Source organism: Paraburkholderia tropica (assembly GCF_900109265.1).
Classification (GTDB): domain Bacteria; phylum Pseudomonadota; class Gammaproteobacteria; order Burkholderiales; family Burkholderiaceae; genus Paraburkholderia; species Paraburkholderia tropica.
In genome coordinates this window covers 170,264-285,606 of the sequence record NZ_FNZM01000011.1, presented here as the reverse complement: position 1 = coordinate 285,606, position 115,343 = coordinate 170,264, and the positions used below count along the sequence as shown (strand labels likewise).

The window sequence follows — 115,343 nt, the reverse complement described above, 5'->3', positions numbered from 1 at the left end:
TCCGGCTCTCGCTGTTTGCGCGCCGCCATCTGCGCGAGCGCATCGACGCGCTCGGCCCCGACGCCATCCACATCGCGACCGAAGGCCCGCTCGGTCTCGCCGCGCGCCGCTACGCGATCGACCACGACCTGCCCTTCACGACCGCCTATCACACGCGCTTTCCGGAGTACGTGCAGGCGCGCTTCGGCATTCCGCTGTCGGCGACCTATCGCTTCCTGCGCTGGTTCCACAAGCCGTCGCTCGCGGTGATGGCGCCCACGCCCGTCGTGAAGGCCGACCTCGAAAAATTTGGCTTCACCAACGTCGTGCTGTGGACGCGCGGCGTCGATCTCGACATCTTCCATCCGATGGATTCGAAGGTGCTCAACACCGCGCGCCCGATCTTCCTCTACGTCGGCCGCGTGGCCGTGGAGAAGAACGTCGAGGCTTTTCTCAAGCTCGATCTGCCGGGCTCGAAGTGGGTGTGCGGCGAAGGGCCGGCGCTCGCCGAGCTGAAGTCCCGCTATCCGCAGGCGAACTATCTGGGCGTGCTGAGCCAGCCCGAGCTCGCGAAGGTTTACGCGGCTGCCGACGTGTTCGTGTTCCCGAGCCGCACCGACACCTTCGGCCTCGTGCTGCTCGAAGCGCTCGCCTGCGGCACGCCGGTGGCCGCGTATCCGGTGACGGGCCCGATCGACGTGCTCAGCGGCGGCGACGCCGGCGCGATGAACGAGGATCTGCGCGAAGCCTGTCTCGAAGCGCTCAAGATCGACCGCGCGACGGCGCGTGCGTGGGCCGAGCGCTTTTCGTGGCACGCGGCGTCCGAGCAGTTCGCCTCGCATCTGAAGCCGCGTCCGCGCGCCTCGATGCAGGAAAGCAGCGCGGCGGCCTGAGCAGGCCGCGCGACGCGGCACCCGCCAAAGACCGGAGCGAGCGATGAAGCGGCCCGACGCCTCGAACGCCCCCTGCGCCCCGGCGGCCACCGATCGCCCGAGCGCCGACGACGGCGTGCAGACGCTGCCCGACGACGCGCGGGCGGCGTCCGCCGGGCCGCGCGCCGCTCCGGCCGCATCCTCATACGTTTCCCGCGCAACCGGCCAACATGCGTGCGATACTGCGGCATCCACTCGCACTGATATGGCCCCTCGTCCCTCGTCCCCGCTCCCGCCGCAGCCGTCTCCCGCGCCTCGCGATCCGCAGGCGCCGTCCGCCGCCCAGCCGGGCAGCGCCGGCAGTTCGCCGTGGCGCGCCAGCGGCGCCGCGAATGCGCCGAGCGCCCAGCCGACTCAGCCTCATCCGAAGCCCGGCATGCCGGCCGAGCCGCCCGAGCCCGCGCATCTGCACGAGCCGCTGAGTCCGGACGACCCGCTCGCGCCCGCGCCCTTCAATCCCTACAAGGGCAACCGCGGCGCCACGCGCGCCTTGAAGGCGCTCAAATATTCGATCAAGGGCTTTCGCGCGGCCATCCGCGAAGAAAGCGCGTTTCGTCAGGAACTGACGCTCGCGGCCATCCTCGTGCCGATCGGCATATTCGTGCCGGTCGATCCCGTCGAGCGCGTGCTGCTGCTCGGCTCGGTCATGCTGGTGCTGATCGTCGAGTTGCTCAATTCGAGTATCGAAAACGCCGTCGACCGGATCGGCCTCGAACGCAACGAACTCTCGGGCCGCGCCAAGGATCTGGGCAGCGCGGCGGTCACGGTCGCGCTCCTCACCTGCGTGATGACGTGGGGCTTGATCCTCGTGCCGCGCTTCGGTCCGTCGCTGCTGCACTGGCTGCAATCGCGCTGACTTCGGGGCCTGACTTCGGGCCGCTTTTGCGCTGACTGCACACGGACTTCGGGCCGCCTGCGCACCGACTCCGGACAGCCGCCGCACACGCCGGACGCCGCTCGCCCTTGCGCGACGCGCGCGCGGCCTCTACCCTCCATTCCTTGCGGGTGCGTTTTGCGCCCCAAGCGTCGGTTTATAATCGAACGACAGTCTTAAAAAAGACCAACCGCGACCGGGCACATTACGCGACGCATCAGCGGCAGCGCCACGCCCGGCGCCGCACATTCAGGGCCGGACATGGAAGCCAAACCTCCCCGCCGTACACGCGAACGGATTCTTGAGTTGTCGTTGAAACTGTTCAACGAGATCGGCGAGCCGAACGTCACCACGACGACCATCGCCGAGGAAATGGAGATCAGTCCAGGCAACCTGTACTACCACTTCCGCAACAAAGACGACATCATCAACAGCATCTTCAGCCAGTTCGAGCAGGAGATCGAAAAGCGTCTGCGTTTCCCCGACGACCACCGCGCCACCATCGACGAGATGTGGGCGTATTTGCAGTACATGGTCGATTTCACCTGGCGCTACCGTTTCCTGTATCGCGACCTGAACGATCTGCTCGCGCGCAACCGCACGCTGGAGATGCACTTCAAGCAGATCATCAGCCACAAGGTGCACTTCGCGAAGCAGTTCTGCGAGCAGCTCGTGGAAGATGGCGACATGGTCGCCACCGCCGCCGAAATCGCCGTGATCTCGACCAACATCGGCGTGATCGCCACCTACTGGCTCTCGTACCAGTTCGTGATGAACCCGCGCAAATACAACGACCAGGAAGCGATCCGCGACGAACTCCATCAGGTGAGCGTGCAGATCGTGTCGCTGATGGCGCCGTATCTGCGCGGCCGCGCGAAGCAGCTTTTCGACGATCTCGTCTCGGGCAAGCTGCCCAAGCGCGAGTTCTACGATTACCTGCCGCCGCGCGACGGCGCGGGCGCGCCCACCGGCAAGGACAGCAAGGAAACTCGCGAATGAAAGCAGTCTGTGTGTATTGCGGCTCCTCGAACGGAGCCGATCCGAAATATGGCGACGCGGCGCGCGCGTTCGGCCGCGCGCTCGTCGCGGCAGACCTCGGTCTCGTCTACGGCGGCGGCAAGGTCGGCCTGATGGGCGTGATCGCCGACACGGTGATGGCCGAGGGCGGCCGCGCGATCGGCGTGATCCCCGAGCTGCTGGTGGACAAGGAAGTGGGCCATAACGGCCTGACCGAGCTGCACGTCGTGCCGGACATGCACCACCGCAAGAAGATGATGGCCGATCTCTCCGACGGCTTCGTCGCGCTGCCCGGCGGCGTGGGCACGCTCGAAGAGCTGTTCGAGGTCTACACGTGGGCGCAGCTCGGCTATCACCACAAGCCGGTCGGCGTGCTCAACATCGACGGCTTCTACGATCCGCTCGTCGCGCTGCTTCAGCACACCGTGCGCGAAGGTTTCATGCGCGAGACCTACCTCGATCTGCTGCAGTTCGACAGCGATCCCACCGCGCTGATCGGCAAGCTCCAGCGCTATCACGCGCCCGCGAAGGACAAGTGGGCCGATCTGCGCGAGAACGTTTGAGGCACGATTAATGCGCGGTTAGTGCGCCATTAATGCGCGCTTGATGCACCACGGCGCGCGCCGCGCGCCTTCCCGAAGGAGACATACCGATGGCCAAGGTCGTCCTGATCACGGGTGCGAGCCGCGGCATCGGCCGTGCGTGCGCGCGGTTGCTGGGCGCGCGCGGCTGGACCGTGGGCGTCAACTATCTGCACAACGAACCCGCCGCCGAGGAAACCGCCGCCGAAGTGGGCCGCGCGGGCGGCCACGCGCGTCTCGTGCGCGGCGACGTGGCGAACGAAGCCGACGTCATCGCCATGTTCGACACGCTCGAACAAGCCTACGGGCGCATCGACGCGCTCGTGAACAACGCGGGCATCGTCGCGCCGTCGAGCCAGGTGGCCGACATGGACGCCGCGCGTCTGAAACGCATGTTCGACGTGAACGTCTACGGCGCGTTTCTGTGCGCGCGCGAAGCGGCGCGGCGCATGTCGAAGGACCGTGGCGGCGACGGCGGCGCGATCGTGAACGTGTCGTCGGCAGCGGCGCGGCTCGGGTCGCCGAACGAGTACGTCGATTACGCGGCCTCGAAAGGCGCCGTCGATACGATGACGCTCGGGCTCGCGAAAGAACTCGGACCGCAAGGCGTGCGCGTGAACGCGGTACGGCCCGGCCTCATCGACACGGAGATCCACGCGAGCGGCGGCCGCCCGGACCGCGCCGCCGTGCTCGGCGCGCAAACGCCGCTGGGCCGTCCCGGCAGCGCCGACGAAGTCGCGGAAACGATTGTCTGGCTGATGAGCGATGCCGCGTCCTACGTCACCGGCGCGCTGATCGACGTGAGCGGCGGCCGCTGATTTTCGCGGGGACTGCCGTTTAGAACGACGAGCCGGGTTCGCTCAGGAACGCGGTTTCGTTCTCGCTCGACGCGCGGCCCAGCACCGCATTGCGATGCGGAAACCGCCCGAAGCGTTCGATCACGTTCGCGTGCTTCAGCGCGTAATCGTAGTAATCCCCGCCTTCCCCGCCCTTCGCCAGTTCACCGAACAACCGCACCGACTCGCGCTGCGCCTCGGCGTTTTCCGCATGCTCGAACGGCAGATACGCGAACGCGCGATGCTGCGCCGTCGGCAGCTTGAGGTCGTCGCCGCGCGCCACCATCGCGCGCGCGATGCGCAGCGCGTGCGCGTCGGCGGCGAACGCGCGCGGCGTGCCCCGATGGCAGTTACGCGAGAACTGGTCGAGCACGACGATCAGCGCGAGTGCGCCTTCGGGCGTCGCGCACCAGGCGTCGAGTTCGCCCGCGCACGCCGCGTCGAGCAGCGCGCCGAAGCGCTCGCGCAACTGCGCGTCGAACGCCTCGCGTTTGCGAAACCAGATCTTGCGCGCGCAGCCGAAATCCTCCGAATCCGGCGCGCCGAACCAGAAGTCCAGCACCTCGCGCGCACGCGGATCGAGCGACGTCATTCGACGAGTTCCAGCACGAGGCGGCGCGTGCGCGCACTTTTCTTTTCGAGCTTCGCCACGCGCAGCGCGCCGATTTCCTGCGTGTTGCGCACATGCGTGCCGCCGCACGGCTGAAGATCGACGCTCTCGATGCGCAGCAGGCGCACGCGCCCGAGACCCATCGGCGGCTTCACGCTCATCGTGCGCACGAGTTCGGGGCGCTGCGCCATCGCTTCGTCGGTGATCCATTCGGTCGCCACCGCATGCGCGCCCGCGACGAGTTGCGCGAGCCGCGCCTCGACGTGCTCGCGCTCGATCGGCTCCACGGTCGCGAAATCGAGCCGCGCGTACTCGCTCGTGATGCTGCAGCCGTCCACGGCGTACGGCAGCACCGCGCACATCAGATGGCTCGCCGTATGCAGCCGCATATGCCGATGGCGGCGCGCCCAGTCGATCTCGGCGCGCACGCGCATGCCCGCCGCGAGCCGCGCGAGCGCGGCGTCCTGGCCGGGCGCGGGAAGATGAAGCGCGTCGTCGGGCGTCGCGCCTTCGAATTTGGCCTTGCGGGTGTCGGCGATCGCGATGCGCGTGCCGTCTTCGAGCACCAGCGCGCCGGTGTCGCCGGCCTGGCCGCCGCCGAGCGGATAGAACACGGTCTGGTCGAGCCGCACGCCGTCCTCGCCCACGGCCAGCACGGTGGCGTCGCAGTGCGTGAGATAGGCGTCGTCGCGAAAGAGCGCGCGCGTGGCGGCCGTGGCCGACGTGGCGGAAGTCGTTGTCATGGGGAAGCGTCTCCTCGTCGTTCTGCGGGAGCCTCCATTATGGCGATGCGCGCGCACTCGCAAAATACGCCTCGCACGCTCCTGCACCGGACTGTATCGGCGCTCGCACCGGGCCAGCCGGGGAGCGCCGCAAGCGCGACTCAACCCGGACGGTTGCGCATCCAGTCGGCGGTGTCGAAGAACGAATGCAGCAGGCGCTCGCGCAGCGGTTCGGCGAGGCCGATGTCCTGCATCGCCCACGCCATGCAGCGCAGCCACTGGTCGCGCTCCGACGACGCGATCGCGAACGGCAGATGGCGCGCGCGCAGACGCGGATGGCCAAAGCGCGAGACGTAGTGGTCCGGGCCGCCCATCCAGCCGCACAGGAACCAGAAGGTCTTGTCGCGCGAGCCGTCGAGCGACTGCGGATGGAGCGCGCGGATGCCCGCGAATTCGGGCTCCAGGTCCATCAGGTCATAGAAACGGTCGACGAGTTCGCGCACGCGCGCCTCGCCGCCGACGAGTTCGAAGGCCGTGGGTTGCTGCGGCGCTTCGTCGGCTGGATCGGTCATACGGTTGATTCGGGTGGAGTCGAGGCGTTTCGATACGTTTCGATACGAAAACGGGGACGGCAAGGCGCACGCGCGCCCGCCGGAGACGCCGATTTTCGCATAGCGAAGCGTACGAGGCCGGGCGACGCTCAGTGCGACGCTCAGTGCGGCACTCCGGACGCACTCGCCCAGACGCGGTTCGTCTCGTCGATACTCAGCGCCACGCTTGTGCCGCGCGCGAGCGGCGCGTCGGCGCGCGCGATCACGAACGCGCCCGCCGCGGTGCGCACGGTCGCGAGATGCACGTCGCCCGTTCCCTGCGCGCCCACGCGATGGCGCACCACCGTGCTCTCCTCCACGACGCCATGCGGCGCGGCCTCGCTCGCCCAATCGGCGGCGCCGCAATGCGGACACCGATAACGCGCGGGAAACAGCGCCTGCGCGCAGACGCGGCAGCGTTCGATATGCAGCACCGTCGTCATGCGTTCTCCTTGTCGAGCACGACCGCATTCGCGCACATGCCGTATCGATACTGCACCATGCCGTAGCCGCTCGCGAGCGCGAGACGCGCGCCCGCCACCTGACGCGCGCCCGCGAGTCCCTGCAACTGGCGGATCGTTTCGACGAGCCCGTGCATGCCGCCCGCCGCGCCCGCCTGTCCCGCCGAAAGCTGTCCGCCCGACGTATTCACCGCCAGTTCGCGCGACGCGATACGCGCGATCAGCGCACGCAGATCGCCGTCGGGCGCGAAACCGAGATCGGCGAGCTGGATCAGGCTCATCACGGGATAGTCGTCGTAGACCGAGATCACGTCGATGTCGGCGGGCGTGGCGTTCGCCTGCTGCCAGAGCGTGTCGGCGAGCGCGGCAAGGCCGGTCTGCAAACCATCGGCCGCCTGATGATCCGTGTTGTAGCGGCATTGCAGCGCGCGCACGCGCAGCGGCGCAGGCGCGCCCGCTTGCGCGCGCCGCGCCGCGAGATCCGCGCGCGCCAGCACCACGGCGTTCGCGCCGCACACGACCGGCACGCAATCGAAACGCCCGAGCGGGTCCGCGACGCGCGGCGCGTTCAGATAATCGTCGAACGTGAGCGGCGTGCGATACACCGCGCCCGGATTGAGCGCCGCCCATGCGCGCTGCGCCACGCACAGCGCGCCGTAATCGCGCGCGTCGAGCCCGTGCTTGCGCGCATGACGCTGCGTGAGCATCGCAAAGAGGCTGTTCGGGCCGCCGTTTTCGAGCGGGCGCAGATACGTGCGCGTCGTGAGGTTGTAGTGCTCGACGAGCTGACGAAAATCGGCGGCCTCGAAGCGGTCGCCCGAGAGCAGCACGATCACGCTCGCGTCGCCGTGCTGGATCGCGCGGATCGCGTGCTGTAGCAGATCGATCGCGCTCGCGCCGCCATGACAGTCGTCCATGCACCAGCGCGGGCTCAGGCCGAGCCGCCACGCCATGTCGATCGCGTGATCGGGCGCGAGCGTGAACGACGCCACGCCCAGCCCATCCACCTCGCGCGCCGAAAAGCCCGACTGCGCGAGCGCCGCGTCGAACGCCTGCGCGAGCAGATCGCCCGTGCTGTGCTCCGGCGCCTGCCGCCGGTACGGCACTTCCACGCCGCAGACGAGCGCCACGCCTTCGAAATCCGCCTCCATCGATCCTCCTGTTTTGGCCCCGGTCGCGTTCGTCTTGACAGCCGGTTTTTTTCATTATCCAATAAAACACATGAATTTTCATATTTTCGAATCTAAAGGGTTTACGCCTAATCGCGCCGCCCCGGGCATCGAAAACCGGAATTTCGCCGACAAAAAACTCGCCGCCTCTCGCGGCGGGCAGGAGACGCCCCATGACACGCAGTCCGTTCCCACGACGCGCCGCCGCGCAAGGAGCCTCGACATGAGCGCCGCGCCCCTCCCTCAGGATGCCGAATTACTCGACGTCATCGTCGAAGCCGTCGAGCCGCTCACCGGACACGTCACCGCGTTCCGCCTGCGCGCCGCCAACGGCCACGCGCTGCCCGCGTATCGCGCGGGCGCGCATCTGCGCGTGCAGGTGCAGGCGCGCAACGGCACCGCCTGGAACGCCTATTCGCTGATCGATTTCGAACCCGCCGCCGCGCCCGCGCATTACCTGATTGCCGTGCGCCGCGAAGACCACGGCGCGGGCGGCTCGCTTTGGATGCACACGCAGGTCCGTGCGGGCGACACGCTGCGCATCGCCGCGCCCGTCAACGCCTTCGCGCTCGACAGCGCGCCCGAAGGCTGCGCCGACGCCGTGCTGATCGCGGGCGGCATCGGCATTACGCCGATCGCGTCGATGGCCACGGAACTCGCGTCGCGCGGCCATCGCTACGCGCTGCACTACACGGGCCGCTCGATCGCGCAACTCGCCTTCGTCGACGCGCTGCGCACGCTCGCGGGCAACGCACTGCATCTCTACGGCGACGACGCCGGCGACGCCGCGCAGCGCTTCGATCTCGCCCGCCTGCTCGCCTCGCTCACGCCGGGCCAGCCGCTCTACGTGTGCGGCCCGCAAGGTCTGATCGACGCCACGATCGCGCAGGCGACGGCGCGAGGCTGGCCGCGCGAGCGCATCCGCTCCGAGCTGTTCGCCGCCGCCGCGCCGAAGTCCGGCGACGCGGGTTTCGAAGTCGAGTTGCGCCAGTCGGGCATGACGCTGAGCGTCGCGCCCGCGCAATCGATCCTCGACGCGATGCTCGACGCCGGACTCGATCCGCTCTACGACTGCAAGCGCGGCGAATGCGGCGTCTGCCAGGTCGGCGTGATCGAAGGCGAGGTCGATCACCGCGACTACTGCCTGAGCGACGCCGAAAAACGCGCGGGCAAGGTCATGCACATCTGCGTCTCGCGCGCCTGCGCGGCGCGCCTCGTCATCGACGCCTGAAACCCGTCTCGTCACCGCCCACGCCAAGGAGCCCCGCATGCCACGCTATCGCGAAGACGCCGCAGCGCTCGCCGCGCTCGTCGAACCCGATCAGGTTCATCGCGACGTCTATCTGGACCAGGAAGTCTTCGACCTCGAAATGGAGCGGCTCTTCAGCCGCACGTGGGTCTATCTCGGCCACACGAGCCAGGTGCCCAATGCGGGCGACTACGTGAGCGTCGACATCGCGCGCCAGCCGCTCGTCATGGTGCGCGAGGCCAACGGCGGCGTGCGCGTGCTGATGAACCGCTGCGCGCACAAGGGCGCGAAACTCGTCAGCGCGCCGAGCGGCAACACCGGCAAATTCTTCCGCTGCCCGTATCACGCGTGGACCTATAAAACCGATGGCAAGCCGCTCGCGATTCCGCTGAAGAACGGCTACGAAGGCACGCGGCTTTCCGAATGTCCCTCGGGACAAGGTCTCCAGGCGGTGACGAACGTCGAGATCTATCGCGGCTTCGTGTTCGTGCGTCTCGCCGACGAAGGCCCGACGTTCAGCGAGTATTTCGGCGCATCGCTGTCGTCGATCGATAACATGGCCGACCGCTCGCCCGAAGGCGAACTCGAAATCGCGGGCGGCTGCCTGCGCTACGTGCACAACTGCAACTGGAAGATGTTCGTCGAGAACCTGAACGACACGATGCATCCGATGGTGGCGCACGAATCATCGGCGGGCACGGCGAAGAAACTCTGGGAAGGCAAATCCGCCGACGAACCCAAGCCGATGGCGATCGAACAGTTCGTGCCTTTTGTCTCCGATTACGGCTTTTTCGACGGCATGGGCGTGCGCGTGTTCGAACACGGCCACAGCTACACCGGCGTGAACTTCTCGATTCATTCGAGCTACGCCGCCGTGCCCGAATACGAGCAGCAACTGATCGCCGCGTGGGGCGAAGAGAAGGCGAAACAGGTGCTCGGCACCGCGCGCCACAACACGGTCTATTACCCGAGCCTCACGATCAAGGGCGCGATTCAGGCGATCCGCGTCGTGCGCCCGATCGCGCCCGACAAGACGGTGATCGAGTCGTGGACCTTTCGCCTCAAGGGCGCGCCCGACGCGCTGCTGCAACGCACGCTCACCTATTCGCGGCTGATCAATTCGCCGATGTCGGTCGTGGGCCACGACGATCTGCATGCGTATCGCGCGATTCAGGAAGGGCTCGCGGCCAACGGCAACGATTGGGTGAGTCTGCATCGCGACTATCGCGCGGATGAAGCGCACGTCGCCGATCTCACCGTGAACGGCACGAGCGAAATTTCGATGCGCAACCAGTTCCGCGCCTGGGCGCGGCATATGGCGCCGCAAACCCAGCAGCAACACCAGCACGAAACCGGAACCGCGCAATGACCCACGCCCACGATCCCGCCCTGCGCGACACGCTCGCCGACTTCGTCTATCGCGAGGCGCGCCTCATCGACGACAAGCAGTTCGACGCCTGGTACACGCTGTTCGCCGACGACGGCCTCTACTGGATACCGCTTGCGCACGGCCAGCACGACGGCCTCAATCACGCCTCGCTGATGTACGAGGACCGGCTGCTGCTCAAGCTGCGCATCGAACGCCTCAAGCAGCCGCGCGCGTTTTCGCAGCAGCCCGAGAGCCGTTGCCAGCACGTCATGCAGCGCCCCGAAATCGAATCCGCCGACGCCGGCGGCTATCGCCTGCGCACGCCGTTCTTCTACGCCGAGGCGCGCGGCGACGAGCAACTGGTGTTCACCGGCATCGTCCGCCATCACGTCGTCGAGCAGGACGGCGCGCTACGCATCCGCGAAAAGCGCATCGATCTGCTCAACTGCGACGCGGCGCTGCCGTCCGTGCAACTGTTCCTGTGAGGCGCGCGATGCTTTCAGCCGATACGCCCCATCACGCCAAGTCCGACGCCAACACCAGCGTCTACGCGGCCTTCGCCGCCAGCGCCGCACGTTGGCCCGATCACGACTTCCTCGTCGTGCTGCCCGAAACCGCCGCGATCTACGGCATCGACGCGCACACGCTGCGCTACGGCGAAGCGCTCGCACGCGTCGATGCGCTCGCCGCGCGCTATCGCGAAGCCGGTTTTGGCAGCGGACATCGCGCAGGTCTGATGCTCGAAAACCGGCCCGCATTTTTCCTGCACTGGTTCGCGCTCAATGCGCTCGGCGTCTCGGTCGTGCCGCTCTCGACCGAGTTGCGCGCCGCGGAACTCGACTACATCGCAGGCCATAGCGAACTCGATCTCGCCGTCGCGCCCGCCGCGCGTCATGCCGATCTGCACGCGGCGGCGCGCGCCGCGCAACGCAGCGTCTCGATCTGCGACGCCGACGGCATGACGGACGGCGCGACGCTCCAGCACGCCGCCACGCCCGCCCGCGCCGACATGCCCGACGCCGACACCGAATGCGCCCTGCTCTACACCTCGGGCACGACGGGCCGCCCGAAAGCCTGCGTGCTGCCCAACGCGTATTTCCTGCGCGCGGGCGAGTGGTACAACCGCATCGGCGGCTTGTGCGCGCTGCGTCCCGGCGTCGAGCGCCTCGTCACGCCGCTGCCGATGACGCACATGAACGCGATGGCCTACTCGACCATGGCGATGATCCTCGCGGGCGGCGCGATCGTCCCGCTCGACCGCTTTCATCCGCGCACCTGGTGGGCCAGCGTGCGCGCCGCGCGCGCGAGCGTCGTCCACTATCTCGGCGTGATGCCCGCGATGCTGCTCGGCGCGCCCGCCAGCGCTCAGGATCGCGAGCATTCGGTGCGCTTCGGCTTCGGCGCGGGCGTCGATAAAACGCTGCACGCGCCGTTCGAAACGCGCTTCGGCATGCCCTTGCTCGAAGCCTGGGCGATGACCGAAACCGGCGCGGGCGCCGTGGTGATCGCCAATCGCGAGCCGCGTCAGGTCGGCCAGTCGTGCTTCGGCCAGCCCGAAGCGTCGCTCGACGTGCGCATCGTCGGCGACGATGGACGCGATGTCGGCATCGACACGCCCGGCGAACTGCTCGTGCGCGCGCGCGGCGAGCATCCGCGTCGTGGCTTCTTCCGCGAATATCTCAAGGATCCCGAAGCCACCGCCGCCGCGTGGGAAGGCGGCTGGTTCCATACCGGCGACATCGTCAGGCAGGACGCGCAAGGCCAGCTCTATTTCGTCGATCGCAAGAAGAACGTGATCCGGCGCAGCGGCGAGAACATCTCGGCCGTCGAAGTCGAGAGCGTGCTGCGCAAGCATCCGTGCGTGGCGGATGTCGCCGTGGCCGCGACGCCCGATGCCGTGCGCGGCGACGAAGTGCTCGCCTGCATCATCGCGCGCGAACCGCTCGCCGATGCCGCCGCCGCGCCGCTCGCCGCCGAACTCGCGCAACTGTGTCTCGCGCAACTCGCCTATTTCAAGGCGCCCGGTTACGTCGCGTTCGTCGACGCACTGCCGCTCACCGGCACGCAGAAGGTGCAACGCGCCGCGCTCAAGGAACTCGCGCGCACGTTGCCCGGCACCGCGCGCTGCATCGACACGCGCGCCCTGAAAAAACGCCAGGACTGATATGACCGACTCCACCCGCCAGCCATCCGCCGCGCCGCGCACCGCCCTCGTCACCGGGGGCAACGCGGGCATTGGCCGCGCCATCGTCGAGCATCTGCTCGAAGCGAACTACGAAGTGATCTCGCTCGATCTGCGCGCCGACGCGCCGGGCCACGCGCGCCTGCACACCCTCGAAGTCGATCTCTGCGACGCCGCCGCCACGCGCGCCGCCGCCGCCGAGGTCGTCGCGCGCCATGCGCCCACGACGCTCGTGCACAACGCGGGCGTGATCCGCGCGGCGCTGCTGCCCGACGTCACGCACGACGACGTGATCGCGCTCGCGAATCTGCATCTCGACGCGCCCATCGCGCTCGCCCAGGCGATGTTGCCCGCGATGCGCGCGCAGCATTTCGGGCGGCTCGTGCTGATCTCGTCGCGCGCGGCGCTCGGGCTCGCCACGCGCACCGCGTATTCGGCGACCAAGGCGGGCATGCTCGGTCTCGTGCGCACGTGGGCACTCGAACTCGGGCCGCTCGGCGTGACCGCGAACGCCATCGCGCCCGGCCCCGTGCAGACCGACATGTTCCATGCGGTCGTGCCCGCCGACAGCCCCAAGGTCGCGCAGATTGCGGCGGGCATTCCGGTCGGCCGCCTCGGCCAGCCCGACGACATCGCGCGCGCCGCGATGTTCTTCGCGGCGCCGGAAAACGGCTTCGTCACGGGACAAACGCTTTATGTGTGCGGCGGGACGAGCACGGGCAGTCTCGCGCTTTAACCGCGCTTGCCGTGAAACTGCGGGAAAGTGCGGGGAAAGTGCGTTACTTCGCGTGCTGCTCGATCAGTTGACGCAGCATCTCGACGAACAGCTTCGCCGACTCGGGCGGAAACGGCAGCAGCACCGACGCCTCGTGCTCCAGCGCCAGCGCGATCAACTCCGCCGCGAGCGCGCGGCCCTGCGGCGTGAGCGCGACGAGCGTGCGGCGGCGGCTCTGCGGATCGTCCTGACGCGCGACCATGCCCGCCGCTTCCATGCGATCGATCAGCTTGCTCACGGTCGGCTGCTTGGCGAGGATCAGGCGGCCGAGATCGCCCATCGGCAACGGACCGTCGGACAGACAGGCGAGCACGCGCCATTGCAGCGCAGGAATCTTCTTGCGCGCGAGCGTGGCGTGGAATTCGTCGGAGATGAGCGCGCTCGCGCGCGCGAGCAGCGCGGCGAGATAGGTGTCGAGAAAGCGCATTGGCGTGGCTTTCTCAGTCGATGCGCTTGATTCTGTCGAGTCGGTGGTCATGGTGTCGGTGTGAGCAGCACCGGCATCCTATAACGGAATGCGCGCGCACGACACCCGCGTGAGGCAAGCACCGCCGCGCGCATCCGCATCACGGTTCGAACGTCAAGCGTCACGCAACGATTGCAACGCGGGCCGCGCCAGCACGTGACGCAGACTGACCCAGCCGCCCACGCCCGCGCACACCACGCCCGCCGCGATGCCCGCGGGCACGAGCCACGGATCGAAGGCGAGATAGAAGTCGAACACGCGCGTGGCCAGCACGTAGCCGACAGCCTGCGCGCCGAGCGCCGCCATCAACCCGGCGAGCGCGCCCACGGCGACAAACTCCGCAATCTGCACCGACCTCACCTGCCGATGCGACGCGCCCAGCGCGCGCAGCAGCGCCGACTCGCGCATGCGTTCGTCGCGCGTGCCGGCGAGCGCCGCGTACAACACGAGCACACCCGCCGCGAGCGTGAAAATAAAGAGAAACTGCACCGCGCCGATCACCTGCTCCAGCACGCGCTGGATCTGCGCGAGGATCGGCCCGACGTCGATGGCCGTCACGTTCGGATACTTCGCAACCAGCCCGTCGACGACATTACGCTGCGCGTCGGGCAGATGGAAACTCGTGATGAACGTGGCCGGAAAATCGTGCAGCAGCGCGGGCGGCATCAGCACGAAGAAGTTGACCTTGAACGAGCCCCAGTCGAGCTTGCGCAGACTCGTCACGGGCGCGGTCACTTCGAGGCCGGTCACGTCGAAGGTCAGCACGTCGCCGGGCTTCACGTTGAGGATTTTCGCGAGTCCCTGCTCGATCGACAGTTGCGGTGTGCTCGTCTCGCCGTACCACTGGCCGGCTTCGATGCGGTTGTCGTCGGGCAGCTGCGTCGTGTACGAGAGATTGAATTCGCGGTCGACGAGACGGCGCGCATCCTCGCTCTTGTACTGCTCGGGATCGACCGGCTTGCCGTTGATGCTGATGAGGCGGCCGCGCACCATCGGCGCCAGATCGGGGCTCGCGATGCCGTGCTGCGAGAGCCAGGCGGCCACCGCATCGCGCTGGTCGGGCTGGATGTCGATCAGGAATTCGTTGGGCGCGTCGGGCGGCGTCGACTTGCGCCAGCCTTCGATCAGGTCGTTGCGCGTCATGGCGATCAGCAGCAGACACATCAGCCCGATGGCGAGCGAGGTGATCTGCAGTGCGCTCGCGCCGGGCCGCCGTTCGAGCGACGCCAGCGCATAGCGCCAGCCCACGCCTGCGCGCGCCTCCAAACCATTGCGCTGACTGCGCGCGAGACGCGCCGCGCCCCACAGCGCGAGACGCGCGAGCCCCGCGAACACGAGCAGGCCGAGCGCGAACCCGCCCGCGACGATGCCGCCGAGCTTCAGTTCGCCCGCCGCGATCACGAGCAGGCCCGCGAACAGCGCGATGCCCACGGCATACGCAGCCCACGCCGTGCGGCTTTCCTCGCCCCATTCGCGGCGCAGCACGCGCACCGGCGGCACGCGCGTGAGCGGCAACAGCGGCGGCAGCGCGAAGCCGAGCAGCAGCACCAGTCCGGCGGCGACGCCTTCGAGCGCGGGCAGCGGCCCCGGATACGGCAGCGCGACATCGATCAAGGTGCCGAGCCACGCGAGCAGCGCGAGATGGCCCGCATAACCGAGCGCGACGCCAATCGCGCCGCCCACCAGCCCAAGGCCCGCGAATTCGAGCACGAACAGCGTGCGCAGCGTGCGCTGGCTCGCGCCGAGGCAGCGCATGGCCGCGCAGCCGTCGAGATGACGGCGCGTGTAACGGTGCGCGGCCATCGCGATCGCCACGGCCGCGAGCAAGGCGGTCAGCAGCGAGACGAGCGTGAGGAAGTGGCGCGCGCGATCGAGCGTCTGCCGCACTTGCGGCTGGCCGTCCTGCAGCGATTCGAGGCCGACGCCGCGCATCTTGCCGCCGTCGACGCGCGCGTGCGCGAATTGCGCGAACTGCGCCACGGCCGGATCGGCGCCGGCCACCAGCAGGCGATACGTCACGCGGCTGCCGTAGCCCGTGAGGCCGGTCGAGGCGAGATCGGCCTCGTTGAGCATCAGGCGCGGCGAGAAGTTGACGAACGAGAAGCCGCGGTCGAGTTCGCGCGTGATGAGCGCGCCGATCGTGAACGTGCGCGTGCCCACGCGCACCTGGCTGCCGACGTGGACCTTGAGCGCGTCGAGCAGTTGATCGTCGACCCAGACGGTGCCGGACGGCGGAATGCCCTGCGCCGCGTGATCGGGCGCGCCGGGGCCGCTCGATATACGCAGCGCGCCGCGCAGCGGATAGGCCGCCGACACCGACTTGACCGCCGCGAGCCGCGTGGGCGTCTGCGCGCCGTCGGCATCGCCGGCCGCGCTGACCATGCTCGGGAAAATCGCCGTATTCGCGGTTTGCAGCTTGAGCGCCTGTGCCTCGCGCGCGAACGCCGGATCGACGGGATGATCGGCGCGCACGATGAAATCGGCGGCGATCATGCGGCGCGCGTCGCGCTCCAGTCCGCGTTGCAGACGGTCAGCGAGAAAACCCACGCTCGCGAGCGCGGCCACCGCGAGCACGAGGGCGAGCAGCAGCATCGTCAGTTCGCCCGCGCGCCAGTCGCGTGCGGTCATACGAGCGGCGAGGCGCACGAGGTCGCCCCAGCCGGGGGCGGCGCGCGTGGATCGAGAAGAAACGGGGTTAGAAGGCGGCGTAGACGGTGGCGAGGACAGATTCGGCGGGTTCAATCGTGACGGCTCCGCAGCGAGAAACGCGAGACCATATGCGTCGCCATGCCGCGAAAGCCGCCCTGCACGCCGCGCCACAGACGCGGCAGCGCCCAGGTCGCCACCAGCAGGAACGCGGCGAGCATGACGAGGAACAGCAGCGGCACGAACAGCGCGAGCAGCACGCCGACGAAGGTCATGCCGTCCTCGGCGCTCGACGTGACCACGTTCGAGACCGGTTCCGGCGACAGATTGATGAGCGCGCGCGTGCCCGCCTTCGCCAGATGCGCGGTGCCCGCGAGCGTGCCGCCCGCGAGCGCGGCGATCGTCAGCACCGCCGGATCGGCGTGGCCGAGCGCGCCCGCCGCCAGCACGGCGCCGGCGGGAATGCGGATGAAGGTGTGCAACGCGTCCCACAGCGAATCGAACGCGGGGACTTTGTCGGCGAGGAATTCGAGCACCGTGAGCGCGGCGGCGATGCCGATCACCCAGGGCGAAGCGAGCACCGCGAGCGTGTCGGGCAGATGGATGAAGCCGAGGCGCTGAAGCACGCCGGCCATGAGGACCGTGAGGTAGAGGCGCAGGCCGCTGCCCCAGGACAGGCCCGCGGCAAGCGAAATCGGTTCGAGCATGACTGCCTCCTCGCGCGAGGCTCGCGCGGCGCCGTCCCCCACGAATCTGGCGCAAACGCAGCGCGCCCGCTTCGCCGGACACGGCGCCATCGGGCAGCGGCGCTCGCGTTATCCGCGGCGCGGAGTGTTATCGGTTGATGACCATTCCATTATAGCCACGCTCGCTGCACCGCCGCAGCGGTGTTGCGCATGCGCGCCACGCAAAAACCCGCGATTTTTGCCGAAAATGTGGGGAAAATGCGCGCCGCATCGCCGCGCGGCGCGTGGAAGGTCTCGCCGATCCGGAACCGGATCAGGCCGCCGAACTGAGCTTCAGCCCGATGATGCCGAGCACGATCAGCGCCGCACTCGCCACGCGCGCGGCGCTCACGGCCTCGCCCATCATCACGATGCCGAACACGAACGCGCCCACCGCACCGATGCCCGTCCACACGGCGTAGGCCGTGCCGAGCGGCAACTGACGCATGGCGATCGAGAGCAGCACGAAGCTACCGAGCGCGGTCACGATCGTGAACACGGAGGGCCAGAAACGCGTGAAACCTTCGGAGGACTTGAGACCGGCCGCCCAGGCGACTTCGAGCAGGCCAGCGATGAGAAGAATGAACCAGGGCATCCGGGACGCTCCACTTGAAAAAATGGGGCCGTCCCCGAAAAAAGACGTGCAAGGTCGTCCTTACACGCCTGTAAGTATAGCACCAGTCTGGTGCGCGCCGCGCGTCACCGAACCGCCTTGCCGCCCTACTCGCGACGCGGCTGCTTCACCTGCGTCACTGCACGCCCACGAGGCGATAGCCCACGCCCGTCTCGGTGACGATGTGCTCGGGCTGCGCCGGATCGCGCTCCAGCTTCTGCCGCAGATGCGCCATGTAGATACGCAGATAGTGACTGCTTTCCACGTGCGACGGCCCCCACACCTCGCGCAGCAACTGGCGATGCGTGAGCACGCGGCCCGCGTCGCGCACGAGCGTGGCGAGCAGGCGATATTCGATCGGCGTGAGATGCACGGGCGCGCCCTCGCGCGTCACCTGGCGCATGCCCAGATCGACGGTCACCGCGCCGAAGCTCACCTGCGGCGCCTCGTTCGCGCCGCCGCGGTTGCGCCGCCGCAGATGCGCGCGAATCCGCGCCAGCAGTTCGGAGACGCCGAAGGGCTTGGTCAGATAGTCGTCGGCGCCTGCATCGAGCGCGGCGACTTTTTCGCTTTCCTGCGTGCGCGCGGACAGCACGATCACCGGCAAATCGCTCCAGCCGCGCAGCTCGCGGATCACATCGAGACCGTCCGTGTCGGGCAGCCCCAGATCGACGATCACGAGGTCGGGCTTGCGCGTGGCCGCCTCGACGAGCCCCTGCTTGCCGGTTTCGGCGTCGTAGACCGTGATGCCCTCGCCCTCCAGCGAAGCGCGCACGAAGCGGCGGATCTGTTTTTCGTCTTCGATCAGGACAACGGCAAGACTCGGATCACTCATGGTCGGGATGCGGGTTCGAATGCGATGCAGGTTTCAGATCGAAGGTTGAAGGCGCCGAAGCGCCGTCGCGCGCTTCATGCGTCTCGTCATGCGCGTCGAGCGCGTCATGAAGGCCGTGTTCCGCGTCGGCTGCATCGGCCTCTTCGGACTCGGCGACGTCGCTCGGCAACGGCGGCGGCGCTTCCACGGGCAGCGCGAACCAGAACGACGCGCCTTCCGTCTGGCCGTCGGCATCGACGCGATTGGCCGCGCCGATTGTACCGCCGTGCGCTTCCACGATCGCGCGGCAGATCGCGAGCCCGAGCCCGATGCCCGGTTTCGCCGACTCTTTCTCGCCGCGCGTGAACTTCTCGAAGATGCGCTCGTTCATGCCAGGCGGCAGGCCCGGCCCGCGATCGTCGATGCTCACGCGCACGAAAGGCTGGCCGTGCTCCTCGATGCGGCGCGCGGCGATCGTCAGCGGCGTGTCGGGCGGCGTGTATTTCGCCGCGTTTTCCAGCAGATTCGAAAAGAGCCGCTCCATCAGCACGGCGTCGAGCTGCAGCAACGGCAAGCCCGCCTCCAGCTTCACCTGCACCGGATGGCGCGCGAGCACGCGGCGGCACGCGGCGAGCGCCGCGCCCACGGTTTCCTCCAGCAGCGTCCACTGCCGGTTGAGCTTGAGGCTGCCCGCCTGCAGACGCGCCATGTCGAGCAGATTCGTGACGATGCCGGTCATGCGCAGCGCCTCGTCGTGTATCGCCTCGATCAGCTCGCCGGTGCGCGCGCTGTGCGTGTCGTCAGGCGCGCCGGGCTCGTGCGTCTGCGCCAGCATCGACGAAAAGCCGACGATGGTCGTGAGCGGCGTGCGCAGATCGTGCGAAATCGCCGAAAGCAGCGAGTTGCGCAGCCGTTCGGACTCCATGTTGACGAGCGCGTCGCGCGCGATCTCGACGTAGTGCACGCGTTCGAGCGCGAGCGCGATCTGCGCGGCGAAGGCGTCGAGCATGCGCTGCTGCTCGGGCACCTGCAATTCGCGCGCGTCGCGCGTGACCACGGCCAGCACGCCGCGCGTGCGCATCGGCGCCTTGAGCGGCAGATAGCGCGCGGCGGCGGCGGGCAAGGTGTCGGTGCCGTGACCCGCCGGTTTCTGCTGGTCGTAGACCCACTGGCCGACGTCGAGATCGAGGCTCGCGGCGTCGAGCATGATCTGCGGATCGGGGTCCTCGATCTTCTGCTGCACCTTGTCGGCGCTATCGGGCAACAGAATGCCGACGCGCGCGTTGAACACCTCGCTCACATGGCGGCTGCCGATCGCGACGATCTGCTCGGTCGCAAGCGCGGCGGCGAGTTCGCGCGCCATCGCATACATCGCGCCGGTGCGCTGTTCGCGGCGCTGCGCGACGCTCGCCTCGCGGCGCAGGCTCGACGTGAGATGGCTGATGACGAGCGAGGTCAGCAACATGCCCACGAAGGTCAGCAGATACTGCGTGTCGCTGACCGAGAACGACAGGCGCGGCGGCACGAAGAAAAAGTCGTAGGCGGCCACGCTCGCGAACGAGAGCATGACGCCCGGCCCGCGCCCGAGCTTCGTGGCCGCGAAGATCACGCCGAGCAGATACAGCATCACGAGATTGGCGAGCGCGATGCGGTCGTTCAACTGGTTGGCGAGCAGCGTGATGCCCGCGCAGATCGCCAGCGCCGCCGCATACGCGCGCGGCGGCGAGCGATGCGCGGCGCCCTCGGCGATGGCTGCGCGCCACGCGTTGGCGGCGCGCGCGGCGGCCGAGCCCGCGTCGCGACCATCGCCCCCGCTGCGGCCGATCAAACGGTCGACGTCGTTGCCGCTCGCGCGCACCAGCGTCAGGTCGACGTCGCCGGATTGTTCCGCGAGCCGCTCGCCGAACGGCCTGCGCCACCAACGCGAGAAGCCGCTGCGCAGCGACGCGCCCGCGACCAGCTTCGAGACGTTGCGCAGCCGCGCGTAACCCGCGAGCGTGACGGCGGCGTCCTCGCCCGCGAGCGTCGAGGTTTCCGCGCCCAGTTCGGAGGCCAGCTTGAGCGCGCCGAGCGTGCGTTCGCGGATCGCGTCGGGCAGGCGCTGGAGCTTCGGCGTTTCGACGTAGACGGCAATCCAGTCGGCCTTGAGACTCGCGGCGAGGCGCGCCGCCGCGCGCACCAGCGCAGGCGCTTCCGGCCCCGGCCCGACGCACACGAGCAGCCGCTCGCGCGCCTGCCAGACGTGCTGGATCGAACGGTCGGCGCGATATTCGTGCATCTGCGCATCGACGCGGTCGGCCGTGCGGCGCAGCGCCAGTTCGCGCAGCGCGATCAGATTGCCCTTGCGGAAGAAGTTGCGCACCGCGCGCTCGGCCTGCGCGGGCAGATACACCTTGCCGTCGCGCATGCGGTCGAGCAGTTCCTCGGCGGGCAGGTCGACCAGCGTGACTTCGTCGGCGCCGTCGAACACGCGGTCGGGCACCGTCTCCCAGACGCGGATGCCGGTGATCTGCCCGACCACGTCGTTGAGGCTTTCGAGGTGCTGCACGTTGACGGTCGTATAAACGTCGATGCCCGCGTCGAGCAGTTCGTAGACGTCCTGCCAGCGCTTCAGATGGCGCGCGCCCGGCACGTTCGAATGCGCGAGTTCGTCGACCAGCACGAGTTGCGGCTTGCGCGCGAGCGCGGCGTCGAGATCGAATTCGTCGAGCATGCGGCCGCGATACGCGAGGCGCTGGCGCGGCATCACGTCGAGGCCGTTCGTAAGCGCGGCGGTTTCGCTGCGCCCATGCGTTTCGACGATGCCGACCACCACGTCCACGCCTTCGTCGGCGCGGCGGCGCGCGGCTTGCAGCATCGCGTAAGTCTTGCCGACGCCTGCCGACGCGCCGAAGAAAATCTTCAGCTTGCCGCGGCGGCGTTTTTCTTCATCGCGTTGCAGCCGGTCGAGGAGTTCGTCGGGATCGGGACGGTTCATGCGGATTTCGCGTTATGTGTTTCGCGTGTTGTGCGCAGTGTGGTGATTCGCACCCGGCGCGGGTCGGCAAGCGCCGGAACGCCATCGCCGATCGTCTCACCGTGGCGCCGAAATGGCAAACCGCACGCCGCGCGAAAGGCGGCGTGCGGTGGCCATCCAGCCTGCGAGGCTTACCCCGTCAGCGGATTCAGCTCACTTCCTTGCCGTCGAGCGCGAGGTTCAGCTCCAGCACGTTCACGCGCGGCTCGCCTAGCAGGCCGAACTGGCGGCCCTGGGTGTAGCGGTCCACGAGCGCCTGCACGTCGCCGGCGCTCAGATGACGCGCCTTCGCCACGCGTGCGACCTGGTACGCGGCGGCGGCGGGCGAGATCTCCGGATCGAGACCGCTCGCCGACGAGGTCACCAGGTCGGCGGGAATCGGCTGCGAGACGTCGGTGCCCGCGGCCTTGAGCGCGTCGATGCGGCCTTTGACTTCATCGGCGAGCGCCGGGTTGGTCGGGCCGAAGTTCGAGCCGCCCGAGCCCTGCGCGTTGTACGGCATCGGCGCGGTCGCCGAGAGGCGGCCCCAGAAGTACTGCGGCGCGTCGAACTGCTGGCCGATCAGCGCGCTGCCCACCACCTTGCCGTCGACTTCGACGAGGCTGCCGTTGACCTGGCGGTGGAACACGGCCTGCCCGAACGCGGTCATCACGGCCGGATAGACGAGCCCGGTGATCGCCGCGAGCACGGCGAAGATCACGATCAGAGGACGAAACTGCGATTTCATTTTGGCTTCCTGTTCATTTGCGAGGCGCATTTGCGAGGCGCATCTGCAAGGCGCATGTGTGAGGCGCGCACCTCAAACCCAACCGAACGCCGCGAGCACCATGTCGATCAGCTTGATGCCGACGAACGGCACCAGAATCCCGCCGAGCCCGTAGACCAGCAGATTGCGGCGCAGCAGGATCGCCGCGCCGAGCGGCCGGTACTTCACGCCCTTGAGCGCGAGCGGAATCAGCAGCACGATGATCAGCGCGTTGAAGATCACCGCCGAGAGAATCGCGGAGGCCGGCGTGGCGAGATGCATCACGTTGAGCGCGTTCAGCTGCGGATACGTGGTGGCGAACGCGGCCGGAATGATCGCGAAGTACTTGGCGACGTCGTTGGCGATCGAGAAGGTCGTGAGCGAGCCGCGCGTCATCAGCATCTGCTTGCCGATCTCGACGATCTCGATGAGCTTGGTCGGATTCGAATCCAGATCGACCATGTTGCCCGCTTCCTTCGCGGCCTGCGTGCCGGTGTTCATCGCCACGGCGACGTCGGCCTGCGCGAGCGCCGGCGCGTCGTTGGTGCCGTCGCCGGTCATCGCCACGAGCTTGCCCTGCGCCTGATGCTCGCGAATCGTCGCGAGCTTGGTTTCCGGCGTGGCTTGCGCGAGGAAGTCGTCGACACCGGCTTCGGCGGCGATCGCGGCGGCGGTCAGGCGGTTGTCGCCCGTCACCATCACGGTCTTGATGCCCATCTTGCGCAGCTCGGCGAAGCGCTCCTTGATGCCGCCCTTCACCACGTCCTTCAGCTCGATCACGCCCAGCACGCGCGCATCGTCGCCGTGACGCTCGGCCACGACGAGCGGCGTGCTGCCGCGCCGCGCGACTTCGTCCACGGCCGTGTTCACTTCCGACGGGAAGCGGCCGCCGTGCTGCTCGACGTAGTTCTTCACCGCGTCGGCGGCGCCCTTGCGGATCTCGCGCCCCGGCAGGTCCACGCCGCTCATGCGCGTCTGCGCGCTGAACGCGAGAAACACAGCCTGGAGCGCATGCATGTCGCGCTGGCGAATGTTGAAGCGCTGCTTCGCGAGCACGACGATGCTGCGGCCCTCGGGCGTTTCGTCGGCGAGCGAGGCCAGTTGCGCGGCGTCCGCGAGCGCTTCTTCGTTCACGCCCGGCGCGGCCACGAAAGCCGACGCCTGACGGTTGCCGAGCGTGATCGTGCCGGTCTTGTCGAGCAGCAGCACGTCGACGTCGCCCGCCGCTTCCACGGCGCGGCCCGAAGTGGCGATCACGTTGGCCTGCATCATGCGGCTCATGCCCGCCACGCCGATCGCCGAGAGCAGCCCGCCGATGGTCGTCGGAATCAGGCAGACGAGCAGCGCGGTCAGCGCCGTGATCGTCACCACGTGGCCCATCTTCGCGGCTTCGACCGAGAACATCGAGAACGGCAGCAGCGTTGCGGTGGCGAGCAGCAGCACGAGCGTCAGCGCGACCAGCAGGATCGTCAGCGCGATTTCGTTCGGCGTTTTCTGGCGCTTCGCGCCCTCGACCATCGCGATCATGCGGTCGAGAAACGCCTCGCCCGGATTCGCCGTGACGCGCACGACGATCCAGTCGGACAGCACGCGCGTGCCGCCCGTGACCGACGAAAAGTCGCCGCCCGACTCGCGGATCACCGGCGCGGATTCGCCCGTGATCGCCGATTCGTCGACCGAGGCCACGCCTTCGATCACCTCGCCGTCGGCGGGAATCGTGTCGCCGGTTTCGACCAGCACCACGTCGCCCTTGCGCAGATCGGTGGCGGTCGTGATGCGGATCGGCGCCTTCGGATGCGGCTCGTTGAGCTTCTTCGCCATCACGTCGCGCTTGGCCTGGCGCAGCGAGGCGGCCTGCGCCTTCGAGCGGCCTTCGGCGAGCGCTTCGGCGAAGTTCGCGAACAGCACCGTGAACCAGAGCCACAGCGCGACCGCGAGAATGAAGCCCGCGGGCGCTTCGGCCTGCCCCATCAGCGCCGCGATCCAGAGGATCGTCGTGAGCACGCTGCCCACGTAGACGCAGAACATCACCGGGTTGCGCAACTGGGTGCGCGGATTGAGTTTCCTGAACGAGTCCACGATGGCCGGGCGCACCAGCGCCGGATCGAACATGGACCGTGTTGCACTATGTTGTGTCATTTCGAAAGATCCCCGTTCAATGCACGCCGAGCATGATCAGATGCTCGACACCCGGACCGAGCGCAAGCGCCGGCACGTAGGTGAGCGCGCCCACCAGCAGCACGCAGCCGAGCAGCAGCACGACGAACAGCGGGCCATGCGTGGGCAGCGTGCCGCCCGTCACGGCGATGCGCTTCTTGCTCGCGAGCGAACCCGCGATCGCCAGCACCGGCACGATGGTGCCGAAACGGCCGAACCACATCGCAATGCCGAGCAGCCAGTTGTAGAACGGCGTGCTGACGGTCAGGCCCGCGAACGCGCTGCCGTTGTTGTTCGCGGCAGAGCTGAACGCGTAGAGGATTTCGGAGAAACCGTGCGCGCCCGGATTGGCGATGCCGGCCTTGCCCGCGGCGGTGAGCACGGCGATCGAGGTGCCGAGCAGCACCAGCAGCGGCGTGAGCAGAATCACGATCGACACCATCTTCATCTCGAACGATTCGATCTTTTTGCCCACGTATTCGGGCGTGCGGCCGATCATCAGGCCCGCCACGAACACCGCGAGCAATGCGAACACGAGCATGCCGTAGAGGCCCGAGCCCACGCCGCCGAAGATCACTTCGCCGAGTTGAATGAAGAGCATCGGCACGAGGCCGCCGATCGGCGTGAGCGAATCGTGCATCGCGTTGACCGCGCCGCACGACGCCGCCGTGGTGGTCACGACGAAAATGCCCGTCTGCGCGATACCAAAGCGCGTTTCCTTGCCTTCCATGTTGCCGCCGGCCTGCAGCGCACTCGCGTGCTGATCGACGTTGAGCGACGTGAACATCGGGTTGCCGCTTTGTTCCGCGGACAATTCGACGCCCACCGCCACGGCGAACGCGATCGTCATCACCGCGAGCACCGCCACGCCCTGCCGGCGGTCGCCGACCATGTTGCCAAACACGAGACAGAGCGCGGCCGGAATGATCAGGATCGCCAACATTTCGACGAAGTTCGAAAACGGCGTCGGGTTTTCGTACGGATGCGCGGAATTGGCGTTGAAGAAACCGCCGCCGTTGGTGCCGAGCATCTTGATCGCTTCCTGCGAGGCGACCGGACCCATCGCGAGCGTCTGCGTCGTCACCTTGGTATCGACGGTGACGGCGTTGCCCTTCTCGTCCTTGACCGGATTGCCCTGCGCATCGAGCTTCGGCGCGGCATAGGTCGTGGTTTGCAGCGTCGGCACGTCCTGATACGACTTGAAGTTCTGGATCATGCCCTGGCTCATCAGCAGCGCCGTGACGAGCGCCGCCATCGGCACGAGGATGTAGAGCGTCGTGCGCGTGAGGTCGACCCAGAAGTTGCCGATGGTCTGCGCCGAATGGCGAGCGAAACCGCGAATCAGCGCGACCACCACGACGATGCCGGTGGCCGCCGAGAGGAAGTTCTGCACCGTGAGACCGAGCATCTGCGTGAGATAGCTCACGGTCTGTTCGGGCGAATAGTCCTGCCAGTTCGTGTTGGTGACGAAGCTGACCGCCGTGTTGAACGCGCCGTCCACGGTCATCGCGCCGAAGGTCTGCGGATTGCCCGGCAGCCAGCCTTGAATGCGCAGCAGCAGGTAGAGGAAACCCACGCCCAGCACGTTGAACGAGATGGTGGCGAACGCATAGCGCTTCCAGTTCATCTCGGCGTTGACGTCCACGCCCGCGAGGCGATAGAGCAGATTCTCCACCGGCGCGAACAGGCGCACGACGCGCGAACGGCCGTCGAGCACGCGCGTGATATAGCCCGCGACGGGTACCGCGAGCGCCAGCAGCACGGCGATGAACAGCCCGGTTTGCAGCAGATTGTTGGCGTTCATTCGATGTCCTCCGCGCGCAGCAGCGCATGGACGAGATAGACGAACAGCAACAGCGTCGCCGCCCCCGACAACCAGAAAATCCAGGTCATGAGCGCGCTCCCTTGACACCCTGATCGGCGCGGCGGTACTGCATGAGCTTCTCGCAGCCGGCGATCAACGCATAAGTGAGCGCGGCGAAGACCGCCAGCCCCCCGATATACAGCACATCCATTGTCGTGTTCTCCATTGATGGATGGCGGTAAGGTAAGGTTTATCGCGTTAAATCCGGATCAAAGCTTGGGGCGTGCGTATAAAAAACGCGTAAACGCGGACGGCATCGGTATGCGCATGCGCGCGCGCCGCCTTGTCGGACAAGGCGCGGCGGCGCGCGAAAGCAAACGGGCGGAAAGTAAAAGACAAACAAAGGACAAACAAAAAGGCGCGCATGGCTGACATGCGCGCCTTTTTTATCGGCTGGAAACGCCGTGAGCGAAACCGCGTGTTTACGGCAGCAGGATCGTCGAACCCGTGGTGCGGCGCGCTTCGAGATCGGTGTGCGCCTGGCCCACGTCCTGGAGCGCGTAACGCTGATTGATCGACGTCTTCACCTTGCCCGAAGCCACCGCCTCGAACAGCTCGGCGGCCATCGCTTCGTAGTCGGCGCGTTTGGCGATATAGGTGAACAAGGTCGGGCGCGTGAAGAACAGCGAGCCGCGTCCCGCGAACTCCGACGAATCGATCGGCGGCAGCGGCCCCGACGCATTGCCGAAGCTCACGAACATGCCCAGCGGCGCGAGGCAGTCGAGCGACTTCGTGTACGTGTCCTTGCCGATCGAGTCGTACACCACGGGCACGCCTGCGCCGTTCGTGATCTCGCGCACGCGCGCCGTGAAGTCCTCGCGCGTGTAGACGATCGGGTGATCGCAGCCGTGCGCCTTCGCGATCTCGGCCTTTTCGTCCGAGCCCACTGTGCCGATCACGGTCGCGCCCAGCGCCTTCGCCCACTGGCAGACGATCAGGCCCACGCCGCCCGCCGCCGCCGAAATCAGGATCGTGTCGCCGGCCTTCACGCGATAGGTGCGGCGCAGCAGATATTGCGCGGTCAGGCCTTGCAGCATGAGCGAGGCGGCCTGCTCGTCGCTGATCGAATCGGGCACGCGGATCACCTGGTCGGCGCGCAGCACGCGCTCCTGCGCATACGCGCCCGGCGGACGCGCGACATAGGCGATGCGCTCGCCCACCTTCACGCTCGTCACGCCCGCGCCGACCGCCGTCACCTCGCCGGCCGCTTCCATGCCCAGACCCGCGGGCAGCGCCTGCGGATAGAGGCCGGTGCGGAAATACACGTCGATGTAATTCAGACCGCAGGCGGTCTGCTTCACGCGGATCTCGCCCTCGCCCGGCTCGCCCACTTCGACGTCCACCCACTTCATGACGTCGGGGCCGCCGGTCTTGTCGTATCGGATTGCCTTGCTCATCTCATGTCTCCTTGAGTCGTGCCAATGCGTGCAAAAGTCGGAGTCAATCTGTCTCGCTGCGTTTCGATGTGTCTCGATGCGGCTTACACCACGTCCTTCATACGCTGCGTGAGCACGTCGAGAATCATGCGCGCCGTCGAGATGTTGGTCGCGCACGGCACGTCGTGCACGTCGCAGGCGCGCACGAGTGCGTTGATGTCGGGTTCGTGCGGCTGCGGGGTCATCGGATCGCGCAGGAAAATCACCACGTCGACCTTGCCCTCGGCCAGTTGCGCGCCGATCTGCAAATCGCCGCCGTGCGGGCCGGACAGCATGCGCTCGACGTTCAGGCCGTGCGCCGCCTCGATGCGCCCGCCGGTCGTGCCCGTGGCAAGCAGCGCGCAGCGGCGCAACGTGTCGACGTATTCGCCGGTCAGCCGGACGATGTCGTCTTTTTTATGGTCGTGCGCGATCAGCGCGACGCGGGTGGGCATGGCCTTCTGCTCCTTGGGTGTGTCGGGTGTCGATGAAAGAATCGCGGCGTGCCGGCCGGATGACCGGACGCCGTCGTGCGCACTATGCCCGCTCAGAAGGTGCCCGGATAGGCGCCGCCGTCGATGAGCCAGTTCTGTCCAGTGATATAGCCCGCGTGCACGCTGCACAGGAACGCACAGGCGCGGCCGAATTCGTCGGGCGTGCCGAAGCGGCCGACCGGAATCGACTTCACGCGGCGCGCGCGCACTTCGTCGAGCGAAAGATTCTGCTTCTGCGCCTGAGCGACGATGGTCGAGCGGATGCGGTCGGTGTCGAACGCGCCCGGCAGCAGGTTGTTGATCGTCACGCCCGTGCTCGCGACCTGGCGCGCGACGCCCGCGACGAAGCCCGTGAGTCCCGAGCGCGCGCCGTTCGACAGGCCCAGCACGTCGATCGGCGCCTTCACCGACGAACTCGTGATGTTGACGATGCGCCCGAAACCGCGCGCGGTCATGCCGTCGATGGTCGCCTGGATCAGCGCGATCGGCGTGAGCATGTTGCCTTCGAGCGCGGCGATCCACTGCTCGTGCGTGAAGCTGCGGAAATCGCCCGGCGGCGGACCGCCCGCGTTGTTCACGAGAATGTCCGGCGACGGGCACGCAGCCAGCGCGGCGGCGCGGCCCGCTTCGGTGGTGATGTCGCAGGCCACGGCCTTGACCTCGACGCCGGTCGCGGCGCGGATCTGCGCGGCGGTTTCCTCGAGCGTCTGTTCCGTGCGCGCGACGATCGTCACGTTCACGCCCTCGGCGGCGAGCGCCTCGGCGCAGCCGCGCCCCAGTCCCTTGCTTGCGGCGCACACCAGCGCGCTGCGTCCTGCGATGCCCATGTCCATCTTCTTGCGTCCTCTTTCTGTGCCTGCGTGAACCTGCATGAACGAAGCGTGACGGCGGCGTGGCGATCCGGCGATCCGGCGATCCGGCGGTCCGGCACCCACGTCCGCGTCCGATTTTTGCGATTCTAGAAGAATCGCGCCGCACGCGTGGGACGCCGCTGCCGATCCTGGTCGATCCACACGCCAATCCGCACGCCGATCCCACGCCACGGCCGCGTCGTTCGCCCGCCGTTCCCGTATACTTGAGTCCGTCACGCGGACCGGCCGTTTTCAGGCCCCGTCCAGCGCCCCCGATATCTCTAGCAGCCTTGTGCGCCCCGTCATGAAACAGGACAGCCGTTTTCCAAATCTCTTCATCCTCAATCACCCGCTGATCCAGCACAAGCTCACCCACATGCGCGACAAGGACACGTCCACGCGCACGTTCCGCGAGCTGCTGCGCGAGATCACGCTGCTGATGGGCTATGAAATCACGCGCGACCTGCCGGTCGCGTCGCGCCGCGTGCAGACGCCGCTCGTCGAAGTCGACGCCCCGGTGATCGCCGGCAAGAAGCTCGCGATCGTGCCGGTGCTGCGCGCGGGCGTGGGCATGTCCGACGGCCTGCTCGAACTGGTGCCGTCGGCGCGCGTGGGCCATATCGGCGTCTATCGCGCCGACGACCACCGTCCGGTCGAATACCTCGTGCGCCTGCCGGATCTGGAAGACCGCACCTTCATCCTCTGCGATCCGATGGTCGCCACGGGCTACTCGGCCGCGCACGCCATCGACGTGCTCAAGCGCCGCGGCGTGCCCGGCGATCGCATTCTGTTCCTCGCGCTGGTGGCCGCGCCCGAGGGCGTCGAGGTGTTCCAGAAGGCGCACCCGGACGTGAAGCTCTACGTGGCCTCGCTCGATTCGCACCTCGACAGCCACGCGTACATCATTCCGGGTCTCGGCGACGCCGGCGACCGCCTGTTCGGCACCAAGAACTAAGACAGGCGGGCGTCGTGGGACGTGGGCGCGCGTTTGTGCCCACGCCCGCGCCGGCTCCGCACGGACTGTCTGCCGCTTGTCGCGCTTGTCGCGCTTGTCGCGCCTGGCTTTGCGCAGCGTATTGCGCCACAGCCAGCGTTCGCGGCCCCTGCTCGCGCCCCGTTTACGGCGCCCCGCCGCGCCTGAGCGCTTCGCCACACGAATCGTCCGGCCACGCGCGGACAACCCCGCCGCCGTCCGGCCCGAACCCGCACGCCGCGCGCAATCGCAGCGACGGGGCGAAGCCGACGGGTCCCGGCGTGATAAAATTCAGATCCACCTGACGGCCGCTGTGGTCCGAAGCACGGCCGGTCCCGCGCGCGGCGCAACCCGCCCGGAACCGATGCAAGGCCGATGCGCCCGGGCGCGCGCACCGGAAACCGGTCCCGCTCGCGTGCGCCGTACACGCCGGACGCCTCGAATGCGTTGAACCATTCGCGTGCGCCGGGCGTTTCGGCCGCATGCAGCGACCGGCAACGATCGGGAAGGATCGGCGCCTGAGCGGCAGCCACCCAGGGCGGACAAGACACTCAAGGGCACACCGGCCTCGCCGCTCGACAGCGCGCGAGCGCGTCCGGCAATCGTATTGAGCACGGTATTGAGCACTGCGGCATCGACACTGCAGCAACGACAACTGCACTAGCACCATGCACGCGCGGAGCGTGCGACGGAGAAAGGTATGGCGGGTCATTCGAAATGGGCCAACATCAAACACAAGAAAGCTGCGGCTGACGCCAAGCGCGGCAAGGTCTGGACGCGGCTCATCAAGGAAATCCAGGTGGCGGCGCGCATGGGCGGGGGTGAAATCGACTCGAACCCGCGTCTGCGTCTGGCCGTCGACAAGGCCTATGACGCCAACATGCCCAAGGACAACATCAACCGCGCGATCCAGCGCGGCGTGGGCGGCGTCGATGGCGCGAACTACGAAGAAATCCGCTACGAAGGCTACGGCATCGGCGGCGCGGCGGTCATCGTCGACACCATGACCGACAACCGCACCCGCACGGTCGCGGAAGTGCGCCACGCGTTCTCGAAGTTCGGCGGCAACATGGGCACGGACGGCTCGGTGTCGTTCATGTTCGATCACATCGGCCAGTTCGTGTTCGCGCCGGGCACGCCCGAAGACAAGCTGATGGACGCCGCGCTCGAAGCGGGCGCCGACGACGTCGTGACGAACGAAGACGGCAGCATCGAAGTGGTCTGCCCGCCGAACGACTTCCAGAAGGTCAAGGACGCGCTGGAAGCCGCGGGCTTCAAGGCCGAAGTGGCCGAAGTCACGATGAAGCCGCAGACCGAAGTCGAGTTCACCGGCGACGACGCCGTGAAGATGCAGAAGCTGCTCGACGCGCTCGAAAACCTGGACGACGTCCAGGAGGTGTACACCAACGCGTCGATCGCCGACGAATAACGGCATCGGCGCGGGCGCGGGCAGCCCCGCGCCCGCACGCGCATTCCACGGCTGGCGCAGGTCGCGCCGGCCGCAACTGTTTCTGGTTCTGGTCTTTCGGGGATTTACATGAAGTTACTCGTCGTCGGTTCTGGCGGCCGCGAACATGCGCTGGCGTGGAAACTCGCCCAGTCGCCGCGCGTGCAGCTCGTCTACGTCGCACCGGGCAACGGCGGCACCGCGCAGGACGAGCGGCTCGCCAATGTCGACATCGCGGACATCAACGAGCTTGCCGATTTCGCCGAGCGCGAACAGGTGGCGCTCACCGTGGTCGGCCCGGAAGCACCGCTCGCCGCGGGCATCGTCAACGTGTTCCGCGCGCGCGGTCTGAAGGTCTTCGGCCCGAGCAAGGAAGCTGCGCAGCTCGAAAGCTCGAAGGACTTCGCCAAGGCGTTCATGAAGCGCCACAACATCCCGACCGCTGCCTACGAGACCTTCGCCGACGCGACGGCCGCGCACGCCTACGTCGATCAGCAGGGCGCGCCCATCGTCATCAAGGCCGACGGCCTCGCCGCGGGCAAGGGCGTGGTCGTGGCGATGTCGCTGGAAGAAGCGCATCAGGCGATCGATTCGATGCTCGCCGACAACAAGCTCGGCGACGCCGGCGCGCGCGTCGTGATCGAGGAATTCCTCGCGGGCGAGGAAGCGAGCTTCATCGTCATGGTCGACGGCAAGCACGTGCTGGCGCTGGCGTCGAGCCAGGACCACAAGCGTCTGCAGGACGGCGACCAGGGCCCGAACACGGGCGGCATGGGCGCCTACTCGCCCGCGCCCATCGTCACGCCGCAGCTGCACGCGCGCGTGATGCGCGAAATCATCCTGCCGACCGTGGCGGGCATGGAGAAGGAAGGCATCCGCTACACGGGCTTCCTGTACGCCGGTCTGATGATCGACGCGCAAGGCAACCCGAAGACGCTCGAATTCAACTGCCGCATGGGCGATCCGGAAACGCAGCCGATCATGGCGCGCCTGAAGGGCGACTTCTCGAAGGTCGTCGAGCATGCCATCGCCGGCACGCTCAACCAGGTCGAGCTGGAATGGGACCGCCGTACCGCGCTGGGCGTGGTGCTGGCCGCGTACAACTACCCGGAAACGCCGCGCAAGGGCGATCGCATCAGCGAAATTCCGGCGGAAACCGACGACTCGGTCACCTTCCACGCTGGCACGCAGCTCGTCGACGGCAAGCTGGTGACGGCGGGCGGCCGGGTGCTGTGCGTGGTCGGCCTCGCCGACTCGGTGCGCAGCGCGCAGAACGTGGCCTACGAAACCGTGAACCGCATCTCGTTCGACGGCATGCAGTATCGCCACGATATCGGCTATCGCGCCGCCGGGCGCAAGCAGTAAGACAGCGGCACGCGGCGCGCGGACCACGGTGTGCGCGCCGCCTGTCGACACAGCATCTCGACGACGGGCGCCATGCGGCGCCCGCGCGTCATCTGGCCCCTTCGTCCGACCGCCTGTCCGCGCAGGCTCGAAGCCAGGCCGATGCGGCGCTACACTGCCGCGTAGTGACACATAGCGGCGTTCGGAACGCCGTCCCGACCTCCGCGCAAACCGGCACAAGCCGGCGCGGCACCGTTCGGCCCGAGGCCGACAACCCCTTCAGCACCGATGAACGAACCGATTCAGACTGGCCAGACCGGCGCCACGCCCGATAGCGCGGCAGTACGCGCCTGGCTCGCGGGCCTGCAGACGCAGATCGCCGACACACTCGGCGCTTTCGACGGCACGCCCTTCGCGACCGACGCCTGGCAACGCGCGCCCGGCGAAAAGCTGCGCGGCGGCGGCTGCACGCGCATCCTCGAAAACGGCCAGTTCTTCGAGCGCGGCGGCATCGGCTTTTCGGACGTGCAGGGCGACGCCCTGCCGCCCTCGGCCACGGCGGCGCGCTCGCAACTCGCCGGACGCGGTTTCGAGGCGATGGGCGTCTCGCTCGTGCTGCATCCGCGCAATCCGTACTGCCCGACCGTGCACATGAACGTGCGCCTGCTGATGGCCACCAAGCCCGGCGAAGCGCCCGTGTTCTGGTTCGGCGGCGGCATGGATCTGACACCGTATTACGGCTTCGAGGAAGACGCGCAGCATTTCCACCGCGTCTGCCGCGACGCGCTCGCGCCCTACGGCGCGGAGCTGTATCCGCGCTTCAAGCAATGGTGCGACGAGTACTTCTTCCTCAAGCATCGCAACGAAGCGCGCGGCGTGGGCGGCATCTTCTTCGACGACTACGCCGAAGGCGGCTTCGAGCAGGCGTTCGCGATGCTCAAGAGCGTCGGCGAAGGCTTCCTGAAGGCGTATGTGCCGATCATCGAAAAACGCCGCGCCCTGCCGTACGGCGAGGCCGAGCGCGACTTCCAGGCGTACCGGCGCGGCCGCTACGTGGAATTCAACCTCGTCTGGGACCGCGGCACGCACTTCGGCCTGCAAAGCGGCGGCCGCACCGAATCGATCCTGATGTCGATGCCGCCGGGCGCAAGCTGGCGCTACGACTGGGAGCCGGAAGCGGGCACGCCGGAAGCGCGCCTCTACACCGACTTCCTGCCCGTGCGCGACTGGATCTGACACCGTGACGCAAGCGTTCATCGCTCCGGCTCACGCGCTCGCACGGCGCGTCGGCCTGCTCGGCGGCACTTTCGACCCGATCCACGAGGGCCATCTGGCGCTCGCGCGGCATTTCGCGCGCGTGCTCGGCCTGACGGAGCTGATCCTGCTGCCGGCCGGTCAGCCGTGGCAGAAGCCCGGCGTGACGCCCGCCGCGCACCGCCTCGCGATGACGCGCGCGGCCGCCGCCACGCTGGCGCTGCCGGGCGTGACGGTCACGGTCGACACCGACGAGATCGAGCACGACGGCCCGACCTACACGGTCGAAACGCTGCGCCGCTGGCGTGCGAAGTCCGACGCGCACGGCCGGCCCAACGCCGACGCCGCGCTCACCATGCTGATGGGCGCGGATCAACTGCTGCATCTGGATTCGTGGCACGAATGGCGCGAGCTGTTCGCGCTCGCGCATCTGGGCGTGGCGAGCCGCCCCGGTTTCGATTTTGCAGCGCTGCCCGCCGCCGTCGCCGCCGAAGCGGCCGCGCGGCGCGCCGATGCAGCCACGCTCGCGAGCACGCCGAACGGCCATCTGCTGATCGACGACACGCTCGCACTCGACGTCTCGGCGACCGAAATCCGGCGCGATATCGCCGCCTGCGTGGCGGCGCGGCAACGCGCCGGCGACATCGCCGAAAAAATTCCCGCGCCAGTGTGGGACTATATTCTTCAACATCATTTGTACAGGCACCACGGGTAAATATGGACATCCGCAAACTTCAACGCACCATCGTCGACGCTCTCGAAGACGTCAAGGCACAGGACATCCGCGTCTTCAACACGAGCCATCTGACCGAGCTGTTCGATCGCGTGGTCGTGGCGAGCGGCACGTCGAACCGTCAGACCAAGGCACTCGCTTCGAGCGTGCGCGAAAAGGTCAAGGAAGCCGGCGGCGACATCGTCAGCACGGAAGGCGAAGAGACCGGCGAATGGGTGCTCGTGGATTGCGGCGACGCGATCGTCCACATCCTGCAACCGGCGCTGCGCCAGTACTACAACCTCGAAGAAATCTGGGGCGACAAGCCGGTGCGTCTGAAGCTCGCGGAAAACACGGGCTTCGTGGGCGCGCGTCCGAGCGAACCGATGGACGACGAGGACGAAGTCGACGCACCGGTCGCCGCGAAGAAGACCGCGCGCAAAACGCCGGCGCGCAAGAGCGCGAAGTAAGCGCGCGCGTCGCATTGCGCACGTCGAGTTACGCACGATGAAACTGCATATCGTCGCCGTTGGCCACAAGATGCCGGACTGGATCGCCGAGGGCTTCGAGGAATACACGAAGCGCATGCCGCCCGAGCTGCGCATCGAGCTGCGCGAAGTGAAGCCCGAGCAGCGCTCGTCGGGCCGCTCCGCCGAAAGCGTGATGGCCGCCGAGCGCACGCGCATCGAGGCGGCGCTGCCGAAGAACGCGCGCCTTGTCGCGCTCGACGAACGCGGCAAGGACTGGACCACGATGCAGCTCGCCCAGGCGCTGCCCGGCTGGCAGCAGGACGGCCGCGACGTGGCCTTCCTGATCGGCGGCGCGGACGGGCTCGATCCGCAGCTCAAGGCGCGCGCCGACACGCTGCTGCGCCTGTCCTCCCTCACCCTGCCGCACGCGATGGTGCGCGTGCTGCTCGCCGAGCAGCTTTACCGCGCGTGGACCATCACGCAGAATCACCCCTATCATCGCGTTTGATATCCGTTTGATATCCATTTGAAGCTGGATTGATGCCGGATTGATGTCCGCTCGAGCGCCCGCCACGATGACCGCCTTCGGCCATCGTCGCAGGCTCGAAGCGGCTTCGAAGCGGCTTCGCTGCAGCCTCAAAGCGGCCGGCGCGTGCCGCCGTGCGCGCATCATGCCGGACGCATCGACGCCGCAACGCCGCTCCCCCCGAACTCCGCCCGTGAAGACGCCCCGATGACCACCACCGCGACTTATCCGTTCGTCTATCTCGCCTCGCAGAGCCCACGCCGCCAGGAGCTACTGCAACAGCTCGGCGTGCGTTTCGAACTCCTGCTGCCGCGTCCCGACGAAGACGCCGAAGCGCTCGAAGCCGTGCTGCCCGGCGAAAGCGCCGCCGTCTACGTCGAGCGCGTGTGCGCCGCGAAAGCCGACGCCGCGCGCGCCCGGCTCGTGGCGGGCGCGCATGCGCACGCGCCGATCCTGACCGCCGACACGACCGTGAGCATCGACGGCCACATCCTCGGCAAGCCGCACGACGCCGCCGAGGCCTTCGCGATGCTCGAACGCCTCGCGGGCCGCGAGCACGAAGTGCTCACCGCCGTGGCCGTGGTGAATGCGGAAGGCGTGTGCCTGCCCGTCGCGGTCTCGCGTTCGCACGTGCGTTTCGCCGCCGCCCTGCCCGCCGCGATCGCCCACTATGTGGCGAGCGGCGAGCCGTTCGGCAAGGCCGGCGCGTACGGCATTCAGGGCCGCGCGGCGGAATTCATCGAGCGAATCGACGGGTCCTATTCGGGTATCATGGGTTTGCCTCTGTTCGAAACGGCCGCTCTCCTGCGCGCCGCGAGCATCGACTTCTAAACAACAATCATGAACGAAGAAATCCTGATCAACATTACGCCACAGGAGACGCGCGTCGCGCTGGTCCAGCAGGGCGCAGTACAGGAGCTTCACGTCGAGCGCACGCTGTCGCGCGGGCGCGTCGGCAATGTGTATCTCGGCAAGGTCGTGCGTGTGCTGCCCGGCATGCAGTCGGCTTTTATCGACATCGGTCTGGAGCGTGCCGCGTTTCTGCACGTCGCCGACATCTGGCATCCGCGCATCGCCGGCGAAACGCATTCGAGCGCGCATCATCAGCCGATCGAAAAGACCGTGTTCGAAGGCCAGACGCTGATGGTGCAGGTCGTGAAGGATCCGATCGGCACCAAGGGCGCGCGCCTGTCCACGCAGGTCAGCATCGCGGGCCGCACGCTCGTCTATCTGCCGCAGGAGCCGCATATCGGCATCTCGCAGAAGATCGAAAGCGAAGCCGAACGCGAAGCCGTGCGCGCGCGCCTCACGGCCGTGCTGCCCGCCGACGAGAAAGGCGGCTACATCGTGCGCACGATCGCCGAAGACGCGACCAGCGAAGAACTGGCCGCCGACGTCGCCTATCTGCGCAAGACCTGGGCGACCATCCTCGCGCAGGGGCAGCGCCTGCCCGCGACGAGCCTGCTCTATCAGGACCTGAACCTCGGCCAGCGCGTGCTGCGCGATTTCGTCAACGACGAGACCACGCGCATCCAGGTGGATTCGCGCGAGACCTTCCAGAAGCTCAGCGAATTCGCCGGCGAGTTCACGCCCGCCGTGCTGCCGAAGCTGCATCACTACACCGGCGAGCGTCCGCTGTTCGACCTCTACAACATCGAGGCCGAAATCCAGCGCGCGCTGTCGCGCCGCGTCGACCTCAAGTCGGGCGGCTACCTCGTGATCGACCAGACCGAGGCGATGACAACGATCGACGTGAACACGGGCGGCTACGTGGGCGCGCGCAACTTCGACGACACGATCTTCAAGACCAATCTCGAAGCGGCGCACACGATCGCGCGGCAATTGCGTCTGCGCAATCTGGGCGGCGTGATCATCATCGACTTCATCGACATGGAGAACCTCGAGCATCGCGATCAGGTGCTCGGCGAACTCAAGAAGGCGCTCGCGCGCGACCGCACGCGCGTGACCGTGAACGGTTTCTCGCAGCTCGGTCTCGTGGAAATGACGCGCAAGCGCACGCGCGAATCGCTCGCGCACGTGCTCTGCGAGCCGTGCCCGACGTGTCTCGGCAAAGGTCAGGTGAAAACCTCGCGCACGGTCTGTTACGACGTGCTGCGCGAAATCCTGCGCGAGTCGCGCCAGTTCAATCCGCGCGAATTCCGCGTGGTGGCGTCGCAGCAGGTGATCGATCTGTTCCTCGAGGAAGAGTCGCAGCATCTCGCGATGCTGATCGATTTCATCGGCAAGCCGGTGTCGTTGCAGGTGGAATCGAATCTGAGTCAGGAACAGTATGACATCGTGCTGATGTAAGCCATCGCCGCACGCAGGTCATCGCATCACCGGAGTACCGCAGTTGAATCACCAGCGCGTCACCCTTGCCCAGCTCGGCGAATTCGAAGAAGTTATCGACGTCCGCACGCCGCTCGAATTCGCCGAGGACCACATGCCGGGCGCGATCAACGCACCCGTGCTCACCAACGAGGAGCGCGTGATCGTCGGCACGCTGTACAGGCAGTCGCCGTTCGACGCCACGCGTCTGGGTGCCGCGCTCGCCGCGCGCAACATCGCGCATCATCTCGACACCACGTTCGCCGAGCGTCCGCGCAACTGGCGCCCGCTCATTTACTGCTGGCGCGGCGGCAAGCGCTCCGCTTCGATGACGGCCATGTTCAACATGATCGGCTGGCGCGCGCGGCAGCTCGAAGGCGGCTACAAGTCGTATCGGCATAGCGTGCTCGAGACGCTCGACGCCCTGCCCGCCCAATTCCGCTACCTCGTGCTCACCGGCCCGACCGGCAGCGGCAAGACGCGTCTGTTGCAGGCGCTAGGCCGTGCCGGCGCGCAGATTCTCGATCTGGAAGCGCTCGCGGCGCATCGCGGTTCGCTGCTCGGCGCGTTGCCCACGCGCACGCAGCCTTCGCAGAAGTGGTTCGACACCACGCTCGCGCAGACGCTGCGCGGCTTCGACGCCGCGCAGCCGGTGTTCGTGGAAGCGGAGAGCCGGCGCATCGGCGCGATCACGCTGCCGCTTTCGCTCGTCGATACGATGCACGGCGCGCCGTGCGTCGTCGTGGACGTGACGCACGCGGAGCGCGTCGCGCTGCTGCTCGAGGAATACGGGCATCTGCTCGACGAGCGCGAGTACTTCAGGGAACAGTTGGTGAGGCTCACGCCGCTGCATGGGCGCGAACGTATCGAATCGTGGTGCAAACTGCTCGACGAGGACAACCGCCTGGCGTTGTCGGAAGCGCTCGTGACCGAACACTACGATCCGGCCTATGCGCGCAGCACGCGCAAGCATTTTCCGACGCTGGCGCGTTCGCCGCGTTTTGCCTTTCATCCGATGTCGGGGAATCCGCTCGACGAGGCGCATTCGTTGCTCGCGCAACTGCGCGGCGAAGACCTCATCGGCGAGATGCCGGGGGGCTAGCCTCGCGGTGATGGCGCCGGCCGCTCCCGGGGAAAAAGCGCCCGGGCACCCATCCGTGCCCGGGCTAAACCATCGGCATGACCGATGGTGGAGGTTGCTTACGATGCCGGCGGCGCCTTCACAGGGCGTGGGCGCCGGACCCGCATCGTCGCGTCAGCTCATGCTGTGCCGCCCTCCTGCGGCGTGACGCGTATTCTGTACTGCCTTACAACGTGTTTCGCTTGCTGGTGCTTAGCGCGAGTACATCGCGTTCCAGTCTTGCTGCGAAACGGTGGCGGCACGCACACCCGATTGCGATGCGTTCGCGACGCCGCCGTAGGCGCTCTGGCCATTCAGCGCGGCGACCTTCGCTTCGGCGGCCTGGATGGCTTGCGGATAGTGAGCCTGATCGCCGTCGCCGACGTGGTAACCGACCTGCTGGAGCTGGGCGAGTTCGGCGCGCACCTGGGCGCGGGTGACGGGGGCTTGCTGCGCAAACGAAGCAACGGGGACGACGAGAGCGGCGGCAACAGCAACGGCTTGAATCAGGGACTTCATGATACGACCTCCAGTTTGGACTAGACGGCCGACGTGCGACGGTATGTGCATGCGACCGATGTACACATCCTAGTCCTGTAGAAGACCAGGGTTAACCCCGTCCCTCTCAGAAGACCGTTCCAGATTCAGGAAATATCGCGGAAAGCCCCGTCACACGGGCGGTTGCGCGACGCGACACGCAGTCGCGCCGCACCCGGACACGCCGCTATCGTGTGGAAACGATGTCCGTTGCGAGGGCGAGAAGCGCGTCCACGTGCGCGGGCACGCTGGCGTCGTAGAGGATGGCGTCGCGCGGGGTCGCATCGAGTCGCGGCGCGCGCGCGGCCACGGCCGACTCGATGATGCGGCGCAGTCCGGCGGCGTCGCCGGGCGCGAAAAGCTGTTTGGCGGACCCGGCGATGGCGTCGGCGCAACCGATGTTCGTCGAGAAGATCACCGGCGTGCCGCACATCACCGACTCGATGCCGACGAGCCCGAACGGCTCGTAGGTCGAGGCGAGGATCGAATAGTCGGCGGCGCGATAGGCGTTTTCGAGATCCTTCACGTAGCCGATGTAGCGCACGCGCGTGCTCGTGCGCTCCGGCGGCCGCCCCGCCACCGCCACCACGACCGGCAGATCGAGCGCCTCGACCACCGACTGGATCAGCGGCAGACCCTTGCGCGTGTGGCTGCTCGACGGAAACAGCAGGACCGTTTCGTTGTCCGCGAAACCGTATTGCTTGCGCAGCGCGGCGCGCGTGGCGGCGTCCACCGGCGAAAACCGCTCGCCGTCGACCGGCGGGCAAAGCACGCGGATCTTGCTGTCGTCGACGCCGTAGAGTTCGCGCAGTTCGTCGCGCATCAGTTCCGAGTGCGCGACGACGACTCGCGATTGCGCATATTGACGGCTCTCCAGCGCGATCTGACGCCGATCGGAGGCGCGCAGCGGCCGCCCGGTCGCACGCAGAAAACCGCGATGCGTGCCGCCGCAAATGGCGATTTCCGACGAATCGACCCGGTTGCAGCCGATCAGCACGTCCACGCGCGCGCGACGGCGCAGCGCGGCGAGCCGCCAGGAGAACCAGGCGTCGCGCAGCTTGCCCGGCAACAAGGACACGTTGATGCGATGCCGCTCGACGAGCGCGCATTCAGGCACCGAGACATCGAACTTGCGCGCGAAGAACGCGGGCCGCATGCCGCGCGCGGCGAGACCGCGCACGAGATCCATCGCATAGCGTTCGAGACCGCCACTGTGCTTGAGCGCGTTGCTGGAAATTCCGACCTTCATGACCCGTCCGACGTGATTTTTTGTGCAATCTGGTGCCGACGATTATATAGCGGGCGCTTCGCGCCCTACCGGAATGCAGGGACTTGCCCCGAACTGCGTAGCCAAAAGTGCCTCCGGTATAATCGACCGGCTTTTTGGGCATCACGTGTCCATCCTTGGGCGTGCCGGGCGCGAGGTCACTCGGGCGCGGCCATAGCGACATAACAATCGACTGCCCGACCGATTTGCGCCGGCCGCCATGAATCAAGATACGACGACATACCCACGCCGCCTGGCTCCAATCGCTTCCCTGCTTCTCGTGCTCGCACCGGCCGTCAATCTGGTCTGGCGCGGCGGAACGGGTTACGGCTTCTTCCTGCTGCTCGCCTTTTCGCTCTACAGCGCCTGGGCCTGGCGGCACGACCGCAGCTACTTCGCCCCGTGGCGTGAATACGGCTGGTACACCGCCGCGATGATCGTGCCGCTTTGCGTCGTCATCGTGCAGCAAGCCCTGTTCGGCTACTGGGCGCCGCACCAGTTCGACCCGCTCTCGCGCTTCGCGCTCGCGCTGCCGCTCTTTTTGCTGCTGTGCCGCCTGCCTTCGCGCTATCTGACGGTGGTCGGCTGGGGCTGCGCGCTCGGCGCGCTCGCCGCCAGCGCATGGATCGTCGTCGACCGTCCCGCGGGTGGCTGGAACGTCGCGGACCGTCTCACGAACTCGTACACGAACGCCATTCCGTTCGGCGATACCGCCCTGCTGCTCGCCTTCCTCGCCGTGTTCACATTCGGCTGGGACACGAAGGCGCGTCCGCTCGCCCTGGTCGTGAAACTCGCGGCGCTCGTCGCGGGCGGCTTCGCCTCCTACTTCTCGGGCACGCGCGGCGGCTGGATCGCGATTCCCGTCTTCGTGCTGCTGCTCGGCTTGCAATACGGCTGGTTCTCGCACTGGAAGCGCGTGCTTATCAGCGTCGTGCTGCTGGCCGCCGCCGCGGGCGTGCTGCTGTCGACGGGCAACATCCGCGAGCGCGTGGCCGCAGCCGGATCGGACGTCACCCTGATGCAGCGCGGCGACAAGGACACCTCGGTCGGCCTGCGCCTGCAGTTGTGGAGCGCGTCGATCACGCTGTTCGAACGCCATCCGTTCTATGGCGTGGGCAAGGGGCATCTGGAACGCGCGCTCGGCGACCTCGCGCAGCATGGCGAGGCGAGCACGCAGATCGTCAACGAACGCGCGCACAGCGACTTCTTCTCGGCCATCGCGGAAATGGGCGCGATGGGCGTGGCGACGCTGCTGCTGTTCTATGTCGGCACCTCGGTGCACTTCTGGCGCGCGCGCCGCTCGGACGACGCCGTGATCCGCACGGCGGCCTGCGGCGGGCTCGCGATTTCGTTCAGCACGATCCTGTTCGGACTGACGATCGACGTGCTGGTGCCCATTCAGGTGACCGTGCTGGTCTCGCTGCTCACCGCCACTTTCCTCGCGATCATCGTGTCGCGCCGGCGCGAACTCGCCGCAGACGCGCCGCGCGTCTGATGCGCTGAACAAGCGCCGGGCGGCCGTGCGCGACTCGCGCGCACGCCTTCGCTCCGTTGCGTGCACAACGGAAAAGCCTTTCCCTTCGGATATCGCTCAAGAAATGAAAACGGGCCGCATTGCGCGGCCCGTTTTGCGTTGTCGGGGCAGTGTGCGCCAAAGGCACGCGACGCCCGCGTGGCTTCAGGCATAGTCCGCGACGATACGCGACGATACGCGACGTTACGCGGCGTGCTGCTGGAACTGGATCTTGTGCAGATGCGCGTACAAACCGCGCTGCTCCAGCAATTGCTGATGCGAACCGCGCTCGACGATACGGCCCGCTTCCATCACGAGGATGCGGTCCGCGCGCTCGATGGTCGACAGACGGTGGGCGATCACGAGCGTCGTGCGGCCCTTCATCAGCGTTTCGAGCGCCGCCTGCACGTGGCGTTCCGATTCCGAATCGAGCGCCGAGGTGGCTTCGTCGAGAATCAGGATCGGCGCGTCCTTGTAGATCGCGCGTGCGATCGCGAGACGCTGACGTTGGCCGCCCGAGAGCTTCATGCCGTTGTCGCCCACGAGCGTGGCCGCGCCTTCGGGTAGCGCGGCAATCGTGTCCCACAGATTGGCGGCGCGCAGCGCGTGCTCGACGCGCTCCGGGTCGGCCGTCTGGCCATACGCGACGTTGTTGGCGACCGTGTCGTTGAACAGCGTGACGTCCTGGCTCACCATCGCGATCTGGCTGCGCAGCGCGTGAATGTCGTACTCCGGCAGCGGCACGCCGTCGACCAGAATCTGGCCGCCGCTCGGATCGAAGAAGCGCGGCAGCAGGTTCACGAGCGTGGTCTTGCCACTGCCCGACGGCCCCGCCAGCGCGATCATCTCGCCCGGCGCGGCGCTGAAATGCACGCTTTCGAGAATCGGACGCCCTTCCGGCCCATACGCAAACGACACATCGCGGAACTCGATCTCGCCGCGCGCGCGTTCGAGCGGCTTGCCGCCGCCTTCCGGTTCCGCCGGCTCGTCGATCAGACCGAAGATCAGCTCGGCCGCCGTCATGCCGCGCTGCAGCGGCTGGTTCACGTCGATCAGATGCTTGAGCGGCGAGATCACGAGCAGCATCGACGTGACGAACGCGACGAAGCCGCCGACCGTGGTCTGGTCGTGCGACGCCTGCACCACGGCGATGGTCACCACGATGGCGAGCGCGATCGACGCGAGGAACTGCGTGAGCGGCTGAGCCAGACCGCCCGACACCGTCATGCGCATCTGGTAGCCGCGCAGACGGCGGCTCATCTCGCCGAAACGGCTCATTTCGTACTGCTCGCCGTTGTGCACCTTGACGACCTTGTACCCGCCCACCGTCTCTTCGACGATGTAGGACAGTTCGTTGGTCAGCAACTGATGCTCGCGGTTCAGGCGGCGCAGGCGGCGGTTGATCTTGCTGACCAGCCAGCCGATGGCGGGCAGCAGCACCGCCACGATCAGCGTCAGGCGCCAGTTGAGAATGAACAGATAGCCGAGCAGGAAGAACACCGTGAGCGAGTCGCGCACGGACGTGACGAGCACGCCCATCAGCACGCTCAGGATCTGGTTGACCTCGAACACGATCGCGTTGATGACCGTGCTGGCCGTCTCGCGCTGGAAGAAGCCGACGCTCGCGTGAATCATCCGCTCGAACATCTTCAGACGCAGTTCCAGCAGGATGCGGTTCGACACGTACTGCAGCAGATAGCCCGACGCGTATTGCGCCAGACCGCGCACCAGCGCGAGCCCGATGATGGCGACCGGCACGATCCACATCGCGCTCGGGCTGCCCTTGGTGCCGAAGCCGTGGTCGAGCAGCGGCTTGAGCAGCGCCGGAATGCCGGCCTCGGTCGCGGCCACCAGCGCCAGCGTGAGGATGGCGGCGATCGAGACCCAGATGAGCGGCTTAAGATAGGGCCACAACCGGCGGCCAACCGATGCCGGATTCGAAGCCGCACCGTTACCGATCGGCTTGCTGAGGGTGGATTGTTTTGGCTTCTCGCTCAAGGAATCCTCTGGAAAGGCGGATGCTGAAAATATGGTCTCGTCTCGCGCCGCGCGCGGGGCTTTTGCCCGGTCGCGACAGCAAGGTACCGCATTGTATACGCTAGGCGCGGCGGCTCGCCTCGCGAGTCGGGCCAGTGTGGCGCGGCGTCCGCAGGGCGCGCACAGGACGTGCCGGCCGCCCGCCCCCTGGCCGTCGGCGGGACATGGACTAGAATACGCACCTCTGCGCGCCGGGCCGCCACCGGCAGGCGCGCCGCATTCGACACATTTCCAGCACAGGCGTCATCTTCATGTCCGAAGGACTTTCCCCGAACCGCGCGGGCCGCGAGGCCAGCAGCCGCACGCCGCGCGCCACGCTCTCCGTGATCGTGGTCGCGATGAACGAGGCGCACGACATTCGCGACTGCCTCGAATCCGTGCGCGGACTCGCCCTGGAAACCATCGTGTTCGATTCCGGCAGCACGGACGGCACGCCCGACATCTGCCGCGCACTGGGCGCGCGTGTGTTCGAAACCGACTGGCCCGGCGACGGTCCGCAAAAAAACCGTGCGCTCGCCGAAGCACGCGGCGACTGGGTGATCTGCCTCGACGCCGACGAACGCCTGAGCCCCGAGCTGCGCGCCGAAATCGAAACACTGCTCGCGCAAGGCAGCCCGCATGCGGCCTTCAGCACGCCGCGCCGTTCGAGCTTCTGCGGCCGGTTCATGAAGCATTCGGGCTGGTGGCCCGACCGCATCGTGCGCCTGTTCCGCCGCGGCAGCGCGCGCTTCACCGATGTGCGCACGCACACGCATCTGGAAATCGACGGCACGACCGGACGTTTCGACGGCCCGTTCATCCATATTTCGATGCCCGATCTGCACGAAGCGCTCGACAAGACCAACGTCTATTCGTCGGAGGGCGCGCTGACGATGGCCGAGAACGGCAAGCGCTCGTCGCTCGCGAAGGCGCTGGGCAAGGGTTTCTGGGCATTCTTCCGCACGTGGGTGATACGCGCGGGCTTTCTGGACGGTGCCGAAGGCCTGATGCTGGCGATCAATAACGCCGAAACGACGTACTACCGCTACGCGAAACTCGCGCTGCTCACGCGCGACGGCAAGGTGGCGAAAAAGCGCTGAGGTTTGCAACTGGGGCTTGCAACCGGCGCTTGCGACCAATACCCGCGATTCAGCGCGATACACCTGAAATGCACGGCGCGGCGCCGATGAAACATCGCGCGCCGCATCCCACATCCGCCTGAATCGTCAGTAGACGATTTCGACCGAGCTGTCCGCGAATTCGCCGCGCAAGGCGACGAGCAGGTCGTCGGTGGGCTTCACGCGCCAGGCGTCGCCAAGCCGCACTTCCCCTTCCGCGCGTTCGTTGCGATAGACGATCTGCACCGCGAGCCCGTTCGGAATCACGGCCTGCGCACGGTCGCGATCGCGGCCGCCGCCATATCCACCACCGCCACCATCGCGCCCGCCACGGCCGCGCGCCTGCTCGACCGGCGCGGGCAGCGAGTCGTCGGGTTTCGCGCGATGCGCTTCGAGCACCGCGCGCAGCGCGCCCGCATTCGCGTTGCCGTTCATCTGCACCTTCACGGCCTGGGCGTAGCGGCTGCGCGCGCGCTCCAGATCCATCACGGTATCCACGGTAAAGCGGATGCCGCCCGTGAACGCGTCGTTACGCGCGCCGCCCTGCACGACCAGCAGTTCGTCTTCCTTGAACAGCGCCTTGTGCGCCTCGAACTGCTCGTTGAACACCGTCACTTCGCACTGGCCGGTGCCGTCGTCGAGCAGCGCGATCAGCATCTTGCCGCGCTGGGTCATCTGCGTACGCAGCGAGGCGATCACGCCCGCCACCAGCTTGTCGCGGCCTTCCTTGAGTTCGCCGATCTTCTGGCGCACGAAGCGGCGCACTTCGTCCTTGTAGGCGTCGAACAGGTGGCCCGACAGATAGAAGCCGAGCGCGCCCTTCTCTTCCTGGAGCTTGCGCTTTTCGCCCCAAGCCGGTTCGTCGACGAGTTCGTGCGCGGCCAGCGGCGCGTCGCCCATGTCGAACAGACCGGCCTGCATGGCGTTGGCGCTCGCCTGCTCGGCGGCCTCCATCGCCATGGGCACCGACGCGAGCAACTGCGCACGGTTCGCATGAATCGTGTCGAACGCGCCCGCGCGAATCATGGCTTCGATCGTGCGGCGGTTCACGAGACGGCGGTCGATGCGCTCGCAGAAGTCGAACAGATCCTTGAACGGACCGCCTTCCTCGCGCGCGCGCAGAATTTCTTCGATGGCGTTCTGGCCGCTGCCCTTGATCGCGCCCAGACCGTAGCGGATCGTGCGCGAGCGTTTGCCTTCGGCCACGTGCGCGTCGGCGACCGGCTCGAAGCGATACGCCGACGCGTTCACGTCCGGCGGCAGCACGACCATCTTGTTCGTCAGGCAGTCCTCGAAGAGGATCTTGACCTTGTCGGTGTCGTCCATGGCGAGCGACATATTGGCCGCCATGAATTCCGCCGGATGGTGCGCCTTCAGCCAAGCCGTGTGATACGCGAGCAGCGCGTAAGCGGCCGCGTGCGACTTGTTGAAGCCGTAGCCCGCGAACTTCTCCATCAAGTCGAAGGTTTCGTCCGCCTTCTCGCGCGTGAGGCCGTTCTTCGCCGCGCCTTCCGCGAAGATCTCGCGGTGCTTGGCCATTTCCTCGGGCTTCTTCTTACCCATCGCGCGGCGCAGCAAGTCGGCGCCGCCGAGCGAGTAGCCGCCGATGATCTGCGCCATCTGCATCACCTGCTCCTGATAGACCATGATGCCGTAGGTCTCTTTCAGAACAGGTTCGACGCGCGGGTCCGGATACTCCACCACTTCGCGGCCGTGCTTACGCGCGCAGAAGCTCGGGATCAGGTCCATCGGGCCCGGACGGTACAAGGCCACGAGCGCGATGATGTCCTCGAAGCGGTCGGGCTGCGCGTCTTTGAGCATGCCCTGCATGCCGCGGCTTTCCAGCTGGAACACGGCGACCGTATTCGCTTTCTTGAGGATCTGGAACGACGGCGCGTCGTCGAGCGGCACCTGGGCGAGCGACCAGTCTTTCTTCGACGGATCGAGCATGCGGATGTAGCGCTCGGCCCAGTCGAGAATCGTGAGCGTGGTCAGACCCAGAAAGTCGAACTTGACGAGGCCGACGGCTTCCACGTCGTCCTTGTCGTACTGGCTCACGACGCCGCTTTCGTCGCCCTGGGTGTAGAGCGGGCAGAAGTCGGTGAGCTTGCCGGGCGCGATCAGCACGCCGCCCGCGTGCATGCCCACGTTACGCGTGAGCCCTTCCACGAGCTGCGCGAGGTCGAGCAGCTGATGGACTTCGTCTTCGTTGTCGTAGCGCTCCTGGAGCTGCGGCTCTTCCTTCATCGCGTCGGCGATGGTGACGTGCTTGCCCGGCTTGAACGGGATGAGCTTGGCCACGCCGTCGGTGAAGTTGTAGCCGAGGTCGAGCACGCGGCCGATGTCGCGCACCGCCGCCTTTGCCGCCATCGTGCCGAACGTGGCGATCTGCGACACCGCGTCCGCGCCGTACTTGTCCTTCACGTACTGAATGACGCGGTCGCGCCCGTGCTGGCAGAAGTCGATGTCGAAGTCGGGCATCGAGACGCGTTCCGGATTCAGGAAACGCTCGAACAGCAGGTTGTAGCGCAGCGGGTCGAGGTCGGTAATGCCGAGCGCGTAGGCGACCAGCGAGCCCGCGCCCGAGCCCCGGCCCGGACCGACCGGCACGCCGTTGTTCTTCGCCCAGTTGATGAAGTCCGCCACAATCAGGAAGTAGCCCGGGAAGCCCATCTTGATGATGGTCCCGCACTCGAAATCCAGACGCTCGTAGTAATGCGCGCGCTCTTTCTCGCGTTCGGCTTCGTCCGGATACAGCTGCACGAGGCGCGTTTCCAGACCTTCCTTAGAAAGCTGCACGAGGTAGTCGTCGAGCGACAGGCCGTCCGGCGTGGGGAACAGCGGCAGCTTGGGCTTGCCGAGTTCGAGCGTCAGATTGCAGCGCTTGGCGATCTCGATGGTGTTCGCGATGGCCGAGGGAATGTCCGCGAACAGCGCGACCATTTCGTCCTGGGTGCGAAAACGCTGATCGGTCGTAAAGCGCTTCTGGCGGCGCGGATTCGCGAGCATGTCGCCTTCGGAAATACACACGCGCGCTTCGTGCGCGGTGAATTCCTCGTCGGTCATGAACTGCATGGGGTGCGTGGCGACCACCGGCAGTTGCAGTTCGGCCGCGATGCCCACCGCCTGCTCGACGTACTGTTCGCCGCCCGGCTGGCCGCAACGTTGCAGCTCGATGTAATACGCGTTCGGGAACAGCTTCGCCCAGCGCTGCGCATGACGCTTCGCGCTTTCGACGTTGCCCGCCGCGAGCGCGAGGCCCACGTCGCCCTGCTGCGCGCCCGAAATGGCCAGCAGCCCTTCGCCGAGACCCGCTTCGAGCCATGCGACGTCGACTTCCGCGCGGCCGCGATACTGGTTCGTGAGCCACGCCTTGGAGAGCAGCTCGCAGAGATTCAGGTAGCCGCGCTTGTCCTTCACGAGCAGCAGCAGGCGCGAAGGTTTGTCGCGGTCGTCGGGATTCATGATCCAGACGTCGCAGCCGGCAATGGGTTTGACCCCTTTGCCGCGGGCTTCCTGGTAGAAACGGACGAGGCCGAATGCGTTGCTGAGGTCGGTGAGCGCGAGCGCGCCCTGACCGTCTTTGGCCGCCGCCTTGACGAGGTCGTCGAGGCGCACGATGCCGTCGGCAATCGAGAATTCGGAGTGGACGCGAAGATGGACGAAGCGGGGATCTGACATGGACGTGATTGTACCTCTACGGTCGCGCGATTTTTGCCGCGCCGGGCGGCGTCGGGACCACGTTGGCCAAACGGACAAGGCTTTGCGCGAGGTCACGCCGATGCCGTAACGGCCCCGGCGCATGCGTGCACCGGACGGGCAGCGCATCGCGCGATTGAGGGATAATAGCGGATTGCGCCCGCCGCGCCCGACGCCTCGCGAGACCCGGTATTTTCAGCCGATCTCGCCCCGATTTCACCGTTTTGCGCCCTCGTCTTTCCTCGACGAAACCGCCCGAATCGCAGGAATCGCCCCAATTTTCGTCGAGGCAGCCCGCCGGGCCCGTCCGATCCCGCTTTTACCGTTTGGCCATGCGTATTCTCAATCTCTCTACGTATCAGTTCGCGACGCTCGACAAGACCGAGCAATGGCGCCCGTTCGTGCTCGAACGCTGCAAGCAGCTCGACCTGCGCGGCACCATTCTGCTCGCGCCCGAAGGCATCAATCTGTTCGTCGCCGGCGACGAGCCGAACGTGCGCGCCTTCATGGATTACATCAACAACGATCCGCTGTTCGAAGGCAAGTTCGCGACGCTGCCGTTCAAGGAGAGCTTCTCGGAAACGCGCCCCTTCAACCGCATGCTCGTGCGCCTCAAGCGCGAGATCATCACGATGAAGAAGCCGGCCATCCGTCCCGAGGAAGGTCGCGCGCCGTCGGTCGCCCCGGTCGTGCTCAAGCAATGGCTCGACCGCGGCTTCGACGACGAAGGCCGTCCGGTCGTCATGCTCGACACGCGCAATGCGTTCGAAATCGACGTCGGCACCTTCGACAACGCGCTCGATTACCGCATCGACAAGTTCAGCGAATTCCCCGAGGTGATCGCCGCGAACCGCGCCGACCTCGACGGCAAGACCGTGGTGTCGTTCTGCACGGGCGGCATCCGCTGCGAAAAGGCCGCGATCCACATGAAGGAAGTGGGTATCGACCACGTTTATCAGCTCGAAGGCGGCATCCTGAAGTACTTCGAGGAAGTGGGCGGCGCACATTACACCGGCGACTGCTTCGTGTTCGACCAGCGCACCGCGCTCAATCCGCAACTCGAACCCACCGACACCGTGCAGTGCTTCGCCTGCCGCGCCGTGGTCACGCCCGCCGAGCAGGCTTCGCCGCTCTACGAAGCGGGCAAGAGCTGCCCGGCGTGCCATCCGCAGCGCGCGGCCAGCGTGCAAGCCGCGTAAGGTGCGCGAGCGCGTGAGCGCGTCGCCGCACGGTTATCGCGGGCGTTTCGCGCCGTCGCCCACCGGTCCGCTGCATGTCGGCTCGCTCGTGTCCGCGCTCGCGAGCTGGCTCGACGCGCGCGCGCACGGCGGCGCGTGGCTCGTGCGCATCGAGGACATCGACGGGCCGCGCACGGTGCCGGGCGCGGCCGAAGACATTCTGGCAACACTCGAACGTTTCGGCTTTCACGCCGACGAACCGCCCGAGTGGCAAAGCCGCCGCATTGCGCTTTATCGCACGGCGCTCGACGCGCTGATCGCGTCCGGCCACGTCTATCCGTGCGGCTGCACGCGCAAGGAAATCGCCGATTCGCAACTGCACGCGCATCGGCGCAACACCACGCTGATCTATCCCGGCACCTGCCGCGACGGGCTGCACGGCAAGCCCGCGCGCGCGTGGCGGCTGCGCGTGCCCGACGAACTCGCCGACGAACCCACCGACGCCGGCGATCCGCGCACTCATCCCGCCCTGATCCGCTTCGACGATCGCTGGCAAGGTCCGCAGCAGCAGGATCTCGCGACCGAGGTCGGCGACTTCGTGCTGCTGCGCGCCGACGGCCAGTGGGCGTATCAGCTCGCGGTCGTCGTGGACGACGCCGATCAACGCATCACGCACATCGTGCGCGGCGCGGATCTGCTCGATTCCACAGCGCGCCAGATCTGGCTCCAGCAGTGCCTCGGCGTGCCGACGCCCGCGTATCTGCACGTGCCGGTCGTCACCAACGCGGACGGCGACAAGCTCTCGAAGCAGACCGGCGCGCTGGCGCTCGACGCCGCGCGTCCGATCGATGCGCTGGTGGGCGCCGCGCGCCATCTCGGGCTCGACCTGCACGACGGCGCGCCGACCACGCTCGAAGCGTTTCAGGCCGACGCCATCGACGCCTGGAAGCGGCGGCTCGCGTCATTGCCCGCACCATCGGCATCGGAATAAAACAGCCGCACAAACAAAAACGGCATGTCGTTCACCACGACATGCCGTTTTTTTACGCGCCGATCCAGCGCGAGGCGAAGCTTACGAAGACGACGACGAAGTCGGCTTGTTGCGCCAGCCCGCGCCCAGACCGCCGAGCAGCGCGGCGAGCGGCTGCTTCGACTGCTTCTGCGGCGCGCTGTCCGGCACGGCCTTGTCTTCGGCCTTGCTGCGCGCGGATGCCGGCGCTTCGTACGGCTTCAGGAAGAAGTCGTCGACCGGCTGCGCCGAACGGTGATGATGCGTGCGCTCGTGCGCGCCCGGACGGCGGTGGCCGACGCGCTCGCCACGACCTTCGCGACCTTCGCGACCCTCGCGGCTTTCGCGGCTTTCACGACCCTCGCGACCTTCATGACCGTCGCGCTCGCGGCGGCGGCTGCCGCCTTCGTGGTGCGCCACCGGCGTATCGACCGCGAGATGCTCGACGGTCAGCGGACGCTTGATGAGCTTTTCGATATCGGCGAGCTGCTTTTTCTCGTTCGGCGAGCACAGCGACAGCGCGTCGCCGGTCGCGCCCGCGCGGCCCGTACGGCCGATACGGTGCACGTAGTCTTCCGCGTTGAACGGCAGGTCGAAGTTGATGACGGCCGGCAGTTCGGCGATGTCGAGACCGCGCGCGGCCACGTCGGTGGCCACCAGCGCCTCGATCTCGCCGCGCTTGAAGGCGTCGAGCGCCTGCATGCGCTCGCTCTGCGTGCGGTCGCCGTGAATCGCGGCGGCCACGATGCCCTGCTTCTCGATCTGGCGCGCGAGACGGCTCGCGCCGATCTTGCTGTTGCAGAACACGATCACCTGCTTGAGGCCGCGATCGCGGATCAGTTGCACGACCGCGCCCGTCTTGTCGCCTTCGGCGACTTCATAGACGATCTGCGTGACGTTGGCGTTCGTGGAGTTGCTGCGCGCGACTTCGATGGTCTGCGGCGTGCGCAGGTAGGTCGCCGCCAGCTTCTTGATTTCCGCCGAGAACGTGGCCGAGAACAGCAGCGTCTGACGCTCCTTCGGCAGCAGGTTCAGGATGCGCTGGAGGTCGGGCAGGAAGCCCATGTCGAGCATGCGGTCGGCTTCGTCGAGCACGAGCATCTGCACCTGGCCGAGGTTCGTGGTCTTCTGCTGGACGTGGTCGAGCAGACGGCCCGGCGTCGCGATCAGGATTTCCACGCCGCGGCGCAGTTCGTCCGATTGCGGATTCATGTCGACGCCGCCGAACACCACCGCGCTGCGCAGCGGCGTGTGCTGCGCGTAGGTGCGCACGTTGTTGGCAACCTGGTCGGCCAGCTCGCGCGTGGGCGTGAGGATCAGCGCGCGCACCGGATGGCGCGCGGGCGATGCGCTCGTGCTCGCGAGCGGCAGGAGACGCTGGAGGATCGGCAGCGAGAAGCTCGCGGTCTTGCCGGTGCCGGTTTGCGCGGCGCCCATCACGTCGCGGCCCGTGAGGACCACGGGGATGGCCTGCGCCTGGATCGGCGTGGGCGTCGTGTAGCCCTGCTCCTGGATCGCCCTGAGGATCTCGGGCGCGAGGCCGAACTGATCGAAGGTCTCAGTGCTGGGCGTGACGGCTGTGTCGGACATGGTGGCTTTCGCTATAAAGGCGCTATGCGCGTGAGGCGCGGCGCGCCTCAAATAATCACTGCGGATGTTGCTGGGTACGCCTGGTGTCGCTGGGTACGCCCGGTGGGCCGCGTGTCGCGAGGCCCTGCCTGACGCCGGGCCGGCGGTGACGCAACCCGACACCGGGACGGACGCTCGGGCGTGGGCCGTCCGGCGGACGGCTCGCGGCGCAGAGCGCGGCGGCGTGCTGAACGGCAACGGCGGCGATGGCGACGGGGTGCGCTGGCGCTCCGACCGCGCTCGACCCGCTTCATCCGGTCCAACCGATGCCTTCACGCGAGCGGGGCAGCCCCCTTGCGCTCGAGCGTTTGCTCGTACCCTCTTTCCGGCTGCGCGCTCGGGCGCGGCCGCTTCAGTCGATGCCGGCGCTTGCGCCGGCGTATCCGGGCGCGCAGACCTGCGCCGCCACGGGTTTTTGCCATGTCGCCCCCGCAAAGGGTGCAGGCGCAATACGGCGAAAGGCCGGTATTGTAGCACCTTGGCATAAATCCCTATGGCCGCAGGGGCGGCCTTCTGTCAATGGTGCTTACTTTTACCTGACGGCGCCGGGCCATTTGCCTCGGCGCGCCCGAAGTGCGGACCGAGGCGTCAGGCATCGACATCCGGCCCCTCACGCGGATGCCGCGCCTCCCTCAGCCCTGCCACGTTTCGCGCATCACCATCAGCCGCAACTCGGTCATGTCCTCGATCGCGTAGCGCACGCCCTCGCGCCCGAGCCCCGAGTCCTTCACGCCGCCATACGGCATGTTATCGACGCGAAATGACGGAATATCGTTGATCACCACGCCGCCCACATCGAGCCCGTCCCACGCGCGATGCGCGTTGGCGAGCGAGTCGGTGAACACACCCGCCTGAAGACCGAAGTCGCTGTCGTTGACGATATCGAGCGCCTGGCCGAAATCCTTGAAACGTTCGAGGATCGCCACCGGCCCGAAGGCTTCCTTGCGATACAGATCGGTGCCGCGCCCCACGTCTTCGAGCAGCGTGGCCTCGAACATCGCGCCGTCGACCTGGCCGCCCGCGAGGATCTTCGCGCCCGCCAGCACCGCCTGCTCCATCCAGCCCGCGAGACGCTTCGCCTCCGACTCCGAGATCATCGGCCCGACGAAAGTCTTTTCGTCTTTCGGATCGCCCATCTTGAGCGTCTTGACCTTGGCGATCAGCTTGTCGCGCAGCGCGTCGTAGAGCGAGGCGTGCACGAGAATGCGCTGCACGCCGATGCAGCTCTGCCCCGACTGGTAATACGCGCCGAACGCCAGCCGGTCCACGACATAATCGAGCTTCGCGCCCTGATCCGCGTCGACCACGGCCGCCGCGTTGCCGCCCAGTTCCAGCACCACCTTTTTCTTGCCCGCCTTCTTCTTGAGATCCCAGCCGACGCCCGGCGAGCCCGTGAACGAGAGCAGCTTGAAGCGCTCGTCGGTCGTGAACAGATCGGCGCCGTCGCGATGCGCGGGCAGGATCGAGAACGCGCCTTTCGGCAGATCGGTTTCCGCCAGCACCTCGCCGATGATCAGCGCGCCCACCGGCGTGCGGCTCGCGGGCTTGAGCACGAACGGCACGCCCGCCGCCAGCGCGGGCGCGACCTTGTGCGCGGCCAGATTGAGCGGAAAGTTGAACGGCGAGATGAACGAGCACGGCCCGATCGGCACGCGTTTGACGTAGCCGTGATAGCCCTTCGCGCGCGGCGAAATCTCCAGATTCACGATTTCGCCGTCGATGCGCACGCTCTCCTCGGCCGCCACGCGGAAGGTGTCGATCAGGCGCGTGACTTCGCCGCGCGCATCGTTGATCGGCTTGCCGGCCTCGATGCAGAGCGCCATCGCCAGCTCGTCGAATCGCTCGCGAAAGCGCGCCACGCAATGGTCGATCACCGCCTGGCGCTTGAACGGCGGGAACGCGCGCATGGCGGGCATGGCGGCTTCGGCGGCGGCGATGGCCTCGTCGATCGCCTTCGCGTCGGCAAGCGCGACGCGCGTGGCGACTTCGCCGCTGTATTTGTCGGTGACCTCGAGATCGGTGTTGGCGGCGACGGCCTGATTCGCCAGATAGTACGGATAAGTCGGCTTGAGCATGGCGTGTTCTCCGGGGAAGCGCGGTCCGTCGGGTCGCGTCGGATCAGCCGCGCCTGCACTGCGCCTGAAGTCAGGCAATGCGGGACGGCGCGCAAGGCGCGCGCCCGCGCGAATGGCTCAACGAATGACTCAACGAACGGCTCAACGAACGGCTCAAAGCTGCGCGCTCAGACGCTTGATCTCGCGATTGAGCACGCGCTCGTTGTCCGAGTAGTCGATCGGCACGTCGATCACGTGCACGCCCGGCTGCGCGAAACATTGCTCCAGCAGCGGCTTGAGCTGATCGGCTTCCGTCACGCGATGACCGTGCGCACCGTAGCTGCGCGCGTAATCGACGAAATCCGGGTTTTGCAGCGTCATGCCGTAGTCGGGGAAATTCATGTTTTCCTGCTTCCAGCGAATCATGCCGAAGGCGTCGTCGCGCAGGATCAGCACGACGAGATCGAGCTTCATGCGCACCGCCGTCTCCAGCTCCTGCGAATTCATCATGAAGCCGCCGTCGCCGCACACGGCCACGACCTTGCGCTCGGGATGCACGATGCGCGTCGCGATCGCCGAGGGCAGCCCAGCGCCCATCGACGCGAGCGCGTTGTCGAGCAACACCGAATTCGGCTCGCGGGCGCGGTAGTAGCGCGCGAACCAGATCTTGTACATGCCGTTGTCGAGACAGAGGATGCCGTCCTCGGGCATCGCGCCGTAGACGTCGTGCACGAGGCGCACCGGGTACATCGGAAAGCGCGCGTCGTGCTGGCCCTTGGCGAGATGCGCGTCGAAGTGGCGCTTGATCTCCTCGAAGCGCGTGAAATCCCACGCGTGCTCGCGCGGCTTGAGGCTTTCCTTGAGCTGCCACACCGCGTTGGCGATGTCGCCCACGACCTCGATCTGCGGGAAATAGACCGGATCGACTTCCGCGCCCAGAAAATTCACGTGGATCACGGTCTTTTCCTCGGCGCTGCGCATGAAGAACGGCGGCTTTTCGATCACGTCGTGGCCGACGTTGATGATGCAGTCGGCGTGCTCGATCGCGCGGTGCACGAAATCGCCATCGGACAGCGTGGCGTTGCCGAGCCAGAGCGGATGCGATTCGTCGATCACGCCCTTGCCCATCTGCGTGGTGAAGAACGGGATGCCGGTCTGGTCGACGAATTCGCGCAGCACGTTGCGCGTGGTCTTGCGGTTGCCGCCCGCGCCGATCATCAGCAGCGGATGACGCGCCGCGCAGATCGCCGACACCGCGTGCGCGACGGCCTTTTCCTCGGCGACCGGACGGCGGCTGAAGCTCTTGGGAATGGGCTTGCCGTCGCCTTCTTCGTCGGCGACGTCCTCGGGCAGTTCGAGATGCACGGCGCCCGGTCGCTCCTGCTCGGCCTGGCGGAACGCCTCGCGCACGAGCGCCGGAATATTGCCGATCGACACGATCTGGCGCGCGTATTTGGTGAGCGGCTCCATCATGCGCACCACGTCGACGATCTGGAAATGGCCCTGCTTGCTGGACTTGATCGGCTTCTGGCCGGTGACCATCAGCATCGGCATGCCGCCGAGCTGCGCGTAGGCCGCGGCGGTCACGAAGTTGGTCGCGCCGGGGCCGAGCGTCGACAGACAGACGCCGGTGCGCCCCGTCAGCCGTCCGTACGTGGCGGCCATGAAACCGGCAGCCTGTTCGTGACGCGTGACGATCAGGCGGATCTTCGAGCGCCGCAGCGATTCGAGCAGATCGAGATTTTCCTCGCCGGGGATGCCGAACACGTATTCGACGCCCTCCGCCTCCAGCGCTTTCACGAACAGATCGGATGCTTTCATCGGCTACCTCGCTACGCTTCGTTTCGCTGCAATCGGCGCGAAATCCGCTCGAATTTCGCCCGGAATTCGCATCCGGCGCGCGCGCCGGCACGCGCCCGGTTTCACGCACGACAGAGTACTACCGGGGACGAGAACGCGTCGGCGAAACGGGCAAATGCGCGGGCAAATGCGCGGGCAAATGCGCGGGCAAATGTGCGGGCAAAAGGCGCGGCAAAGGCGTAAGCGCGAGGCGGCGGCCTCAGCGCATGATGGTCGCGCAGCCGCTCAGCAGCGGCTTGGGGCTCGCTTCGGACATGGCGTCGTAGAGATCGGCGCCCGGCCCCTTGGTCCACCACGTATAGCGGTCGGCCACATACTTCACGCCCGACGCCGCAATCACGCCGACGAACAGCAGCCTGCGGCCGTCGACGGGCACGAGCGCGAAACTCTGGCCGTTCGTGCCGTTGATATAGGTGACCTTGAAGGTCTTGCCGTCCGCGCAGGTGTAGCTGAACGTGTGGCGCGCCTGAGTCTGGATTTCGCGCACTTCGAGCGGCGCGGCGCTCGCGTGCAGGGCGGCGCAGGCGAGGCCGAGCCCGAGCGCCGCGCGCCACGGAGAGGAAAGAAAAGAAGGCAACTTCGAACGAAGCGCTGCACCAACGGCTGTCATTGCGGATTCTCCGGCGGTTTTCGCGAAGCGCGGCCCGCGCGCCGGGAATCGGGCGCGCGGCGGCGTCACGGATCGATCACGTCCGCGCAGGCGTCGGTGGGCGCCGCCGCCAGATGCCCGACGACCGGCACGATCTTGAGTCCCGCCGACGCCACGCGGCACGGCGCGGCCACGGCGCCGCAACCCGCCAGCGCGACGCCGCAGACCGTCAGCATCACCAGCACGGTTGCGCGGCGAACGACCCCGCTTCGTGCTCCACGGCTACGTGCTCCACGTTCACCCAGCATCGACTTCATGTTCCGACCTCTACGCGCTTGCCCGACACGATAACCCGGGCCGCGTTGCGCCGCCCGCCGGATGTCCCGCGCACGGCCGCAACCGTCATGCGACGCTGCGCCACGCGCCGGACCGGCGATTATGGGACGTCCCGCGCGCGGCGGGCTTACCCTCGATCAATGCCGGCACGCGCAAGCGCAGGCCACACCGATTCGCCGCTCAGCCCTTGACCGGACGCACCGCCGCCGCCGCCGCGCGAGCGCGCGCACGCGCCTCTTCGAGATCCGCGCCGGTTGCGAGCGCCACGCCCATGCGGCGCTTCGTGAAGCTTTCCGGCTTGCCGAACAGGCGCAGGTCCGCGCCCGGCACGGCCAGCGCGTCCGCGACGCCCTCGAACGCGATGCCGCGCTCGTCCATTCCGCCATAGATCACCGCCGACGCCGACGGGCCGCGCGCCGTCGTATCGACGGGCAGGCCGAGAATCGCGCGCGCATGGAGTTCGAATTCCGAGAAACGCTGCGACGCGAGCGTGACGAGCCCCGTGTCGTGCGGACGCGGGCTCACTTCCGAGAACCACACCTCGTCGCCGCGCACGAACAGCTCGACGCCGAACAGGCCGCGCCCGCCCAGCGCCTCGGTCACCTTGTGCGCGATTTCGCGCGAGCGCTCGAGCGCCTTCGGGCTCATCGGCTGCGGCTGCCACGATTCCACGTAGTCGCCGTCGACCTGCCGGTGGCCGATCGGATCGCAGAAATACGTCTGCACCTCGCCGCTCGACGGATCGGTGGCGCGCACGGTCAGTTGCGTGATCTCATATTCGAAGTCGATGAAACCCTCGACGATCACGCGGCCATGGTTCACGCGCCCGCCCGCGAGCGCGTATTGCCACGCGGCCTCGACGTCGGCGTCGCTGCGCAGCACCGACTGGCCCTTGCCCGACGACGACATCACCGGCTTCACGACACACGGATAACCGACCTTGGCGATGCCCGCCTTGAGTTCGTCGAGCGAGTCGGCGAACGCGTACGGCGAGGTCGCGAGACCCAGTTCCTCGGCGGCGAGACGGCGGATGCCCTCGCGGTTCATGGTGAGCTGCGCGGCGCGCGCGGTCGGGATCACCTCGGCGACACGCTCGGCTTCGACGGCCGCGAGCGCGTCGGTGGCGATGGCCTCGATTTCCGGCACGATCAGATGCGGACGCTCGGCGTCGATCAGTGCGCGCAGCGCCTTGGGATCGGCCATGTCGATGACGTGCGCGCGATGCGCGACCTGGTGGCCGGGCGCGTTCTCGTAGCGGTCGACGGCGATCACTTCCACGCCCAGGCGTTGCAGCGCGATGATCACTTCTTTGCCGAGCTCGCCTGCGCCCAGCAGCATGACGCGGGTGGCGGAAGCGGAAAGCGGCGTGCCGATGCGGGGGCCGGTCTGCATGATGTCTCCAGAGAATGACGGTGGGCGGTACGCACGGGACCCGGCGCGCGCCACGGGTGATGCACGAATGCGAGAGAGCGCCGATGTTAACACGCGCGCGCATGCCGCCTGGAGACTTCGCGGATACATCTGGACACAGTTAGATAGCGCGCCGCCGAGCCGTTTGCACTCGCTTGTGCGGGGCGGGTGCGTTACGCTTACGCCTTCTCGCCGCTTACCAGGAATTTCGCGATGCTCAAACGATCGAGCCACCGCCTTGCCGGACGCTCCACGGCGCGCCAGACTCGCGCCTCGCGCGCTTCGCTCATGTCGCTCGTTTCACGCACGGCGCCGCTCGCGGCCGCCACGGCCGCCGCGCTGCTGCTGGCCGCCTGCAAGCTGCCGGTGCATCAGGACACGTCCGCGCCGCCGCCCGATCCGTTCAATCCGGCCGCCACGCAGTTGCTCGACAATTCGCACTGGCAGCTCGTCGAGTGGAAGAACGCCGACGGTTCGCTGCGCTCGCTGCCAGGCGCCGCCGCGACTGGCGCCGCCGCGGCCGCGCCCGGCGCGCGTCCGGTCACGCTCGATCTGTCGACCGCCACCGGCCAGCGCCGCGCGAGCGGTTTCTCGGGCTGCAACCGCTACACCGGCGCTTACGTGCTCAAGAACGGCCTGCTCTCGTTCGGCCAGCTCGCCGGCACGCGCATGGCGTGCATCGGCGCGGGCGGCGAGATCGAAAGCGCCTATCTCGACGCGCTCTCGCACATCGCGCGCAGCGGCGTGCAGATGCGCGATCCGCAGGCGCTCCTGCTCGTCCTGGAAAACGGCGACCGCCTGACTTTCGCGAGCACGGTCGCCGCGGCGGCCCCGCCGGCCTCGGGTGCGCAGCCCGCGAAGCAAGGCGAGTGACGTTCCGCTGACGATCCGCACCGACTTGCAGCCGCGCCCTCGTCCGGCGCGGCTCTTTTTTGCGGCACAGGCCGCCGCCAGCGCGCGCACTCGTGCGCGCCGCCAGGCGTACTAAACAGCGCAGTGCAAAGCACACTGCGGCGCGGCGACAACGCGCGTTGCGGCGCGCGGGGTCCTTGCGGTTACACTCGAACACTCGTCACGTTGCACCTTTTTTAATCACTGATCTCTGGCATGCACACGGTAGTTCCTGGCTGGTTCGGCTTGTCGGCCGTCTGGTTCATCCCCCTGATCTGGCGTCTCGTGAAGTCGGTGCTGCCCGGCGGCGCGGGACTGCGCGGTCCCGGCACGATCCGGCTCTGGCTCGGCTTTTTCTGCGTGTTCGTTTCGAGTTGCGTGCTCGAAGCGTCGCTGATGCACATCGTGGGTTTCGATGCGTTCGGACACGCGCTCGCCGACGGGCTCGGCAAGCTGATTGGCCACGTCGCGACCCCGCTCGTCATGACGGCGCTGTTTTTCGTGAGCCTGCCCTGGCTCATCGACTTCCGCTGGCGCGACTTCTTCGTGTGGGCCGACATCTCGCTCGGCCTCGGCCTGAACATCCGCCCCGCGCGCGACGACGACGGCGGCGAACGCCGCTCGCGCCGCAGCCGCCGCGAATCGAACGCGGACCTCGCGCAGCCGGGCCTGTCTGCGAGTCTGGGCGGCGGTAGCGCAACGGGCGCGGGCATGGGCGCTGGACTCGGCTCAGGACTGGGCCAGGCCTACGGCCAGGGACCGGGCGCAGGACTCGGCGGCGGCCTCGCCGCGGGCACGGGACCGAACATCGGCTCGGGCACCGGCGACGCCGCGCCGCTCGACGGCACGCGCCGCAAGCGTCCGACCATCTGGCGTCCGCCGATGCCGGGCAAGCGCGCCGCGCACGCTTCGGCGGCGGCAGCGGCGGCCGAAGTCGCGCGGGCGAGCGCCGCGAATCCGTGGCGCGTCGAGCCGGATTTCGCCTCGCCGGAACCGTCGCCCGCCGCCGCGTGGGCGCGCACCGAACCGACCGTGCCCACGGGCTGGCTGCGTGACGGCCAGAACGCCCCGCGCGCGCCGCAAGCACAAAACACGCCGCCGATGCCGGGCGACACGCGTCGCGCACCGGCTGCATCCGGCGCGGCTGTCGCGGCACCCGCCGCTGCGGCCAACGGCGCGAACGGCGCCTCATTCGCCGCCGATCCGCGTCGTCAGCCGATCAACACGAACGCGATGGGCGCCGCGCCGATGAACGGCACCATGCCCGCGATGTCGGCGACCGCTGCACAAACGGCGTCGCGCATGGCCACCGGTGCGCCGCAGACCGGCGCATCCGCGAATCCGACGCCGTGGCGCGCGCCCGCGCCGCGTCCGGCCTCGCAGGCGCAGACCGCCGCGCAAGCGGGCACGGCGTTTGGCGTGGCGTCGTCCGCATCGGCGGCCGCCGCCAGCGCACAGGCCGCGCAAGCCGCCCGCGCCGCCGTGGCCGCCACCCAGGTCACCCACGCGTCGTACGCCGTCCCCACCGTTCCGGCGGCAGCGACGGCCGCCGCCGCTGCCGCCGCGCGCGCAGCCGTCGCCGATCCGCTCACCTCGCCTTTCGCGCAGCCCGCGCCTGTGCGCCGCAGCGCGCCGCCGCCCGTCGCGGGCAGCACGGCCGCGCGCGCCTCGGCCGCCGCCGCCGCGACGCAGCCGCGTCCGGCCAAGCCGCCGCGCCCGTTCGTCTGGCCGACCCGCACCACGCCCGCCGCCGCGCGCCCGCTGGCCGCGAGCCAGGGCATGGCGCAGGGCGGCGCGCGCATCGGCGCTCCCGTCAGCGCGCCGATCGCCGACGCCAACGCCGTGACGCCCGCCTACTCGCGTCCGGCCACGGCCACACAGCCCGCGCCGCAAGCGCCGCTCTCGACGAGCGTGCTGGAAACACTGCGCTCGATCGAGGAAAACGCCGCGCGCTGGACCTCGCTTGCGGGCGCAAGCCTCGCGCGCCGCATTCAGTCCGATGACGACACGCCGGACACGGCCGATGTCGTCGCGCACGCAGCGCCCTACCCCGCCGCCGAGGCGATCGAAACGATCCCGGCGCACGCTGTCGAAGCGGTTGAAGAAACCGTCGCGCCGGTTGCCGCGCCTGTCGAGATCGATACGGCGGAAGCCTTCGCATCCGACTCTGAGCACGCCGTCGAAGACGAAACGCGCGCGCATTTCCCGCTCGCCGCGCCTCAGATCGCCCTCACCGAGGCCACGCAGGCCGAGGAAGTGGCCGATCGCGTGGATCACGTGGATCACGTCGGCACGACCGAATCGCAAGACGAAACACTGCCGTCGTTCCTGATCGCCGACGACCACGCCCACGACAGCCACGACGACGAAGCGATCGCGCTGCCGAATTTCGTTGCGCCCGCCGCGCGCGCCGAAGTCAGCAGCGACGCGTTCAACACGCAGTACGTCGAAGCCGAACACGCGGAACCGGTGGCGGAACCGGCAAAGGCCGAAGCAATCGCCACGGAAACGCCCGCGTCCACGACAACTTCAACGGTCTGGCCGACGTTCGACAACGGGATGCCCTGGGTCCTGCTCGACGACGACGAGCCGCAAGCCGAAGCGCAGCCCCAAGCCGCACACGAAGCCGCGAGCGAAGCGGCCAGCCACGAAACCGATAGCGTCATGCACTTCCCGCGTCTCGCGCCGGAAGCCGCGCAGACGCCTGAGGTCGAACCGGCCGCCGAAGCATGGCCCGCGGACGACCCCGTTCACGCGGCGGCACACGCCATCGCCGCAGAAGAACCCGTCGCGCAGCAAGCGGAACAGGCCGTTGCGCACGCAACCCACTCGCTGGCACCCGCCGACGCGTTCGCGCAATCGTTCGCGGCGGCGCTGGCGCGTTTCGTGGAACCGGCTGACGAAGAAGCAAACACGGACGCTGAAACCGCCGAGACGCACGTCGTCAGCGCTGAAACCGAACCGGCATCGCACGTAAGCGAAGCGCCTGTGGTCGTCGCGGCGAGCGATGCCGCGGAAACACCCGCTGCGCTGGTTCAGTCGACTACGCCAGCAACACAGCCTGAGCATCTGCCGGAAACCGAACCGACGCCCGCGCCCATTCCGGCTTTCGCGCCGGAGGCCGAGGCAGAGCCCATCGCTTCCTCCACGACCGCACCGTCGGACAGCGCGCAAGTCAGCGCGCCGCAGCACGTAGAAGCACCGGCAGCGCCGATCATCCCGCCGCTGCCCGCGCTCGCCGACGCGCCGTACATCGCGCCGATTCCTGCGCCGATTCCTGCACCGATTCCCGCGCCGTTCGCGGATATCCCGCCGTGGGAAGCCGCGCCGCTGGTGTTCGCGCCGGAGCCGCCCGCGCCGTTCGTCCCGTCGATCGATCTCGCGCCGCCCGCACCGTGGTCCCCCGCCGTAGCGGCGCCGTCGCCGGAACCCGCGCAAGCACCGGCAACACCGGCGCCTGTAGCCGCACCGCCCGCCGCCGAACCCGCCGCGCGCCAGCCCGTGCGCGGTCATGCGCCGACGGCGTTCGAGTTCCAGCCGCTGTCCGCCTCGTCGGTCGAGTTGCCGGGCTTCGAGCTGCTCGAACGCTCGTCGACCGAAATCGAATACGTCTCCGAGGAAAAGCTCGCCGAAACCAGCCAGCTCATCGAGCAGCGCCTGCAGGAATTCAAGGTGCCGGTGACGGTGGTCGGCGCCTCGGCGGGCCCGGTCATCACGCGCTTCGAAGTCGAGCCCGCGCTCGGCGTGCGCGGCAGCCAGATCGTCGGGCTGATGAAGGATCTGTCGCGCGGCCTCGGCCTCACGTCGATCCGCGTGGTCGAGACGATTCCCGGCAAGACCTGCATGGGCCTCGAACTGCCCAATGCAAAACGCCAGATGATCCGCCTCTCGGAGATCCTCGAATCGACGCCTTATCAGCGCTCGCAGTCGAAGCTCACGATCGCGATGGGCAAGGACATCGTCGGCCTGCCGGTCGTCACCGATCTCGCCAAGGCGCCGCACATGCTCGTCGCGGGCACGACGGGTTCGGGCAAGTCGGTCGCCATCAACGCGATGATCCTCTCGCTGCTCTACAAGGCGACGCCCGAGGACGTGCGGCTCATCATGATCGACCCGAAGATGCTGGAGCTTTCCGTCTACGAAGGCATTCCGCATCTGCTCGCGCCGGTCGTGACCGACATGAAGCTCGCGGCCAACGCGCTGAACTGGTGCGTCGGCGAGATGGAGAAGCGCTACCGGCTGATGTCGGCCGTGGGCGTGCGCAATCTCGCGGGCTTCAACCAGAAGATCCGCGACGCCGAGGCGAACGAGAAGAAGATCGGCAATCCGTTCTCGCTCACGCCCGAGGCGCCCGAGCCGCTCTCGCCGCTGCCGATGATCGTCGTGGTGATCGACGAACTCGCCGACCTCATGATGGTCGCGGGCAAGAAGATCGAAGAGCTGATCGCGCGTCTCGCGCAGAAGGCGCGCGCGGCGGGCATCCACCTGATTCTCGCGACGCAGCGGCCTTCGGTGGACGTCATCACGGGTCTCATCAAGGCGAACATTCCGACGCGTGTGGCGTTCCAGGTGTCGTCGAAGATCGACTCGCGCACGATTCTCGACCAGATGGGCGCCGAGTCGCTGCTCGGTCAGGGCGACATGCTGTTCCTGCCGCCGGGCACCGGCTATCCGCAGCGCGTGCACGGGGCGTTCGTCGCCGACGAGGAAGTGCATGCGGTGGTCGAGTATCTGAAGCAGTTCGGCGAGCCGGAGTACGTCGAGGGCATTCTCGACGGTCCGACCAGCGAAGGCGCGCCGCAGGACCTGTTCGGCGAGTCGCCCGAGGCGGAAGCCGATCCGCTGTACGACGAAGCGGTTTCGTTCGTCGTGCGCACGCGGCGCGCGTCGATCTCGTCGGTGCAGCGGCAGTTGCGCATCGGCTACAACCGCGCCGCGCGCCTCGTCGAGCAGATGGAAGCTGCGGGTCTGGTCTCGCCGATGGGCATCAACGGCAGCCGCGAAGTGCTCGTGCCGGGTCAGGCCGAATAAGCGATTCGCACCGCTCGCCCGCTCGCGCAACACTGAACGCGGGCAGCAACGAAAAACGCCGCGCCGGACGAATCCGGCGCGGCGTTTTTGTTTGCGCGTGCGTTCGGTGCGCTAAACGCGCTTACTGCGCGACGAACTTGAAGTCGACCGGCGAACCGATCTCGATCTTCTTCGGGTTCGCTTCGAGCAGACCCGTTTCCTGATCGCGACGAAACACGTAAGCCGTGTCGCTGTTCTGATTGCCGACGATCAGCCACTGGCCGCTCGGATCGATCGCGAACTCGCGCGGCGACTTGCCGAGGCTCGCCTGGCGGCCGACGCGCTTGAGCTTGCCGCTCGTCTGATCGACGGCGAAGATCGAGATGTCGTTGGCATCGCCGCGATTCGACACGTAAAGGAACTTGCCGTCCGGCGACAGATGCAGCGCCGCTGCGCCCACCGCGCCCTTGAAGCCCGGCTCGGCGAGTTTCTCGACCTGTTCGAGCTTCAGATGGCCGTCGTCGTAGTTGAACACGCTCACGGTGCCCGCGAGTTCGCTCGTCAGATACGCATGGCGGCCGTCGTTGCCGAACACGAGGTGACGCGGGCCGGTGCCGGCCTTCACGTCGGTGTAGCGCCATTCGGCCGGGCTCACGAGACCGCGCGAACCGTCCGGCGTGTAGCGGTAGGTCCAGAGCTTGTCGGTGCCGAGATCCTGCGTGAAGAGATAGCGGCCGTCGGGCGAGAACACTGTCGAGTGCACGTGCGCGTTGTCCTGGCGGCCCTTCACCGGACCGCCGCCTTCGTGATGCACGGTCAGCACCGACTGGCCGAGCTTGCCGTCCTGCTCGATCGGCAGCACCGCGAAGCTGCCGCCCGGGTCGGCCGCCACCGAGTAGTTGGCGACGAACAGATACTTGCCGTCCGGCGACAGGCTCAGATAGCACGGGTCGTTGCCTTGTGCCGACACCTTGTCGAGGAACGTGAGCTGGCCGCTCGCGGCGTCGAAGCCGAACGCGCTGACGTCGCCGCGCACGCTGGCCGGGCCGTTGTCGCCGGGCAGTTCGTTGACGGCGTAGACGTGGCGCTTGTCCTTGCTGACCACGAGATACGACGGGTTCACCGTCTTCGCGACGCTCACCTGCTGCGCGTCGCCGGTCTTCGAGTCGAAACGATAGACGTAGAGGCCTTCGCTCTTGCCGCCGGTGTAGGTGCCGACGATCAGGTTGTAGACGCCATTCGCCGAAGCCTCGGCGGGCGCCGCACCCGTGCTGCCTTGTGCGAATGCGGTCGTGGCGGCGGCAACGCTGGCCATGATGGCGATACCTTTGATGATCTGACGAATGAGCCCGCGCGGCGCGGTGCGCGATTGTGCGTGCGAATCTGCTGGCGATTGCGCGTTCGATTGTGCGTGCGTACGCGCAGGCATGCGCGAGACGGGCACGCCGATTGCGGCTGCGTGGCCTTGAAACATGTCGACCTCCTTTCTTCTTGTCGAACCTGGATGGAGCTGATCGGCAGCGCGCGGCGCGTGGCGGGCGGAACCCGGAAAGCGTTGCGCGAGCACGATTGTTATGAGGGTTAGACCAGTATAAGTGAGGATGCGCGCGCCTGATGGCCAGACGTTCATTAGACGCCGGATGCGCGAGCCTCGACATCGGTATCACCCGGATCGCGCTGCATGCGCGTCCGATTTGAGTCCCCCCCGCGCCCCGCTCAAAGGAGTGAATATGAACATCCATGTCGCCATCGGCCCGCTCGTCGCGCTCATCGCCGGCATTCTGATTCTCGTCGTGCCGCGTCTGCTCAACTACATCGTTGCGCTCTACCTCATCATCATCGGGATCATCGGATTGTTCGGCACGAACGGGCATTTCTGACGCCCTGCCGACACGAAATCGCCCTGGCCGAAAGTTCCCGCACCAGCTTGTTGCGCGCCGTGCACGTCGAAACGCGTTGCGCGAGCGGGCCTGCACCCACTACTCTTGTGCGTGCATGCGCCTTATCGACCGTTTTGACCGTTTTTTCGCGTACCGCTGTCAATCTGCTTACCATGCCTGCACTTATCGAAGACTATGCCTTGATCGGCGACGGCCACACGGCCGCGCTCGTGTCCCGTGAGGGTTCCATCGACTGGCTCTGCTGGCCGCGCTTCGACTCCGGCGCGTGCTTCGCCGCGCTGCTCGGCACCGAAGCCAACGGCCGCTGGCTGATCGCCCCCGCACCCGCCGCCGACGGCTCGCGCGCCGACATCAAGATCACGCGCCGTTATCGCGGCGACACGCTGATCCTCGAAACCGATTTCGAAACGCCCGACGGCGCCGTCACGCTGATCGACTTCATGCCGCCCGGCAACGGCTGGAGCGAACTGGTGCGCATCGTCGTGGGACGCCGCGGCACGGTGGCCATGCGGTGCGAACTCGTGATGCGCTTCGACTACGGCTTTTCGGTGCCGTGGGTGAGCCGCCTCACCTACGAGAGCGGCATCAAGGCCACCGTCGGCCCGGACACCGTCGTGCTGCGCACGCCCGTCGATCTGCAGGGCGAAAACATGCACACGGTCGCCGAATTCGAGGTCAAGGAAGGCGAGCGCGTGCCGTTTTCGATGGCTTACGCGGCCTCGCATCTGCGTCTGCCGCCGCCGCGCGATCCGTTCACGGCGCTCGCGCGCACCGAGAACTACTGGGCCGAATGGGCCGCGCGCGGCACCGTCGAAGGCCGCTGGGCCGAGCCGATCCGCCGCTCGCTCATCACGCTCAAGGCGCTGGCCTACGAGCCGACGGGCGGCATCGTCGCCGCGCCCACGACCTCGCTGCCCGAGCAGCTCGGCGGCACGCGCAACTGGGACTACCGCTACTGCTGGCTGCGCGACGCCACCATCACGCTGCTCGCCATGATGCGCGGCGGCTATTACGACGAAGCGCGCGCCTGGCGCGCGTGGCTCGGCCGCGTGATGGCGGGTTCGCCCTCGCAGTTGCAGATCATGTACGGCATCGCGGGCGAGCGCCGCCTGCCCGAGTTCGAACTCGACTGGCTGCCCGGCTACGAAGGCGCGAAGCCGGTGCGCGTCGGCAATAACGCGGTCGGGCAGTTGCAGCTCGACGTCTACGGCGAAGTGATGAACGCGCTGCATCTCGCGCGCGTGGGCGGCCTGCAAGCCGACGAAACCGCGTGGTCGATCCAGTGCGCGATGCTCGAACATCTGGAAACGATCTGGACCGAGCCCGACGAAGGCATCTGGGAAACGCGCGGCGGCCGCCAGCACTTCACGTTCTCGAAGGTCATGGCATGGGTGGCGTTCGACCGCTGCGTGCGCTCGGCGGAGCAGTTCGACCTGCCCGGCCCGGTCGATCACTGGCGCGAGCTGCGCGACACCATCCACGCGACCATCTGCGAGCGCAGCTTCAATACGGCGCTGAACTCCTTCACGCAGATCTACGGCGGCACCGACCTCGACGCGAGCCTGCTGCTGATGCCGCTGGTCGGCTTCCTGCCCGCGAAGGACCCCCGCATCGCGGGCACGGTGAAGGCCATCGAGCGCGACCTCATGTGCGAAGGCTTCGTGATGCGCTACCGCACCACCGACTTCAACGACGGCCTGCCGCCCGGCGAAGGCACCTTCCTCGCGTGCAGCTTCTGGATGGTCGACAACCTCGCGCTCCAGGGCCGCATGGACGACGCGCGCAAGATGTACGAAAGGCTGCTCGCGCTCGCCAACGACGTCGGCCTGCTCGCCGAGGAATACGATCCGATCGCCGGCCGTCTTGTGGGAAATTTCCCACAAGCTTTCTCGCATGTGGCGCTTGTGCACACCGGGCTGAATCTGATGCGGCACGAGCAGGAAATGGCCAGCGAGACGGGCCACCCGACCACGCCGGAAACGGCCATGGAGGCGGACCTTGCGGACAGATCGGCGACAGCCGCATCGTAATTGTTCGAAAGCGTGGGCGAAAGCGCCGATCGCTTTGCGCGAGGTGGGTTACACTGGGATGCTGCATTGCACAACATTCTGGGGTCCGATATGATCGACCGCGTATTCGAGCAGGCTGTCGTCCACGGTATCCCGTCCCTGCGGGGCACGCCGCGCGGGCAATCCGGGCCGCATGCGCGCGCGATCCGCGCGAAAGCCACGCATGCGCCTCAAGCGGCGCCATCCCAGGCCGATAAACTGCCTGACCGACCCACTCTCCCAGCCCGCCGCCGCCCACCCGCGCAGCGGCGCGGCGCGGGGGCGAACCACCCCTGATGCCGGAGCATCCATGCTCTACCAAATTCGTGAATACCAGCGCGCCTTGCTGAGCCCGCTTACCGCGTGGGCCCAGGCGGCGTCCAAGTCGTTTTCGAACCCGTCGAGCCCGTTCTCGCTGATCCCGGGCGCCACGCGTCTCGCGGCCGGCTACGAACTGCTGTATCGACTCGGCAAGGACTACGAAAAGCCTGAATTCGACATCCGCCAGATCGAGAAAGACGGTTTTCACATTCCGATCGTCGAGCAGACCATCGTCGAGAAGCCGTTCTGCCGTCTGCTGCGTTTCAAGCGCTACGCCGACGACTCCGGCGCCGTCGCCGCGCTCAAGGACGAGCCCTCGGTGTTGGTCTGTGCGCCGCTCTCGGGCCACCACGCCACGCTGCTGCGCGACACGGTGCGCACGCTGCTGCAGGACCACAAGGTCTACATCACCGACTGGATCGACGCGCGCATGGTGCCGCTCGACGCCGGTCCGTTCCATCTCGACGACTACATCGCGTACATCCAGGAATTCATCCGTCATATCGGCGCGAAGAACCTGCACGTGATGTCGGTGTGCCAGCCCACGGTGCCGGTGCTCGCGGCCATTTCGCTGATGGCCTCGCGCGGCGAAGCCACGCCGCTCACCATGACGATGATGGGCGGCCCGATCGACGCGCGCCGCAGCCCCACGGCGGTCAACTCGCTGGCCACCGAGCACTCGCTGGAGTGGTTTGCGAACAACGTCATCCACACGGTGCCGGCCAACTATCCGGGCGAAGGCCGCGAGGTCTATCCGGGCTTCCTCCAGCATGCGGGCTTCGTGGCGATGAATCCGGGCCGCCACACCACCGCGCATTGGGACTTCTACAAGAGCCTGCTGCGCGGCGACGAAGAGGATGCCGAAGCACATCGCCGTTTCTACGACGAATACAACGCGGTGCTCGACATGGCCGCCGAGTATTACCTCGAGACCATCCAGACCGTGTTCCAGGACTTCCGCCTGGCCGAAGGCACGTGGGATGTCGCGGGCGAGCGCGTACGGCCGCAGGACATTCGCGAAACGGCGCTCTTCACGATCGAAGGCGAACTCGACGACATTTCGGGCTCGGGCCAGACGCATGCCGCTCACGATCTGTGCACGAGCATTCCCGAAGCGAACCGCCATCGCCTGACCGCGGAAAAGTGCGGCCACTACGGCATTTTCTCGGGCCGCCGCTGGCGCACCATCATTTATCCGCAACTGCGCGAATTCTTCCGCCAGTATCAGCAGACGAAGCAGTCGAGCAAGGAAAGCGCGGTCGTCTGAGTTCGCCTCCGCACACGCGATACCGCACACAAAAACGCCGCACCGGTTCTCCAACCGGCGCGGCGTTTTTTCATGACGGCGCGTAACGGGCTACTTGCGCAGCAGGAACGCGAGCAGCATGTCGGTATTGAGCTTGATGATCTCGGCGCGTTCGGCGGGCGCGCTGAAGTCGCGGCCCATCGTCGCGTTGATGGTGTAGCGGTTCGAGACGATGTAGTAGCCCATGCCCGAGAGCGTCACGTACAGACGCAGCGGATCGACGTCGGAACGGAACAGGCCCGCGGCCTCGCCGCGCGCGAGGATCGAACCGAGCGTGGCGACGATCGGCGACACCATCTCGTGAATGCGCGTGGACTTCTGCATGTAGCGCGCCTCGTGCAGGTTCTCGTTATTCACGAGCCGCAGGAGTTCGGGATGATCGCGGTAGTAATCCCAGACGAAATGCGCGAGCCGCGTGATGGCCTCGACCGGTGCGAGCCCGGCCAGGTCGAGCGCGCGCTCGGCTTCGTTCAGCGCGCCGAACGCGTGTTCGAGCACCGCAGTGAACAACTGCTCCTTGCTTCCGAAGTAGTAGTAGAGCATGCGCTCGTTGGTTTCCGCGCGTCGCGCAATCTGGTCGACGCGGGCGCCAAACAGGCCGCCGCTCGCGAATTCTTCCGCCGCGGCGAGCAGGATGCGGCGGCGCGTGCCTTCAGGATCTCTTTTGATTTTCGGCTGATTCATGGTGGCAGGATCGCTCGATAGGCGCGCGGGCTCCCGCTTCGCGCCGCCGGGCCTCTCCAAACCCATGTAGCGGCAGCGTGACTGCGGGGCGCGCCAGGTTAATGGACTGACACCCTTCTTTTTCGGTCTTGCATGTCGACGTGCGCCGTCACCGGCCCCCTCGCCTGACGATGCGTCGTGAAGCACTCCTCTGCGCCCGATCCGAATCCGGCATGCCCGCGAGGCTGGCGCGACACCTGCGCGGCCGTTCGCGATTCGAATTAAGCGCTTTGATTATGGCACATGCCCTGCCGATGGCAATGCGGGAAATCGGCGATAATGCGGGCTTTGGCGCCGCGCGCGCGAGCCTCGCCAGGCGGCCCTGTCGCCTCGCTTGAGTTGTCAGCGCGCCGCCGCCCGGCCCGCTCCCCATTCCCCCCCGGGCCCGCCCAGAAGTCGCGACCGTGAACGAACCTAAAACACTTGCAGATCGCATCGAAGATCTGCTGCCCCAGACGCAATGCACCAAGTGCGGCTATGACGGCTGCCGGCCCTACGCCGACGCTGTCGCGGCCGGCAGCGCCAACTACAACCAGTGCCCGCCCGGCGGCGCCGAGGGCGTCGAACGCCTCGCCAGACTGCTGGGCAAGCCGGTTATTCCGATCAATCCGGTCAACGGCGTCGAACGTGCGCGTCCCGTCGCGTTCATCGACGAGCAGGTCTGCATCGGCTGCACGCTGTGCATGCAGGCGTGTCCCGTCGATGCGATCGTCGGCGCGCCCAAGCAGATGCACACCATCGTCAAGGATCTCTGCACGGGTTGCGACCTGTGCGTGGCGCCCTGCCCGGTCGATTGCATCGCGATGATTCCGGTGACGGGCGACGCCACCGGCTGGGACGCCTGGACGCAGCAGCAGGCCGATGAAGCACGCCTGCGCCACGACCGCCGCCAGGCGCGCCTCGCCGCCGAGCGCAACGCCGCCGAAGCGCGCGCCGCCGCCCGCCGCGCGGCGGCTGCCGCCCCCGCGCAAGACGCCCAAGACGCGCAGAAGGCGCAGGCGGACCAGACCGAGCAAGCCGCTCACGCAGGCGCGACCACCGCGCCCGCCGCCGCGCAAGCCGCGCCCGCCAACGACGCCGAAGCGAAGAAGAAAGCGATCATCCAGGCCGCGCTGGAACGCGCGCGCCAGAAGAAGGCGGAACTGTCGGCGCGCGGCGAAGGCCCGCGCAACACCGAGCACGTCAGCGCCGACGTGCAGGCGCAGATCGACGCCGCCGAGGCGCGCCGCAAGCGTCTGGGCATCGCCGCATCGCAGAACGGCCAGAGTGGCCAGAGCGACGACGCGAGCGAGAAAAGCAAGAAGAGCGACAGCGCCGCCGCCAACACGCCCAACGACGACAAGCCCACGTAACCACCGCGCCCACGCCTATCCGCATGAACGCCACCAAGCGCCGCGCCATCTACGAAACGCTGCAAAGCATCAATCCGCATCCGGAGACCGAGCTGGAGTTCACGACGCCGTTCGAACTCCTGATCGCCGTGCTGTTGTCCGCGCAGGCTACCGATGTGTCGGTGAACAAGGCCATGCGGCGGATGTTTCCGGTCGCGAACACGCCGCAGACCGTGCTCGCGCTCGGCGAGGAAGGCGTGGCCGATTACATCAAGACGATCGGCCTCTACCGCACCAAGGCGAAGAACGTGATCGCCACCTGCGAAAAGCTGATCGAGCAGTACGGCGGCGAAGTGCCGCGCACGCGCGAGGCGCTCGAAGGACTGCCCGGCGTGGGCCGCAAGACCGCGAACGTGGTGCTCAACGTGGCGTTCGGCGAGCCGACCATCGCCGTCGACACGCATATCTTCCGGGTCGCGAACCGCACCGGCCTCGCGCCCGGCAAGGACGTGAAGGCCGTCGAGATCGCGCTCGAAAAGTACACGCCGAAGGAATTCCTCGTGAACGCGCATCACTGGCTGATCCTGCATGGCCGCTACGTCTGCAAGGCGCGCCGTCCGGAATGCTGGCATTGCGTGATCGAGCCGGTCTGCGAGTTCAGGCAAAAGACGCCGCCACCCGATCTTTGAGCGATGCCTGAGATCCACGCCCCGGATCCGGCCCTGAAAACGCGGCCGCGCGTTGCGGCTGCAGCTCCGGCAAGCCCGCGCACGGCGGCGTAAAATCGGCCATCACAGTCCAACGACGAAGCCGGTTCGGGTTCGAACCGACTCCCCACCCAGCACGTTCACGATGTTCAATCCCAGCCGCGACGAAGTCCGCCGCTTTTTCACCGAGACCTGGCGCAAGCAGCGCGCGGGCGAAATCCTCACGCCGCTCGAGGCGATTGCCGCCGACTGGATCGTCGAGCATCCCGAGTATCACGCGGAGCTCGCCGACGCCGATCAGGCCGCCGCGCAGGACTATTCGCCCGAACGCGGGCAAAGCAATCCCTTCCTGCATCTGTCGATGCATCTGGCGATCAGCGAGCAATTGTCGATCGATCAGCCGCCGGGCATCCGCGCGGCGCACGACCGGCTCGCGGCGCGCATGGGCTCCACGCACGACGCGCAGCACGCGATCATGGAATGTCTCGGCGAGACCATCTGGGAAGCGCAGCGCACGAATACGCCGCCCGACACCGACGCCTATCTGCAACGCATCGAGCGCCGCGCGACGCGCGACTGAGCGGATCTGTCGATACGCCGATTCATCGATACACGTCGATTCAAGCGGCATCCACAAACAAAAACACCCCGTTCGAACCGCCACGCGGCCCGAACGGGGTGTTTTTGCTTTCGGCGGCGCGTCCGTGCGTTCGTGCGCCCCAGCGCTTATTTCTTCTCGACGAGATCGCCCTTGAGCGATTCGATATACGCGGCCAGATCCTTCATGTCGCCCTGCGACAGGCTCTGCACCTGCGCCTGCATGATCGGATTGTTGCGACCGAGATGCGGGTTATTGCCGCCCATCTGGTACTGGCGCAGCGCCCAGTAGATGTAATCGGCATGCTGGCCCGCGAGCTTCGGATACTCCGGGCTCACCGGCTTGTTGAGGTTTTCGCCGTGGCAGGCGGCGCAGTTGTGGCTGTCGGACAGCACCTTGCCTTTGGCGGCGTCGGCGGCCTGCGCGGGCAGCGCGACGAGCGTGAAGGCCAGTGCCGATGCGGCGGCAACGATCGCGGCGGCCGGCGCGTACGTGCGACGGCGGGCATGCGCGGGCACGGCCATGCGGGACTTGTTCATGGTTTTTCCTCTCAGTCGCGTGCCGGTTACTTCTCGGGATTGTTCTTCGAGGCGGGCGTCTGCGACGAGTAATACGCCGCGATGTCCGCAATATCCTGATCGCTGAGCGACGCCGCAATGGCGTGCATGGTCTCGAAGTGGCGGTCGCCTTTCTTGTAGCCGTGCAGGGCGTTTTCGATGTACTGGGCATTCTGGCCGCCCAGGATCGGCACGTGATAGACCTCGGGATAGGCCGTGCGATAGTCGGGAATACCATGACAGCCGATACACATCGCCACCTTGTCCTGCCCTGCCTTCGCGTTGCCCACGACGTCCGCGTGTGCCGTGGCCGCGAAGCCCGCCAGCACGGTCAATGCTCCGAACATGACGTGCTTGCCGACAATTTTTTTCATAGCATCCAACCTGGCTTGAGGGGATTCGAACGCCCGAACCGCAGGCCACGGCCTGCGCCGCATTACTGCTGTTTTACTTTTGGGGGTCGCCGTGCAGGCCGAAAAAAATCGGTCCGAGTATACCGCGACGCCACGCCGCACGTCCATCGGGCGGCCGCCCGTGAGGCGCCCGCTCAGGCCCGCCACACGGGGCTCCGGCGTTGTGCGAGGGGCCTTCGGGCGGGTCGTGCGGGGGAACCCTGGTGCGCCGTTCACGACAGTTCCAGCGATAAACAGGTGCCGCATCGGGCGGTGCCAACGATACGCGAGCCCCCTCCGGGCCAACACCCCTTCTGACTTATACTGGGATTTTTTTAGCGAGCGGTTCATCATGCGCGCCACGCGTTTCGAAGGCTCTTCGCAGTACGTCGCCACCGACGACCTCAAGCTCGCGGTCAATGCCGCGATCACCCTGAAGCGTCCGCTGCTCATCAAGGGCGAGCCGGGCACCGGCAAGACGATGCTGGCCGAGGAAGTCGCGGCCGCGCTCGACATGCCGCTCATGCAGTGGCACATCAAGTCCACCACGAAGGCGCAGCAAGGCCTCTACGAATACGACGCGGTGTCGCGCCTGCGCGATTCTCAGCTCGGCGACGAGCGCGTGAAGGACATCCGCAACTACATCGTCAAGGGCGTGCTGTGGCAGGCGTTCGAGTCGGAGCAGCCGGGCGTCTTGCTGATCGACGAGATCGACAAGGCCGACATCGAATTCCCGAACGACCTGCTGCGCGAACTCGACCGCATGGAGTTCTACGTCTACGAGACGCGCGAACTCATCAAGGCGAAGCAGCGTCCGCTCGTGATCATCACGTCGAACAACGAGAAGGAGCTGCCCGACGCCTTCCTGCGCCGCTGCTTCTTCCACTACATCAGCTTTCCCGATCCGGCCACGATGCAGCGCATCGTCGAGGTGCACTATCCGGGCATCCGCAAGGAACTGCTGAGCGCCGCGATGGAGAGTTTCTTCGAACTGCGCAACGTCGCGGGCCTGAAGAAGAAGCCGTCCACGTCGGAACTGCTCGACTGGCTCAAGCTGCTGCTCGCCGAAGAGGTGCCGCCCGAAGCGCTGCGCGCCGTCGACGGCTCGAAGTCGATGCCGCCGCTCGCGGGCGCGCTGCTCAAGAACGAGCAGGACATGACGCTGTTCGAGCGGCTCATCTACATGAACCGCCACAACCGCTAAGCCGCGGGTGAGCGCGTCAATGGCCCGCACGAGGCACGGAGAATCCGCATGCTGATCGACTTCTTCTACACGCTGCGCGACGCGAAGCTGCCGGTCTCCGTCAAGGAGTACCTCACGCTCGTGGAAGCGCTCAAGGAGCGCGTGATCGCGCCCTCGCTCGACGACTTCTACTTTCTCGCGCGCATGACGCTCGTGAAGGACGAGCAGTATTTCGACCGCTTCGATCAGGCGTTCGGCGCGTATTTCCGCGGCATCGAGAAGAAGTCGGCGCAAGCGTTCGAGATTCCCGAGGACTGGCTCAAGAAGCGGCTCGAACGCGACTTCACGCCCGAGCAGCGCGCGCAGATCGAAGCGATGGGCGGGCTCGACAAGCTCATGGAACGCCTCAAGCAACTGTTCGACGAGCAGAAGGAGCGCCACGAAGGCGGCAGCAAGTGGATCGGCACGGGCGGCACCTCGCCGTTCGGCAACGGCGGCTACAACCCCGAAGGCATCCGCATCGGCGGCGAAGGCGGCCAGCGCAGCGCCGTGAAGGTGTGGGACGCGCGCGCGTATCGCGACTACGACGATCAGGTGGAAATCGGCACGCGCAACATCAAGGTCGCGCTGCGCCGTCTGCGCCGCTTCGCGCGCGAAGGCGCGGCCGAAGAACTCGATCTCACCGACACCATCCGCAGCACCGCCGCCAACGCGGGCTGGCTCGACCTCAAGATGGTGCCGGAGCGCCACAACAAGGTGAAAGTGCTGATGCTGCTCGACGTGGGCGGCTCGATGGACGACCACATCAAGCGCACCGAGGAACTCTTCTCCGCCGCGAAGGCCGAGTTCAAGCATCTGGAGTTCTACTACTTTCACAACTGCGTCTACGACTACCTGTGGAAGAACAATCGCCGCCGCCACGCGGAGCGCACGTCCACGTGGGACCTGCTGCACAAGTTCACGCCCGACTACAAGCTGATCTTCGTCGGCGACGCCACCATGAGCCCGTACGAAGTGCTGCAACCGGGCGGCTCGGTCGAGTACAACAACCCGGAAGCGGGCGCCGTGTGGCTGCGCCGTCTCGCCGATCAGTTCCCGCATTTCGCGTGGCTCAATCCCGAACCCGAACGGCTCTGGGAATACCGGCAATCGGTATCGGTGATCCGCGAGATTCTCGGGCATCGCATGTATCCGCTCACCGTCGCGGGGCTCGAAACCGCCATGCGCGTGCTGAGCAAGTAACGCCCCTTCTCCCCTGCACATCACACACGCCACACCCGCCCAAGCGGGCATTCACAAGTAAAACGAGGAGAGTTCCAGCATGACCGCGCCTTCATCCCCCGACCTGCCGGCGCGCGTCCGGCCGGGACCGCTGCGGCCGCTCGCCGACACGTCGGTCGCCACGATCGTGGCCGGTTTCGTCGCGATGATGACGGGCTACACGAGTTCGCTCGTGCTGATGTTCCAGGCGGGCCAGGCCGCACACCTGACGCCCGAACAGATTTCCTCGTGGATCTGGTCGCTCTCGATCGGCATGGGCGTCACCACCATCGGCCTTTCGCTGTGGTTCCGCGCGCCCACCGTGATCGCCTGGTCCACGCCGGGCGCGGCGCTGCTGATCAGCTCGCTGCCGCACGTGCCCTACGCCGAAGCCATCGGCGCCTATATCGTCTGCGCGCTGCTGCTGACCGCCGTGGGCCTCACGGGCTGGTTCGACACGCTGATGAAGCGCATTCCCGGCGGCATCGCCGCGGCGCTGCTCGCGGGCATCCTGTTCGAGATCGGCATCGAGATCTTCCATGCGGCGCAGGTGCAAACGCCGCTCGTGCTCACGATGTTCTTCGCGTATCTGCTGCTCAAGCGCGCGGTGCCGCGTTACGCGATTGTCGGCACGCTGGTGGTGGGCGTGGCGGCCGCCGCGACGCTCGGCCTGCTCGACTTCAGCCACTTCCGCGTGGCGGTCGCAAAACCGGTGTTCACGATGCCCGCGTTCTCGGTGCAGGCGATCGTCAGCATCGGCATTCCGCTGTTCGTGGTGGCGATGGCTTCACAGAACGTGCCCGGCATCGCCGTGCTGCGCGCCGACGGCTACAACACGCCCTCCTCGCCGCTGATCGCCACCACGGGCCTCGCGTCGCTCGTGCTCGCGCCGTTCGGCTCGCACGGCATCAACCTCGCGGCCATCACGGCGGCGATCTGCACCGGCCCGCACGCGCACGAGGACCGCAACAAGCGCTATATGGCGGCCGTCTGGTGCGGCATCTTCTATCTGATCGCGGGCACCTTCGGCGCGACCATCGCGGCGCTGTTCGCGGCGTTTCCGCAGGCGCTGGTGGTCTCGATCGCCGCGCTCGCGCTGTTCGGCTCGATCATGAGCGGGCTGACCAACGCGATGCAGAACCCGAGCGAGCGCGAAGCGGCTCTCGTCACCTTCATGGTGACGGCCTCCGGTCTCACGTTGCTGTCGATCGGCGCGGCGTTCTGGGGCCTGGTCGCCGGCGTGCTCACGCAGGTCATTCTGAACGCGCGGCGGGCCTGAAAACTGCAACACCGGCATGGCCGCCATGACGACTGCGCGCGCGACATCGCACCGCCTTCCGATCCGCCATAAAATGGGGGTGTGCGCCGCGCAGGCCCCAACCCGGCCGCGCGGCAGCGCGCTGCCGCCATCCGGCGGCGACGCAGCGCCGATCCCTGCGATCCACGTTAATACGCGTAATTTCGCGTTTCGTCCTGCTCCCGCGAATCCCGGCTCGCCGGCCCGCGCGCAGGCCGTTCCCTTTCACCGACGCTGGCGCGCATGCGCCCACAAGGCCTGACATGACTACCGCACTCGATCAGCTCAAGCAGTACACCACCGTCGTCGCCGACACGGGCGACTTCCAGCAATTCGTCCAGTACAAGCCGCAGGACGCGACCACCAATCCGTCGCTGATTCTCAAGGCCGTGCAGAAAGCCGAGTACCGGCCGCTGCTCGAAAAAACCGTGCGCGATCACGCGGGCGAATCGGTCGAAGCGATCATCGACCATCTGCTGATCGCCTTCGGCACCGAAATCCTCAAGATCATTCCGGGCCGCGTCTCGACCGAAGTCGACGCGCGTCTCTCGTTCGACACGAAGAAGTCGATCGACAAGGCTCACCACATCATCGACCTGTACAAGAAGGCAGGCATCGAGAAAGAGCGCGTGCTGATCAAGCTCGCGTCGACGTGGGAAGGCATCCGCGCGGCGGAAGTACTGCAAAAGGAAGGCATCCGCTGCAACATGACGCTGCTGTTCTCGCTCGCGCAGGCCGCCGCGTGCGCCGAAGCGGGCGCGCAACTGATCTCGCCGTTCGTCGGCCGCATCTACGACTGGTACAAGAAGGCCAAGGGCGCCGACTGGGACGACGCGAAGGACGGCGGCGCGAACGATCCGGGCGTGCAGTCGGTGCGCAAGATCTACGCGTACTACAAGAAGTTCGGCTACAAGACCGAGGTGATGGGCGCGAGCTTCCGCAACACGAGCCAGATCGTCGAACTGGCGGGCTGCGACCTGCTCACGATCAGCCCGGACCTGCTGCAGAAGCTGCAGGACGGCAGCGAAAAGATCGAGCGCAAGCTGTCGGCGGAAGCCTTCAAGGACGCGCAGATCGAACGCGTGGCCGTGGACGAAGCGTCGTTCCGCTTCCTGCTCAACGAAGATGCGATGGCTACCGAGAAGCTCGCGGAAGGCATCCGCGCCTTCGCCGCCGATGCGGTGAAGCTCGACAAGATGGTCGAGGAACTGCGCGCGAAGTAAGGCGCTCGACACTCGGTGAGCGCGCGTTAAACGCTTACTGATCGCCGAAAAATACGAAGGGCCGCGCGTGCAGAACGTGCGGCCCTTTTCTTTTTTGCGGCGCGTTATTGGCGCTTTGTATTAGCGTGCCCGCGCCCTGCAACCTCCATTCCAGCCTGCGCTCTCGCAAACCCTGGCGACGCGCCGCGCGGCGCCGCGCGGGCCTGCGCCTAGAATCAGGACAGCGGCGCACACAGCCGCGCGTTTGGCTCCCACAACATCCCCACAACCGTTGCGCATCCGCGCGCGCGGGCCGCTCCTGCGGGGAACCGGTCCGCAAGGAAAACGATGATGCAGATCCAGCCCTACCTGTTCTACCCCGGCAACTGCGAAGAGGCGATCGCGTTCTATCACGAGGCGCTCGGCGCGCAGACGCTGTTCACGATGCGCTTCAAGGAAGCGCCGCCCGATCCGGCGCGTCCCATGCCCGCCGAATTCGCCGAGAAGATCATGCACGCCACGCTTCAGGTCGGCGATGCGCAGATCATGATGTCCGATGGCGGCTGTATGACCGGCAACGACAAGTTCACCGGCTTCAGCGTCTCGCTCACGGCCGCCGACGCCGCCGCCGCGCAACGCTACTTCGACGCGCTATCGCAAGGCGCCCAGGTGACCATGCCGTTCCAGAAAACCTTCTGGTCGCCGGGCTTCGGCATGCTGACCGACAAGTTCGGCGTGCCGTGGATGGTCACCGCGCCGCCGCTCGAAAGCCCGGCCGCTTAAATCACCTCGAAAGCGGTTTCTGCACCCGCCGCGCGCCTCACACCATCCGATGCAGGTGCGCGCGCTCGATGTTCCAGCGCGGCTCGGTCTCCAGCAACAGGGACCGTAGCTGCGCCACCTGCTCCTCGAATCGCAAACCCAGCCAGTACGGCCCCTGCATGTCCGGCGCGAGCGGCGCGGAGGGCTCGGCCGCCAGCGCCTGAGCGCTGTCGAGCGACGGTGCGCGCAACGCCTTGGCCGCCGCTTCCGGATGACGCGCGCCGCCAAAACGCAGCGCCCGCGCCGTCGCCAGCAGCGCTTCGCGCACACACGCACTGCGCCCGGCGAACGCCACGCGCACGAGCTGCTGCTCGTAGCGTCCAAGCCCGGTCGCCATCATCTCCAGCGAACTGAGGATCGCGCGATGCTGGCGCTGGATCTGTTCGAGCCGCGCCGCCGGCACGTCGATCTCCTTCGCCACGGAAGGCATCAGCGAACGCAGTTGCACGAGACGCTGGTTCAGGCGGCGAAAGATCTCGATGTGCTCGTCGTTGTCGACGTGCACGCCGCTCACGATCTGCGTGTAGACGCGCGCGCATTCGCGCAGGCTGTCGGCGAGCCGGTAGCGCCACGAATAGGTCGCGTGCAGCGGCAGCGCGAACGAAAACGCCAGCGCGATCACGATGCCGATCATCACGTTGAGCGTGCGCCACAAGCCGGTGTCGATGAGATTGTCGCCGTGGCCCGCGACAATGCACATCGTGATCGCCGTGAGCAGCGCCACGTAACCGGGCTTGCCGATCGCGTAGTAACTACAGACGGCCGCGACGATCGACATCAGCGAATAGGTGAGCCACGACGACCCCGTGACGGCCTGCACGACGATCAGCGTCAGGCCGATGAGCGCGCCGAGCAGCGTGCCGAGCGCGCGCTCCGCGGCCTTCTTGCGAATATTGCCGTGATGCTGCAAGCCGCCGATCACCACCAGCAGCGTGACCGAGGCCCAGATACCGTGCGGTATGTTGATGCCGGTGGTGGCGAGAATCGACGTCAGCATCGCGAGGCCCACGCGGATGGCGTGGATGAGCGCCGCGTTGCGGTAGCGATAGAACGGCGACGTGAGCGCGCGCCAGACCCGCGCGACGCGCGAGCGGACGCGCCGGCGCGGCACGGCGGAGTGTGTGGACTTCGGTTCGGACAAGTTCATGTTGCGCGCTGGACATTCGGGCCGGTGTCGTCGGAATGACACCGTGCAGCGCACATCGTGCACCAGAAAAACGAATGCCCGCAACCGTCATCGGCGCGGGCATGCGTGATTGCGGCTTGATGGCGGCTTGATGGCGGCTTGTTTGCGGCATCAAGCGGGCACAGTGGGCGCATTCGCCGCGCCCTCGCCGCGCCCTCGCCGATCAGCTTTCGACCACGTCCAGATAATCTTCCGGACGCGTGCGGTCCTCGCCCTTCTGCATCCCGAACAGATGCACGAGCGCCGACACCACCACCGCCACCACGAGATTCACGATCAGCGACCACACCGCCGCGTAGCCCGGCACGTCGATGCCGAACAGATGCACGACGAAGATCGAGCCCTTGAGATGCAGCGAGATCGCCATCCACGTGCCGGTGCCGATGCCCACCGCCCAGCCGATCAGCAGACCGCGCCAGTCGAGCATGCGCGTGTAGAGACCGAGCACGATCGCGGGCAGCGTCTGGATGATCCAGATGCCGCCGAGCAGTTGCAGCTGGATCGCGTACGTGAGCGGCAACCCGAGAATGAACGCCACCGCGCCCACTTTCACGATCAGCGAAACCAGCTTGGCGATGTTGGTTTCCTGCTCGTTACTCATCTTGCGGTTGATGAACTCCTTGTGGATGTTGCGCGTGTACAGGTTGGCGGCCGCGATCGACATGATCGCCGCGGGCACCAGCGCGCCGATGCCGATCGCCGCGAACGCCACGCCCACGAACCACGACGGGAAGAAGTGCAGGAACAGCGCCGGTACCGCGAAGTTCGGGCCGAAAGCCTTGAAGTACGGTGCGAACTCCGGCATGTCCTTCACGCCCGAGGCGAGCGCCATGAAGCCGAGCAGCGCGAGCAGGCCGAGCACGAGCGAGTACGCGGGCAGCATCGCCATGTTGCGGCGGATGGTGTTGCCCGACGACGACGACAGCACCGCCGTGATCGAATGCGGATAGAGGAACAGCGCGAGTGCCGAACCCACCGCGAGCGTCGCGTACGCGCTATAGCCGTTCAGGCTCGACGCGTCCGGTGCCTTGAGCAGCAGTTTGGCCGGCGGCACCGAAGCGAAGATATGGCCGAAACCGCCCATCTGCGCCGGAATCACGATGATCGCCACCGCGATGGTCACGTAGATCAGAATGTCCTTCACGACCGCGATCATCGCCGGCGCACGCAGACCCGAGGTGTAGGTATAGGCCGCGAGAATCGCGAACGCGATGATGAGCGGCAGGTCGCCGACGAAGCCCGTGGTGTCGAAACCCAGCGCGCCGATCACCACTTCGATCCCCACCAGCTGCAGCGCGATATACGGCATGGTCGCGACGATGCCCGTGACCGCGATGGCGAGCGCGAGCATGCGGCTGCCGTAACGCGCGCTCACGAAGTCGGCGGACGTCACGTAGTGATGGCGCTTGGCGATGGCCCAGAGCTTCGGGAACACCACGAATGCGAACGGATAGATCAGGATCGTGTACGGCAGCGCGAAGAAACCCGTTGCGCCCGCGCCGAACACGAGAGCGGGGACCGCCACGAAGGTGTACGCCGTATAGAGATCGCCGCCGAGCAGGAACCACGTGACGATGGTGCCGAAGCGGCGCCCGCCGAGACCCCATTCGTCGAGATGCGCGAGATCGCCCTTGCGCCAATGCGCGGCCAGAAAGCCGATGATGGTCACGCCGATGAAGAACAGGACGAAGACGAAGGTTGCGGTGACGTTCATTGCGCGCCTCCCGCGTTGCCGCGCTTCGAGCGGTCCTTGGTCTTGTGATAGACGAGCGCGGTGATGACCGCGCTGATCAGCACCCAGAGGAGCTGATACCAGTAGAAAAACGGGAAGTCCCACAATGTGGGTTCGACCTTGTTGTACGACGGCACCCAGATCATCGCGATCCAGGGCAGCAACAGCAGCCAGAGCCAGTGCTTGCTGGCTTTTCCGGCGTCGGCGTCGTGAGCCATGACGTCTCCTCCTCACTTATGTTGTTATGCGACGTCGGTGCGCCGCCTGTACGGCCGCGAAAGGGCCGATGGCCCGCGAGCTCGTGCCTCGCAAGGTCCCCGAAAGCGCTGAAAAGAGTAGCGAGGCCCCGATAGCGGGTCAAGCCGGGGCGGACCCCAACCCCGGCGGCGCTGTCAAGGCGCGAGAACGGTGCGTGGGCATCGTTTCGGATTCGCAATCGTCAGCTATCCGAAAGCGCGCAAAAAACGGGGACGAAAAAAAACCGGCCAGAAGGCCGGTTTCTCTCGTGGTGCGCTCGACAAACATGACGAACGTGACAAACGCACCAGGCGAGCAGACTCAGATGGCGAACGACGCGCCTTCCTTGCCGATTTCCTTGCACGCTGCGCGCAGCGCCTTGACCCACTGGTGCGCGGGCAGGCCGAGCTTGCTTTCGAGCATGCGCGCACGCTTTTCGAGCGCCGTCCAGCTCACGTCGAGCGCCGGACCCGAGAACGCCAGCGCGACGCGATTGCCGTCGTGCACTTCGGGCAGCGCGATCACGCGGCCGTCGAAGGCTTCCTTCAGGCGCTTCATGTTGCGCACGTAGCTCGGGTGGTCGCCGAACAGGTTGATCGTCGCGACGCCCGCCTCCGCGAGACAGGCGCGCGCGGCGCGGTAGAACGCCACGCTGTCGAGCACCGGACCGCGTGCGGTCGCGTCGTAGATGTCGATTTGCAGTGCGCCGACCGTGCCGTGGTTCGAGCGGTCCTGCACGAAGTCCCATGCGTCGAGTTCACGCACGGCGAGGCGCGCGTCGTCCATCGGCAGATCGAACATCGTGCGCGCGGCCACCACGACCGCCGGGTTCAGCTCGATCGCCTCGACCTTCGCGGGACGCAGGTAGCGATGCGCGAACTTGGTCAGCGCCGCGGCGCCCAGACCGAGTTGCACGATGCGCGCGGGCGTCGCGAGGAACAGCAGCCAGGCCATCATCTGCTGCGCGTATTCGAGTTCGATGTGCTGCGGCTTCGACAGACGCATCGCGCCTTGCACCCATTCGGTGCCGAAGTGCAGGTAGCGCACGCCGCCCTCTTCCGAGAACGTGACCGGTGCGAAGCGCGGCTTGCGCGGCTTTTCGATGACCGGTGCGTGTTCGAGTTCTTCCGCGGCCAGGGCGGCGCGGCGCGCGAGCTTGGTGGACTTGGCGGGTTTGATCGCCTTGGCCGGTTTAGCGGGTTTGGCTGCCTTGGTCGGCTTGGCGGCTTTTTCTGCCTTTGCGGCCTTCGGCGCTGCTGCTTCTGCAACGACCGTGGCAGCAACCGGCGCGCGCTTCACGCGTGCTGCGGGCTTGGCTTCTGCCTTCGCTGCGGGCTTCGCTGCCTTCTTCGAGACGGGCTTGGCTTCTGCCTTTGCAACCGGCGTCGCATCCACCTTCGCTGCGGGCTTCGCTTCCGCCTTCACCGCAGGCTTCGCTGCCTTCTTCTCAACCGGCTTTGCTTCAGCCTTCGCCGCCACTTCAGCGGCAGGCTTCGCGACCGGCTTGACTTCCGCCTTTACCGCAGGCTTCGCTGCCTTCTTTGCGGCGGGCTTGGCTTCTGCCTTTGCAACCGGCGTCGCATCCACCTTCGCTGCGGGCTTCGCTGCCTTCTTCGCAACCGGCTTCGCTTCAGCCTTCGCTGCTACTTCAGCGACAGGCTTCGCTTCCGGCTTGGCGACAGGCTTCGCAGCGCGCTTCGCAGCAGGCTTGACTGCCGCCTGCTTCGGCGCTTCGACGACTGCCGGCGCAGCTTCGGCTGCCACGACGGCTGGCGCGGCTTCGACCGCTGCCGGCGCTTGCGCCGCTTCCGTCACTTCCGCCACCGCAGCCGGTGCGGCTTCGACGGCGGCCGGCGCCGCTGCCTGCACCGCAGCCTCGGCTTGCGGCGCTGCCTCGATCTGCTGCGGCGCGTCGGTTTCCGGCGTCGTTCCGGTCGTCGGCGCGCTCTCGGCAGCGTCGGTTTTGTTGAATGCGCGGGCCTCAGCCGAAGCGCGCTTGATCAGAGTCGTCATGTGGAAAATGCGATGCTTGGAAGGAGCAAAAGCAGCCGCGGCAACAGCACATCTGCAGCGCGACTGCGGGGGCGACCGAGAGCATAGCATTCGCCGCGCATCGCGCTGCAATTACACGGCAATGACGCGGCCTTAACACCACAATCGCGCGACAAAACACCACGAAAAAAGCCCTGCAATCACGAACAGCCGACGTTCAATCGCAAGCGCTCACCCCGTTCACGATGTTGCAGTGCTCCGCGCGCCAATGACTCTGATCGCTGATGCCGACGCCCACGTTCATGCCGCCGATCGCCGGCCCGCTCGATTGCAGTGCGAGCGGATTCACGCTCACCGGATGAAAGTGCAGGTCGATGCGCGCGATGTGCAAGGCCGTCGGCACCGGCGGCAACGGCGTGGCGACGTCGATGGCGCGCTCGACGGCCTTGTCGTAATCGTGATTGCCGCTCGAATGCAGCAGCTTCACGGAAAGAATGCGGCCGTCAGGCGCGGCGCGGATCGACACCACGGCCTCGGTGTCCACCGACACTTTCTTCGGATTCGAAAACATATTGCCGCCGAGTTTGCAGTTCACGTAGCGCTCCCACTGCCGCGCGTCCAGCGTGGCTTCGGTAGGCGCGGGCGCGCCGCTTTCGGTGACCGACGCGAGGCAGCGGCTCATCACGGCTTCGGGTGAAGGATGCACCTGCGGACCGGCGGCGGCCGGCTCGTCGGAAGCGCAGGCGGCCAGTGCGAGCGCGCAGGGAAAAGCGAGCAGGAGCAGGCGTTTCTTGTTCATTGTGGTTTCGTGTCCCGTCGATAATGAATGCGCACCTCGGCGTGCGCGGGAGCATGCTAGCGCGGCGAGATTGCAGTGCGCTTACGCGGCCCCGGCATCCCGGCGACGCGCCGAGTCGTCCGGCTTGCCCGCGAATGCGCCGATCGCACGCCACGCCACCAGTTTCGCCGCGAAGTTCATCGACGCGTACGCCGGGCTGCTCGACGGCAGATGCAGGATCGCGAGGCGCGGCGCGTGCGCGCCCAGAATGCGCTCGCCGATGCGCGCCGCCGTGCCGCCGTTGAACGCGATCGCTTCGAGCGCGGGCAGGCTCTTGATCAGCGTGACGAGATCGTTGCCGGCGTGGTCGCGGATCGCGGCGTCGAGACTGCCTTCGCGGCGCGCCTCGGCCACCACGTCCCACAATCCGACCCGATTCGCACGCAGCGCCTGCAAACGCGCGTCGTATTCCATCGCCACGAGGTCCGCGCCGATCACGTCTCCCACCAGCGCCCAGAATTTATTCTGCTTGTGCGCGTAATACTGCTGATGCGCGAGCGACGCCTCGCCCGGCAGGCTGCCGAGAATCAGCACGCGCGTGTGCGCATCGACGACAGGCGGGAAGCAGCGTTTGAACGACATGGGCGAGCGCAATGCGATTCAGCGCGGCGCGCCGGGAGGGAGGTGTTGATGCGCACCTTGATGCGCACGCGAAGCCGTATGTCCGAGCGGACCGCGCTCGCGCGCCGAATGTGACGTATGCGACGTATGCGCGGCCGACGCCTTGCCAGCCGACTCCGCAAGATACGCCCACAGCGCGGGCAGCATGCATTCGGTGACGAGCAGCGGCTTGCCGTGACGCTCGAACACCGAACGCCGCGCGACGAACGCATGCGGCGCATGCGCGCAGGCAGAACCGGTCTCGCCGATTTCGCGCGCTGCGAGCGCATGCAGCGGATGCCGCGCGCTCACGCGCCGGCTCACCAGCGCCGAACGCGCCACGCCGCTATCGCTGTAAAGCAGTTCGGCGAGCGGGCGCGTGCGCAAGCGCCGCATGGCCTGCCAGACGCCGTGACTCGCACCAAGCGGCGTCGCGCTATGCGCCGCCACGAACGGCACGCCATCGACTTCGAGCACGATCTCGCGCACCCATGCGCGCTCGCGCGGCGCGAGACCGAGTGCGGCACATTCGTCGGACCAGGGCATATCGACGGCTTCGCGCGTCACGCGCACCCGAACCTGGCCGAGCGTGCGCAAATGCGCGGTGAGCGAACCGCCGCGCGTGAGCCAGTCTTTCTGGGCGGCGCTGAAGGCCGCGAGGGGCGCGACGCGCCAGTGCGCGTCGGCGGCATCGAATCGGATAGGCATGGCGCGATTATAGGCTGCGCACAGTTAGGACGATTCGTATGGCAGCACGGCATGGGACGCGGAAAACTGCCGGATACACCGACGTGCATTCTGCCGCCCCCCGCCAGACACGGTCGGTGCACCAGAAGACTCGCATGGCAGACACCCGGAAGCAGACTTCGCAAAAAGTCAGTCGTCTCGCAGCGCAAACGCTGCATGACCCCAAGGCGTCCGCGATCAAGAAGCGCCTGGCCGGCTCGGCGCTCGCGCAATCACACACATCCAAACAGACCGGCGCCACGATGGAGCACGAGGCGAGCGAAGTCCTGCACAGCCCGAAATATTCGGCGGAGACCAGGACGCTCGCGGCATCGGTGCTTGCGCAATCCAGCAAGGAGCGCAAGGCCAAATAAAAAGCACGCCGCAGGCTTCCCTGCGGCGCGCTTTTTCTTGCGTCGGCGCTCCGGCGCTACGACTTAGCGCGCCAGCAACAACGCATTCGTGCGCTTCACGAAGCTCGCCGGATCTTCGAGCGAGCCGCCTTCGGCCAGCATCGCCTGATCGAACAGCAGATGGCACCAGTCCGCGAAATTCGCGTCATCGGCATGCAGCGCCTTGACGAGCGGATGCTCCGGATTCACTTCGAGAATCGGCTGCATCTGCGGCGCCTGCTGGCCCGCGGCCTTGAGCATGCGCTGCAGATAGCCGCTCATGTCGTTGTCGTCGGCCACGAGGCAGGACGGCGAATCGGTCAGGCGGAACGTCAGACGCACGTCCTTGGCCTTGTCCTTGAGCGCTTCCTTCATCTGCTCGACGAGCGGCTTGAGTTCTTCGCTGACCTTCTCCTGCTGCTGCTTTTCCTCGTCGTTGAGCGCGCCCAGATCGAGGTCGCCGCGCGCCACGCTCGCGAGCGGCTTGCCGTCGAATTCGTTCAGGAACGACAGCATCCATTCGTCGACGCGGTCCGTCAGCAGCAGCACTTCCACGCCCTTCTTGCGGAACACTTCGAGGTGCGGGCTGTGGGTCGCGGCCTGCCAGGTGTCGGCGGTCACGTAGTAGATCTTCGACTGCTCGGGCTTCATGCGCGCGACGTAGTCGGCGAGCGAAACGCTCTGCTCGGCCGTGTCGTTGTGCGTCGACGCAAAACGCAGCAGCTTCGCGATGCGGTCCTTGTTCGCGTGATCTTCGCCCACGCCTTCCTTGAGCACCTGGCCGAACTCGCTCCAGAAGCCGGCAAACTTCGCCTTGTCCTCGTCCTTCGCTTCGGCGTCGGTCTGCGCGTTCGCGAGTTCTTCGAGCATCGACAGCACGCGCTTGGTCACGCCGTCGCGAATCGCCTTCACGTCGCGGCTTTCCTGGAGGATTTCGCGCGAGACGTTCAGCGGCAGATCCGCCGAATCGACCACGCCCTTCACGAAGCGCAGATAGTTCGGCAGCAACTGCTCGGCGTCATCCATGATGAAGACGCGCTTCACGTAGAGCTTCAGGCCGCTCTTGTGGTCGCGGTTCCACATGTCGAACGGCGCGTGCGCGGGCACGTAAAGCAGTTGCGTGTATTCGCTGCGGCCTTCGACGCGGTTATGCGTCCACGCGAGCGGGTTCTCGTGATCGTGCGCGAGATGCTGATAGAACTGCTGATACTGCTCGTCGCTGATCTCGCTCTTCGAACGCGTCCACAGCGCGCTCGCCTGGTTGATGGTCTCGAACTCGTCCTTCGTGACCATCTCGCTCTTTTCGGCGTCCCATTCCTCGGCCTTCATTTCGATCGGCAGACCGACGTGATCCGAGTACTTCTGGATGATGCTCTTGAGCTTGTGCGACGACAGCAGTTCGTCCTCGCCTTCGCGCAGATGCAGCGTGATGGTGGTGCCGCGTTGCGCGCGCTCGATCTTGTCGACCGAGAATTCGCCCTCGCCCGCGCTTTCCCAGCGCACGCCTTCGCTCGCGGGCAGACCCGCGCGGCGCGTTTCCACGGTGATCTTGTCGGCGACGATAAAGCCCGAATAGAAGCCCACGCCGAACTGGCCGATCAGCGCCGCGTCCTTCTTCTGGTCGCCCGAGAGCTTGCCGAAGAACTCCTTGGTGCCCGAGCGCGCGATCGTGCCGAGGTTCGCGACGGCTTCGTCGTGGCTCATGCCGATGCCGTTGTCCTCGATCGTGACGGTGCGCGCCGCCTTGTCGTAACCCACGCGGATGTGCAGGTTCGGATCGTTTTCGTAGAGCGCGCTGTTTTCGAGCGCTTCGAAGCGCAGCTTGTCGGCGGCGTCGGAGGCGTTCGAGACCAGTTCGCGCAGGAAAATTTCCTTGTTGCTGTACAGCGAATGGATCATCAGGTGCAGAAGCTGTTTCACTTCCGCCTGGAAGCTCATGGTTTCTTGTGCCATGTTCGAGAGTCCTCGTTCGTTGTAATTGCGTTGCAATGCGTTGAACTCAAAGCCGCGTGCGCGAGTCGTTTCAAGCGACAGTTCGCGGCGTAATGCGCGCATAAATGGGGGCGCGCGGCGCGGGTTTCAAGAGTGCGGATTTAACCAGATTCACCGCATGTTCAGGCGCCCCGCCGCGCCACCCCGTCCAGATAGCCGGAGAGGAACGCGGGCAAGCCCGGATCGGCGCAGTTCGCGATATTGAAGCGCATCCACGTGGTCGGCGACTGATGGGGCGAGAACAGGCTGCCCGGCGTGAGCAGGAAGCCCGCCTCGTGACCGGCGGCCGTGAGCGCGTCGGCGTCCACGCCGGTGTCGGTCCACAGGAACATGCCCGCGCCCGGCGCCGTGAACAGCTTGCAGCCGGTGCGCTCCAGCATGCGCGCGGCCTTGTCGCGCACGGTATCGAGCCGCGCGCGCAACCGTTCGACGTGGCGGCGATAGTGGCCTTCGGTCAGCACGCGGTACAGCACGCGCTCGTTGATCTCGGGGCTCGTCATGCCGACCAGCATTTTCTGGTCGGCCACGGCCTGGGTCACCTCCGGCGAGGCCGCGACGAAGCCCACGCGCAGATTCGGCGCGAGCGTCTTCGAAAAACTGCCGAGATAGATCACGCGGCGCAACTGGTCGAGACTCGCGAGCCGCGTGGCCGGATAGCCCGCGGGACACAGGTCGCCGTAGACATCGTCCTCGACCACGATGAAGTCGTATTGTTCCGCGAGCCGCAGGATGCGGAACGCCTGGGCAGCCGTCAGCGAGGTGCCGGTGGGATTCTGCAGCACCGAATTGATGACGAGCATCTTGGGCCGCCAGGTTTCGACGAGCGCTTCGAGCGCGTCGAGGTCCGGGCCCTCGGGCGTATACGGCATGCCGACGAGCCGCGCGCCCTGCGAGGCGAAGCGGCCGAACATCTGGAACCACGCGGGGTCGCCGACCACGACGGTGTCGCCGGGCTGCACGTAGATGCGCGCGAGCAGATCGATCGCCTGGGTGATGCCGGAGACCAGCACGATTTGCTCGGGCGTGGCGCCGATTTCGAGTTCGGCCATGCGCGTCTGCAATTGCTGGCGCAGCGGCAAAAAGCCTTGCGGCGAGCCGAAGCCGAGCAGTTGCGTGCCGCTTTGTCGACCGAGCGAGCGCATCGCGCCCGCGAGCAATTCGCCGTCAAGCCAACGTGCGGGCAGATAGCCGAGACCCGGCCCTTTTTCCGGATGCGTCGACTGATGGAGCATGTTGCGCAGCAGCCAGACCACGTCGAGCGTGGGCGGCGCGGGCGGTTCGGCGGACGTCGGCGTCTCCGCGCCCGCGCGCCGTTCGATCGGCGTGACGGAGGCCAGGTTGCCGAGCCGCTCGCGCACGTAGAAGCCCGATCCGCGCCGCGAATCCAGATAGCCCTGCGCGACGAGGCGTTCGTACGCCTCCACCACGGTGAAGCGCGACACGCCCTTGTCGAGCGCGAGTTTGCGGATCGACGGCATGCGCATGCCGGGCCGGAACACGCGTTCCTCGATGCGGCGGCGTCCCCACTGGACGAGCTGGTCGACGAGCGTGAGCGTGGCCGCGTCGTGCGGGGCCGGAATCTGGTCAAGCGGGACGGACGACATGGGATCTCCAACTGTACCGAGCACTATCGGAGCGATTGTACCGTTACTGTCCGCAGCCATACCGGTACATTTATTCACATGCGTACCGGTAAGGATCCGGCAACACGGGTACAGCGCCGTCCTGCTGTACTCAACCGTACCGAACCGTACTGCGCGCTGTTCCAGCTTTTCCCTGCGGCTGTCCTCGCCGCTGTATCTTTCCGTCCGCTCGACCGTCCTCACATGACCGCTACGCCGCTTCGTCTCGATCATCTCGTCGTTTCCGCCCGCACGCTGGAAGAAGGCACGCAATACGTGGCGGACACGCTCGGCGTCGCGCCCACGGGCGGCGGCGCGCATCCGCTGATGCGCACCCACAACCGCCTGCTCGGTCTGTGGGGCGGCGTCTATCTGGAAGTGATCGCGGTCGATCCGGCGGCGAACGCATCGGGGCAAAGTCAGGGCCAAGGCCGCGCGCGCCTGTTCGCGCTCGACGATCCGGCCGTGCAGGCGCGGCTCGACGCGGGCCCGTACCTTTCGCACTGGGTCGCGCGCGTGGAGCCGCCGCGCAGCCTCGCACGCTGGCGTGCGCAGTATCCGCAGCGCATCGCCGACCTCGTGCCGATGACGCGCGGCAACCTGAGCTGGCAACTGAGCGTGCCGCTCGACGGCGCGTTCCCCGCGTGGCAAGGCGCCGGCGACGGCGTGCTGCCCTCGCTCATTCAGTGGGATACGCCGCGCCATCCGTCGCAATCGCTCGACGAAAGCGGCATCGCGCTCACCTCGCTCACCGGCTATCACCCGCAGGCGGACACGATCCGCGCGCAACTGGACTGGCTCGGCGCATCGGCGCTGATGACCGTCGAGCAAGCCGATTCCCCCGCGCTCGTCGCGCACTTCGAAACCCCGTCGGGACCGCGATCGCTCGGCGCGCCCGCACGCCGATCTGTCGAGCGCGAATCCGCATAATGAAAGCACGCGAAACCCAGGGCATGCTGCTCGGCCTCGTCGGCGTCATGATCTTCAGTCTGACGCTGCCGATGACGCGCATCGTCGTCACCGAATTCCATCCGCTGCTGAACGGTCTCGGCCGCGCGCTCGCCGCCGCCGTCCCCGCCGCCCTGCTGCTGTGGCTGCGCCGCGAAAAGCGGCCCAACCGGGCGCAGGTCAAGAGTCTCGCCGTGGTGTCGCTGGGCGTGATCGTCGCGTATCCGGTGTTTTCGGCATGGGCGATGAAGAGCGTGCCCGCTTCGCACGGCGCAATCGTCAACGGCCTGCAACCGCTCGCGGTGGCAATCTACGCCGCGTGGCTCTCGCACGAGCGCCCGTCGAAGGCGTTCTGGTTCAGCGCGCTGATCGGCAGCGCGCTCGTGGTGGCGTTCGCGCTCCAGGCGGGCGGCGGCGCGCTGCACGCCGGCGACGCGTGGATGCTGGTCGCGGTCGGCATCGGCGCGCTCGGTTACGCCGAAGGCGCGCGCCTCGCGCGGCAACTGGGCGGCTGGCAGGTGATCTGCTGGGCGCTGGTGCTTTCGGCGCCGTTTCTGGCGATTCCGGTGGGCTGGCTCGCGTGGGCGCATCACGTCGCGCATCCGGAACCGGTCGCGCTCAAGACCTGGCTCGCCTTCGGCTACGTCACGCTGTTCTCGCAGTTTCTCGGCTTCTTCGCGTGGTACGCAGGGCTGGCGATGGGCGGCACGGCGCGCGTCGGTCAGGTCCAGCTGCTGCAGATTTTCTTCACGATGGCGTTCTCGGCGCTCGTGTTCGGCGAGCAGGTCGCGGCATCCGCGTGGCTCTACGCGGCGGCCGTGATCGCCACCGTCGTGCTCGGCCGCCGCGCCGCCATCCGCACCGCGCCCGTGCCCGCGCGCGCTTGAGCGCGTTTCACGTCATAATCCAAGGTTTTCGGCGGCGCAAAAGTCTGGCGCGCCGCCTCGAAAATCGCATCGTTCAGCACCCGTTCACCGAATTTGCCGAATCGAATTCGCCGACCCGAATTCCAGGAACCAACAAGGAGACCCCATGGACCAGAGCGATCTCAAAGCCGCCCCCGCGTGGCAACTGTCCGAGCGTGCGATCAAGCTGACCAGCTCGGCGATTCGCGAAATCCTCAAGGTCACCGAGCGCCCCGAAGTCATTTCGTTCGCCGGCGGTCTGCCCGCGCCGGCCAGCTTCCCGGCCGAGGAAATGCGCGCCGCCGCCGATCGCATCCTGCGCGACGATCCATCGGGCGCGCTCCAGTACAGCGCGACCGAAGGCTATATGCCGCTGCGCGAATGGGTCGCCGAGCGTCACTCGGTGGGCGGCGCGAAAGTGCGTCCGTCGCAGGTGCTGATCACCACGGGTTCGCAGCAGGCGCTCGACCTGATCGGCAAGGTGCTGGTCTCGCCGGACAGCCCGGTGCTGGTGGAAACGCCGACCTATCTCGGCGCGCTGCAGTCGTTTTCGCTCTACGAACCGCGCTACGTGCAGGTGCCGACCGACGAAAAGGGTCTTGTCATCGAAGGCCTGACGCCCGACGTGACGGCCGGCGCGCGCCTGCTCTACGCGATCCCGAACTTCCAGAATCCGACCGGCCGCCGTCTGCCGCTCGAGCGCCGCCAGGCGCTCGCCGAATTCGCGAAGCGCGCGCCCTTCCCGGTCATCGAGGACGACCCCTACGGCGCGCTGCTCTACGCGGGCGAGCCGCTGCCGACGGTCCACTCGATGGCGCCCGAGCACATCGTGCATCTCGGTTCGTTCTCGAAGGTGCTGGCGCCGGGTCTGCGCGTGGGCTACATCATCGCGCCCGAGGATCTGCATTTCAAACTCGTGCAGGCCAAGCAGGCCACCGACCTGCACACGCCGAGCTTCACGCAGCGCATCGTCCACGAAGTCGTCAAGGATGGCTTCCTCGATACGCACATTCCGAAGGTGCGCGCGCTCTATCGCGACCAGTGCGAGGCGATGCTCGACTCGCTCGCGCGCAACATGCCCGAAGGCGTGAGCTGGAATCGCCCCGAAGGCGGCATGTTCATCTGGGTCACGCTGCCGCAACAGATCGACAGTATGAAGTTGCTCGAAGAAGCGGTCGCGCAGAATGTGGCCTTCGTGCCCGGCGCGCCGTTCTTCGCGAGCGAACCGCAGCGCAACAAGCTGCGTCTGTCGTTCGTGACCGTGCCGCCCGCGAAGATCGAAGAAGGCGTGGCGAAGCTGGCCGCGCTGATCCGCGCGCGCCTCTGAGGCGCACGCCCGAACCGCGACAAACCCCGTTCAACGTAAAAGGACTCCTGATCATGGCTGACATCAACGTCTACGACCGCCTCAAAGAACTCGGCATCGAACTGCCGACCGCCGGCGCACCCGCCGCGGCCTACGTGATGAGCGCGCAAAGCGGCAACACGGTGTACCTCTCGGGCCACATCGCGAAGAAGGACGGCAAGGTCTGGGCCGGCAAGCTCGGCGACTCGCTCTCGACCGAAGAAGGCAAGGCCGCCGCACGTTCGATCGCGATCGACCTGCTGGCGACGCTGCACGCGCACGTGGGCGACCTCAACAAGGTCAAGCGCATCGTCAAGCTGATGAGCCTCGTGAACTCGACGCTCGACTTCACGGAACAGCACATCGTGACGAACGGCGCCTCGGAGCTGATCGCCGACGTGTTCGGCGAGAAGGGCAAGCACGCGCGCTCGGCATTCGGCGTCGCGCAGATTCCGCTCGGCGCGTGCGTCGAGATCGAACTGATCGCCGAAGTCGAGTAAGCGCCGCGTTGCGCGAGCCGTTTGCGCGAGCTTGCGCCTCGCGCGCCGGCTCGCCTCAGCGATACTCAACCGCGCCGCGAGGTGCGGTTTTTTTTCGCCGTACGTTTCCACCCGGATATTGCCGACCATGACACTTCGCAGCGTCCGCTTCAAACAGGTCGACGTCTTCACGTCGCGGCCCTTCAAGGGCAATCCGCTCGCCGTGGTGTTCGACGCCGACGCGCTCGACACCGCGCAGATGCAGGCCATCGCGCGCTGGACCAATCTCTCCGAAACCAGCTTCCTGCTCGCGCCCACCGACGCGCGCGCCGACTATCGCGTGCGCATCTTCACGACCCAGGGCGAGCTGCCCTTCGCGGGCCATCCGACGCTCGGCACCGCGCACGCGTTTCTCGACAGCGGCCGCACGCCGAAAACGCCGGGCCGCCTCGTGCAGGAATGCGCGGCGGGTCTCATCGATCTCGCCGATCGCACCGATCGCACGCAGGACTCGCAGGAGGCGAAGGCCGAGCCCGCCTGGGCTTTCGCCGCGCCGCCCGCGAGCGTCACGCCGCTGCCTGAATCGCAGTACGACGCATTGCGCGCCGCGTTGCAGATCGCGCCGGACAGCACGGCCATCGACTTCTCCGCGCAACCGTGTGGCGTAAATAATGGCGCGCCGTGGCTCGTGGTGCGCTTCGCAAGCGCCGACGATGTGCTCGCGCTCGACGTCGACTACGGCGCGCTCGCGAGCGTCGCGTCCGGCGTGGGCGCACAGGGACTCGCGGCCTACGGCCCGCACGCGGCGGACGGCCCCGCGACCTTCGAGGTGCGCTGCCTGATGACCGGTCTGGGCAACGGCGAAGACCCAGTCACCGGCAGTGCCAATGCCGCGATCGCGTTGTTGCTCGCGCAGCAGCAGCGCCGCCCCGGCAGACGCTACACCGTGCGCCAGGGCACCGCGATGGGGCGTGACGGCCGCGTTTCCATCGACTACGACGACGCGGCGGGCAAGATGTGGGTGGGCGGCGCGTCGGTCACGGTGATCGACGGCACGATCGCCCTGCCTTGATCGAGTGAAACGGAAGGAATCCGCCGGGGTGCAACGCCCCGGCATGCCTTTCGAATACTTACCCGGCCTGTGCACCAGGCATGCGCACTGCGCACGCGCGAGGCACGTCCACCAGGCATATGCGCCATGCGTGAACTATGCGCGACACATGATGGACTTAAGCATCGCGCGACCGACTGGCGTATACCCGAGGGGGTACCGCTTCCTTAATCATTCCCCAACCATTAAGATCCAGACATTGGACGCATTGCAGCGTCCGCTGGCCCATGCCCGCGCTTCCCGCGCCACTACCACAGCCGCTCCGCATAGATGCCGCCGATTCAACCGAGCGCCTTGTCGTCGTCCCGGCCGTCGCATCAGCGGCAGGCACCCTCGCGTTCGCCGCGCACACGATGAGCACGAACTGGCGTCCGTTCTCGCGCGAACCGGGCCTGCGTGGCCCGACGGGACCGGCCTACACGCGTCCGCGTACGCTGCTCGCGATTCCGCTGCTCGGCGTGCTGGTGCTCATTCTGCTGTGGGCCGTCATCTTCACGCGTCTCTCGGTCGAGAAAGAAGCCACCATGCGCGAGGCCACCGCCTCCGCGGCCATCCTCTCGGCGGCGCTCGAACAGCACACCGTGAAGGCGATCCATCAGGTCGACCAGATCACGCGCTTCGTGAAGTACGAGTTCGAGAAAACGCCTGAGCGCTTCAATCTCGCGACCACGGTCGAGAAAGGCGTCGTGCAGAGCGACTCGCTCGTGCAGGTGTCGATCATCGACGAGCACGGCAAGCTGGTCGCCAACACCGCCGACCCGAATCCCAAGCCCATCGATCTCTCGGACCGCGAGCACTTCAAGGTGCACGAGCACGAGAACGACGATCAGCTCTTCATCAGCAAGCCGCTGCTCGGGCGCGTCTCCGGTCACTGGACCTTGCAGATGACGCGCCGCCTCAATCATCCGGACGGTTCGTTCGCGGGCGTGGTGGTGGTCTCCGAAGACCCGAGCTATTTCACCAGCGACTTCTACAACAACGCCGCGATCGGCCGCGAAGGCGTGATCGCCGTGATCTCCGACACCGGCGCCGTGCTCGCGCGCCGCACCGGCAGCGCCGAACGCGCGAACGGCACGTTCTCGGCGAGCGGCGTGTATCCGATATCCGAGCACGTCTCGGGCACCTATGTCGATCCGATCGACCACGTGACGCGCATCGTCTCGTACCGCCATATCGACGGCTATCCGCTCGGCGTGCTGGTGGGCCTCTCGCAAGCCGAGGAGTTCGCCGACTACAACCACACGCGCGACGTCTATCTGATGATGGCGACGTTCATCTCGCTCGCCATGCTGTCGTTCTTCGCGGTGGCCACGGGTCTGATCGGCAAGCTGCTGGGCCGCGAGCGCGAGATGTCGCAACTCGTGCAGTACGACCTGCTGACCGGCCTGCCCAACCGCTACGCCACCTTGCAGCGGCTGCGCCACGAAGTCTCGCAGCCCGGCAACCTCGGGCGTCTCGCGATTCTCTTCATCGACCTCGACAACTTCAAGACGGTCAACGACACGCTCGGCCACAACGCCGGCGACATCGTGCTGCAAATGAGCGCGGCGCGTCTGGCCGACGCCGTCGGCGGCTCGGGCACGCTCGCGCGGATCGGCGGCGACGAGTTCGTCGTCATCATCAAGGGCGACGACATCGAGAAGCGCGCGAGCACGCTCGCCGAAACCACCAACGCCGCCTTCACGCATCCGTTCGACGTGCGCGGCAGCGCGTTCGTGCTGCATGCGAGCACGGGCATCGCGCTCTACGCGGTCGCACACGAAAGCGAGATCGACCTGCTCAAGAAGGCCGACCTCGCGATGTACGCGGCCAAGGAAGCGGGCCGCAACTGCTTCCGCTTCTATTCGCCGCAGCTCGCGCATCGCGCCGACCATCTGATGAAGTGGGAGCAGCAACTGCGCGTGGCGCTCTCCGAAGGCCAGTTGTTCCTCGCCTATCAGCCGAAGATCGATCTGCGCCGCCGCTGCATCACGGGCTTCGAGGCGCTGGTGCGCTGGAACCATCCGCAATACGGTCTGATTCCCGCGAGCGAATTCATTCCGGTGGCCGAGTCGACGGGCCTGATCGTGCCGGTCGGCGACTTCGTCATTCGCACCGCGTGCGCGCAGCTCGCGCTGTGGCAGCAGCAGGGCTACGAAACGCTCTCGCTCGCCGTCAACATTTCGGCGGTGCAGTTCTGGCGCGGCGATCTCTACGAGACCATCTCGCACGCGATCGAAGAAACCGGCATCGCCGCGCACAAGCTCGAACTTGAAATCACCGAGACGGCGATGATGGAATATCCGGAACTCGTCTCCGAGAAGATCTTCGCGCTCAAGCGCCTTGGCGTGCGCGTCGCGCTCGACGACTTCGGCACGGGCTATTCGTCGCTCTCGTATCTGAACCGTTTCGCCGTGGACACGCTCAAGGTCGACCGCTCGTTCGTGCAGGCGATTCCCGCCGACCGCAGCGTCTGCGTGATGGTGTCGGCCATCGTCAATCTCGCGCGCTCGCTGGGGCTCACCGTGGTCGTCGAAGGCACGGAAACCGAGGAGCAGATCGCGTGGCTCGCCGCGCTCGGTCCGATCGAGGCGCAAGGCTTCCTGTTCTCTCGGCCCGTGCCCGTGGAAGGCGTGCCGGCGCTGATCGAGCGCTTCGGCGTATGCGGCGCGGCGCAGCCGGGTTCCGGCGCGAGCGAGCAGCGCACCGAGCGCGTGAGCGACGCTTCGCAGCCGCGTTGATAAAGCGTTGATCGGACGTCGAGCGTGAGTTAGCGCTTCGACGCCCAAACAAAAAAGGCGCTCCCCGATGGGTGCGCCTTTTGTCTTTCGACCCGGGCGTCAGCCTGCGTCAGCGCGCACGCTTCGCGCCAAAACCACCGAAGAACGCCCGCGCATTGTCTTCGAGACTTTCGAGGTGGTAACCGCCTTCCTGCACGATCACCGAAGGCAGACCGAGCGCGCCGATCGCTTCGCCGAGCTTGCCGAAGCCCTCGGTGCTCACGGCCACCTTCGACTGCGGATCGTCCTTGTAGATGTCGAAGCCGAGCGCGAGCACCAGCGCGTCGGGCTGGAACCGGCGCAGCACGCGCAACGCCGACTCGACGCGCTCGAAGAACACATCCTCGCTCGCGCCATGCGGCATCGGCAGATTGACGTTGTAGCCCTCGCCCTCGCCCGCGCCGCGCTCGTCTTCGTAGCCCGCGACCACCGGATAGAAGTTGGTCGGATCGCCGTGGATCGAGATGTAGAGCACGTCGTCGCGGCCATAGAAGATTTCCTGCACGCCCTGGCCGTGGTGCATGTCGGTGTCGAGAATCGCCACGCGCTTGAAGCGGCTCTTGAGCGACTGCGCCGCGATCGCCGCGTTGTTCAGGTAGCAGAAGCCGCCCGCCGCGTCCGCACGCGCGTGATGGCCGGGCGGACGACACAGCGCGTACGACGCGCCGGCGCCTTCGTTGACGGTTGCCGCCGCGGCCAGCGCGCTCTGCGCCGACCAGTACGCCGCGCGCCACGTGTTCGCGCCGACCGGGCAACTGCCGTCGGCCAGATAACGCGCCGCCTGCGCGAGCACGCCGCGCAGCGGATTCGGATCGCGCACGTAGATGTTCGACATCACTTCGTCGCCCCAATCGTCGGGCATGCGCTTCCATTCGGCGTGCGCTTCTTCGAGGAAGCGCAGATAGTTCATGTCGTGCACGGCCGCGATCGGCGCGGTGCCGAAATCGTCGGGCTCGCTCACGCTGAAGCCGAGCGAATGCGCGGCGGCCACGAGACGCGCGGCGCGCTCGGGCACTTCCTGCGGCTCGCGCATCTGGCCGCGCGACAGATAGGTACGCGGATGGTGCAGCAACTGTTCGGGGTGAAACCAGGTCTTCATCGTTCGTTCTCCGTCATGCGTCGGCTTCTGCGTTCACCGCCTGCGATACGCGCGCACCGGCGCGCGCGGCCACGGCGTTGAGCAATACGTTGGTGCCCGCGGTCACGTCCTCGGGCAGCGCGTCTTCGGCTTCGTTGTGCGAGAGGCCGTCCACGCAGGGGATGAACACCATCGCGGTCGGGCAATAGCGCGCGAGGTGGATAGCGTCGTGCCCCGCGCCGCTCACGATGCGTTCGTTAGGATAGCCAAGCGCTTCGACGGCCTCGGCGACGAGACCCACGCACGCGGCGTCGAACGGCGTCGCCGGGCTGGTCCAGCAATGCTGGATCTGCGCACCGAGACCGCGCCCCGCCGCCGCCGACGCACAGACGGCGCGCAGATCGCGCTCCATCGCGTCGATCTGCGCATCGTCGGGATGACGCAGATCGACGGTGAACGTGAGGTTCGCGGCAATCGTATTGCGCGACGAATTGGCGACCTGGATCTGGCCGATCGTCACCAGACCGAGCGGCGCGTAGCGCGCCATCACACGCTCGATTTCCAGCGCCATCTGCGCCGCGCCGAAGAAGGCGTCCTTGCGATAGCGCATCGGCGTCGTGCCCGCGTGCGCGGCCACGCCCGTCACCGTCACGTCGAACCAGCGAATCGCCTGGCCGCCCGTCACCACGCCGATGGTGGTGCCGTTCGCTTCGAGAATCGGGCCTTGTTCGATGTGCGCCTCGAAGTAGCTGTCGACGGCCACGCCCTGCACGGGATGCATGCCGCGCGCGCCGCATGCGTCGAGCGCCGCGCCGAGCGTCACGCCGTCGGCGTCGGTGCGCGCGAGCGCGTCGTCGAGCGTCATCGCGCCGGCGAACACCGCCGAACCGAGCATCGCGGGCGTGAAGCGCGCGCCTTCCTCGTTGGTCCACGAGCAGATCTCGATGGGCTTCTCCGTGACGGCATCGGCGTCGTTAAGCGCGCGCACCACTTCGAGCGCGGCCAGCACGCCATACACGCCGTCGAAGCGGCCGCCTTCGGGCTGCGTGTCGAGGTGGCTGCCCATGATCACGGGCGCGGCGTTCGCGTCGGTGCCGGCGCGGCGCGCGAACAGGTTGCCGACTTCGTCGGTCCACACGCTCATGCCGGCTTCGCGGCACCACGTCGCGAACAGCTCGCGGCCGCGGCGGTCTTCTTCGGTAAGCGCGAGACGGCGCACGCCGCCGCCCGCCGTCGCACCGATCTTTGCCATCTCCGTGAGACTCGCCCACAGACGCGGGCCGTCGATATGCAGAAGTGCTTTCATCGATTCAATTCCTGGTTTGTTGCCTGATTCTTTGCGTGACTCTTTGCTTCACAAGGCGAATTACAGGCGCGTCAATGCGAACCCACGGCCTTGGCGGCGGACTCGTCGTGCGCGTGCTGGCTGCGGCGCGCATCGAGCCCGACGATGCAGAACAACGAGATGCCTGCGAGGCAGGTGTAGAACACCGCCAGCGGCCACCACTGGCCCGTGTAGCGATGCGCGAGCCAGGTGCCGACGAGCGGCGTGAGACCGCCCGCGATCGCGCCGCACACCTGGTACGAGAGCGAGATCGCCGAGTAGCGCACGCGCGTCGGGAACACGCCCGAGACGAAGCCCGCGATCACCGAATAGAAGCTCGCCATGCAGACCACCGCGATGGCGATGCCGATCACCATCGGCACGACCTGCCCCGTTTGCACGAGCATGAACATCGGGTACGGCGAGACCATCGCCGCGAGTGCCGCGCACTTGAGGAAGCGCGCGCCGCCCATGCGTTCGGCGAGCCACGCGGCGAGCGGCTGCGAAAGGAACTGGATGAACGCGACGATAAACAGGCAGTCGAGAATCAGCGAACGCGTGATGCCGACGTACTGCGTCGTGTACGCGATCATGAAAGTGTTCGTGAAGTACACGCCCGCGATGCCGATCGTGTTCGCGCCGATACACAGCAGCACGAGGCCCCACGCCGACTTGAACACCTCCGCGACCGGCAGCTTCACGGTGCGGCGCTGATCCTTGAGCTTCTCGAATTCCGGCGATTCGTTCACGCCCAGACGGATCATAATGCCGACCACGAGCAGCACGGCCGAGACGAGGAACGGCAGACGCCAGCCCCACGAGAGGAAATCGGCCTTGTCGAGCGACGTGACCGAGCGGAACGCGAGCAGCGACAGAATCAAACCCGCCGGCGAGCCGAGCTGCGCAAACGAGGCGAAGAAGGTGCGACGGCCTTCGGGCGCATGTTCGCCCGCCATCAGCACCGCGCCGCCCCACTCGCCGCCCACGGCGATGCCCTGCACCACGCGCAGCAGCACGAGCAGCACGGGCGCGAGCGCGCCGACCTTCGCGTACGACGGCAGCAGGCCGACGCAGACGGTCGCCACGCCCATCATCATCAGCGTGGTCATGAGCGCTTTCTTGCGGCCGATGCGGTCACCGAGATGCCCGAAGATCAGGCCGCCGAGCGGACGCGCGAAGAAGCCCACGGCGAAGGTGGCGAACGAAGCCATCGTGCTCACGAAGCGGTCTTCGGACGGGAAATACAGTTCGCCGAACACGAGCGCGGCGGCCGTGGCGTAGATGTAGAAGTCGTACCACTCGATCATGGTGCCGATGAACGCCGCGGCGGCGGCGCGCACCGGTTGCCGGGCGGGGGTTTGTGGGGTGGTCATCTGGTCAGTCTCCTCGGGCGCGAATCGTCTTGCGCGGGTGTTGCACGGGTGTTGCGTGATGTTTTGTCCGGCGTTGTCCGGCGTTCTGCGTCGCATCGAAGCCGACGGCAGGCAACGCGCACGCAAGCTTTATCGCTGGCCACAAATCATTAGTCAAATTTCGCGTTATTATTCAGCGCATAATTCTGGCTTATACCTACGGCAGAATGCCCCGCCGCGCCGCCTTTCGGAGACGCCCATGCGCGCCGACACCACCCGTTTTCTGAACGACCGCCTCGACTGGAATCTGCTGCGCACCTACCTCGCGATCATGCAGGAGCGCAGCCTGAGTCGCGCCGCCGCGCGCCTCTACGTCACGCAGCCCGCCGTGAGCCAGGCGCTCAAGCGCCTCGAAGACGCGCTCGGCCGCAAGCTCATCGAGCGGCGCGGCGCGCAGTTCGTGCCTACTCAGGCGGGCGAAGAGGTGTATCGGATCGCGAGCGACATCTACGGCAACATCTCGCGGCTCGAAACCGAACTCGACGAGCGCACCGCCGACATCACCGGCTCGATCCGTCTGCTCACGGTGAGCCGCATCGAGTCGCGCGTCTACGACGAATTCCTCGCGGAATTCCACGTCGCGTATCCGCGTATCGATCTCCAGATCGAGGTGATGCGCTCGTCGGACATCATTTCGTCGGTGCTGCAGAAGACCGCGACTGCGGGCCTGAGCCTGTGCCGCACGCCCGTCGACAAACTGGAGATGCGCTGCTTCCTGCGCCAGCGCTATGCGATCTTTTGCGGCCGCCATCACCGGCTGTTCGGCCTCTCGCAACTGACGATGGAGGATCTGCTCGCGGAGAATTTCGTGTCGTTCACGAGCGACCAGATCGGCGACAGCCTCTCGCCGCTCACGGTGTTTCGCGATCAGCGCGGCTTTACGGGGCGGATCGTGGCGTCGTCGCCGAGTCTGGACGAAGTGCGGCGGCTGATCTTCGCGGGCTACGGCATCGGCTGCCTGCCCGAGCACGCGGTGAAGGACGATCTGGCGCGGCAGCGCTTATGGCAACTGCCGCCGGAGGAAGGTCTTGCGGACGTCGATATCCACTTGCTGTGGCATCGCGACCGCAAGATGAATGCGGCCGAAGAAGCGTTCTTCGGCGCGATGGAGCGCTGCATGCAGCGTTACGCACTCGCGGAGCGTCTTTGAGTCGCGTTTAAGCGGCAACTCACGACGCGCCGCGAATTGACGACAAGGCGCGCTAAAGCGAAAAAATCAGAACCCGCGCGCCAGCGCCGCCACGCCGATCGTCACGACGCCGAGCACGAGATTGATGAACACGAGGCGGCGCATCGAACCCACGGCGCGCGCGCCGTCGGGCCACTTCTGCGCCTGCACGGCGCGGCGGATGCGCGGAAACACCGCGAAGCGCACGTGACCGAAAATCAGCATCATGATGACGCCCAGACCCGCCATCGCGTGCAGTTGCCACGTGGCGTGACCGCCGCCGAATTGCATCAGCAGGAAGCCGCCCGTCAGCAGGATCACGATGATGGAGATGCCCACCCAGTTGAAGAAGCGGCTGAACACCGATTCGATCAGCGGCAGGCGCAACTGCGGCGAAAGATCTTCCAGCGCCGGGCGCAGACAGAAGTGCGCGAACACCATGCCGCCTACCCACACGGCCACGCTCAAGAGATGCAAAAACAGCGCGACTTCGATCGCGTGACCCATGCTTGAAATTCCTCGTGCTTGAAAAAGATTCCGGTACGAACCGCCGCGGCATTATTCCATGCCCGTCGACCGTTCGTACCGGATGTGCGCCGCTGACTGCGAATCCAATCAGCCCGGCAGCACCGGACGCATGCCCGTGATGACCTTGAGCTTCGAGTCCGGCGCGCGGCCCTTGCGCGCACGCTTGCCGATCTGCGGCGCAAGCACCGCGCCCGCCATCAGGTCCTCGCCCGGCTTCTGCGCGCGACCCGTGCCCACGAGCACCACGCCCGCCGCCGAGATCGCCAGCGCCTGCGTCAGCGTTTCCTTGTCGTCGAGCTGCATCAGCGTGACGCCGCGGCCGCCGCCCGACAGCGTCTTCATCTCGTCGAGACCGAACACCAGCAGGCGTCCGCCCGAGGACAGACACGCGACCTGGATCGCGCCCGGCAGCATCGGCATCGGCGCGAGCGGCGTGCAGCCTTCGTCGATCGTCATGAAGGCCTTGCCCGCCTTCACGCGGCTGACCATGTCCCCGATCTTCGCGATGAAGCCGAAGCCGTTGCTCGACGCGAGCAGCAGCGGCTGGTCGGCGCTCGCCGCGAAGTAATGCAGCAGATGCGTGCCCGCTTCCAGCTCGATCAGCGACGTGACCGGCACGCCGTCACCGCGGCCGCCCGGCAGTTGCGCGACCGACACCGAATAGACGCGACCCTTGCTGCCCCACGCGATCAGCACGTCGGGCGTGCGGCACTGGAACGCCGCGTAGAGGCCGTCGCCGGCCTTGAACGTGAAGCTCTGGCTGTCGAGGCCGTGGCCCTTGAGCGCACGCACCCAGCCCTTCTGCGACACCACGACCGTGACCGGCTCGTCGACGACACGCGCTTCGAAGGTCGCGCGCTTTTCCTGCTGGATCAGCGTGCGGCGGTCGTCGCCGTATTGCTTCGCGTCGGCTTCGATTTCCTTCACGATGAGCCGCTTCATCGACGACTCGTTCGCGAGCAGTTCTTCGAGCTTGGCCTTCTCGTCGCGCAGTTCCGCGAGTTCCTTCTCGATCTTGATCTTCTCGAGCCGCGCCAACTGACGCAGGCGGATTTCAAGAATGTCCTCGGCCTGGCGCTCGGACAGACCGAACGCGCTCATCAGCGCGGCCTTCGGCTCGTCCGACTCGCGGATGATGCGGATGACTTCGTCGATGTTGAGGAAGACGATCATCCGCCCTTCGAGGATGTGGATGCGGTCGTCGACCTTGGTCAGGCGATGCTGCGTGCGGCGCGTGACCGTGGCGAAACGGAAGCCGATCCACTCGCCGATGATCTCGCTGATGCCCTTCTGACGCGGACGTCCGTCGGCGCCGATCATCACCAGATTGAGCGAGGCGTTCGATTCGAGACTCGTGTTCGCGAGCAGCGAATTGACGAACTCGGCCTGATCGATCTTGCTGGTCTTCGGCTCGAACACGAGACGCACGGGCGCGTCCTTGCCCGACTCGTCGCGCACGGCGTCGAGCAGGCCGAGCATGGTCTGCTTGTTCTGCAACTGCTCGGGCGTGAGCGTCTTCTTGCCGAGCTTGAGCTTCGGGTTGGTCAGCTCCTCGATTTCCTCGAGCACCTTCTGGCCGGACGTATTCGGCGGCAGTTCGGTGACGACCAGTTGCCACTGGCCGCGCGCGAGGTCTTCGATCTTCCAGCGCGCGCGCACCTTCAGGCTGCCGCGGCCCGATTCGTAGGCCGCCGCGATTTCCGCTTCGCTCGAAATGATCTGGCCGCCGCCCGGGAAGTCGGGGCCCGGCACCTTCTCCATGATCTCCGCGTGCGTGAGCTTCGGATTGCGGATCATGGCGACGGCCGCCGCCGCGACTTCGCGCAGGTTGTGCGACGGGATTTCCGTGGCGAGACCGACCGCGATGCCCGACGCGCCGTTGAGCAGCAGCATCGGCAGACGCGCGGGCAGCGTCTTCGGTTCCTGGAACGAGCCGTCGTAGTTCGGCATGAAATCGACGGTGCCCATGTCGATTTCGTCGAGCAGCAGCTTCGCGATGGGCGTGAGGCGCGCTTCGGTGTAACGCATGGCCGCCGCGCCGTCGCCGTCGCGCGAGCCGAAATTGCCCTGACCGTCGATGAGCGGATAGCGCATCGAGAAGTCCTGGGCGAGACGCACGAGCGCGTCGTACGCCGACTGGTCGCCGTGCGGGTGGTACTTGCCGAGCACGTCGCCGACCACGCGCGCCGACTTCACGGGCTTGGCGTTATCGCCGAGACCCATTTCGTTCATCGCGAACAGGATGCGGCGCTGCACCGGCTTCTGGCCGTCGCAGACGTCGGGCAGCGCGCGGCCCTTCACCACGCTCACGGCGTAGTCGAGATACGCGCGCTCCGCGTAGTGGCCGAGCGTGAGCGAGTCGCCGCCTTCCGCGGCGCCATTCACTTCAGCAAAAAGATCGTCCATGTTTCAATCAGTCCGTAATCGTGTGCGGGCGGGTGAACGGGAGGCGGTCAGATGTCCGCTTCGACTTCGTTGCCCTTTTCTTCGAGCCACGAGCGGCGCGAGGCCGCTTCGCCCTTGCCCATCAGCATGGTCATGCGCGCGACGGTCGACTCGTAGTCGAGGTCGCCGAGCAGGATGGGCGAGAGGCGGCGCGTGTCGGGATTCATCGTCGTGTCCCAGAGCTGTTCGGCGCTCATTTCGCCGAGGCCCTTGAAGCGGCTGATGCTCCATTGCGTCTCGCGCACGCCGTCCTTGCGCAGCTTGTCGAGAATCGCTTCGAGTTCGCCTTCGTCGAGCGCGTAGAGCTTCTGCGCGGGCTTCTTGCCGCGCGCGGGCGCATCGACGCGGAACAGCGGCGGACGCGCCACGTACACGTGGCCGCGCTCGATCAGCTGCGGGAAATGCTTGAAGAACAGCGTGAGCAGCAGCACCTGGATGTGCGAGCCGTCAACGTCCGCATCAGAAAGAATGCAGATCTTGCCGTAGCGCAGATTCGAGAGATCGACGGTCTCGTCGGGGCTGTGCGGATCGACGCCGATCGCCACCGAAATGTCGTGCACTTCGTTGTTGGCGAACAGGCGGTCGCGCTCGGTTTCCCAGGTGTTGAGCACCTTGCCGCGCAGCGGCAGGATGGCCTGGTACTCCTTGTCGCGGCCCATCTTCGCCGAACCGCCCGCCGAGTCGCCCTCGACGAGGAACAGCTCGTTGCGCGCGATGTCGGTCGCTTCGCAGTCGGTCAGCTTGCCGGGCAGCACGGCCACGCCCGAGCTCTTGCGCTTCTCGACCTTCTGGCCCGCGCGCGTGCGCGCCTGCGCCTGCTTGATGACGAGATCGGCGAGCTTCTTGCCGTGCTCGACGTGCTGGTTGAGCCACAGTTCGAGCGCCGGACGCGAGAACGACGAGACGAGCTTGACGGCGTCGCGGCTGTTCAGGCGTTCCTTGATCTGCCCCTGGAACTGCGGATCGAGCACCTTCGCCGAGAGCACGAACGAGACGCGCGCGAACACGTCTTCGGGCAGCAGCTTCACGCCCTTCGGCTGCAGATTGTGCAGTTCGACGAAGCTCTTGACCGCCTGGAACAGGCCGTCGCGCAGGCCGCTTTCGTGCGTGCCGCCCGCGGGCGTGGGAATCAGGTTGACGTAAGACTCGCGCGTGAGCGCGCCTTCCTCGCTCCAGGCCACGACCCACGCGGCGCCCTCGCCTTCGGCGAAGGTGTCGTCGGTCGTGCGGGCGTCGGCGTAGCGCTCGCCTTCGAACAGCGGGATCAGCAGATCGGCGCCGCCCATGCCTTCGAGCAGGTAGCCGCGCAGGCCGTCTTCGTACTTCCAGCTCTGGCGCTCGCCGGTCTTCTCGACGACGAGCGTCACTTCGACGCCCGGCAGCAGCACGGCCTTCGAACGCAGCAGACGCTGCAATTCGCCGAGCGGCAGATTGGGCGAGTCGAAATACTTGGGATCGGCCCACGCGGTCACGCGCGTGCCGGTTTTCTTTTCGTCGCGCGCGGCGTTGCGCGAAGTCAGCGGCTTGGTGACGTCGCCGTTCGAGAAGCCGATTTCGGCGACCTTGCCGTCGCGCCAGACGGTCACGTCGAGGCGCGTGGAGAGCGCGTTGGTGACCGACACGCCGACGCCGTGCAGGCCGCCCGAGAACGTGTAGGCGCCGCCGGCGGCCTTGTCGAACTTGCCGCCAGCGTGCAGGCGCGTGAACACGATCTCGACGACCGGCACCTTTTCTTCGGGATGCAGGCCGAACGGAATGCCGCGGCCGTCGTCCTCGACCGACACGGAATGGTCGGCGTGCAGCGTCACCGTGATGCGCTTGCCGTAGCCGCCAAGCGCCTCGTCCGAGGCGTTGTCGATGACTTCCTGGATGATGTGCAGCGGATTCTCGGTGCGCGTGTACATGCCCGGCCGCTGCCGGACGGGCTCGAGGCCCTTGAGCACCTTGATCGACGCTTCGCTATAGCCAGTGTTTCCAGCGTTGGACTTCTTCGTTGACATGGTGATCCACAGGGGTTGTCCGCGCTTGTCCACAGCTTCTGTGGACATCTGCGTGGAAAACGCGTTGAGCGTTCAAAAAAATCGAAACGAAACAAGGGCGTGGTCGGGCTGCTCGCCTGGCTCGCAGGCGCGGCGCGCGTGCCCGCTCCACCGTATTCGCGAGGTATTGTACTGATTTGGGACCGCGCGGCAATTTGCGAAGGGGTCGGCCGTTCGGCCGAGGGGCGGCGCGAGACGCGCTTCGCGTAGAATGGGCCGCTTGCGGCAAGGGGTTTGGGCGCCGGTTTGGGTGCCGGTTTGGGCACCTCGTCCGGCGCCGGATCGAGCTGGACCGTTCGTTGCAACCTTTGCTGGGAATGGGGAGCCGGGAGCTGTCATGAGACCGTCCGAAGCTTTGCGCGTGCACCGCGCGGAAATCCGTGAAATCGTCGCGCGTCATCACGCGACGAATGCACGCGTGTTCGGTTCGTCCGCGCGCGACGAGGATGATGAGGGGAGCGATCTCGATCTGCTGGTCGATCCGACGCCGCAGACCACACTGATCGACATCGCGCAAATCCAGCTGCGGCTGGAAGCGCTGCTCGGCGTGAAGGTCGACGTGCTGACACCCAAAGCCTTGCCGGAAAAATTTCGCGCGAGCGTCGTGGCGAATTCGGTGCCGGTATGAGGAAGGAAGATCTGCGCACGCCGGATTACCTGCAGCACATGCTCGACGCTGTAGACCGTATTCGCAGCTACGTCGCGCCGCTTTCGCTAGAAAGCTTCGAAGCCACCCCCATGGCGATCGACGCCGTCGTGCGGAACCTCGAAATCATCGGTGAAGCCGCCCGCAATATCATGCGCGGCGACCCGGAGTTTGCCGCCGCGCACCCGGAAATACCGTGGGAAGCGGTTTATGGCATGCGCAATCGCGTCTCGCACGCGTATTTTTCTGTCGACACGAGCATCGTCTGGAGCACCGTGCAAACCTGGGTGCCCGAGCTGCAGCAAAAGCTGTTGAATTTGCAGGCGGAATAAAAAAGCGGCCCGCAGGCCGCTTCTCTCACATCACATCACTTGCGCTTCGCTTCCAGTTCTTCCCAGCGCTCCAGCGCGAGCAGCAATTCCTCGTCGATCGCCGCATAACGCTCGCTCAACCGCGTGCCTTCCTGCGCGTCCTTCGCGAAGATCGAGCCTTCCTCGATGGTCGCGCCGATGGTCTTCTGCTCCGTTTCCAGCGCCTCAATGCGCTTGGGCAGTTCCTCCAGCTCGCGCTGCTCCTTGAACGACAGCTTCACGCTGCGCTGCGCGTTGCGGCCCGTCGCGCTATCTTTCGGCGCGGCGGCGGCCGGCGCGGCTTCCTTCGGCGCGCGGGCTTCGGCCATTTCCTGCGAGCGCGCGCTCTGCGTCTGCCAGTCGCTGAAGCCGCCCACGTATTCGCGCCACTTGCCCTCGCCTTCCGAGGCGATCACCGACGTCGCCACGTTGTCGAGGAACGCGCGGTCGTGGCTCACGAGCAGCACGGTGCCGTCGTAGTCCGCGAGCAGTTCTTCGAGCAGTTCGAGCGTGGGGATGTCGAGGTCGTTGGTCGGTTCGTCGAGCACCAGCACGTTCGCCGGACGCGCGAACAGACGCGCCAGCAGCAGCCGGTTGCGCTCGCCGCCCGAGAGCGACTTCACGGGCGAACGCGCGCGCTCCGGCGCGAACAGGAAGTCGCCCAGATAGCTCATCACGTGCTTCTTCGCGCCGTTGATCTCGACCCAGTCGCTGCCCGGGCTGATGGTGTCGGCGAGACTCTTTTCGAGGTCGAGCTGCGCGCGCATCTGGTCGAAGTACGCCACCTGCAGGTTCGTGCCGACGCGCACCGTGCCCTCGTCGGGCTTCAGTTCGCCGAGAATCATCTTGAGCAGCGTGGTCTTGCCCGCGCCGTTCGGGCCGACGAAGCCGATCTTGTCGCCGCGCATGACCGTGGCCGAGAACGTATCGACGATGGTCCGTCCGCCGTAGCGCTTGGTCACGTCGGTCAGTTCGGCGACGATCTTGCCCGACTTGTCGCCCTGCGCGACGTCGAGCTTGACGTTGCCCTGCACGTTGCGGCGTTCGCTACGCTCGCTGCGCATCTGCACGAGCCGCGCGATGCGCCCGACGCTACGCGTGCGGCGCGCTTCCACGCCCTTGCGGATCCACACTTCTTCCTGTGCGAGCAGTTTGTCGAACTTGTCGTTTTCGACGCGCTCCACTTCGAGCTGCTGCGCTTTGCGCTCCTGATACTGCGTGAAGTTGCCCGGATACGAGAGCAGCTTGCCGCGATCGAGTTCGACGATGCGCGTGGCCACGCGGTCGAGGAACGCGCGATCGTGGGTGATGAACAGCAGGCTCGAACGCTGCGACACGAGCAGGTCTTCGAGCCAGCGGATGCCGTCGAAATCGAGGTGGTTGGTCGGTTCGTCGAGCAGCAGCACGTCGGGCTGCACGACCAGCGCGCGCGCCAGCGCCACGCGCTTTTGCATGCCGCCCGAGAGCGCGCCGACGCGCGCGTCGCCGTCGAGGCCGATCTGCGCGAGCGTGGTCGCGACGCGCGTGCGCCAGTTCCAGGCGTCGGCGGCGTCGAGCGACGATTGCAGCACGTTCATGCGCGCGAGCAGCGCGTCGTGTTCCACGCCTTCGGGCGTGTCGGCGAGCTTGTGCGCGACCGCGTCGTATTCGTCGAGCAGCGCGCGCGCCGTAGCGAGACCCGAGGCGACCGTGTCGAACACCGTGGCCTCGACATCGAAATCGGGCTCCTGCGGCACGTAGACGGTCGAGAGATTCTGTTGGCGCGTGACGAGCCCGTCGTCGGGCTTCGCGAGATCGGCGACGATCGTGAGCAGCGACGACTTGCCCGCGCCGTTACGGCCGATCAGGCCGACGCGTTCGCCGGCTTCGAGCGAAAAGTCCGCGTGATCGAGCAGCGCGACGTGGCCGAACGCGAGTTGCGCGCCGGTGATGGTGTAAAGCGACATGGATGGGACCGTGGCCTGCGTTGGAGAGCAAGCGCGTATTGTACCGGGGCGCGCGGGCGGGACCTGGGCCGATCGGGGCGAACCCGACCAGGCTCAGGCTGAACGCGCCGCGCGCCGTCACACGGCTGCGCCGCTTACTTCACGTGCACCGTGATGGTCTGGCTCCAAGCCGGGCCGTAGGACTGGTGCGCGCCGTTGGCGAATTGCGCCGTGAGCGTGTGGTCGCCGGGCGGCAGCGTCACGTCGGCTTCGGTCTGGCCTTTGCCGTAGTGGATCGATTTTTCGTTGACGGGCACGACTTCGCCCTGCGGCAGCGCCTTGCCGTCGATCAGCAGATGATGGTGGCCCGTGTTCGGCGTGGTCGTGCCGGCGGGCGCGACCGTCATGCCGTCGACGCCGAATTTCACGTGCACGGGGTTGCTGACCGTCGCGCCGTCTTTCGGCTCGACGAAGTAGACGCCCTCGGCGCGCGCCACGCCGCTTGCCGCGAACAAGGTTGCGAAGGCGCTCAACGTCGCGCCGGCGAGCCAGATTTTGCGAGTCATCGTGATGCTCCTGAGAATGATGTCGATGCTGTCGGTTGTAGGTGATTGGCGGGCGATCTGCCCGGCGCGTTCCCCGCGGCGGTTTGTGATCCTGCTTGCGATCCTTGGTTCGTTTGCGCCCCAGCTTACACCGCGTCCGTGACTGCGCGCCGTCAAACTGCGACATGTTGGCCCAGGCCGCTTTCGGCGCCTTCTCCGTTTTCCGGTAACATCGCGGGTCGCCCATCGCCCCGCCAAATGGGGGCAAATGACGGGCATCGGCATCGAATTGAACGAAAGGTATGTTGTGAGCGAAGTGATCGAATACAAAAGCTGGGTCTGTCTGATCTGCGGATGGATCTATAACGAAGAAGAAGGGTTGCCCGACGAAGGCATCGCCGCCGGCACGCGCTTCGCGGATATCCCCGAAGACTGGCGCTGCCCGCTGTGCGACGTGGGCAAGGCCGAATTCGCCGTTGTCGAGTTCTGATCGCGCGCGCGGACTTGCTGAACGGGTCCGCTGAACCGAGCCACTGACGCATCGGCGGGTGGTTTCCAGCCGGAATGTGTTTGCTATACTCTTGCGCCTGCGTCGCACGTGGCGCGCAGCCCGGCCGCGGTTCGATCCGCGTGCAGTCCGGGCCGCCCCAGAACAGTGCGACGCGTGCGACGGCTCCGCGCCATGACGGGTGACTTGGGAAACATGGCGGCTTGGCGGAGCCCGGCGCATTGCGCCTCGCAGCGGACCTGACCGCTCCCTGTAGTTCAATGGATAGAACAAGTGCCTCCTAAGCGCTAGATGCAGGTTCGATTCCTGCCAGGGGGACCAGCCCACACGCGAGACCGCTCGCCTCGTTGCATCGTTTCCGGCGGCACGCGTCCTGCGCCGGTTCGGATTCGATTCCAGCCCCGACTCCCGCGTCAGCCTCACCCGCCGCTCCAGGCGTTTCCCTTTTCGTCGTGCCGGCCAGGCATCGCCAATGCATTACGCTTGCGCGAGTGCCCGCCCTTCATCGCATCCAATTTTTTCAGGCAGATTCACCATGGACATCCACAAGCAAGTCGCCGCTCTCACTCATTCGGAACTGCAGACGGCCGGCGCGAGCCAGGCCACCGCGATCGCCGTGAGCGTGCTGCTGCGCCATCTGAGCTCGCCCGAACTCGTGAAGCTGTTGAACTCGGCGTTCGAAAACCATCAGGCCGTGATGCTGCAAACGCCGTGGCCCGAGCAGATGCTCGCGTCGTTCGAAGCGACGCGCCGTTTCCTCGAAGGCGCGGCGCAAGGCCCGGCGCCGGTCGAACCGGAAACGCCGGATTCGCCGGAAGCCGCGGATTCGTCCGAGGAGTAAGCGCGACGGGCCGCGCGCGTCGTCTGACAGTGGTTTGTCAATTGTTAACGTTCACGCGGAGCGGCATCGCCTACCATGGTCTCCAACAAAAGAAGGAGACCACCGTCATGACTTCGCCCTACGTATTCGCCTTGATTGCCGCGCTCGCCGCCATGGTCGCGTCGTCGCTGGCCATGTTGCTGATCGGCTGAGCGGCCGACGCACATCAGGGTAAATACGGGGGTCTGCGACCCTCAAGTTAGGGTCGGAACTGTCGTAATCTTCGTACATGGACACGACACGTCCCCTCCCGGCCGGCCACCTGATGTCGAATCTCATCGACCAGGACATTGCGCATATTCGGCGCGTCATGCCGCTTTCGCTCTCGGGCGATTTCGGCGGCCCCATCCTCCCCGTCATGTACTGGCGCTCGCGTCTGCATCGGCTGCTCGATACCGGGCACGTCAACAAAGGCCAGCTCGCCAAGATCGACAGTCTGCTGATCCAGCTCGATCTCTACGAACTGAACGCCGAGACATCCGCTGCCGCAACCGCCAGGCAAATCATCGGACAAGCCGCGCGCCACTGATCGGCGCCGTTC

102 protein-coding genes and 1 tRNA gene (1 of these 103 cut by a window edge) are annotated in these 115,343 nt (G+C 66.8%); 52 read left to right on the top strand and 51 right to left on the bottom strand.

The window, feature by feature from the left end:
- From BMY06_RS20250 to BMY06_RS20230, 5 genes are all read left to right on the top strand, one after another.
- Positions 1-872 carry the 3' portion of a glycosyltransferase family 4 protein gene (locus BMY06_RS20250; protein WP_074984810.1) on the top strand. It extends 160 nt beyond the left edge of the window, so only the last 872 of its 1,032 coding nucleotides appear in the window; its start codon lies off the left edge, out of view; the stop codon is at positions 870-872.
- Positions 873-1,116: 244 nt separating this feature from the next.
- Positions 1,117-1,767: a diacylglycerol kinase gene (locus tag BMY06_RS20245; RefSeq protein ID WP_080180700.1), complete on the top strand. Its 651-nt coding sequence runs from the start codon at positions 1,117-1,119 to the stop codon at positions 1,765-1,767.
- A gap of 279 nt (positions 1,768-2,046) precedes the next feature.
- The gene (locus BMY06_RS20240) at positions 2,047-2,784 is read left to right on the top strand and encodes a TetR/AcrR family transcriptional regulator (RefSeq protein WP_065064536.1); all 738 of its coding nucleotides are present in this window, start codon (positions 2,047-2,049) and stop codon (positions 2,782-2,784) included.
- The gene (locus BMY06_RS20235) at positions 2,781-3,365 is read left to right on the top strand and encodes an LOG family protein (protein ID WP_065064534.1); all 585 of its coding nucleotides are present in this window, start codon (positions 2,781-2,783) and stop codon (positions 3,363-3,365) included. Before BMY06_RS20240 ends, BMY06_RS20235 begins: the two co-directional genes overlap by 4 nt.
- 89 nt (positions 3,366-3,454) lie before the next feature.
- Entirely contained in the window at positions 3,455-4,201 is a 747-nt protein-coding gene (locus BMY06_RS20230) for an SDR family oxidoreductase (protein WP_074984808.1), read from the top strand.
- A 19-nt stretch (positions 4,202-4,220) separates the two neighbouring features.
- Here BMY06_RS20230 and BMY06_RS20225 read toward each other — a convergent pair whose 3' ends face one another.
- The 5 genes from BMY06_RS20225 to BMY06_RS20205 all read right to left on the bottom strand — a co-directional run bounded on the left by BMY06_RS20225 (position 4,221) and on the right by BMY06_RS20205 (position 7,753).
- Positions 4,221-4,811, bottom strand: a complete 591-nt coding sequence (locus BMY06_RS20225) for a DUF924 family protein (protein ID WP_074984806.1) — start codon at positions 4,809-4,811, stop codon at positions 4,221-4,223.
- A complete protein-coding gene (locus BMY06_RS20220) occupies positions 4,808-5,572 on the bottom strand; it encodes an alanyl-tRNA editing protein (RefSeq protein WP_074984805.1) in 765 nt (254 codons plus the stop codon). The genes BMY06_RS20225 and BMY06_RS20220 overlap by 4 nt, the downstream gene beginning before the upstream one ends.
- A 140-nt stretch (positions 5,573-5,712) precedes the next feature.
- Entirely contained in the window at positions 5,713-6,123 is a 411-nt protein-coding gene (locus tag BMY06_RS20215) for a group II truncated hemoglobin (protein ID WP_065064526.1), read from the bottom strand.
- Between the two features lie 140 nt (positions 6,124-6,263).
- Positions 6,264-6,584, bottom strand: coding sequence for a zinc ribbon domain-containing protein (locus tag BMY06_RS20210; protein WP_074984803.1), 321 nt, complete (start codon positions 6,582-6,584; stop codon positions 6,264-6,266).
- Complete coding sequence (locus tag BMY06_RS20205; protein WP_074984801.1) at positions 6,581-7,753, bottom strand: thiolase family protein; 1,173 nt, start codon at positions 7,751-7,753, stop codon at positions 6,581-6,583. The genes BMY06_RS20210 and BMY06_RS20205 overlap by 4 nt, the downstream gene beginning before the upstream one ends.
- 241 nt (positions 7,754-7,994) lie before the next feature.
- On the opposite strand from BMY06_RS20205, the gene BMY06_RS20200 reads away from it, so the two are divergent.
- The 5 genes from BMY06_RS20200 to BMY06_RS20180 are packed head-to-tail and all read left to right on the top strand — an operon-like array spanning position 7,995 to position 13,307.
- Entirely contained in the window at positions 7,995-9,002 is a 1,008-nt protein-coding gene (locus BMY06_RS20200) for a PDR/VanB family oxidoreductase (protein WP_065064642.1), read from the top strand.
- 37 nt (positions 9,003-9,039) lie between these two features.
- Positions 9,040-10,389: an aromatic ring-hydroxylating dioxygenase subunit alpha gene (locus BMY06_RS20195; protein WP_074984800.1), complete on the top strand. Its 1,350-nt coding sequence runs from the start codon at positions 9,040-9,042 to the stop codon at positions 10,387-10,389.
- The gene (locus BMY06_RS20190; RefSeq protein ID WP_074984798.1) at positions 10,386-10,874 is read left to right on the top strand and encodes an aromatic-ring-hydroxylating dioxygenase subunit beta; all 489 of its coding nucleotides are present in this window, start codon (positions 10,386-10,388) and stop codon (positions 10,872-10,874) included. The genes BMY06_RS20195 and BMY06_RS20190 overlap by 4 nt, the downstream gene beginning before the upstream one ends.
- An 8-nt stretch (positions 10,875-10,882) precedes the next feature.
- Complete coding sequence (locus BMY06_RS20185; RefSeq protein ID WP_074984796.1) at positions 10,883-12,553, top strand: AMP-binding protein; 1,671 nt, start codon at positions 10,883-10,885, stop codon at positions 12,551-12,553.
- 1 nt (position 12,554) lies between these two features.
- Entirely contained in the window at positions 12,555-13,307 is a 753-nt protein-coding gene (locus BMY06_RS20180) for an SDR family NAD(P)-dependent oxidoreductase (RefSeq protein ID WP_074984794.1), read from the top strand.
- A gap of 43 nt (positions 13,308-13,350) precedes the next feature.
- On the opposite strand, the gene BMY06_RS20175 is transcribed toward BMY06_RS20180, so the two are convergent.
- The 15 genes from BMY06_RS20175 to BMY06_RS20110 form a co-directional block, all read right to left on the bottom strand.
- Positions 13,351-13,773 carry a MarR family winged helix-turn-helix transcriptional regulator gene (locus tag BMY06_RS20175; RefSeq protein WP_167371416.1) on the bottom strand — a complete coding sequence of 141 codons (423 nt, stop codon included), beginning with the start codon at positions 13,771-13,773 and terminating at the stop codon, positions 13,351-13,353.
- 153 nt (positions 13,774-13,926) lie between these two features.
- Positions 13,927-16,440: an ABC transporter permease gene (locus tag BMY06_RS20170; protein ID WP_074984792.1), complete on the bottom strand. Its 2,514-nt coding sequence runs from the start codon at positions 16,438-16,440 to the stop codon at positions 13,927-13,929.
- A 110-nt stretch (positions 16,441-16,550) separates the two neighbouring features.
- Positions 16,551-17,165: a DUF4126 domain-containing protein gene (locus BMY06_RS20165; RefSeq protein WP_065064510.1), complete on the bottom strand. Its 615-nt coding sequence runs from the start codon at positions 17,163-17,165 to the stop codon at positions 16,551-16,553.
- A gap of 292 nt (positions 17,166-17,457) precedes the next feature.
- A complete protein-coding gene (gene sugE / locus BMY06_RS20160) occupies positions 17,458-17,778 on the bottom strand; it encodes a quaternary ammonium compound efflux SMR transporter SugE (protein ID WP_065064508.1) in 321 nt (106 codons plus the stop codon).
- Positions 17,779-17,932: 154 nt separating this feature from the next.
- On the bottom strand, positions 17,933-18,631 hold the full coding sequence (gene kdpE / locus BMY06_RS20155) for a two-component system response regulator KdpE (protein WP_065064506.1): 699 nt from the start codon (positions 18,629-18,631) through the stop codon (positions 17,933-17,935).
- Positions 18,624-21,587 (bottom strand): sensor histidine kinase, encoded by a 2,964-nt coding sequence (locus BMY06_RS20150; RefSeq protein ID WP_080180701.1) that lies wholly within the window; start codon positions 21,585-21,587, stop codon positions 18,624-18,626. Before BMY06_RS20150 ends, kdpE begins: the two co-directional genes overlap by 8 nt.
- Positions 21,588-21,774: 187 nt before the next feature.
- Entirely contained in the window at positions 21,775-22,353 is a 579-nt protein-coding gene (kdpC, locus tag BMY06_RS20145; RefSeq protein WP_065064638.1) for a potassium-transporting ATPase subunit KdpC, read from the bottom strand.
- A gap of 72 nt (positions 22,354-22,425) precedes the next feature.
- Positions 22,426-24,510 (bottom strand): potassium-transporting ATPase subunit KdpB, encoded by a 2,085-nt coding sequence (kdpB, locus tag BMY06_RS20140; protein WP_065064504.1) that lies wholly within the window; start codon positions 24,508-24,510, stop codon positions 22,426-22,428.
- Between the two features lie 16 nt (positions 24,511-24,526).
- Positions 24,527-26,332, bottom strand: a complete 1,806-nt coding sequence (kdpA, locus tag BMY06_RS20135; RefSeq protein ID WP_074984790.1) for a potassium-transporting ATPase subunit KdpA — start codon at positions 26,330-26,332, stop codon at positions 24,527-24,529.
- Positions 26,329-26,421, bottom strand: a complete 93-nt coding sequence (kdpF, locus tag BMY06_RS38150; RefSeq protein ID WP_027819619.1) for a K(+)-transporting ATPase subunit F — start codon at positions 26,419-26,421, stop codon at positions 26,329-26,331. Before kdpF ends, kdpA begins: the two co-directional genes overlap by 4 nt.
- Positions 26,418-26,543: a potassium ABC transporter ATPase gene (locus BMY06_RS20125; RefSeq protein WP_065064636.1), complete on the bottom strand. Its 126-nt coding sequence runs from the start codon at positions 26,541-26,543 to the stop codon at positions 26,418-26,420. The genes kdpF and BMY06_RS20125 overlap by 4 nt, the downstream gene beginning before the upstream one ends.
- 47 nt (positions 26,544-26,590) lie before the next feature.
- Entirely contained in the window at positions 26,591-26,767 is a 177-nt protein-coding gene (locus BMY06_RS39635; RefSeq protein ID WP_161495586.1) for a hypothetical protein, read from the bottom strand.
- 47 nt (positions 26,768-26,814) lie between these two features.
- Positions 26,815-27,789: a quinone oxidoreductase family protein gene (locus BMY06_RS20120; protein WP_074984787.1), complete on the bottom strand. Its 975-nt coding sequence runs from the start codon at positions 27,787-27,789 to the stop codon at positions 26,815-26,817.
- 83 nt (positions 27,790-27,872) lie between these two features.
- Positions 27,873-28,262 carry a methylglyoxal synthase gene (locus tag BMY06_RS20115; protein ID WP_065064498.1) on the bottom strand — a complete coding sequence of 130 codons (390 nt, stop codon included), beginning with the start codon at positions 28,260-28,262 and terminating at the stop codon, positions 27,873-27,875.
- Positions 28,263-28,354: 92 nt separating this feature from the next.
- Entirely contained in the window at positions 28,355-29,134 is a 780-nt protein-coding gene (locus BMY06_RS20110; protein ID WP_065064496.1) for an SDR family oxidoreductase, read from the bottom strand.
- 322 nt (positions 29,135-29,456) lie between these two features.
- Here BMY06_RS20110 and upp point away from each other — a divergent pair, with 322 nt between their 5' ends.
- The 10 genes from upp to mnmH all read left to right on the top strand — a co-directional run bounded on the left by upp (position 29,457) and on the right by mnmH (position 39,308).
- Entirely contained in the window at positions 29,457-30,107 is a 651-nt protein-coding gene (gene upp / locus BMY06_RS20105) for a uracil phosphoribosyltransferase (RefSeq protein ID WP_065064494.1), read from the top strand.
- Between the two features lie 718 nt (positions 30,108-30,825).
- The gene (locus BMY06_RS20100; RefSeq protein WP_065064492.1) at positions 30,826-31,554 is read left to right on the top strand and encodes a YebC/PmpR family DNA-binding transcriptional regulator; all 729 of its coding nucleotides are present in this window, start codon (positions 30,826-30,828) and stop codon (positions 31,552-31,554) included.
- A 108-nt stretch (positions 31,555-31,662) separates the two neighbouring features.
- On the top strand, positions 31,663-32,937 hold the full coding sequence (gene purD, locus BMY06_RS20095; protein ID WP_074984786.1) for a phosphoribosylamine--glycine ligase: 1,275 nt from the start codon (positions 31,663-31,665) through the stop codon (positions 32,935-32,937).
- A 267-nt stretch (positions 32,938-33,204) separates the two neighbouring features.
- Positions 33,205-34,152: an oxygen-dependent coproporphyrinogen oxidase gene (gene hemF / locus BMY06_RS20090; RefSeq protein WP_074984784.1), complete on the top strand. Its 948-nt coding sequence runs from the start codon at positions 33,205-33,207 to the stop codon at positions 34,150-34,152.
- A 4-nt stretch (positions 34,153-34,156) separates the two neighbouring features.
- The gene (locus tag BMY06_RS20085; protein WP_074984782.1) at positions 34,157-34,885 is read left to right on the top strand and encodes a nicotinate-nucleotide adenylyltransferase; all 729 of its coding nucleotides are present in this window, start codon (positions 34,157-34,159) and stop codon (positions 34,883-34,885) included.
- A 2-nt stretch (positions 34,886-34,887) separates the two neighbouring features.
- Positions 34,888-35,352, top strand: coding sequence for a ribosome silencing factor (gene rsfS / locus BMY06_RS20080; protein ID WP_074984781.1), 465 nt, complete (start codon positions 34,888-34,890; stop codon positions 35,350-35,352).
- 37 nt (positions 35,353-35,389) lie between these two features.
- The gene (gene rlmH / locus BMY06_RS20075) at positions 35,390-35,860 is read left to right on the top strand and encodes a 23S rRNA (pseudouridine(1915)-N(3))-methyltransferase RlmH (RefSeq protein WP_065064482.1); all 471 of its coding nucleotides are present in this window, start codon (positions 35,390-35,392) and stop codon (positions 35,858-35,860) included.
- Positions 35,861-36,085: 225 nt separating this feature from the next.
- Positions 36,086-36,709 carry a Maf family protein gene (locus BMY06_RS20070; RefSeq protein WP_065064634.1) on the top strand — a complete coding sequence of 208 codons (624 nt, stop codon included), beginning with the start codon at positions 36,086-36,088 and terminating at the stop codon, positions 36,707-36,709.
- 9 nt (positions 36,710-36,718) lie between these two features.
- Positions 36,719-38,188: a ribonuclease G gene (gene rng, locus BMY06_RS20065; RefSeq protein ID WP_065064480.1), complete on the top strand. Its 1,470-nt coding sequence runs from the start codon at positions 36,719-36,721 to the stop codon at positions 38,186-38,188.
- A 43-nt stretch (positions 38,189-38,231) separates the two neighbouring features.
- Positions 38,232-39,308: a tRNA 2-selenouridine(34) synthase MnmH gene (gene mnmH / locus BMY06_RS20060; protein WP_074984779.1), complete on the top strand. Its 1,077-nt coding sequence runs from the start codon at positions 38,232-38,234 to the stop codon at positions 39,306-39,308.
- 231 nt (positions 39,309-39,539) lie between these two features.
- Here mnmH and BMY06_RS20055 read toward each other — a convergent pair whose 3' ends face one another.
- Positions 39,540-39,845: a DUF4148 domain-containing protein gene (locus BMY06_RS20055; protein WP_065064476.1), complete on the bottom strand. Its 306-nt coding sequence runs from the start codon at positions 39,843-39,845 to the stop codon at positions 39,540-39,542.
- A 205-nt stretch (positions 39,846-40,050) separates the two neighbouring features.
- Positions 40,051-41,112 carry a glycosyltransferase family 4 protein gene (locus BMY06_RS20050; RefSeq protein ID WP_074984777.1) on the bottom strand — a complete coding sequence of 354 codons (1,062 nt, stop codon included), beginning with the start codon at positions 41,110-41,112 and terminating at the stop codon, positions 40,051-40,053.
- A 238-nt stretch (positions 41,113-41,350) separates the two neighbouring features.
- Between BMY06_RS20050 and BMY06_RS20045 the strand changes: the two genes are divergently transcribed.
- The gene (locus BMY06_RS20045; protein ID WP_074984776.1) at positions 41,351-42,625 is read left to right on the top strand and encodes an O-antigen ligase family protein; all 1,275 of its coding nucleotides are present in this window, start codon (positions 41,351-41,353) and stop codon (positions 42,623-42,625) included.
- Positions 42,626-42,847: 222 nt separating this feature from the next.
- On the opposite strand, the gene msbA is transcribed toward BMY06_RS20045, so the two are convergent.
- Positions 42,848-44,641, bottom strand: a complete 1,794-nt coding sequence (gene msbA / locus BMY06_RS20040) for a lipid A export permease/ATP-binding protein MsbA (RefSeq protein ID WP_074984774.1) — start codon at positions 44,639-44,641, stop codon at positions 42,848-42,850.
- Positions 44,642-44,931: 290 nt separating this feature from the next.
- On the opposite strand from msbA, the gene BMY06_RS20035 reads away from it, so the two are divergent.
- Complete coding sequence (locus BMY06_RS20035) at positions 44,932-45,759, top strand: glycosyltransferase family 2 protein (RefSeq protein WP_065063627.1); 828 nt, start codon at positions 44,932-44,934, stop codon at positions 45,757-45,759.
- A 126-nt stretch (positions 45,760-45,885) separates the two neighbouring features.
- On the opposite strand, the gene dnaE is transcribed toward BMY06_RS20035, so the two are convergent.
- Entirely contained in the window at positions 45,886-49,467 is a 3,582-nt protein-coding gene (gene dnaE, locus BMY06_RS20030) for a DNA polymerase III subunit alpha (protein ID WP_074984865.1), read from the bottom strand.
- Between the two features lie 341 nt (positions 49,468-49,808).
- Between dnaE and BMY06_RS20025 the strand changes: the two genes are divergently transcribed.
- Positions 49,809-50,675 carry a sulfurtransferase gene (locus BMY06_RS20025; RefSeq protein ID WP_065063629.1) on the top strand — a complete coding sequence of 289 codons (867 nt, stop codon included), beginning with the start codon at positions 49,809-49,811 and terminating at the stop codon, positions 50,673-50,675.
- Positions 50,676-50,688: 13 nt separating this feature from the next.
- Entirely contained in the window at positions 50,689-51,645 is a 957-nt protein-coding gene (gene gluQRS, locus BMY06_RS20020; protein ID WP_074984864.1) for a tRNA glutamyl-Q(34) synthetase GluQRS, read from the top strand.
- A gap of 81 nt (positions 51,646-51,726) precedes the next feature.
- On the opposite strand, the gene BMY06_RS20015 is transcribed toward gluQRS, so the two are convergent.
- The 6 genes from BMY06_RS20015 to purT all read right to left on the bottom strand — a co-directional run bounded on the left by BMY06_RS20015 (position 51,727) and on the right by purT (position 59,523).
- A complete protein-coding gene (locus BMY06_RS20015; RefSeq protein ID WP_074984772.1) occupies positions 51,727-53,253 on the bottom strand; it encodes a DEAD/DEAH box helicase in 1,527 nt (508 codons plus the stop codon).
- A 671-nt stretch (positions 53,254-53,924) separates the two neighbouring features.
- Positions 53,925-55,367, bottom strand: coding sequence for an aldehyde dehydrogenase family protein (locus BMY06_RS20010; protein ID WP_074984771.1), 1,443 nt, complete (start codon positions 55,365-55,367; stop codon positions 53,925-53,927).
- A gap of 153 nt (positions 55,368-55,520) precedes the next feature.
- Positions 55,521-57,167: an acetolactate synthase large subunit gene (locus BMY06_RS20005; protein ID WP_065063635.1), complete on the bottom strand. Its 1,647-nt coding sequence runs from the start codon at positions 57,165-57,167 to the stop codon at positions 55,521-55,523.
- A 238-nt stretch (positions 57,168-57,405) separates the two neighbouring features.
- Positions 57,406-57,816: an MliC family protein gene (locus BMY06_RS20000; protein WP_080180702.1), complete on the bottom strand. Its 411-nt coding sequence runs from the start codon at positions 57,814-57,816 to the stop codon at positions 57,406-57,408.
- 65 nt (positions 57,817-57,881) lie between these two features.
- Positions 57,882-58,031 carry a DUF6726 family protein gene (locus BMY06_RS19995; RefSeq protein WP_173816893.1) on the bottom strand — a complete coding sequence of 50 codons (150 nt, stop codon included), beginning with the start codon at positions 58,029-58,031 and terminating at the stop codon, positions 57,882-57,884.
- Positions 58,032-58,311: 280 nt separating this feature from the next.
- A complete protein-coding gene (gene purT, locus BMY06_RS19990) occupies positions 58,312-59,523 on the bottom strand; it encodes a formate-dependent phosphoribosylglycinamide formyltransferase (protein ID WP_065063637.1) in 1,212 nt (403 codons plus the stop codon).
- A 231-nt stretch (positions 59,524-59,754) separates the two neighbouring features.
- Between purT and BMY06_RS19985 the strand changes: the two genes are divergently transcribed.
- Together BMY06_RS19985 and BMY06_RS19980 are read left to right on the top strand one after the other, a co-directional pair.
- The gene (locus BMY06_RS19985) at positions 59,755-60,414 is read left to right on the top strand and encodes an META domain-containing protein (RefSeq protein ID WP_080180703.1); all 660 of its coding nucleotides are present in this window, start codon (positions 59,755-59,757) and stop codon (positions 60,412-60,414) included.
- 234 nt (positions 60,415-60,648) lie between these two features.
- Positions 60,649-65,463, top strand: a complete 4,815-nt coding sequence (locus BMY06_RS19980; protein WP_074984769.1) for a DNA translocase FtsK — start codon at positions 60,649-60,651, stop codon at positions 65,461-65,463.
- Positions 65,464-65,584: 121 nt separating this feature from the next.
- Here BMY06_RS19980 and BMY06_RS19975 read toward each other — a convergent pair whose 3' ends face one another.
- On the bottom strand, positions 65,585-66,757 hold the full coding sequence (locus tag BMY06_RS19975) for a lactonase family protein (protein WP_065063775.1): 1,173 nt from the start codon (positions 66,755-66,757) through the stop codon (positions 65,585-65,587).
- A gap of 415 nt (positions 66,758-67,172) precedes the next feature.
- Here BMY06_RS19975 and BMY06_RS19970 point away from each other — a divergent pair, with 415 nt between their 5' ends.
- The 3 genes from BMY06_RS19970 (at position 67,173) to BMY06_RS19955 (ending at position 70,979) form a co-directional block, all read left to right on the top strand.
- On the top strand, positions 67,173-67,322 hold the full coding sequence (locus BMY06_RS19970; RefSeq protein ID WP_074984768.1) for a DUF3096 domain-containing protein: 150 nt from the start codon (positions 67,173-67,175) through the stop codon (positions 67,320-67,322).
- Positions 67,323-67,495: 173 nt separating this feature from the next.
- Positions 67,496-69,373 carry a glycoside hydrolase family 15 protein gene (locus BMY06_RS19965; RefSeq protein WP_074984860.1) on the top strand — a complete coding sequence of 626 codons (1,878 nt, stop codon included), beginning with the start codon at positions 67,496-67,498 and terminating at the stop codon, positions 69,371-69,373.
- A 328-nt stretch (positions 69,374-69,701) separates the two neighbouring features.
- A complete protein-coding gene (locus tag BMY06_RS19955; protein ID WP_074984766.1) occupies positions 69,702-70,979 on the top strand; it encodes a polyhydroxyalkanoate depolymerase in 1,278 nt (425 codons plus the stop codon).
- Between the two features lie 90 nt (positions 70,980-71,069).
- Here BMY06_RS19955 and BMY06_RS19950 read toward each other — a convergent pair whose 3' ends face one another.
- Positions 71,070-71,702: a TetR/AcrR family transcriptional regulator gene (locus BMY06_RS19950; protein WP_065063648.1), complete on the bottom strand. Its 633-nt coding sequence runs from the start codon at positions 71,700-71,702 to the stop codon at positions 71,070-71,072.
- A gap of 443 nt (positions 71,703-72,145) precedes the next feature.
- Here BMY06_RS19950 and rsxB point away from each other — a divergent pair, with 443 nt between their 5' ends.
- The 3 genes from rsxB (at position 72,146) to BMY06_RS19935 (ending at position 74,359) form a co-directional block, all read left to right on the top strand.
- A complete protein-coding gene (rsxB, locus tag BMY06_RS19945) occupies positions 72,146-73,093 on the top strand; it encodes an electron transport complex subunit RsxB (protein WP_074984764.1) in 948 nt (315 codons plus the stop codon).
- Between the two features lie 23 nt (positions 73,094-73,116).
- A complete protein-coding gene (gene nth, locus BMY06_RS19940; RefSeq protein ID WP_065063652.1) occupies positions 73,117-73,761 on the top strand; it encodes an endonuclease III in 645 nt (214 codons plus the stop codon).
- Positions 73,762-73,924: 163 nt separating this feature from the next.
- The gene (locus BMY06_RS19935) at positions 73,925-74,359 is read left to right on the top strand and encodes a DUF1841 family protein (protein WP_065063655.1); all 435 of its coding nucleotides are present in this window, start codon (positions 73,925-73,927) and stop codon (positions 74,357-74,359) included.
- 146 nt (positions 74,360-74,505) lie between these two features.
- Here the strand turns inward: BMY06_RS19935 and BMY06_RS19930 are convergent, their stop codons facing one another.
- Together BMY06_RS19930 and BMY06_RS19925 are read right to left on the bottom strand one after the other, a co-directional pair.
- A complete protein-coding gene (locus BMY06_RS19930) occupies positions 74,506-74,901 on the bottom strand; it encodes a c-type cytochrome (RefSeq protein ID WP_074984762.1) in 396 nt (131 codons plus the stop codon).
- A gap of 41 nt (positions 74,902-74,942) precedes the next feature.
- Positions 74,943-75,308 carry a c-type cytochrome gene (locus tag BMY06_RS19925; RefSeq protein WP_065063659.1) on the bottom strand — a complete coding sequence of 122 codons (366 nt, stop codon included), beginning with the start codon at positions 75,306-75,308 and terminating at the stop codon, positions 74,943-74,945.
- Positions 75,309-75,678: 370 nt separating this feature from the next.
- Between BMY06_RS19925 and BMY06_RS19920 the strand changes: the two genes are divergently transcribed.
- From BMY06_RS19920 to BMY06_RS19900, 5 genes are all read left to right on the top strand, one after another.
- Positions 75,679-76,530: an AAA family ATPase gene (locus BMY06_RS19920; RefSeq protein WP_065063661.1), complete on the top strand. Its 852-nt coding sequence runs from the start codon at positions 75,679-75,681 to the stop codon at positions 76,528-76,530.
- Between the two features lie 48 nt (positions 76,531-76,578).
- Positions 76,579-77,751: a vWA domain-containing protein gene (locus BMY06_RS19915; protein WP_065063663.1), complete on the top strand. Its 1,173-nt coding sequence runs from the start codon at positions 76,579-76,581 to the stop codon at positions 77,749-77,751.
- A gap of 79 nt (positions 77,752-77,830) precedes the next feature.
- A complete protein-coding gene (locus tag BMY06_RS19910; RefSeq protein WP_074984760.1) occupies positions 77,831-79,048 on the top strand; it encodes a benzoate/H(+) symporter BenE family transporter in 1,218 nt (405 codons plus the stop codon).
- Positions 79,049-79,329: 281 nt separating this feature from the next.
- Positions 79,330-80,289, top strand: coding sequence for a transaldolase (tal, locus tag BMY06_RS19905; protein ID WP_074984759.1), 960 nt, complete (start codon positions 79,330-79,332; stop codon positions 80,287-80,289).
- Between the two features lie 330 nt (positions 80,290-80,619).
- Positions 80,620-81,051: a VOC family protein gene (locus tag BMY06_RS19900; protein ID WP_074984858.1), complete on the top strand. Its 432-nt coding sequence runs from the start codon at positions 80,620-80,622 to the stop codon at positions 81,049-81,051.
- A 37-nt stretch (positions 81,052-81,088) separates the two neighbouring features.
- Here the strand turns inward: BMY06_RS19900 and BMY06_RS19895 are convergent, their stop codons facing one another.
- The 7 genes from BMY06_RS19895 to BMY06_RS19865 form a co-directional block, all read right to left on the bottom strand.
- Complete coding sequence (locus BMY06_RS19895) at positions 81,089-82,237, bottom strand: FUSC family protein (protein ID WP_074984757.1); 1,149 nt, start codon at positions 82,235-82,237, stop codon at positions 81,089-81,091.
- 202 nt (positions 82,238-82,439) lie between these two features.
- Positions 82,440-83,990 carry a monocarboxylate uptake permease MctP gene (gene mctP, locus BMY06_RS19890; RefSeq protein ID WP_065063674.1) on the bottom strand — a complete coding sequence of 517 codons (1,551 nt, stop codon included), beginning with the start codon at positions 83,988-83,990 and terminating at the stop codon, positions 82,440-82,442.
- Positions 83,987-84,226: a DUF3311 domain-containing protein gene (locus tag BMY06_RS19885; RefSeq protein WP_065063676.1), complete on the bottom strand. Its 240-nt coding sequence runs from the start codon at positions 84,224-84,226 to the stop codon at positions 83,987-83,989. The genes mctP and BMY06_RS19885 overlap by 4 nt, the downstream gene beginning before the upstream one ends.
- Positions 84,227-84,566: 340 nt before the next feature.
- Complete coding sequence (locus tag BMY06_RS19880; protein WP_074984857.1) at positions 84,567-85,424, bottom strand: class I SAM-dependent methyltransferase; 858 nt, start codon at positions 85,422-85,424, stop codon at positions 84,567-84,569.
- A gap of 1,030 nt (positions 85,425-86,454) precedes the next feature.
- Positions 86,455-87,036 (bottom strand): energy transducer TonB, encoded by a 582-nt coding sequence (locus BMY06_RS19875; protein ID WP_074984755.1) that lies wholly within the window; start codon positions 87,034-87,036, stop codon positions 86,455-86,457.
- 81 nt (positions 87,037-87,117) lie between these two features.
- Positions 87,118-87,657: a DNA-deoxyinosine glycosylase gene (locus BMY06_RS19870; protein ID WP_074984753.1), complete on the bottom strand. Its 540-nt coding sequence runs from the start codon at positions 87,655-87,657 to the stop codon at positions 87,118-87,120.
- A gap of 18 nt (positions 87,658-87,675) precedes the next feature.
- Positions 87,676-88,383 carry a chorismate--pyruvate lyase family protein gene (locus BMY06_RS19865; RefSeq protein ID WP_074984752.1) on the bottom strand — a complete coding sequence of 236 codons (708 nt, stop codon included), beginning with the start codon at positions 88,381-88,383 and terminating at the stop codon, positions 87,676-87,678.
- A 38-nt stretch (positions 88,384-88,421) separates the two neighbouring features.
- Between BMY06_RS19865 and BMY06_RS19860 the strand changes: the two genes are divergently transcribed.
- Positions 88,422-88,775 (top strand): hypothetical protein, encoded by a 354-nt coding sequence (locus BMY06_RS19860; protein ID WP_341809782.1) that lies wholly within the window; start codon positions 88,422-88,424, stop codon positions 88,773-88,775.
- Between the two features lie 63 nt (positions 88,776-88,838).
- Here the strand turns inward: BMY06_RS19860 and htpG are convergent, their stop codons facing one another.
- Together htpG and BMY06_RS19850 are read right to left on the bottom strand one after the other, a co-directional pair.
- Positions 88,839-90,746 (bottom strand): molecular chaperone HtpG, encoded by a 1,908-nt coding sequence (gene htpG / locus BMY06_RS19855; RefSeq protein WP_074984855.1) that lies wholly within the window; start codon positions 90,744-90,746, stop codon positions 88,839-88,841.
- 161 nt (positions 90,747-90,907) lie between these two features.
- On the bottom strand, positions 90,908-92,389 hold the full coding sequence (locus BMY06_RS19850; protein WP_065063684.1) for an aminotransferase-like domain-containing protein: 1,482 nt from the start codon (positions 92,387-92,389) through the stop codon (positions 90,908-90,910).
- Positions 92,390-92,611: 222 nt separating this feature from the next.
- Between BMY06_RS19850 and BMY06_RS19845 the strand changes: the two genes are divergently transcribed.
- The 6 genes from BMY06_RS19845 (at position 92,612) to BMY06_RS19820 (ending at position 99,915) form a co-directional block, all read left to right on the top strand.
- Entirely contained in the window at positions 92,612-93,337 is a 726-nt protein-coding gene (locus BMY06_RS19845; RefSeq protein ID WP_065063686.1) for a VOC family protein, read from the top strand.
- On the top strand, positions 93,337-94,242 hold the full coding sequence (locus tag BMY06_RS19840; protein WP_065063688.1) for a DMT family transporter: 906 nt from the start codon (positions 93,337-93,339) through the stop codon (positions 94,240-94,242). Before BMY06_RS19845 ends, BMY06_RS19840 begins: the two co-directional genes overlap by 1 nt.
- 145 nt (positions 94,243-94,387) lie before the next feature.
- Entirely contained in the window at positions 94,388-95,587 is a 1,200-nt protein-coding gene (locus BMY06_RS19835) for an aminotransferase-like domain-containing protein (RefSeq protein ID WP_074984748.1), read from the top strand.
- Positions 95,588-95,640: 53 nt separating this feature from the next.
- Complete coding sequence (locus BMY06_RS19830) at positions 95,641-96,105, top strand: RidA family protein (protein WP_065063692.1); 465 nt, start codon at positions 95,641-95,643, stop codon at positions 96,103-96,105.
- Positions 96,106-96,232: 127 nt separating this feature from the next.
- The gene (locus tag BMY06_RS19825; RefSeq protein ID WP_074984746.1) at positions 96,233-97,156 is read left to right on the top strand and encodes a PhzF family phenazine biosynthesis protein; all 924 of its coding nucleotides are present in this window, start codon (positions 96,233-96,235) and stop codon (positions 97,154-97,156) included.
- Positions 97,157-97,548: 392 nt separating this feature from the next.
- Entirely contained in the window at positions 97,549-99,915 is a 2,367-nt protein-coding gene (locus BMY06_RS19820) for a bifunctional diguanylate cyclase/phosphodiesterase (RefSeq protein WP_074984744.1), read from the top strand.
- A gap of 109 nt (positions 99,916-100,024) precedes the next feature.
- Here the strand turns inward: BMY06_RS19820 and BMY06_RS19815 are convergent, their stop codons facing one another.
- The 3 genes from BMY06_RS19815 to BMY06_RS19805 form a co-directional block, all read right to left on the bottom strand.
- Entirely contained in the window at positions 100,025-101,053 is a 1,029-nt protein-coding gene (locus BMY06_RS19815; RefSeq protein ID WP_065063698.1) for a histone deacetylase family protein, read from the bottom strand.
- A 13-nt stretch (positions 101,054-101,066) separates the two neighbouring features.
- A complete protein-coding gene (locus BMY06_RS19810; protein WP_074984742.1) occupies positions 101,067-102,338 on the bottom strand; it encodes a Zn-dependent hydrolase in 1,272 nt (423 codons plus the stop codon).
- Positions 102,339-102,409: 71 nt separating this feature from the next.
- Complete coding sequence (locus BMY06_RS19805; RefSeq protein ID WP_065063702.1) at positions 102,410-103,729, bottom strand: MFS transporter; 1,320 nt, start codon at positions 103,727-103,729, stop codon at positions 102,410-102,412.
- A 238-nt stretch (positions 103,730-103,967) separates the two neighbouring features.
- Between BMY06_RS19805 and BMY06_RS19800 the strand changes: the two genes are divergently transcribed.
- On the top strand, positions 103,968-104,918 hold the full coding sequence (locus tag BMY06_RS19800; protein ID WP_065063704.1) for a LysR family transcriptional regulator: 951 nt from the start codon (positions 103,968-103,970) through the stop codon (positions 104,916-104,918).
- Positions 104,919-104,984: 66 nt separating this feature from the next.
- Here the strand turns inward: BMY06_RS19800 and BMY06_RS19795 are convergent, their stop codons facing one another.
- The 3 genes from BMY06_RS19795 to BMY06_RS19785 form a co-directional block, all read right to left on the bottom strand.
- Positions 104,985-105,443, bottom strand: coding sequence for a DUF4149 domain-containing protein (locus BMY06_RS19795; protein WP_065063706.1), 459 nt, complete (start codon positions 105,441-105,443; stop codon positions 104,985-104,987).
- Positions 105,444-105,551: 108 nt separating this feature from the next.
- Entirely contained in the window at positions 105,552-107,870 is a 2,319-nt protein-coding gene (gene parC, locus BMY06_RS19790; protein WP_074984741.1) for a DNA topoisomerase IV subunit A, read from the bottom strand.
- Positions 107,871-107,917: 47 nt separating this feature from the next.
- On the bottom strand, positions 107,918-109,909 hold the full coding sequence (locus tag BMY06_RS19785; protein WP_065063711.1) for a DNA topoisomerase IV subunit B: 1,992 nt from the start codon (positions 109,907-109,909) through the stop codon (positions 107,918-107,920).
- Between the two features lie 376 nt (positions 109,910-110,285).
- Here BMY06_RS19785 and BMY06_RS19780 point away from each other — a divergent pair, with 376 nt between their 5' ends.
- Complete coding sequence (locus BMY06_RS19780; RefSeq protein WP_074984739.1) at positions 110,286-110,576, top strand: nucleotidyltransferase family protein; 291 nt, start codon at positions 110,286-110,288, stop codon at positions 110,574-110,576.
- A complete protein-coding gene (locus BMY06_RS19775; RefSeq protein WP_074984738.1) occupies positions 110,573-110,926 on the top strand; it encodes a HepT-like ribonuclease domain-containing protein in 354 nt (117 codons plus the stop codon). Before BMY06_RS19780 ends, BMY06_RS19775 begins: the two co-directional genes overlap by 4 nt.
- A 35-nt stretch (positions 110,927-110,961) precedes the next feature.
- Here BMY06_RS19775 and BMY06_RS19770 read toward each other — a convergent pair whose 3' ends face one another.
- The gene (locus BMY06_RS19770; RefSeq protein ID WP_074984736.1) at positions 110,962-112,890 is read right to left on the bottom strand and encodes an ATP-binding cassette domain-containing protein; all 1,929 of its coding nucleotides are present in this window, start codon (positions 112,888-112,890) and stop codon (positions 110,962-110,964) included.
- A gap of 134 nt (positions 112,891-113,024) precedes the next feature.
- On the bottom strand, positions 113,025-113,435 hold the full coding sequence (locus BMY06_RS19765) for a DUF4399 domain-containing protein (protein WP_065063716.1): 411 nt from the start codon (positions 113,433-113,435) through the stop codon (positions 113,025-113,027).
- A 286-nt stretch (positions 113,436-113,721) separates the two neighbouring features.
- On the opposite strand from BMY06_RS19765, the gene BMY06_RS19760 reads away from it, so the two are divergent.
- The 5 genes from BMY06_RS19760 (at position 113,722) to BMY06_RS19745 (ending at position 115,331) form a co-directional block, all read left to right on the top strand.
- Positions 113,722-113,904, top strand: coding sequence for a rubredoxin (locus BMY06_RS19760; protein WP_027816562.1), 183 nt, complete (start codon positions 113,722-113,724; stop codon positions 113,902-113,904).
- Positions 113,905-114,168: 264 nt separating this feature from the next.
- Positions 114,169-114,243: transfer RNA gene (locus BMY06_RS19755), tRNA-Arg, on the top strand.
- A 214-nt stretch (positions 114,244-114,457) separates the two neighbouring features.
- On the top strand, positions 114,458-114,763 hold the full coding sequence (locus tag BMY06_RS19750) for a hypothetical protein (RefSeq protein ID WP_065063718.1): 306 nt from the start codon (positions 114,458-114,460) through the stop codon (positions 114,761-114,763).
- Positions 114,764-114,804: 41 nt separating this feature from the next.
- On the top strand, positions 114,805-114,954 hold the full coding sequence (locus BMY06_RS39630) for a hypothetical protein (RefSeq protein ID WP_161495587.1): 150 nt from the start codon (positions 114,805-114,807) through the stop codon (positions 114,952-114,954).
- Between the two features lie 113 nt (positions 114,955-115,067).
- Positions 115,068-115,331, top strand: coding sequence for a hypothetical protein (locus tag BMY06_RS19745; RefSeq protein ID WP_065063781.1), 264 nt, complete (start codon positions 115,068-115,070; stop codon positions 115,329-115,331).
- Positions 115,332-115,343 lie beyond the last annotated feature (12 nt).

Coding starts and splice junctions, on each gene's coding strand:
- BMY06_RS39635 (WP_161495586.1), bottom strand. CDS start 26,767: ATGTCAGCCATGCGCGCCTTTTTGTTTGTCCTTTGTTTGTCTTTTACT.
- BMY06_RS19915 (WP_065063663.1), top strand. CDS start 76,579: ATGCTGATCGACTTCTTCTACACGCTGCGCGACGCGAAGCTGCCGGTC.
- kdpC (WP_065064638.1), bottom strand. CDS start 22,353: ATGAAATCGCAGTTTCGTCCTCTGATCGTGATCTTCGCCGTGCTCGCG.
- BMY06_RS19800 (WP_065063704.1), top strand. CDS start 103,968: ATGCGCGCCGACACCACCCGTTTTCTGAACGACCGCCTCGACTGGAAT.
- mctP (WP_065063674.1), bottom strand. CDS start 83,990: ATGAACGTCACCGCAACCTTCGTCTTCGTCCTGTTCTTCATCGGCGTG.
- BMY06_RS20240 (WP_065064536.1), top strand. CDS start 2,047: ATGGAAGCCAAACCTCCCCGCCGTACACGCGAACGGATTCTTGAGTTG.
- BMY06_RS20170 (WP_074984792.1), bottom strand. CDS start 16,440: ATGACCGCACGCGACTGGCGCGCGGGCGAACTGACGATGCTGCTGCTC.
- BMY06_RS19900 (WP_074984858.1), top strand. CDS start 80,620: ATGCAGATCCAGCCCTACCTGTTCTACCCCGGCAACTGCGAAGAGGCG.
- BMY06_RS19965 (WP_074984860.1), top strand. CDS start 67,496: ATGCCTGCACTTATCGAAGACTATGCCTTGATCGGCGACGGCCACACG.
- BMY06_RS20115 (WP_065064498.1), bottom strand. CDS start 28,262: ATGCCCACCCGCGTCGCGCTGATCGCGCACGACCATAAAAAAGACGAC.
- nth (WP_065063652.1), top strand. CDS start 73,117: ATGAACGCCACCAAGCGCCGCGCCATCTACGAAACGCTGCAAAGCATC.
- BMY06_RS20185 (WP_074984796.1), top strand. CDS start 10,883: ATGCTTTCAGCCGATACGCCCCATCACGCCAAGTCCGACGCCAACACC.
- BMY06_RS20045 (WP_074984776.1), top strand. CDS start 41,351: ATGAATCAAGATACGACGACATACCCACGCCGCCTGGCTCCAATCGCT.
- BMY06_RS19885 (WP_065063676.1), bottom strand. CDS start 84,226: ATGGCTCACGACGCCGACGCCGGAAAAGCCAGCAAGCACTGGCTCTGG.
- BMY06_RS20225 (WP_074984806.1), bottom strand. CDS start 4,811: ATGACGTCGCTCGATCCGCGTGCGCGCGAGGTGCTGGACTTCTGGTTC.
- BMY06_RS19935 (WP_065063655.1), top strand. CDS start 73,925: ATGTTCAATCCCAGCCGCGACGAAGTCCGCCGCTTTTTCACCGAGACC.
- BMY06_RS20025 (WP_065063629.1), top strand. CDS start 49,809: ATGCGTATTCTCAATCTCTCTACGTATCAGTTCGCGACGCTCGACAAG.
- BMY06_RS19870 (WP_074984753.1), bottom strand. CDS start 87,657: ATGTCGTTCAAACGCTGCTTCCCGCCTGTCGTCGATGCGCACACGCGC.
- tal (WP_074984759.1), top strand. CDS start 79,330: ATGACTACCGCACTCGATCAGCTCAAGCAGTACACCACCGTCGTCGCC.
- BMY06_RS19840 (WP_065063688.1), top strand. CDS start 93,337: ATGAAAGCACGCGAAACCCAGGGCATGCTGCTCGGCCTCGTCGGCGTC.
- BMY06_RS19910 (WP_074984760.1), top strand. CDS start 77,831: ATGACCGCGCCTTCATCCCCCGACCTGCCGGCGCGCGTCCGGCCGGGA.
- BMY06_RS19830 (WP_065063692.1), top strand. CDS start 95,641: ATGGCTGACATCAACGTCTACGACCGCCTCAAAGAACTCGGCATCGAA.
- BMY06_RS20200 (WP_065064642.1), top strand. CDS start 7,995: ATGAGCGCCGCGCCCCTCCCTCAGGATGCCGAATTACTCGACGTCATC.
- BMY06_RS20180 (WP_074984794.1), top strand. CDS start 12,555: ATGACCGACTCCACCCGCCAGCCATCCGCCGCGCCGCGCACCGCCCTC.
- BMY06_RS20150 (WP_080180701.1), bottom strand. CDS start 21,587: ATGAACCGTCCCGATCCCGACGAACTCCTCGACCGGCTGCAACGCGAT.
- htpG (WP_074984855.1), bottom strand. CDS start 90,746: ATGGCACAAGAAACCATGAGCTTCCAGGCGGAAGTGAAACAGCTTCTG.
- BMY06_RS19925 (WP_065063659.1), bottom strand. CDS start 75,308: ATGAAAAAAATTGTCGGCAAGCACGTCATGTTCGGAGCATTGACCGTG.
- BMY06_RS20050 (WP_074984777.1), bottom strand. CDS start 41,112: ATGAAGGTCGGAATTTCCAGCAACGCGCTCAAGCACAGTGGCGGTCTC.
- BMY06_RS20165 (WP_065064510.1), bottom strand. CDS start 17,165: ATGCTCGAACCGATTTCGCTTGCCGCGGGCCTGTCCTGGGGCAGCGGC.
- BMY06_RS20120 (WP_074984787.1), bottom strand. CDS start 27,789: ATGAGCAAGGCAATCCGATACGACAAGACCGGCGGCCCCGACGTCATG.
- BMY06_RS20210 (WP_074984803.1), bottom strand. CDS start 6,584: ATGACGACGGTGCTGCATATCGAACGCTGCCGCGTCTGCGCGCAGGCG.
- BMY06_RS20175 (WP_167371416.1), bottom strand. CDS start 13,773: ATGCGCTTTCTCGACACCTATCTCGCCGCGCTGCTCGCGCGCGCGAGC.
- rng (WP_065064480.1), top strand. CDS start 36,719: ATGAACGAAGAAATCCTGATCAACATTACGCCACAGGAGACGCGCGTC.
- BMY06_RS19950 (WP_065063648.1), bottom strand. CDS start 71,702: ATGAATCAGCCGAAAATCAAAAGAGATCCTGAAGGCACGCGCCGCCGC.
- BMY06_RS19745 (WP_065063781.1), top strand. CDS start 115,068: ATGTCGAATCTCATCGACCAGGACATTGCGCATATTCGGCGCGTCATG.
- BMY06_RS20005 (WP_065063635.1), bottom strand. CDS start 57,167: ATGAAAGCATCCGATCTGTTCGTGAAAGCGCTGGAGGCGGAGGGCGTC.
- purD (WP_074984786.1), top strand. CDS start 31,663: ATGAAGTTACTCGTCGTCGGTTCTGGCGGCCGCGAACATGCGCTGGCG.
- BMY06_RS19815 (WP_065063698.1), bottom strand. CDS start 101,053: ATGAAGACCTGGTTTCACCCCGAACAGTTGCTGCACCATCCGCGTACC.
- BMY06_RS20035 (WP_065063627.1), top strand. CDS start 44,932: ATGTCCGAAGGACTTTCCCCGAACCGCGCGGGCCGCGAGGCCAGCAGC.
- BMY06_RS19895 (WP_074984757.1), bottom strand. CDS start 82,237: ATGAACTTGTCCGAACCGAAGTCCACACACTCCGCCGTGCCGCGCCGG.
- BMY06_RS20235 (WP_065064534.1), top strand. CDS start 2,781: ATGAAAGCAGTCTGTGTGTATTGCGGCTCCTCGAACGGAGCCGATCCG.
- BMY06_RS19985 (WP_080180703.1), top strand. CDS start 59,755: ATGCTCAAACGATCGAGCCACCGCCTTGCCGGACGCTCCACGGCGCGC.
- BMY06_RS19765 (WP_065063716.1), bottom strand. CDS start 113,435: ATGACTCGCAAAATCTGGCTCGCCGGCGCGACGTTGAGCGCCTTCGCA.
- BMY06_RS19995 (WP_173816893.1), bottom strand. CDS start 58,031: ATGCTGACGGTCTGCGGCGTCGCGCTGGCGGGTTGCGGCGCCGTGGCC.
- BMY06_RS20215 (WP_065064526.1), bottom strand. CDS start 6,123: ATGACCGATCCAGCCGACGAAGCGCCGCAGCAACCCACGGCCTTCGAA.
- rlmH (WP_065064482.1), top strand. CDS start 35,390: ATGAAACTGCATATCGTCGCCGTTGGCCACAAGATGCCGGACTGGATC.
- BMY06_RS20110 (WP_065064496.1), bottom strand. CDS start 29,134: ATGGACATGGGCATCGCAGGACGCAGCGCGCTGGTGTGCGCCGCAAGC.
- BMY06_RS19805 (WP_065063702.1), bottom strand. CDS start 103,729: ATGACCACCCCACAAACCCCCGCCCGGCAACCGGTGCGCGCCGCCGCC.
- BMY06_RS20230 (WP_074984808.1), top strand. CDS start 3,455: ATGGCCAAGGTCGTCCTGATCACGGGTGCGAGCCGCGGCATCGGCCGT.
- BMY06_RS20245 (WP_080180700.1), top strand. CDS start 1,117: ATGGCCCCTCGTCCCTCGTCCCCGCTCCCGCCGCAGCCGTCTCCCGCG.
- BMY06_RS20070 (WP_065064634.1), top strand. CDS start 36,086: ATGACCACCACCGCGACTTATCCGTTCGTCTATCTCGCCTCGCAGAGC.
- BMY06_RS19930 (WP_074984762.1), bottom strand. CDS start 74,901: ATGGCCGTGCCCGCGCATGCCCGCCGTCGCACGTACGCGCCGGCCGCC.
- BMY06_RS20195 (WP_074984800.1), top strand. CDS start 9,040: ATGCCACGCTATCGCGAAGACGCCGCAGCGCTCGCCGCGCTCGTCGAA.
- BMY06_RS19825 (WP_074984746.1), top strand. CDS start 96,233: ATGACACTTCGCAGCGTCCGCTTCAAACAGGTCGACGTCTTCACGTCG.
- sugE (WP_065064508.1), bottom strand. CDS start 17,778: ATGCCCTGGTTCATTCTTCTCATCGCTGGCCTGCTCGAAGTCGCCTGG.
- BMY06_RS19785 (WP_065063711.1), bottom strand. CDS start 109,909: ATGTCAACGAAGAAGTCCAACGCTGGAAACACTGGCTATAGCGAAGCG.
- kdpB (WP_065064504.1), bottom strand. CDS start 24,510: ATGACACAACATAGTGCAACACGGTCCATGTTCGATCCGGCGCTGGTG.
- BMY06_RS20190 (WP_074984798.1), top strand. CDS start 10,386: ATGACCCACGCCCACGATCCCGCCCTGCGCGACACGCTCGCCGACTTC.
- BMY06_RS19770 (WP_074984736.1), bottom strand. CDS start 112,890: ATGTCGCTTTACACCATCACCGGCGCGCAACTCGCGTTCGGCCACGTC.
- BMY06_RS19850 (WP_065063684.1), bottom strand. CDS start 92,389: ATGTCGTCCGTCCCGCTTGACCAGATTCCGGCCCCGCACGACGCGGCC.
- BMY06_RS20015 (WP_074984772.1), bottom strand. CDS start 53,253: ATGTCCGACACAGCCGTCACGCCCAGCACTGAGACCTTCGATCAGTTC.
- BMY06_RS19750 (WP_065063718.1), top strand. CDS start 114,458: ATGGACATCCACAAGCAAGTCGCCGCTCTCACTCATTCGGAACTGCAG.
- BMY06_RS19920 (WP_065063661.1), top strand. CDS start 75,679: ATGCGCGCCACGCGTTTCGAAGGCTCTTCGCAGTACGTCGCCACCGAC.
- BMY06_RS20055 (WP_065064476.1), bottom strand. CDS start 39,845: ATGAAGTCCCTGATTCAAGCCGTTGCTGTTGCCGCCGCTCTCGTCGTC.
- BMY06_RS20220 (WP_074984805.1), bottom strand. CDS start 5,572: ATGACAACGACTTCCGCCACGTCGGCCACGGCCGCCACGCGCGCGCTC.
- BMY06_RS20010 (WP_074984771.1), bottom strand. CDS start 55,367: ATGCTCAAGCCGACTTATCCGTACTATCTGGCGAATCAGGCCGTCGCC.
- BMY06_RS19780 (WP_074984739.1), top strand. CDS start 110,286: ATGAGACCGTCCGAAGCTTTGCGCGTGCACCGCGCGGAAATCCGTGAA.
- kdpE (WP_065064506.1), bottom strand. CDS start 18,631: ATGAGTGATCCGAGTCTTGCCGTTGTCCTGATCGAAGACGAAAAACAG.
- BMY06_RS19975 (WP_065063775.1), bottom strand. CDS start 66,757: ATGGCCAGCGTTGCCGCCGCCACGACCGCATTCGCACAAGGCAGCACG.
- BMY06_RS19970 (WP_074984768.1), top strand. CDS start 67,173: ATGAACATCCATGTCGCCATCGGCCCGCTCGTCGCGCTCATCGCCGGC.
- BMY06_RS19875 (WP_074984755.1), bottom strand. CDS start 87,036: ATGAACAAGAAACGCCTGCTCCTGCTCGCTTTTCCCTGCGCGCTCGCA.
- purT (WP_065063637.1), bottom strand. CDS start 59,523: ATGCAGACCGGCCCCCGCATCGGCACGCCGCTTTCCGCTTCCGCCACC.
- hemF (WP_074984784.1), top strand. CDS start 33,205: ATGAACGAACCGATTCAGACTGGCCAGACCGGCGCCACGCCCGATAGC.
- BMY06_RS19980 (WP_074984769.1), top strand. CDS start 60,649: ATGCACACGGTAGTTCCTGGCTGGTTCGGCTTGTCGGCCGTCTGGTTC.
- BMY06_RS19955 (WP_074984766.1), top strand. CDS start 69,702: ATGCTCTACCAAATTCGTGAATACCAGCGCGCCTTGCTGAGCCCGCTT.
- BMY06_RS19820 (WP_074984744.1), top strand. CDS start 97,549: ATGAGCACGAACTGGCGTCCGTTCTCGCGCGAACCGGGCCTGCGTGGC.
- BMY06_RS19860 (WP_341809782.1), top strand. CDS start 88,422: ATGGCAGCACGGCATGGGACGCGGAAAACTGCCGGATACACCGACGTG.
- BMY06_RS20100 (WP_065064492.1), top strand. CDS start 30,826: ATGGCGGGTCATTCGAAATGGGCCAACATCAAACACAAGAAAGCTGCG.
- kdpA (WP_074984790.1), bottom strand. CDS start 26,332: ATGAACGCCAACAATCTGCTGCAAACCGGGCTGTTCATCGCCGTGCTG.
- BMY06_RS19795 (WP_065063706.1), bottom strand. CDS start 105,443: ATGGGTCACGCGATCGAAGTCGCGCTGTTTTTGCATCTCTTGAGCGTG.
- BMY06_RS19865 (WP_074984752.1), bottom strand. CDS start 88,383: ATGCCTATCCGATTCGATGCCGCCGACGCGCACTGGCGCGTCGCGCCC.
- BMY06_RS20000 (WP_080180702.1), bottom strand. CDS start 57,816: ATGACAGCCGTTGGTGCAGCGCTTCGTTCGAAGTTGCCTTCTTTTCTT.
- upp (WP_065064494.1), top strand. CDS start 29,457: ATGAAACAGGACAGCCGTTTTCCAAATCTCTTCATCCTCAATCACCCG.
- BMY06_RS19835 (WP_074984748.1), top strand. CDS start 94,388: ATGGACCAGAGCGATCTCAAAGCCGCCCCCGCGTGGCAACTGTCCGAG.
- BMY06_RS19810 (WP_074984742.1), bottom strand. CDS start 102,338: ATGAAAGCACTTCTGCATATCGACGGCCCGCGTCTGTGGGCGAGTCTC.
- BMY06_RS20125 (WP_065064636.1), bottom strand. CDS start 26,543: ATGGATGTGCTGTATATCGGGGGGCTGGCGGTCTTCGCCGCGCTCACT.
- rsfS (WP_074984781.1), top strand. CDS start 34,888: ATGGACATCCGCAAACTTCAACGCACCATCGTCGACGCTCTCGAAGAC.
- BMY06_RS20205 (WP_074984801.1), bottom strand. CDS start 7,753: ATGGAGGCGGATTTCGAAGGCGTGGCGCTCGTCTGCGGCGTGGAAGTG.
- BMY06_RS19845 (WP_065063686.1), top strand. CDS start 92,612: ATGACCGCTACGCCGCTTCGTCTCGATCATCTCGTCGTTTCCGCCCGC.
- BMY06_RS19775 (WP_074984738.1), top strand. CDS start 110,573: ATGAGGAAGGAAGATCTGCGCACGCCGGATTACCTGCAGCACATGCTC.
- kdpF (WP_027819619.1), bottom strand. CDS start 26,421: ATGACCTGGATTTTCTGGTTGTCGGGGGCGGCGACGCTGTTGCTGTTC.
- parC (WP_074984741.1), bottom strand. CDS start 107,870: ATGGACGATCTTTTTGCTGAAGTGAATGGCGCCGCGGAAGGCGGCGAC.